This is a genomic window from Sphingomonas sp. GW821-FHT09E03, assembly GCF_059416225.1.
The window spans coordinates 609168-708077 of the sequence record NZ_JBWKOS010000002.1 but is presented as its reverse complement, the minus strand read 5'-3'; the positions used below and the strand labels follow the sequence as shown (position 1 = coordinate 708077).

At 67.9% G+C, this 98910-nt stretch carries 97 protein-coding genes and 2 tRNA genes; 42 read left to right on the top strand and 57 right to left on the bottom strand.

Annotated features, from left to right (window positions below):
* From AC07M8_RS07745 to AC07M8_RS07735, 3 genes are all read right to left on the bottom strand, one after another.
* Positions 1 to 189: hypothetical protein (locus tag AC07M8_RS07745; protein WP_495173760.1), on the bottom strand; the 189-nt coding region annotated here is incomplete at its 3' end.
* A gap of 90 nt (positions 190 to 279) precedes the next feature.
* The gene (locus AC07M8_RS07740; RefSeq protein ID WP_267397512.1) at positions 280 to 579 is read right to left on the bottom strand and encodes a hypothetical protein; all 300 of its coding nucleotides are present in this window, start codon (positions 577 to 579) and stop codon (positions 280 to 282) included.
* Between the two features lie 34 nt (positions 580 to 613).
* Positions 614 to 3451: a M16 family metallopeptidase gene (locus AC07M8_RS07735; RefSeq protein ID WP_495173759.1), complete on the bottom strand. Its 2838-nt coding sequence runs from the start codon at positions 3449 to 3451 to the stop codon at positions 614 to 616.
* 391 nt (positions 3452 to 3842) lie between these two features.
* Here AC07M8_RS07735 and clpB point away from each other — a divergent pair, with 391 nt between their 5' ends.
* Positions 3843 to 6422, top strand: coding sequence for an ATP-dependent chaperone ClpB (gene clpB, locus AC07M8_RS07730; protein ID WP_495173758.1), 2580 nt, complete (start codon positions 3843 to 3845; stop codon positions 6420 to 6422).
* Between the two features lie 61 nt (positions 6423 to 6483).
* Here clpB and AC07M8_RS07725 read toward each other — a convergent pair whose 3' ends face one another.
* From AC07M8_RS07725 to xseA, 4 genes are all read right to left on the bottom strand, one after another.
* Complete coding sequence (locus AC07M8_RS07725) at positions 6484 to 9408, bottom strand: TonB-dependent receptor domain-containing protein (protein ID WP_495173757.1); 2925 nt, start codon at positions 9406 to 9408, stop codon at positions 6484 to 6486.
* Positions 9409 to 9715: 307 nt separating this feature from the next.
* On the bottom strand, positions 9716 to 10579 hold the full coding sequence (locus tag AC07M8_RS07720; protein ID WP_495173756.1) for a M23 family metallopeptidase: 864 nt from the start codon (positions 10577 to 10579) through the stop codon (positions 9716 to 9718).
* The gene (locus AC07M8_RS07715; protein WP_495173755.1) at positions 10579 to 10776 is read right to left on the bottom strand and encodes a DUF2093 domain-containing protein; all 198 of its coding nucleotides are present in this window, start codon (positions 10774 to 10776) and stop codon (positions 10579 to 10581) included. Before AC07M8_RS07715 ends, AC07M8_RS07720 begins: the two co-directional genes overlap by 1 nt.
* Positions 10777 to 10788: 12 nt before the next feature.
* Positions 10789 to 12210 (bottom strand): exodeoxyribonuclease VII large subunit, encoded by a 1422-nt coding sequence (xseA, locus tag AC07M8_RS07710; RefSeq protein ID WP_495173754.1) that lies wholly within the window; start codon positions 12208 to 12210, stop codon positions 10789 to 10791.
* On the opposite strand from xseA, the gene purD reads away from it, so the two are divergent.
* From purD to nhaA, 3 genes are all read left to right on the top strand, one after another.
* Positions 12209 to 13468: a phosphoribosylamine--glycine ligase gene (gene purD, locus AC07M8_RS07705; protein ID WP_495173753.1), complete on the top strand. Its 1260-nt coding sequence runs from the start codon at positions 12209 to 12211 to the stop codon at positions 13466 to 13468. The two genes, xseA and purD, sit on opposite strands and share 2 nt — an antisense overlap.
* Positions 13469 to 13706: 238 nt before the next feature.
* Positions 13707 to 14372 carry a helix-hairpin-helix domain-containing protein gene (locus AC07M8_RS07700; RefSeq protein WP_495173752.1) on the top strand — a complete coding sequence of 222 codons (666 nt, stop codon included), beginning with the start codon at positions 13707 to 13709 and terminating at the stop codon, positions 14370 to 14372.
* A gap of 52 nt (positions 14373 to 14424) precedes the next feature.
* Positions 14425 to 15816 carry a Na+/H+ antiporter NhaA gene (nhaA, locus tag AC07M8_RS07695; RefSeq protein ID WP_495173751.1) on the top strand — a complete coding sequence of 464 codons (1392 nt, stop codon included), beginning with the start codon at positions 14425 to 14427 and terminating at the stop codon, positions 15814 to 15816.
* A gap of 58 nt (positions 15817 to 15874) precedes the next feature.
* Here the strand turns inward: nhaA and AC07M8_RS07690 are convergent, their stop codons facing one another.
* On the bottom strand, positions 15875 to 17176 hold the full coding sequence (locus AC07M8_RS07690) for a hemolysin family protein (RefSeq protein WP_495173750.1): 1302 nt from the start codon (positions 17174 to 17176) through the stop codon (positions 15875 to 15877).
* A gap of 154 nt (positions 17177 to 17330) precedes the next feature.
* Here AC07M8_RS07690 and AC07M8_RS07685 point away from each other — a divergent pair, with 154 nt between their 5' ends.
* A complete protein-coding gene (locus AC07M8_RS07685) occupies positions 17331 to 18005 on the top strand; it encodes a YiaD family glycine zipper/OmpA-like lipoprotein (RefSeq protein WP_495173749.1) in 675 nt (224 codons plus the stop codon).
* 138 nt (positions 18006 to 18143) lie between these two features.
* Here the strand turns inward: AC07M8_RS07685 and AC07M8_RS07680 are convergent, their stop codons facing one another.
* Together AC07M8_RS07680 and AC07M8_RS07675 are read right to left on the bottom strand one after the other, a co-directional pair.
* On the bottom strand, positions 18144 to 18572 hold the full coding sequence (locus AC07M8_RS07680; RefSeq protein ID WP_495173793.1) for a nucleoside deaminase: 429 nt from the start codon (positions 18570 to 18572) through the stop codon (positions 18144 to 18146).
* A gap of 65 nt (positions 18573 to 18637) precedes the next feature.
* Positions 18638 to 18817 carry a hypothetical protein gene (locus tag AC07M8_RS07675; protein WP_495173748.1) on the bottom strand — a complete coding sequence of 60 codons (180 nt, stop codon included), beginning with the start codon at positions 18815 to 18817 and terminating at the stop codon, positions 18638 to 18640.
* 171 nt (positions 18818 to 18988) lie between these two features.
* Here AC07M8_RS07675 and rpmB point away from each other — a divergent pair, with 171 nt between their 5' ends.
* On the top strand, positions 18989 to 19288 hold the full coding sequence (gene rpmB, locus AC07M8_RS07670) for a 50S ribosomal protein L28 (protein ID WP_267396368.1): 300 nt from the start codon (positions 18989 to 18991) through the stop codon (positions 19286 to 19288).
* Between the two features lie 218 nt (positions 19289 to 19506).
* On the opposite strand, the gene AC07M8_RS07665 is transcribed toward rpmB, so the two are convergent.
* Complete coding sequence (locus AC07M8_RS07665; protein ID WP_495173747.1) at positions 19507 to 20508, bottom strand: esterase-like activity of phytase family protein; 1002 nt, start codon at positions 20506 to 20508, stop codon at positions 19507 to 19509.
* Positions 20509 to 20664: 156 nt separating this feature from the next.
* On the opposite strand from AC07M8_RS07665, the gene AC07M8_RS07660 reads away from it, so the two are divergent.
* Positions 20665 to 21048 carry a glycine zipper 2TM domain-containing protein gene (locus AC07M8_RS07660; RefSeq protein ID WP_495173746.1) on the top strand — a complete coding sequence of 128 codons (384 nt, stop codon included), beginning with the start codon at positions 20665 to 20667 and terminating at the stop codon, positions 21046 to 21048.
* Between the two features lie 261 nt (positions 21049 to 21309).
* The gene (locus AC07M8_RS07655; protein WP_495173745.1) at positions 21310 to 23643 is read left to right on the top strand and encodes a TonB-dependent receptor; all 2334 of its coding nucleotides are present in this window, start codon (positions 21310 to 21312) and stop codon (positions 23641 to 23643) included.
* Between the two features lie 252 nt (positions 23644 to 23895).
* Here the strand turns inward: AC07M8_RS07655 and typA are convergent, their stop codons facing one another.
* The 4 genes from typA to AC07M8_RS07635 form a co-directional block, all read right to left on the bottom strand.
* Complete coding sequence (gene typA / locus AC07M8_RS07650; RefSeq protein ID WP_267396364.1) at positions 23896 to 25737, bottom strand: translational GTPase TypA; 1842 nt, start codon at positions 25735 to 25737, stop codon at positions 23896 to 23898.
* 217 nt (positions 25738 to 25954) lie between these two features.
* The gene (locus AC07M8_RS07645; protein WP_495173744.1) at positions 25955 to 26608 is read right to left on the bottom strand and encodes a hypothetical protein; all 654 of its coding nucleotides are present in this window, start codon (positions 26606 to 26608) and stop codon (positions 25955 to 25957) included.
* A 131-nt stretch (positions 26609 to 26739) separates the two neighbouring features.
* The gene (locus tag AC07M8_RS07640) at positions 26740 to 27318 is read right to left on the bottom strand and encodes a hypothetical protein (RefSeq protein ID WP_495173743.1); all 579 of its coding nucleotides are present in this window, start codon (positions 27316 to 27318) and stop codon (positions 26740 to 26742) included.
* 36 nt (positions 27319 to 27354) lie between these two features.
* Positions 27355 to 27891 (bottom strand): hypothetical protein, encoded by a 537-nt coding sequence (locus tag AC07M8_RS07635; RefSeq protein WP_495173742.1) that lies wholly within the window; start codon positions 27889 to 27891, stop codon positions 27355 to 27357.
* Positions 27892 to 28108: 217 nt separating this feature from the next.
* On the opposite strand from AC07M8_RS07635, the gene AC07M8_RS07630 reads away from it, so the two are divergent.
* Positions 28109 to 29329 (top strand): toxic anion resistance protein, encoded by a 1221-nt coding sequence (locus AC07M8_RS07630; protein ID WP_495173741.1) that lies wholly within the window; start codon positions 28109 to 28111, stop codon positions 29327 to 29329.
* A 16-nt stretch (positions 29330 to 29345) separates the two neighbouring features.
* A complete protein-coding gene (locus AC07M8_RS07625; protein ID WP_495173740.1) occupies positions 29346 to 30050 on the top strand; it encodes a hypothetical protein in 705 nt (234 codons plus the stop codon).
* Positions 30051 to 30059: 9 nt separating this feature from the next.
* Here AC07M8_RS07625 and AC07M8_RS07620 read toward each other — a convergent pair.
* From AC07M8_RS07620 to AC07M8_RS07595, 6 genes are all read right to left on the bottom strand, one after another.
* Positions 30060 to 30135 (bottom strand) — tRNA-Val (locus AC07M8_RS07620).
* Between the two features lie 50 nt (positions 30136 to 30185).
* A complete protein-coding gene (locus AC07M8_RS07615; RefSeq protein WP_495173739.1) occupies positions 30186 to 31112 on the bottom strand; it encodes a hypothetical protein in 927 nt (308 codons plus the stop codon).
* Positions 31113 to 31268: 156 nt separating this feature from the next.
* Positions 31269 to 32705: an NAD(P)(+) transhydrogenase (Re/Si-specific) subunit beta gene (locus tag AC07M8_RS07610; RefSeq protein ID WP_495173792.1), complete on the bottom strand. Its 1437-nt coding sequence runs from the start codon at positions 32703 to 32705 to the stop codon at positions 31269 to 31271.
* A gap of 26 nt (positions 32706 to 32731) precedes the next feature.
* A complete protein-coding gene (locus AC07M8_RS07605; protein ID WP_267396357.1) occupies positions 32732 to 33022 on the bottom strand; it encodes an NAD(P) transhydrogenase subunit alpha part 2 in 291 nt (96 codons plus the stop codon).
* 33 nt (positions 33023 to 33055) lie between these two features.
* Positions 33056 to 34183 carry an NAD(P) transhydrogenase subunit alpha gene (locus tag AC07M8_RS07600; protein WP_495173738.1) on the bottom strand — a complete coding sequence of 376 codons (1128 nt, stop codon included), beginning with the start codon at positions 34181 to 34183 and terminating at the stop codon, positions 33056 to 33058.
* Between the two features lie 10 nt (positions 34184 to 34193).
* Complete coding sequence (locus AC07M8_RS07595; protein ID WP_267396355.1) at positions 34194 to 34316, bottom strand: aa3-type cytochrome c oxidase subunit IV; 123 nt, start codon at positions 34314 to 34316, stop codon at positions 34194 to 34196.
* 132 nt (positions 34317 to 34448) lie between these two features.
* On the opposite strand from AC07M8_RS07595, the gene AC07M8_RS07590 reads away from it, so the two are divergent.
* Positions 34449 to 35864, top strand: a complete 1416-nt coding sequence (locus tag AC07M8_RS07590; RefSeq protein ID WP_495173737.1) for a sigma-54-dependent transcriptional regulator — start codon at positions 34449 to 34451, stop codon at positions 35862 to 35864.
* A gap of 51 nt (positions 35865 to 35915) precedes the next feature.
* Entirely contained in the window at positions 35916 to 36263 is a 348-nt protein-coding gene (locus AC07M8_RS07585) for a PilZ domain-containing protein (protein WP_495173736.1), read from the top strand.
* A 21-nt stretch (positions 36264 to 36284) separates the two neighbouring features.
* On the opposite strand, the gene AC07M8_RS07580 is transcribed toward AC07M8_RS07585, so the two are convergent.
* From AC07M8_RS07580 to glmM, 8 genes are all read right to left on the bottom strand, one after another.
* Complete coding sequence (locus AC07M8_RS07580) at positions 36285 to 36617, bottom strand: PilZ domain-containing protein (protein WP_495173735.1); 333 nt, start codon at positions 36615 to 36617, stop codon at positions 36285 to 36287.
* A 131-nt stretch (positions 36618 to 36748) separates the two neighbouring features.
* Positions 36749 to 37633 (bottom strand): bestrophin family protein, encoded by an 885-nt coding sequence (locus AC07M8_RS07575; protein ID WP_495173734.1) that lies wholly within the window; start codon positions 37631 to 37633, stop codon positions 36749 to 36751.
* Between the two features lie 82 nt (positions 37634 to 37715).
* The gene (gene folP, locus AC07M8_RS07570; protein ID WP_267396348.1) at positions 37716 to 38765 is read right to left on the bottom strand and encodes a dihydropteroate synthase; all 1050 of its coding nucleotides are present in this window, start codon (positions 38763 to 38765) and stop codon (positions 37716 to 37718) included.
* 170 nt (positions 38766 to 38935) lie between these two features.
* On the bottom strand, positions 38936 to 40081 hold the full coding sequence (locus AC07M8_RS07565) for a site-specific DNA-methyltransferase (protein ID WP_495173733.1): 1146 nt from the start codon (positions 40079 to 40081) through the stop codon (positions 38936 to 38938).
* Between the two features lie 176 nt (positions 40082 to 40257).
* The gene (gene rnhB, locus AC07M8_RS07560; protein WP_495173732.1) at positions 40258 to 40887 is read right to left on the bottom strand and encodes a ribonuclease HII; all 630 of its coding nucleotides are present in this window, start codon (positions 40885 to 40887) and stop codon (positions 40258 to 40260) included.
* A 2-nt stretch (positions 40888 to 40889) separates the two neighbouring features.
* Positions 40890 to 41660, bottom strand: coding sequence for a bifunctional hydroxymethylpyrimidine kinase/phosphomethylpyrimidine kinase (thiD, locus tag AC07M8_RS07555; RefSeq protein WP_495173791.1), 771 nt, complete (start codon positions 41658 to 41660; stop codon positions 40890 to 40892).
* On the bottom strand, positions 41657 to 41881 hold the full coding sequence (locus tag AC07M8_RS07550) for a DUF1272 domain-containing protein (protein ID WP_495173731.1): 225 nt from the start codon (positions 41879 to 41881) through the stop codon (positions 41657 to 41659). Before AC07M8_RS07550 ends, thiD begins: the two co-directional genes overlap by 4 nt.
* Positions 41881 to 43221 (bottom strand): phosphoglucosamine mutase, encoded by a 1341-nt coding sequence (gene glmM, locus AC07M8_RS07545; RefSeq protein WP_495173730.1) that lies wholly within the window; start codon positions 43219 to 43221, stop codon positions 41881 to 41883. The genes AC07M8_RS07550 and glmM overlap by 1 nt, the downstream gene beginning before the upstream one ends.
* Positions 43222 to 43277: 56 nt before the next feature.
* On the opposite strand from glmM, the gene AC07M8_RS07540 reads away from it, so the two are divergent.
* Positions 43278 to 44519: a dicarboxylate/amino acid:cation symporter gene (locus AC07M8_RS07540; RefSeq protein ID WP_495173729.1), complete on the top strand. Its 1242-nt coding sequence runs from the start codon at positions 43278 to 43280 to the stop codon at positions 44517 to 44519.
* 4 nt (positions 44520 to 44523) lie between these two features.
* On the opposite strand, the gene AC07M8_RS07535 is transcribed toward AC07M8_RS07540, so the two are convergent.
* Positions 44524 to 46128 carry a peptide MFS transporter gene (locus AC07M8_RS07535; protein ID WP_495173728.1) on the bottom strand — a complete coding sequence of 535 codons (1605 nt, stop codon included), beginning with the start codon at positions 46126 to 46128 and terminating at the stop codon, positions 44524 to 44526.
* Positions 46129 to 46236: 108 nt separating this feature from the next.
* Here AC07M8_RS07535 and AC07M8_RS07530 point away from each other — a divergent pair, with 108 nt between their 5' ends.
* Positions 46237 to 46848 carry a nitroreductase family protein gene (locus AC07M8_RS07530; RefSeq protein ID WP_495173727.1) on the top strand — a complete coding sequence of 204 codons (612 nt, stop codon included), beginning with the start codon at positions 46237 to 46239 and terminating at the stop codon, positions 46846 to 46848.
* A 6-nt stretch (positions 46849 to 46854) separates the two neighbouring features.
* Positions 46855 to 47211, top strand: coding sequence for a GntR family transcriptional regulator (locus AC07M8_RS07525; protein ID WP_495173726.1), 357 nt, complete (start codon positions 46855 to 46857; stop codon positions 47209 to 47211).
* Positions 47212 to 47356: 145 nt separating this feature from the next.
* Here the strand turns inward: AC07M8_RS07525 and AC07M8_RS07520 are convergent, their stop codons facing one another.
* Positions 47357 to 48175 (bottom strand): arylamine N-acetyltransferase family protein, encoded by an 819-nt coding sequence (locus AC07M8_RS07520; protein WP_495173725.1) that lies wholly within the window; start codon positions 48173 to 48175, stop codon positions 47357 to 47359.
* Positions 48175 to 49890, bottom strand: a complete 1716-nt coding sequence (locus AC07M8_RS07515; protein WP_495173724.1) for an acyl-CoA dehydrogenase family protein — start codon at positions 49888 to 49890, stop codon at positions 48175 to 48177. Before AC07M8_RS07515 ends, AC07M8_RS07520 begins: the two co-directional genes overlap by 1 nt.
* Before the next feature lie 39 nt (positions 49891 to 49929).
* Here AC07M8_RS07515 and AC07M8_RS07510 point away from each other — a divergent pair, with 39 nt between their 5' ends.
* Positions 49930 to 50853: an L-threonylcarbamoyladenylate synthase gene (locus tag AC07M8_RS07510; protein ID WP_495173723.1), complete on the top strand. Its 924-nt coding sequence runs from the start codon at positions 49930 to 49932 to the stop codon at positions 50851 to 50853.
* Here AC07M8_RS07510 and msrA read toward each other — a convergent pair.
* Complete coding sequence (gene msrA / locus AC07M8_RS07505) at positions 50850 to 51389, bottom strand: peptide-methionine (S)-S-oxide reductase MsrA (RefSeq protein ID WP_495173722.1); 540 nt, start codon at positions 51387 to 51389, stop codon at positions 50850 to 50852. The genes AC07M8_RS07510 and msrA overlap by 4 nt on opposite strands.
* A gap of 78 nt (positions 51390 to 51467) precedes the next feature.
* Between msrA and galE the strand changes: the two genes are divergently transcribed.
* Entirely contained in the window at positions 51468 to 52493 is a 1026-nt protein-coding gene (galE, locus tag AC07M8_RS07500; RefSeq protein ID WP_495173721.1) for a UDP-glucose 4-epimerase GalE, read from the top strand.
* Here galE and AC07M8_RS07495 read toward each other — a convergent pair.
* The 3 genes from AC07M8_RS07495 to folK form a co-directional block, all read right to left on the bottom strand.
* The gene (locus AC07M8_RS07495) at positions 52490 to 53194 is read right to left on the bottom strand and encodes a phosphatase PAP2 family protein (protein ID WP_495173720.1); all 705 of its coding nucleotides are present in this window, start codon (positions 53192 to 53194) and stop codon (positions 52490 to 52492) included. The two genes, galE and AC07M8_RS07495, sit on opposite strands and share 4 nt — an antisense overlap.
* 223 nt (positions 53195 to 53417) lie before the next feature.
* A tRNA-Lys gene (locus AC07M8_RS07490) sits at positions 53418 to 53493 on the bottom strand.
* A 22-nt stretch (positions 53494 to 53515) separates the two neighbouring features.
* A complete protein-coding gene (folK, locus tag AC07M8_RS07485) occupies positions 53516 to 53992 on the bottom strand; it encodes a 2-amino-4-hydroxy-6-hydroxymethyldihydropteridine diphosphokinase (protein ID WP_495173719.1) in 477 nt (158 codons plus the stop codon).
* A gap of 73 nt (positions 53993 to 54065) precedes the next feature.
* Between folK and AC07M8_RS07480 the strand changes: the two genes are divergently transcribed.
* Positions 54066 to 54737 (top strand): uracil-DNA glycosylase, encoded by a 672-nt coding sequence (locus tag AC07M8_RS07480; RefSeq protein ID WP_495173790.1) that lies wholly within the window; start codon positions 54066 to 54068, stop codon positions 54735 to 54737.
* Here AC07M8_RS07480 and aguB read toward each other — a convergent pair.
* From aguB to rpsD, 4 genes are all read right to left on the bottom strand, one after another.
* Positions 54725 to 55585 (bottom strand): N-carbamoylputrescine amidase, encoded by an 861-nt coding sequence (gene aguB / locus AC07M8_RS07475; protein ID WP_495173718.1) that lies wholly within the window; start codon positions 55583 to 55585, stop codon positions 54725 to 54727. The genes AC07M8_RS07480 and aguB overlap by 13 nt on opposite strands.
* 85 nt (positions 55586 to 55670) lie before the next feature.
* A complete protein-coding gene (locus tag AC07M8_RS07470) occupies positions 55671 to 56636 on the bottom strand; it encodes an agmatine deiminase family protein (RefSeq protein ID WP_495173717.1) in 966 nt (321 codons plus the stop codon).
* Positions 56633 to 58285 (bottom strand): M28 family metallopeptidase, encoded by a 1653-nt coding sequence (locus AC07M8_RS07465; protein ID WP_495173716.1) that lies wholly within the window; start codon positions 58283 to 58285, stop codon positions 56633 to 56635. The genes AC07M8_RS07470 and AC07M8_RS07465 overlap by 4 nt, the downstream gene beginning before the upstream one ends.
* A gap of 122 nt (positions 58286 to 58407) precedes the next feature.
* On the bottom strand, positions 58408 to 59022 hold the full coding sequence (gene rpsD, locus AC07M8_RS07460; protein WP_267396329.1) for a 30S ribosomal protein S4: 615 nt from the start codon (positions 59020 to 59022) through the stop codon (positions 58408 to 58410).
* 182 nt (positions 59023 to 59204) lie between these two features.
* On the opposite strand from rpsD, the gene AC07M8_RS07455 reads away from it, so the two are divergent.
* On the top strand, positions 59205 to 59510 hold the full coding sequence (locus AC07M8_RS07455; protein ID WP_495173715.1) for a chorismate mutase: 306 nt from the start codon (positions 59205 to 59207) through the stop codon (positions 59508 to 59510).
* A gap of 10 nt (positions 59511 to 59520) precedes the next feature.
* Here AC07M8_RS07455 and AC07M8_RS07450 read toward each other — a convergent pair whose 3' ends face one another.
* From AC07M8_RS07450 to rpiB, 5 genes are read right to left on the bottom strand one after another with little or no spacing between them, the layout of a single operon-like run.
* On the bottom strand, positions 59521 to 60258 hold the full coding sequence (locus tag AC07M8_RS07450; protein WP_495173714.1) for an RNA methyltransferase: 738 nt from the start codon (positions 60256 to 60258) through the stop codon (positions 59521 to 59523).
* A complete protein-coding gene (gene nrdR / locus AC07M8_RS07445) occupies positions 60258 to 60731 on the bottom strand; it encodes a transcriptional regulator NrdR (protein WP_267396326.1) in 474 nt (157 codons plus the stop codon). The genes AC07M8_RS07450 and nrdR overlap by 1 nt, the downstream gene beginning before the upstream one ends.
* Positions 60732 to 60908 (bottom strand): hypothetical protein, encoded by a 177-nt coding sequence (locus AC07M8_RS07440; protein WP_495173713.1) that lies wholly within the window; start codon positions 60906 to 60908, stop codon positions 60732 to 60734.
* 9 nt (positions 60909 to 60917) lie between these two features.
* The gene (gene glyA, locus AC07M8_RS07435) at positions 60918 to 62228 is read right to left on the bottom strand and encodes a serine hydroxymethyltransferase (protein WP_495173712.1); all 1311 of its coding nucleotides are present in this window, start codon (positions 62226 to 62228) and stop codon (positions 60918 to 60920) included.
* Entirely contained in the window at positions 62225 to 62695 is a 471-nt protein-coding gene (gene rpiB, locus AC07M8_RS07430) for a ribose 5-phosphate isomerase B (RefSeq protein ID WP_495173711.1), read from the bottom strand. Before rpiB ends, glyA begins: the two co-directional genes overlap by 4 nt.
* A gap of 281 nt (positions 62696 to 62976) precedes the next feature.
* On the opposite strand from rpiB, the gene AC07M8_RS07425 reads away from it, so the two are divergent.
* On the top strand, positions 62977 to 63531 hold the full coding sequence (locus tag AC07M8_RS07425; protein WP_495173710.1) for a Uma2 family endonuclease: 555 nt from the start codon (positions 62977 to 62979) through the stop codon (positions 63529 to 63531).
* Between the two features lie 30 nt (positions 63532 to 63561).
* Here AC07M8_RS07425 and hemA read toward each other — a convergent pair whose 3' ends face one another.
* Both hemA and murI read right to left on the bottom strand, forming a co-directional pair.
* A complete protein-coding gene (hemA, locus tag AC07M8_RS07420) occupies positions 63562 to 64806 on the bottom strand; it encodes a 5-aminolevulinate synthase (protein ID WP_495173709.1) in 1245 nt (414 codons plus the stop codon).
* Between the two features lie 106 nt (positions 64807 to 64912).
* Entirely contained in the window at positions 64913 to 65707 is a 795-nt protein-coding gene (gene murI, locus AC07M8_RS07415) for a glutamate racemase (protein WP_495173708.1), read from the bottom strand.
* A gap of 116 nt (positions 65708 to 65823) precedes the next feature.
* Here murI and plsY point away from each other — a divergent pair, with 116 nt between their 5' ends.
* Genes plsY through topA form a run of 3 tightly spaced genes read left to right on the top strand, consistent with a single transcriptional unit; the run spans position 65824 to position 70201 of the window.
* Positions 65824 to 66453 (top strand): glycerol-3-phosphate 1-O-acyltransferase PlsY, encoded by a 630-nt coding sequence (gene plsY / locus AC07M8_RS07410; protein ID WP_495173707.1) that lies wholly within the window; start codon positions 65824 to 65826, stop codon positions 66451 to 66453.
* Positions 66446 to 67534 carry a DNA-processing protein DprA gene (gene dprA, locus AC07M8_RS07405; protein ID WP_495173706.1) on the top strand — a complete coding sequence of 363 codons (1089 nt, stop codon included), beginning with the start codon at positions 66446 to 66448 and terminating at the stop codon, positions 67532 to 67534. Before plsY ends, dprA begins: the two co-directional genes overlap by 8 nt.
* A 60-nt stretch (positions 67535 to 67594) precedes the next feature.
* Positions 67595 to 70201 carry a type I DNA topoisomerase gene (topA, locus tag AC07M8_RS07400; protein ID WP_495173705.1) on the top strand — a complete coding sequence of 869 codons (2607 nt, stop codon included), beginning with the start codon at positions 67595 to 67597 and terminating at the stop codon, positions 70199 to 70201.
* Between the two features lie 373 nt (positions 70202 to 70574).
* Here topA and AC07M8_RS07395 read toward each other — a convergent pair whose 3' ends face one another.
* Together AC07M8_RS07395 and panC are read right to left on the bottom strand one after the other, a co-directional pair.
* Positions 70575 to 70871 (bottom strand): SEL1-like repeat protein, encoded by a 297-nt coding sequence (locus AC07M8_RS07395; protein ID WP_495173704.1) that lies wholly within the window; start codon positions 70869 to 70871, stop codon positions 70575 to 70577.
* A gap of 79 nt (positions 70872 to 70950) precedes the next feature.
* Positions 70951 to 71796 carry a pantoate--beta-alanine ligase gene (panC, locus tag AC07M8_RS07390; RefSeq protein WP_495173703.1) on the bottom strand — a complete coding sequence of 282 codons (846 nt, stop codon included), beginning with the start codon at positions 71794 to 71796 and terminating at the stop codon, positions 70951 to 70953.
* 72 nt (positions 71797 to 71868) lie between these two features.
* Here panC and AC07M8_RS07385 point away from each other — a divergent pair, with 72 nt between their 5' ends.
* The 8 genes from AC07M8_RS07385 to AC07M8_RS07350 all read left to right on the top strand — a co-directional run bounded on the left by AC07M8_RS07385 (position 71869) and on the right by AC07M8_RS07350 (position 78848).
* The gene (locus AC07M8_RS07385; RefSeq protein ID WP_495173702.1) at positions 71869 to 72657 is read left to right on the top strand and encodes a division plane positioning ATPase MipZ; all 789 of its coding nucleotides are present in this window, start codon (positions 71869 to 71871) and stop codon (positions 72655 to 72657) included.
* Positions 72657 to 72917: a J domain-containing protein gene (locus AC07M8_RS07380; protein ID WP_495173701.1), complete on the top strand. Its 261-nt coding sequence runs from the start codon at positions 72657 to 72659 to the stop codon at positions 72915 to 72917. The genes AC07M8_RS07385 and AC07M8_RS07380 overlap by 1 nt, the downstream gene beginning before the upstream one ends.
* Positions 72918 to 73102: 185 nt before the next feature.
* Positions 73103 to 74476, top strand: a complete 1374-nt coding sequence (pgmG, locus tag AC07M8_RS07375; RefSeq protein WP_495173700.1) for a phosphoglucomutase/phosphomannomutase PgmG — start codon at positions 73103 to 73105, stop codon at positions 74474 to 74476.
* Between the two features lie 30 nt (positions 74477 to 74506).
* Positions 74507 to 74977, top strand: coding sequence for a PH domain-containing protein (locus AC07M8_RS07370; RefSeq protein ID WP_495173699.1), 471 nt, complete (start codon positions 74507 to 74509; stop codon positions 74975 to 74977).
* Positions 74978 to 75025: 48 nt separating this feature from the next.
* Positions 75026 to 75796: a 3'-5' exonuclease gene (locus tag AC07M8_RS07365; RefSeq protein ID WP_495173698.1), complete on the top strand. Its 771-nt coding sequence runs from the start codon at positions 75026 to 75028 to the stop codon at positions 75794 to 75796.
* 54 nt (positions 75797 to 75850) lie between these two features.
* Complete coding sequence (locus AC07M8_RS07360) at positions 75851 to 77362, top strand: sensor histidine kinase (protein ID WP_495173697.1); 1512 nt, start codon at positions 75851 to 75853, stop codon at positions 77360 to 77362.
* On the top strand, positions 77359 to 77805 hold the full coding sequence (locus tag AC07M8_RS07355; RefSeq protein WP_267396308.1) for a response regulator: 447 nt from the start codon (positions 77359 to 77361) through the stop codon (positions 77803 to 77805). Before AC07M8_RS07360 ends, AC07M8_RS07355 begins: the two co-directional genes overlap by 4 nt.
* Entirely contained in the window at positions 77802 to 78848 is a 1047-nt protein-coding gene (locus AC07M8_RS07350; RefSeq protein ID WP_495173696.1) for a sensor histidine kinase, read from the top strand. Before AC07M8_RS07355 ends, AC07M8_RS07350 begins: the two co-directional genes overlap by 4 nt.
* A 71-nt stretch (positions 78849 to 78919) precedes the next feature.
* On the opposite strand, the gene AC07M8_RS07345 is transcribed toward AC07M8_RS07350, so the two are convergent.
* A complete protein-coding gene (locus tag AC07M8_RS07345; RefSeq protein WP_495173695.1) occupies positions 78920 to 79663 on the bottom strand; it encodes a class I SAM-dependent methyltransferase in 744 nt (247 codons plus the stop codon).
* 51 nt (positions 79664 to 79714) lie between these two features.
* Between AC07M8_RS07345 and AC07M8_RS07340 the strand changes: the two genes are divergently transcribed.
* Positions 79715 to 80596: an oxygenase MpaB family protein gene (locus AC07M8_RS07340; protein WP_495173694.1), complete on the top strand. Its 882-nt coding sequence runs from the start codon at positions 79715 to 79717 to the stop codon at positions 80594 to 80596.
* A 3-nt stretch (positions 80597 to 80599) separates the two neighbouring features.
* On the opposite strand, the gene gyrB is transcribed toward AC07M8_RS07340, so the two are convergent.
* The 5 genes from gyrB to AC07M8_RS07315 form a co-directional block, all read right to left on the bottom strand.
* Positions 80600 to 83137: a DNA topoisomerase (ATP-hydrolyzing) subunit B gene (gene gyrB, locus AC07M8_RS07335; protein ID WP_495173789.1), complete on the bottom strand. Its 2538-nt coding sequence runs from the start codon at positions 83135 to 83137 to the stop codon at positions 80600 to 80602.
* A gap of 89 nt (positions 83138 to 83226) precedes the next feature.
* Positions 83227 to 83787, bottom strand: a complete 561-nt coding sequence (locus AC07M8_RS07330; protein WP_495173693.1) for an OmpA family protein — start codon at positions 83785 to 83787, stop codon at positions 83227 to 83229.
* Between the two features lie 84 nt (positions 83788 to 83871).
* Positions 83872 to 84927 carry a DNA replication/repair protein RecF gene (recF, locus tag AC07M8_RS07325; RefSeq protein WP_495173692.1) on the bottom strand — a complete coding sequence of 352 codons (1056 nt, stop codon included), beginning with the start codon at positions 84925 to 84927 and terminating at the stop codon, positions 83872 to 83874.
* Positions 84928 to 85031: 104 nt separating this feature from the next.
* Positions 85032 to 86147, bottom strand: a complete 1116-nt coding sequence (gene dnaN / locus AC07M8_RS07320; RefSeq protein ID WP_267396301.1) for a DNA polymerase III subunit beta — start codon at positions 86145 to 86147, stop codon at positions 85032 to 85034.
* A gap of 121 nt (positions 86148 to 86268) precedes the next feature.
* Positions 86269 to 86925: an outer membrane protein gene (locus AC07M8_RS07315; protein WP_267396300.1), complete on the bottom strand. Its 657-nt coding sequence runs from the start codon at positions 86923 to 86925 to the stop codon at positions 86269 to 86271.
* A 138-nt stretch (positions 86926 to 87063) separates the two neighbouring features.
* Between AC07M8_RS07315 and AC07M8_RS07310 the strand changes: the two genes are divergently transcribed.
* From AC07M8_RS07310 to AC07M8_RS07295, 4 genes are all read left to right on the top strand, one after another.
* Entirely contained in the window at positions 87064 to 87726 is a 663-nt protein-coding gene (locus tag AC07M8_RS07310; protein ID WP_495173691.1) for a histidine phosphatase family protein, read from the top strand.
* Entirely contained in the window at positions 87723 to 88199 is a 477-nt protein-coding gene (locus AC07M8_RS07305) for an invasion associated locus B family protein (protein ID WP_495173690.1), read from the top strand. The genes AC07M8_RS07310 and AC07M8_RS07305 overlap by 4 nt, the downstream gene beginning before the upstream one ends.
* A gap of 129 nt (positions 88200 to 88328) precedes the next feature.
* Positions 88329 to 89537: a dual-specificity RNA methyltransferase RlmN gene (gene rlmN / locus AC07M8_RS07300; RefSeq protein WP_495173788.1), complete on the top strand. Its 1209-nt coding sequence runs from the start codon at positions 88329 to 88331 to the stop codon at positions 89535 to 89537.
* Positions 89530 to 90288 carry a sulfite exporter TauE/SafE family protein gene (locus AC07M8_RS07295; protein ID WP_267396297.1) on the top strand — a complete coding sequence of 253 codons (759 nt, stop codon included), beginning with the start codon at positions 89530 to 89532 and terminating at the stop codon, positions 90286 to 90288. The genes rlmN and AC07M8_RS07295 overlap by 8 nt, the downstream gene beginning before the upstream one ends.
* 121 nt (positions 90289 to 90409) lie before the next feature.
* On the opposite strand, the gene AC07M8_RS07290 is transcribed toward AC07M8_RS07295, so the two are convergent.
* Positions 90410 to 91033: a flavin reductase family protein gene (locus AC07M8_RS07290; RefSeq protein ID WP_495173689.1), complete on the bottom strand. Its 624-nt coding sequence runs from the start codon at positions 91031 to 91033 to the stop codon at positions 90410 to 90412.
* Positions 91034 to 91055: 22 nt separating this feature from the next.
* On the opposite strand from AC07M8_RS07290, the gene AC07M8_RS07285 reads away from it, so the two are divergent.
* Genes AC07M8_RS07285 through AC07M8_RS07275 form a run of 3 tightly spaced genes read left to right on the top strand, consistent with a single transcriptional unit; the run spans position 91056 to position 93784 of the window.
* Positions 91056 to 91763 (top strand): cytochrome b/b6 domain-containing protein, encoded by a 708-nt coding sequence (locus AC07M8_RS07285; RefSeq protein WP_495173688.1) that lies wholly within the window; start codon positions 91056 to 91058, stop codon positions 91761 to 91763.
* Complete coding sequence (locus AC07M8_RS07280; protein WP_495173687.1) at positions 91760 to 92503, top strand: molybdopterin-dependent oxidoreductase; 744 nt, start codon at positions 91760 to 91762, stop codon at positions 92501 to 92503. Before AC07M8_RS07285 ends, AC07M8_RS07280 begins: the two co-directional genes overlap by 4 nt.
* Before the next feature lie 57 nt (positions 92504 to 92560).
* Positions 92561 to 93784, top strand: a complete 1224-nt coding sequence (locus AC07M8_RS07275) for a class I SAM-dependent methyltransferase (protein WP_495173686.1) — start codon at positions 92561 to 92563, stop codon at positions 93782 to 93784.
* 6 nt (positions 93785 to 93790) lie between these two features.
* Here AC07M8_RS07275 and AC07M8_RS07270 read toward each other — a convergent pair whose 3' ends face one another.
* Positions 93791 to 94150 (bottom strand): EF-hand domain-containing protein, encoded by a 360-nt coding sequence (locus AC07M8_RS07270; protein ID WP_495173685.1) that lies wholly within the window; start codon positions 94148 to 94150, stop codon positions 93791 to 93793.
* 144 nt (positions 94151 to 94294) lie between these two features.
* Here AC07M8_RS07270 and AC07M8_RS07265 point away from each other — a divergent pair, with 144 nt between their 5' ends.
* The 3 genes from AC07M8_RS07265 to AC07M8_RS07255 all read left to right on the top strand — a co-directional run bounded on the left by AC07M8_RS07265 (position 94295) and on the right by AC07M8_RS07255 (position 98865).
* Positions 94295 to 95512, top strand: coding sequence for an argininosuccinate synthase (locus AC07M8_RS07265; protein WP_495173684.1), 1218 nt, complete (start codon positions 94295 to 94297; stop codon positions 95510 to 95512).
* Between the two features lie 69 nt (positions 95513 to 95581).
* Positions 95582 to 97096 (top strand): NAD(P)/FAD-dependent oxidoreductase, encoded by a 1515-nt coding sequence (locus tag AC07M8_RS07260; RefSeq protein ID WP_495173683.1) that lies wholly within the window; start codon positions 95582 to 95584, stop codon positions 97094 to 97096.
* Positions 97093 to 98865, top strand: coding sequence for a hypothetical protein (locus tag AC07M8_RS07255; protein WP_495173682.1), 1773 nt, complete (start codon positions 97093 to 97095; stop codon positions 98863 to 98865). Before AC07M8_RS07260 ends, AC07M8_RS07255 begins: the two co-directional genes overlap by 4 nt.
* Positions 98866 to 98910: the final 45 nt, after the last annotated feature.

Below are 98910 nucleotides of genomic sequence, written 5' to 3'. Positions count from 1 at the left end.
GACCGGCGGGACGGGTGCCGGCGGCGGCGGCGGTGGTGGCGGCCGGATGTCGAACAGCGCCAGCGGCGGGGCCTCGGCCACGGGCGGCGGCGGCGGCGTACGCCCCGTCAGCAGCAGCGCCGCGACGATCACATGCGCGGCGATCGTCGCCGCCAGCGCGCGCCGGTCCGGGCCCGTGCCGCGCCTCATCGCCACCGCATCGGCACAGCCGCCAACGCAAAGCGGCCCGCCTCCACCGGGGAGACGGGCCGCCTGATCATGCGCGCCGGTACTTGCCGCTCAGGCGGTACGGGTGCCGGACAGCGGGAAGCTGCCGAACGCGCCGGCGCCCACCGTGCCGGTCAGCGTGTCGCCCTCGGCGGTCACCTCGATGTCGAGCGTCATTGGCATCGGCGAGGTCATCTGCTGCTTCCAGCTGATGGTGTTGCCGCTGGCATCGCCCGAGATGTCGCTCGACCCCATCGCGCCCGACGCGGTGCCGCTGAAGCTGCCGCCGTCGGTCTGGATGGTCAGGTTCATGTTCTGGTCACCCAGCGGCGACTTCACCGTGGCGTCCCAGCTGCCGTCGATATCCGCCATGCTCACTCTCCCAATGCTCTCGTGACGAGACAAATCACTGCGCGCCGCTTCCGTTCCCGGCAACCGCCGACGCCGCGACGACCTCGACCGGCAAGCCGAGGGTGTCAAGCTGCGGCTTCACCTTGGCGGCATCGCCCACCACCACCCAGACGGACCTGGCAGGATCGAGCGCGCCCTGGATGGCGGCGTTGAGCTGCGGCAGGGTGAAGCCCTGGTAGCGCCGGGTGATCGTCGCATAATAATCATCCGGGCGATGCAGCAGGTCGTTCTGCTGCATCGCGCCCAGCACCGCCTCGGCCGTCTCGAACTGGCCGGGCAGCGCACGCACCGCGCCGTTGATCGCGCGATCGAACTCCACCTGCGTCATCGGCTGCTTGGTCAGGAAGTCGCTCATGTCGCTGCGCATCGCCGCTAGCGACGGCCCGGTCTGGTCGGCCTGCACCGGCGCGCTGATCGAATAAGGCGTCGAATAGGCCGCCACCCGGAAGCCGCCGCCGACGCCATAGGACCAATGCTTGCTCTCGCGCAGATCCATGTTGAGCCGCGACAGGAAGCTGCCGCCGAGCGCATCGTTGGCGGTGAGGATCGGCAGCAGGTCCTGCGTCCCCACCAGCCGGGTCGGAATACCGCCGACGATCAGCGACTGCGGCGAATCCGGCCGATCGATCAGCACGATACGCGCGCCCGCGGGGGTGCCGGCGGCGAAGCTCTTGGTGCCGGCAGGCCCCACCGGCATCCAGTCGCCGAACGCCGCGTCGAGCGCCGCCTTGACCTCGGCCAGCGGCCGATCGGAGGTGACGAACACCTTCGCCTTGTCGGGCCGGAACCACGCCTGCTGGAATGCGACCAGGTCGGCCCGCGTCAGCGCCGCCACCGCGCGCGGGTCGCCGCCGCCCTGTGCCTTGGCATAGGGCGAGGTCGCGCCATACAGCAGCGGCGGCATCACCCGCCCGGCGAGCCCCGCCGGGTTGGTCAGCTCCTGCTGGATGCCGGCCAGCTGCTGGTTCTTGAGCCGTGCCACCTCGGCCTCGGCAAAGGCGGGATGGCGCACCACATCGGCGAACAGGTCGAGCCCTGCGGCGAGGTTGACGCTCGGCACCTGGAACGACACGTTCGTGCGATCGGCGCTTGAGCCGCCGCCGATCTGCGCGCCGAGCCGTTCGCGCGCCTCGGCGATCGCGGTCGAGCTGCGCGTCGTCGTTCCCTCGTCGAGCATGGCCAGCGCCAGTTGCTGCGTGCCGATCTTGCCCGCGACATCGGCGGCGACGCCGGCGTCGAAGCTCAGCACCATCTGGGTGATCGGCACCGCGGTGCGCTGCGCATAGACGAGCTCGATGCCGTTGGAGAGCCGCGTCCGCTGCACCGTCGGGAAGCTCAGCCCGGCGACCTTGGCGACGGCGGGCAGCGGCCCGCGGGTGCCCTTGGCCGGCATCTCGGGCGCCGCGACCACATCCTTCTTCGCCGGCACCACCGCCTCGGCATAGGCATCGCGCGCGCCGGGCACCACGTTCAGCGTATAGGCGGGGCGCGACAGCCAATGGTCCGCCGCCGCCTTGACGCTCGCCGGGGTCTGCGCCGCCAGCGCCTGCAGCTGCTTCTTGTAGAAGCCCGGATCGTTGGAGTAGAGCGCGCCCTCGGCGAGTGCGACCGCCTTGCCGCCGAACCCGCCGACCGATTCAAGCCCCGCGATCGTGCCCGTGGCATTCACCGTCGCGACCCGCGACACCTCGTCCGCGGTGGGGCCGTTCTTGAGGAAATCGGCGACGATCTCGTCGATCCGCCGCGTCACCACCGCCGGGTCCACCCCCGGCCGCACGACCGCGCGGATCTGGAAGGTGCCGACCTGCGCGAAGCTGCTGTTGCGGGCCGAGACGTTGACCGCGAGCTTCTCCTGCTTGACCAGGATGTTGTCGAGCCGCGAGCTGTCGAGCCCGCCGAGCACCCCGGCGGCGACGTCGAGCGCCGGCGCATCCTTGTCGTTGAGCCCCGGCACCGCCCAGTTGCGGCTGATCATCACCGCGGCGACGCGGTCCTTCATCGTTTCGTTGACCGCGGTGGGCAGCGTCGGCACCGGCGCCGGCCGGGTCACGCCCTGCGGCCCGCGCGCGATGCCGCCGAAATACTTCTCCACCAGCGGCTTGGCGGTCGCGACATCGATGTCGCCGGCCAGCACCAGCACCGCATTGTTGGGTCCGTAGTGATCGTGGAACCAGCCCTTCACCGTGTCGAGGCTGGCGGCGTCGAGATCGGCCATCGAGCCGATCGTGTCATGGCCATAAGGATGATCGGCCGGGAACAGCCCCTCGGTGATCTTGTAGCGGATCAGGCCATAAGGCTGGTTGTCGCCCTGGCGCTTCTCGTTCTGGACGACGCCGCGCTGCTCGTCGAGCACCGCCTGGCTGATCGCGCCGGTGAGATAGCCCATTCGGTCGCTTTCGAGGAACAGCGCCCGGTCGATCGCCGCGGTCGGCACCGTCTCGAAATAGTTGGTGCGGTCGTAATAAGTGGTGCCGTTGAGATCGGTCGCGCCGATCGTCTTCAACGGATCGAAGAAGTCGCCCGGTGCATTCTCGCTGCCGTTGAACATCAGATGCTCGAAGAGATGCGCAAAGCCGGTCTTGCCTCTGGGCTCCGACTTGGAGCCGACGTCATACCAGACGCTCACCGCCACCACCGGCGCCTTGCGATCGGTGGTGACCACCACGCGCAACCCGTTCTTGAGCGTGAACTGCTGATAGGGGATGTCCACCGCACGGACCAGATCGGCCACCGGCGCCGGTGCGGGCACCGGGCGGGCAGTCTGCGCGGCCAGCGGCGCGGCCAGCGCCATCAGTGCGGCGCTGCCCAGCAGCGTAACCATCTTGATCGTCATGTTGTTGAATGTCCCCGAACGTGTTGGCGTCAGGCTAGCCAGCGTTTCGCAAGCTGCCAACTGCCTGCGTCGCAACATTTCACTGTCCTACAGTTTGCCACCTGTGGTTGGATCGGGCCGCGGAGGAGACATGAAAGACAAAGCGGTTACTTCCTTCCGTCAACCGGTGAACGCCGGGATCCAGCGCCACAGGCGCCGCCGTCGCGGCCCTGGATCCCGGGTCACGCCCGGGATGACGAACGGAGGATAGCCCGTGCGCAAAAGCCACGCTCGCAGCCGATGACGTACGAGAGAGCGAAACCGGTTGAGGCTCTCAACTTCCTCAACTTGTCACCCCTTGTGTTGCCTGAATATCACACCCACCTTGGCGTCAAGTAAGCAGGGATCATCCATGAACCTCGACAAATTCACCGACCGCGCCAAGGGCTTCCTGCAATCGGCGCAGACCGTCGCGATCCGCATGAACCACCAGCGCATCGCTCCCGAACATTTCCTGAAAGCCCTGCTCGAGGACGAGCAGGGCATGGCTGCGGGTCTGATCCAGGCGGCCGGCGGCGACGCCAAGCGTGCGGCCAGCGAGACCGATCTCGCGCTTGCCAAGATCCCCGCCGTGTCGGGATCGGGCGCGCAGCAGACCCCCGGCATCGACAATGATGCGGTCCGCGTGCTCGACCAGGCCGAGCAGATCGCGCAAAAGGCCGGCGACAGCTTCGTCACCGTCGAGCGTCTGCTGGTCGCGCTCGCGCTGTCGCTCAACACCGCCGCGGGCAAGGCGCTCAAGGCCGCCGGGGTCACCCCCGAGGGGCTCAACACCGCGATCAACGGCCTGCGCCAGGGCCGCACCGCCGACACCGCGGGCGCCGAGGACCGCTATGATGCGCTCAAGAAGTTCGCGCGTGACCTCACCGAGGCGGCGCGCGACGGCAAGCTTGATCCGGTGATCGGCCGCGACGAGGAGATCCGCCGCACCATCCAGATCCTCGCTCGCCGCACCAAGAACAATCCGGCGCTGATCGGCGAACCCGGCGTCGGCAAGACCGCAATTGCCGAGGGCCTGGCGCTGCGCATCGCCAATGGCGACGTGCCCGATACGCTCAAGAACCGTCGCCTGATGTCGCTCGATCTTGGCGCGCTGATCGCCGGCGCCAAATATCGTGGCGAGTTCGAGGAGCGCCTCAAGGGCGTGCTCGACGAGGTCAAGGCCGCCGACGGCGACATCATCCTGTTCATCGACGAGATGCACCAGCTGATCGGCGCCGGCAAATCCGAAGGCGCGATGGATGCCGGCAACCTGCTGAAGCCCGCGCTTGCCCGCGGCGAGCTGCATTGCGTCGGCGCGACCACGCTGGATGAATATCGCAAATATGTCGAGAAGGACCCCGCGCTCCAGCGCCGGTTCCAGCCGGTGTTCGTCGGCGAGCCGACGGTCGAGGACACGATCTCGATCCTGCGCGGGCTCAAGGAGAAATACGAGCTCCACCACGGCGTGCGCATCACCGACAGCGCGCTGGTCCAGGCCGCTACCCTGTCGAACCGCTACATCACCGACCGCTTCCTCCCCGACAAGGCGATCGACCTGATGGACGAGGCGGCGAGCCGGATCCGCATGGAGGTGGAAAGCAAGCCCGAGGAGATCGAATCGCTCGATCGCCGCATCATCCAGCTCAAGATCGAGCGCGAGGCGCTGCGCCGCGAGAGCGACGAGGCGTCACGCGACCGGCTGGAAACGCTGGAGGAGGATCTCGCCAACCTTGAGCAGCAGTCCGCCGAGCTGACCACGCGCTGGAAGGGCGAGAAGGACAAGATCGCCGGCGAATCGCGGATCAAGGAACAGCTAGAGGCCGCGCGCATCGAGCTCGACCAGGCGCAGCGCAACGGCGATCTCGCCCGCGCCGGCGAGCTGTCCTATGGCACCATCCCCCAGCTCGCCAAGCAGCTCGAGGAGGCCGCCGGCGCCACCAAGGGCGCGATGCTGCGCGAGGAGGTCACCGCCGACGACATCGCCGGCGTCGTCAGCCGCTGGACCGGCATCCCGGTCGATCGCATGCTCCAGGGCGAGCGCGAGAAACTGCTGCGGATGGAAGAGGTGATCGGCAAGCGGGTGATCGGCCAGGCCGATGCGGTCCGCGCCGTCTCCACCGCGGTGCGCCGCGCGCGCGCCGGCCTGCAGGATCCGAACCGGCCGCTCGGCTCGTTCCTGTTCCTTGGCCCGACCGGCGTCGGCAAGACCGAGCTGACCAAGGCGCTTGCCGAATTCCTGTTCGACGATCCCAGCGCGATGGTCCGCATCGACATGAGCGAGTTCATGGAGAAGCATGCCGTCGCCCGGCTGATCGGCGCTCCTCCCGGCTATGTCGGCTATGAGGAAGGCGGCGTGCTCACCGAGGCGGTGCGGCGCCGGCCGTATCAGGTGGTGCTGTTCGACGAGGTCGAGAAGGCACACGGCGACGTGTTCAACGTGCTCCTCCAGGTGCTCGACGACGGGCGGCTGACCGACGGTCAGGGCCGCACGGTGGATTTCAGCAACACGCTGATCATCCTCACCAGCAACCTTGGCAGCCAGTATCTCGCCAATGTCGCTGACGGCGACGATGTCGCGAGCGTCGAGCCGCAGGTGATGGAGATCGTCCGCGGCCATTTCCGGCCCGAGTTCCTCAATCGATTGGACGAGATCATCCTGTTCCACCGGCTGGGGCAGGCGCACATGGCGCCGATCGTCGACATCCAGGTCGGCCGCGTCGCCAAGCTGCTCGCCGATCGCAAGATCACGCTCGATCTTACCGACGCCGCGCGCGCCTGGCTCGGCCGGGTCGGCTACGACCCCGTCTACGGCGCCCGGCCGCTGCGCCGCGCGGTACAGCGCCACCTCCAGGACCCGCTCGCCGAGCTGATCCTGCGCGGCGAGGTCAAGGACGGCAGCACCGTCAAGGTCGACGAGGGCGACGGCAAGCTGGCGCTGGCGGTGGAGTGAGCACAAAAAAGGGGCGGCCTCCGCAAGGAAGCCGCCCCATCTTCTTGTCGTCTGGTCGGTCTTAGAAGTCGAGCTTCACCGACACCGCGTAGCGGCGGCCCAGCACGTCGTAGGTCGACGGATAGGTGTTGCCGCTGTTGAACGCGGTCGCACCGATGGTCGAGCCGACGATCGGCGGCTGCTTGTCGAGCAGGTTGGACACGGTCAGCACGAACTCCATGTGCTCGGTCGCCTGAATGCGGGTCGCGAGGTCGATGATGTTGTACGCCTTGATGTGCTGATACTGCGCGAGCGGCGCTGCGTCCTGAGCAACGTCGTCGGCGAGCTGCAGCGGCTCGTAGTTCACCGCGCCGACATGGCGCCACAGCAACGACAGATCGACCTTGTCGATGGTGAAGGTAGTGCGCTGGTTCCACGAGAACTTCGGCTGGATCGAGGCGCAGTTGACGCTGTAATAGCCGACGCACTCACGATCGACCGAGGTCGGGGTCGCCTGGAACTTCGAACGGTTGGTCCAGTTGCCGGTGAACGACAGATTGATGATGCCGACGCCGAGATCGCGACGGTAGTTCGCGGTCAGGTCGATACCGTCCGTCAGCAGCGTGCCGAGGTTCGACAGCGGCTCGGGCAGGCCCGGGGTGTCGGCCGAGCTGCCGCTGAGCGAACCCGTGGTCGGGTTGCGGCGGATGCCGGTGCAGGCCGGATCGGTGGCGCTGGTGGCGGTGATGTTGGCAAAGCAGGCCGCGATCACGTCGCCAGGCGTCGGCGAGCTGATCGCACCGGTCACCTTGATGTGGTAGTAATCGGCGGTGAACGACAGGCCGCGGATCCGGTCAGGCTGGATCACCGCACCAAAGGTGTAGGTACGAGCCGTCTCGACGCCGAGGTTCAGGTTGCCCGAGGTGGTGACGTTCGGCTGGTTGGCCGACGGGTTGAGGATGCTGCCGATCGACGCTGCCGGTGCGCCCTGGGCGAGGCAGACCGCGCGCAGGTTGGCGTTGGCGGTCGGCGCGGCGCCGGCGCAGGGATCGGCCGACAGGCTGTCGAGCCCGGTCACCGCCGGCGAGAACAGCTCGGAGATGTTCGGCGCACGCACGGCCTTCTGGTAGTTGCCGCGCAGCTTCAGGCCCTGGAACGGCTCCCAGCCGCCACCGGCCTTCCACGTGAAGGCGGAACCGGCGGTCGAGTAATGCGACTCGCGGGCGCCCAGCTCGAGGTTCAGGCTACGGAAGAACGGACGATCTTGAACGATCGGCACGTTGAGCTCGGCGAAGCCTTCGTACACGTCATACTTGCCGAACGTATCGGGATTGGCCGCGCCGTTGCCGAGCACTTCGCCCGGGGTCTGGTTGTAGATGTCCGAGGTCGTCGAGGCGGTGTACTTGCGATACTCGCCGCCCACCGCGAAGCTGATCGGAGCCGATGCCCAGGGGCTCGACACGCCGACGTCGCCGTTGACCTCGCCATGTACCTGACCAAGCGTCGTCTTCACCGCCGACTCGGTCTCGACGTTGATGAAGTTGATCGAATCCTGAGTCAGCGAGCCGACCCCGCCGAACAGGTTGATCGGCACGCAGCCGTTGCTCGGATCGACGCAGGTGGTGGTGTTGACCGCCTGGAGCGCCTGCTCGACCCGCGAGTTCAGGCCCTGGCCGGTCTGGCGGTTGGTGTTCTTGCTCTCACCGTAGGCGCCGTAGATGTCCCACTTGATGTTGCTGGTGATCGAGCCACGCGCACCGCCGCGGACGTTGAACAGCTCGGTGGTGTAGGTCGCATAGCGATTGCCGGCTTCGACGAAGCGGCGATAGACGCTCTCGTCCACTGTCTGATAGCCGGCCGCGGTCGGATTGGTGACGCCAGCCGCCACGGTGCAGGCTGCGGCCGAGATGCCGCCGGCGTTGCACAGCTGGGTGCGCAGCGCGTCCGACAGGAACGGGTTGCTGATCGGGATCGCATAGGTGTTGCCGAAGGTGCCCGACGGCGCGAGGATCGTGCCGACCGAGTTCTTGGACCACATGCCCTGGGTGTAGACCTCGACGTCCGGCGTCACGTCGTAATGCGCGGCACCATAGACGTTGTAGCGCTTGAACGGCGTCTGGAAGATGTTGGTCGGGGCGTAATTGTACAGGTTGTCGTAATTGCCGTCCTGAACGGCACCCGTGGTCGGATCGATCTGACCCGACAGGATCGGCCCGTCGAGGATCGCCGGCGCGGTGGTGAACGAGCCGCCGTTGCTGCCGTCGGTCTGGTCGATCGCATTGACCGAATAGGGGCGCTTGCCCTGATAGAGCGGATCGGCATGCTGGTAGCTGAAGCTCAGCACCGCGTTGCCACGATCACCGCCGAAGTTGTGACCCACGGTGATGTCGGCGCGGTAGGTATTGGCGTCGCCGCGCTCGGTGATCTGGTTGCTGACGGTCGCTTCGACGCCGCTGAAGTTCTGCTTGGTGACGAAGTTGACCACACCAGCAACCGCGTCGGCGCCGTAGGTGGTGCTGGCGCCGCCGGTCAGCACGTCGGTGCGCTCGATCAGCGCAAGCGGGATGTTGTTGAGGTCGACCGCGCCGACGAGGTCGGCCGGCACGATGCGCGCGCCGTCGATCAGCACGAGGTTACGGTTCGCGCCGAGGCCGCGCAGGTTGACGAACGACGCACCGGTGTTGCCGTTGTTCACCTGGGCGCCGATGTCCGGCACCACACCCGGGATGTCACGCAGGATTTCTTCGGCGGTGTTCGACTGGCGCAGCTCGACTTCGGAGGAGCTGATCGATGCGACCGGGCTCGACTGCACGAGATTGGGCGAGCGGATCAGCGAGCCGGTGACGATGATGTCGCCCGCGCCGGGCTTGGCAGCATCCTGCGCGGTGTCCTGGGTTGCCTCTGGCGAACCCTGGGGAGCGATCTGGGCGAAAGCAGGCGTGGTTCCGGCGACTGCACCGATCAGCAGCGTCGAGGCGAGCAGCCGCGCACGAACAGCATTCTTCATAAGCTACCAATTCCCTATACTGATCAGCCCGGTCCCTGACGTCGGTTGCTGATATGCAGCGGCGTGTAATGTTCCTTGTCGCGGCACTGCAACTTACATTCCCGTCATTTGCGCGATTCGGTCGGCATTGTTGCAAAATGACAACATGGCTGCCGCATGTATTAATTAACGACCTGGTAATTCACGCTGTCATGTCGTTGCTTAATTGGCGGATTAAACGCATCAAAATTGCCGATACTCGCTTCGGCTACGATATAGAGTGTACAGTGTTGCGACAGATGGCGTCAGCGGCAGCGCCTGGTGGGGCTCACGGCTGCGCCGTCATCGCCCCTGCTAGCAGCATCGGATCGAGCCGCTTGCCCTGCCAGCTGACGCTCCAGTGCAGGTGCGGCCCCGTCGCGCGGCCAGTCATCCCTACCGCGCCGATCGGCTGACCCTGGCGGACGTGTTCGCCGACCGCCACATCGATCCGCGACAGGTGGAGGAAGGCGCTGTTGAGGCCGAGGCCATGATCGAGCATCAGCAGGTTGCCCTCGAGCGTGAACGGATGATCCGCTGCGAGGATGACGACGCCATCGGCGGGCGCGCGGACGATGCTGCCGGCGGGCTTGGCGATGTCGGTGCCCGAATGATAGCTGCCGGGCTCACCCTTGTAGACGCGCTGCGCGCCGAACAGCCCGGAGATCCGCCCGCTTGCCGGCCAGCGGAACGGCTGGCGCCAGCCTTGTGCATCGGTCGCCAGCGCCCGCGCCGCGGCGATCGCGGCCAGTTCGGGCGGGCGCAGTCGCGCCATTTCGGGATCGGGTGCGGGAAACTTGGGCAAGGTGTCGAGTTGCTCGATCCGCCACGCGCGCGGCGCGATCGTGAGCGGCCGGGTGACGACGCGTCCATCGGCAAGCGTCGCGGCGAGTATCGCCGCAGGCTTGGCGTCACGATCGAACCCGGCGATGAAGCGCCCGCTTTCCAACCTGATCGGCTGGCCGTCGAGCGCCAGCGACACGGCGCCCGCGGGTGCGGTGCCGACGATCAGGCCGCCCTGGCTCAGCGTGCCGCTCCAGCTGAACCCATCGTCGGAAACCATGACGGCTGCCTGCTGCGCCTTGAGCGGCGCGTCTCCGACGCCCCAGCCTGCCCCCAGCAGCGCCGCGATGGTCGCCGCCAGCAGCCGCATCAGGGCCGCAGCGCCTCGCTGGCGATCTGCGCGCTGGCATAGGCCTCCTGCCGCGCCGCGCTCCAATAACGCAGGATGTCGAGCGGGATGCGCGCGCCGGTGATGGCGCAGGTGACGTGATCGCCCGGCGTCAGCACGCGAAAGCCGTTGGCCATATAGTGGAGCCGCGCGGGCCGGTCTGAATTGGAAACGAGCATGATGGGATCCGTCTAGAGCAGCGAGGGCTGGTCGGGCTTGGCGCCGGCATAGGTCTTGGCAGCGGGGCGCTCAACCTTGGGCTTGCCCCGGGGTTCGGTGTCGCCGGCGACCTCGGCATCGACGCTGCCATCCTTGAAGCGCAGCGTCACCGCGCCCGCGGCGCGCACCGCGGCGCTCGAGGACAACGTCTCGCCGCCCCCGCCCGCTGCCCGCGCCGTCACCCGCGCATAGCCGCGATCGAGCACCGCATCGGGGTTGAGCGACTGGACCAGCCGCCAGATCGCCGCCAGCCGGTCGCGATCGCGGTCGATCTGGCGCTGCAGCACCGCCGGGCGCAGCGCGCCGCCGGCGCGGTCGAGCACCCCGCGCGCCTGGGTCACCCGCCGCTCGAGCCCGCGATCGAGCCGCTGGCCGGCGTCGTCGGCCCGCTGTCGCTGGGGCCCAAGCAGGGCATCGCGCTTGGGTAGCAGCCGCGCCTGCGCCGCCAGCCGCTCGCGCCCGCGCTCGACATAGCGGCTGGCGCAGCGCTGGGTGCGCGCAGCATGGCTGGCGATCGTCAGCCTGAGGTCGGCGAGCACCGGCACCGCGAGCTCGGCCGCCGCGGTGGGCGTCGGCGCGCGCAGGTCGGCGGCGAAGTCGCACAGGGTGGTGTCGGTCTCATGCCCGACCGCCGAGATGATCGGGATCGAGCAGCCGGCAACCGCGCGCACCACCGCCTCCTCGTTGAACGCCCACAGATCCTCGATCGAGCCGCCGCCGCGCGCGACGATGACGAGGTCGGGGCGCGGCACCGGACCGTCGGCTGGGATCGCATCGAAGCCGCGGATCGCCGCCGCGATCTCCTCGGCCGCGCCCTGCCCCTGCACCTTGACCGGCCAGACGATCACATGGCTGGGGCAGCGGTCCTCAAGCCGGTGAAGGATGTCGCGGATCACCGCGCCGGTCGGGGAGGTGACGACGCCGATGGTGCGCGGCAGATAGGGCAAGCGCTGCTTGCGCGCTGAATCGAACAGCCCCTCGCCGGCAAGTTGCGCCTTCAGTTTCTCGAACAGCGCCATCAGCGCGCCGGCGCCGGCGAGTTCCATCCGCTCGATGATCACCTGATATTTGGAGCGGCCCGGATAAGTGGTGAGCTTGCCGGTGGCGATCACCTCGATGCCGTCCTGCGCCGCGAACGGCAGCGCACTGGCCTGGCCCTTCCACATCACCCCGTCGATCACCGCCTGATCATCCTTGAGGCAGAGATAGACGTGGCCCGACGTCGCCCGCTTGTAGCCCGATATCTCGCCGCGCAGGCGGACATGGCCGAACTCGCCCTCCACCATCCGCTTGAGCTTGAAGCTGAGTTCCCCCACCGACAGCGCGAGTGCGTTGTCGCCGGGGCGCTGCTCGGCTACCAGCCGGCTGCTTTCATCGAATGGGGAATCGGGCATGAACGTCCTGCTGCTGGGCTCAGGCGGCCGCGAGCACGCGCTCGCGTGGAAACTGGCACAATCTGAGAGCCTCGATACGCTCTATGCGGCGCCAGGCAACCCCGGCATCGCCGCCTGCGCGACCTGTGTGGTGCTCGACGCCACCGATCATGCCGCGGTGATCGCCTTCGCGCGCGTCGCCGGCATCGGCCTGGTCGTGATCGGGCCCGAGGCGCCGCTGGTCGACGGCCTCGGCGACGCGCTGCGCGCCGCCGGCATCCCGGTGTTCGGCCCCAACCAGGCCGCCGCGCAGCTCGAAGGCTCGAAGGGCTTCACCAAGGATCTGTGCCGCCGCGCCGATATCCCCACCGCCGGTTATGTCCGGGTCGGCTCGCGCGCCGAGGCTGAAGCCGCGCTCGCGGCGACCTTCGGCTATCCGGTGGTGATCAAGGCCGATGGCCTTGCCGCCGGCAAGGGCGTGGTGATCGCGTTCAGCGCCGCCGAGGCCGCTGCCGCGTTCGACGCGATGTTCGCCGGCGGCGACGCGCCGGTGGTGCTCGAAGAATTCCTCGAGGGCGAGGAAGCGAGCCTGTTCGTGCTCACCGACGGCACTGCGCTGATGCCGTTCGGCAGCGCCCAGGATCACAAGCGCGTCGGCGAGGGCGATACCGGCCCCAACACCGGCGGCATGGGCGCCTACAGCCCTGCCCCGGTGCTCACCGCCGAGCTGGAGCAGCGCGCGATTGACGAGATCGTCGCGCCGACGGTGAAGGCGATGGCCGAGGACGGCATTCCCTTCAGCGGCGTGCTCTACGCCGGGCTGATGCTCACCACGCAAGGGCCCAAGCTGATCGAATATAACGCCCGCTTCGGCGACCCCGAATGCCAGGTGCTGATGATGCGCTACCAGGGCGATCTCGCTGCGCTGCTGCTCGCCGTCGCCGAGGGCCGCCTGGGCGACCAGCCGCCCGCCAGCTTCTCGCCCGAGACGGCGATGACGGTGGTGATGGCCGCCAACGGCTATCCCGGCACGCCACAGGTCGGCGGCGCGATCCGCGGCGTCGCGGCGGCGGAAGCCGCCGGGGCGGTCGTATTCCAGGCCGGCACCCGCCAGCAGGGCAGCAGCCTGGTCGCCGCCGGCGGCCGGGTGCTCGCCGTCACCGCGCTCGGCGCCGACATCCGCACCGCGCGCACCATCGCCTATCGCGGCGTCGATGCCATCGACTTCCCCACCGGCTTCTGCCGCCGCGATATCGGCTGGCGCGAACTGGCGCGATGACGGTCCCGTCCGCGGGAGGGTCAGTCGCCATTGCCGTCACCCCAGCGGAAGCCGGGGTCTTTAGCGGCTTCCGCCCCACCCTCCCCATGCAGATCCCAGCTTTCGCTGGGATCACGGTGGAGCGCCCGTAGTGCCAGCAATCTCCGCAACTTACCGCTGTCGAGATCGCTGGCCCCATGCCGCCGCGGCGGGCGATTAGCCCTCGCGGAACAGGGCGCGCATCGCTAGGGTCACAGCCATGAACGATAGCAGTGCCGTCACGTCCGCCCCGGGGGCCAGCCTGTTGCCGGGTACCACCGGCACCTTCACGGCCCTGCACCTCGCGGTGGTCGCGATCTTTGCGCTGCTGGTCGTGATCGCGATCATCTGGGGCGTGCGGCTGAAGAGCCAGCGCCGGCAGGCCGATCGCGAGCTGCACGAGCATAACGCGCTCGTCGAGGACCGCGCCACCCCGACGGCCCCTGTTGCCACCCCGACGGCTTCCGTTGCCGCGCCACCGGCTTCCGCGACGCCGGCGGTGGCACTGGACGACGAGATGTCTGCGCCAGGACGTATCGCCGACGCGCCAATCGCTGCCGCCGCGCCGCTGGCAGCGAGCCCCGCCGCCGAGGCATCGAGCGCGCCGGTCATGGCCCCACCTGCGGCGGCGGCCGCACCGGCCGCGGCGGATGCCCCCGTCACCCAGCTGAAAGGCCTCGGCCCCAAGGTTGCCGCCCGGCTTGGCGAGCTCGGCATCACCAGCGTCGGCCAGCTTGCCGCGCTCGGCGCCGGCGAAGCGGCCGATCTCGATGCCCGGCTCGGCGCCTTCCAGGGGCGGATGGGCCGCGATCGCTGGATCGAGCAGGCCCGCTTCCTCGCCGCGGGCGACCGCGCCGGCTTTGAAGCGGTGTTCGGCAAGCTCTGATCCCCCGCGCCGCCGCGGGAACCAAAGCTCGCGCTCGCGCCTTGCCCCCGGCATGGGTTTATCGCCACGCCGCACCGGCGCCACCGCCGCGCGCGCGCGCCATTCGCCCGCCGCCGCTGCGTTTCTCGACCGGATCGAGCCGTTCTTTGCCGGTAGCGACGTCTCGGGCGGGCCGCTGCTGCTCGCGACCGTGATCGCGCTGGTCGCGACCAACATCGGCCTTGCCCATGTGTACGAACGCTTCTGGGATACGCCCTTCACGCTGTCGTTCGGCGCTTGGCGGCTCAGCCACAGCCTCGCCGAGTGGATTGACCACGCGCTGCTGCCGTTGTTCTTCATCATCATCGGCGCCGACGTAAAACGCGAGATCGTCCGCGGCGAGCTGTCGCAATGGCGCACCGCCGCCTTCCCGGTGGCCGGCGCGATCGGCGGCATGATCGTGCCGGTCGCGCTGTTCCTGCTGATCAATCATGCCTCCGCCGACAAGGCCGGCTGGGGCACCGTGGTGACCATGGACACCGCCTTCGGCCTCGCCGCGATCGGGCTGTTCGCCACCCGCCTGCCGCCGGGCGTGCGCGCATTGTTCCTCGCCTTCGCCGCGATCGACGACATCGGCGGCCTGCTGGTGATCGCGATCGCCTATACCGAGACGATCCATGTCACCGGGCTGGTGATCGCCGGCGTTGCGCTGCTCGCGATGATCGGCCTGCGCCGCTTGCGCTGGGTCGCCTCGCTGCCGTTTGTGCTGCTCGCGCTGGTGGTATGGGGCGGGATCTTCGCCGCTGGCGTCCATGCCACCATCGCCGGGGTGCTGATCGGCCTGCTGGTGCCGGTGACGCCGCGGCTCGAGCGCGGCACCTTTGCCGACGAGATCCAGCACCGCGTCGACCAGTTCCAGGAAGCGCACCGTGCAGCCGACGATGCCGATGACAAAGGCGTCGCCGAACAGGCCGAGGAACGCGCCGAGCATCGGCTCGGCTTCCTCCACGAGATGACCGCCGCGACCAGCGAGACCAGTGAACGCGTGATCGTGCTGCTGACGCCGTGGATCAGCTATGTGGTGCTGCCGCTGTTCGCGCTGTCGAACGTCCGCATCCACTTCTCCGCGCCGCTGCTCGCCGCGGCGATGAGTTCGACCCTGGTGCTCGGCGTCGTCGCTGGCTTGGTGATCGGCAAGCCGTTGGGCTTCCTGTCCTTCTCCTGGGCGGCAACCCGGCTCGGCGCCGCGAGCCTGCCCGATCGCGTCACTTGGGCGATGATCGGCGCGATCGGTGCGCTGGCGGGGATCGGCTTTACCGTCTCGCTGTTCATCGCCGGCCTCGCCTTCCCGGATGCGGCCAAGCGTGAGGAAGCCTCATTGGGCGTGCTGCTCGCCTCGATCATCGCCGGGCTGATCGGCTATTGGCTGCTGAGGCGCAGCGCGCCGCAGGCAACCGACGGCTAACGCGTCCGTCATCCTCAACGCGTTCGGCATGACACGGATAGTTAAAGGCGCCACCCGCTCACGCCGCGCTCACCAGCAATTTGTCGATCCGCCGGCCGTCGAGGTCCACCACCTCGAACCGCCAGCCCTGCTCCTCGAAGCTCTCGCCCTCGGCGGGCAGATGCCGGAATGCCGCCAGCGCCAGTCCTGCCACCGTCGCATAATCGCGATCCTCGGGCAGCTCTATCCCCAGCCGCTCGGCCAGTGAATCGGCGGCCATCGCGCCGGCGACCAGCAGCGAGCCGTCATCGCGCTCGACCACGTCGGGCGCCTCGTCCGGATCGACGTCCGAGGCGAACTCGCCGGCGATTGCCGCGAGCAGGTCGGCCGGAGTCACGATCCCCTCGAAATGGCCATATTCATCGTGGATCAGCGCCATCGGCACCTCGGCCTGGCGCAGTGCCATCAGCGCGTCCATCGCATCGATCTGGTCGATCACCACCGGCGCCTTGCGCATCAGCACCCGCAGGTCGAGCGGCTCGCCGCGAAACAGCGCGCCGGCGATGTCGCGCGCCTGGACCACGCCGACCACCGCATCGATCGAGCCGTCGCCGACGGGCAGGCGGGTGTGCGGCGTGCTCAGCAACTTGTCGCGGATCCCCGCCGAGTCGAGCGCGCAATCGAGCCAATCGACCTCGGTGCGCGGCGTCATCACCTCGCGCACCGGCCGGTCGGCGAGCCGCACCACGCCCGAGATGATCGTCCGCTCATGCTCCTCGATCACGCCCGACTTGGAGGCTTCGGCGACGATCAGGTGCAGCTCTTCCGCCGTCACCTGGTCTTCCGATTCGCGCTTTAGCCCGATCAGGCGGAAGATGAGGCTGCTCGATTGATCGAGCAGCCAGCCGAGCGGCGCGGTCGCGACCGCGATATAGCGCATCGGGATCGCCACCGTCGCGGCGATCGCCTCGGGGCTGCGCAGCGCGAACTGCTTCGGCACGAGCTCGCCGATGATCAGCGAGAAATAGGTGGTGATGCCGATCACCAGCGCAAAGCCCGCGCTTTCGGCAGTGTGCGGTGCCAGCCCCAGCGCCTGCAGCCGCGCCGCGGTCGGCGTGCCGAGGCTCGCGCCCGAATAGGCGCCCGCGAGGATGCCGATCAGGGTGATGCCGATCTGCACGGTGGAGAGGAACTTGCCCGGGTCTGACGCCAGCGTCACCGCCGCCACCGCGCCCTTGCGCCCCGAACGCGCCATCGCCTCCAGCCGCGCCTTGCGCGACGAGACGATCGCCAGCTCACTCATCGCGAACACGCCGTTCAAGGCGATCAGCGCGAGGATGATGAGGACATCGATCCAGGGGAAGGGAGGCAGTTGCGCCATCGGTTCGCCCCTCCTTTGCCGGTTTAATCCGGCGCCGACAATGGCCGACGTGCAGGCATCGTGTCGCGCCGCGTCAGTCAGCGTTCAGATCGCAAGCGGAACAAGCCGTCGAAGACCCGGGTTTACCTGGGCAACGGTTCACGAAAGGGACGCCATGAAAACCAAGTTGCTCGCCGCCGCCGCGCTCGCCGCGCTGGTCACCACCAGCGCCTGCACCACCGATCCCGAGACCGGGCAGCGCCACATCAACAAGGCGGCGCTCGGCGGTATCGGCGGCGCGCTGGGCGGCTATCTCGTCGGCGATCTGGTTGGCGGCCGCCACGATCGCACCGCGAAGATCCTCGGCGCCGGGATCGGCGGCCTCGCCGGCGCGGGGATCGGCGCGTACATGGACAAGCAGGAACGCGAGCTGCGCGCCCGCACCGCCGGCACCGACGTGCAGGTGACGCGCGAGGGCGACAATCTGCTACTCAACATCCCGTCGGGGATCACCTTTGCCTATAATAGCGCCGACGTGCAGCCGCAGTTCCAGCAGACGTTGAACCAGGTCGCCGATACGCTGTCGCAGTATAACCAGACCTATATCGATGTGTACGGTCACACCGATTCGACCGGGTCGGACGCGTACAACCAGACGCTGTCGGAGCGCCGCGCGGTCGCCGTTGCCGACTACCTCAGCAGCCGTGGCGTCCAGAAGGCCCGGATCGGCACGCGCGGCTTCGGCGAAACCCAGCCGATCGCCTCCAACGACACCGACGAGGGCCGCGCCGCCAACCGCCGCGTCGAGATCAAGATCGTGCCGATCAGCCAGAGCGACCTGCGCCAGTAAAGGCGAACCGCGGACGCTCGCCTCGTTACATCCACCGTCCCCCCAGCGAAAGCTGGGGTGTTCGGCGGCTCTCTTCCGGCGCGTGCGGTTTGACCAGCGCCCGCTGGCGTGACGGACGATGGTTGCGGCTGGCCCCGCTCACCGCCGCGCTTGGAAGAATCCTCGCAACAGGCCGGCCGCCTCGTCCTCGCCGATTCCGGGATAAACCTCGGGCCGATGGTGGCAGGTCGGTTGCGAGAACAGCCGCGGTCCATGTTCCACCGCGCCACCCTTGGGGTCCGCGGCCGCATAATAGAGCCGCCCGATCCGGGCATGCGCGATCGCGCCCGCGCACATCGCGCAGGGCTCCAGCGTCACCCACAGATCGGCCTCTTCCAGCCGCTCGCGCCCCAGCTGCGCCGCCGCCTCGCGGATCACCCGCATCTCGGCGTGCGCGGTCGGGTCATGCAGGGTCCGAGGCGAGTTCGCCGCAACCGCGATCAGCTCCCCCCGCCATGTCAGCGCCGCGCCGACCGGCACCTCCCCGGCGGCGGCAGCGGCGCGCGCGGCATCGAGCGCGGCGCGCATCGGGACAGGCAAGGGAAACATCGCCCCTGCCTGCCCCACCGGCTCCCGTGCGTCCAGCACGTCGCTTACTGGCTGTTCCCCGGCTTCTCGACGTTCACCGTCGGCACCGCCACCGTCTTGTTCTCGGTGCCCAGCGTCACCTTGCCGACATCCGCCTTGAACGCGGGCGCCTGGACCATGCCGGGCCGCGTCTGGTCGATATTGATGAAGCCGAAGTACATCAGCGCGACCACGATCAAGGCCACGATTCCAATCAACACGAGCAACGAGCGCATCCAGTTTCCCCTTCCTTGGAATGATTCACTGGCGTAACAACGTCGCGCTGCCTCAGGGGTTGCACCGGCGAGCGGTTGACGGACCGGCCGCCACGCGTTATCCGCGCCCACTTTCCGGGCAACCGAATTCAGGAATTACACATGTCGCGCATTTGCGAGCTGACCGGCAAGGGCCGGCAGGTGGGCAACAACGTTTCCCACGCCAACAACAAGACCAAGCGTACCTTTCTGCCGAACCTGCAGAACGTCACGCTGATGTCCGATTCGCTCGAGCAGAGCGTCCGTCTTCGCGTCTCGACCCACGGCCTGCGCTCGGTTGAGCACAATGGCGGTCTCGACAATTGGCTGGTCAAGACCAGCGACGACAAGCTGTCGCTGCGCTGCCGCCGCCTCAAGCGCACCATCGTCAAGAAGCTCAGCGCCGCCACCGCGGCGGCCTGATCTTCCCACGACAGGTTGCCTGCAGACCCGCCGCTCACCCCGAGCGGCGGGCTTGAGGCGTTTTGGACGGCGTGCCCGTCTCCACGCGTCATCCTGAACTCGTTTCAGGATCCATGACCCATGGCAGTCCGCAAGCATCCGGGTCGTGCAGGCCGTGCAGGCCGAACCAGGTTCAGCATGACAGAGGGAAGATGGCCGCCGCCGTCCCCGGCTCTTCGTTAGAGATCCAACCGGAACTTCAGCAGCAACGTCCGCTGCATCATCGACTGGTTGTCGTCCGACACCAGCCACACGATTGTCTTGCCGCCTTCGCTCGTCGTCGCCACGCCTTCGAAATTGTCGTGGATCAGCGGTGCCGCCAGCACCGCGAGCAACCGTCCTCGCGCGACCCCGCCGGCACGCACGTCCGCAGCTCGCACCAGCGACAGCCGGTTGGCGAATCGGTACGGCAGGCTGAACGCACGATCGAGCACCAGCAGGTCGCCATTGGGCAGCGCGGTCGCATCTGACGGATCGTACCGGCCGACCGGTTCATAGGCGAAGCGCGTCGGCGCCGGTGCCTCGATCGGATCGCCGGCGAAGATCAGCCCCTCGCGGGTGTGCAGCCGCTCCTCTTCCCCGCCCCGCCACTGCTGGCGCGATATGTGGCGCTGCTCGCTGATCGTCACGAACCGCCCGTCGGGCAGCCGCGCGAGTGATTCGGGGCCACCGTTCACCGGCCAGCGCGCCATGGCCGGCGGCGCGAGCTGCGCCTCGGCGCGCGCGAAGCCCGGGGCATAGCGCCAGATTGCGTTGTAATTCTCATAGCCCACCCAGATCCGGCCGGTCGCCGGGTCCAGCGCCATCGATTCGGTGTCACGGTCGCGCTTTTCCCAGCCGATCCCCGGCCCCGCCGGCAGGTTGACGAAGCGCAACCCGCGCAGCGTCCAGTCCGCGCCCATCCGGAAGCTGACGACATTGCCGCCATCGCTCAGCAACGTGAAGGTGTCGCCCACCACGGTCAGCGACGAATAGCCGCCGAACGCGGGATCGCGGCTGCGCAGCCGCACGCCACCGAGGAAGGTCAGCGCCCCCACCTTGTTGTGGTCAGGGTCGCGCGGATCGAGCGCGACCGGCGTCGCGATCAGTTGCGCATTATTGCCCAGCAAGGCCAGCCGCTGTTCGCCACTCCAGCCGGGCACGACCAGCAGCACGGCCAGGATCACGAAGATGATGCGCACAGGCCCTCATAGGCGCCAACCGCTGCAGCGGAAGCCTGAACAGGGGATAACGGCGGCATTCAGGCTTGGCTCAACGCGAATCAGGCAAACCTCCTTTATCGAGACGGCCATCAGTCCCCCCGGGGCTCCGCCGCGATGGATTACGGGAGACGCACGATGTTCAAGACCCTCAGCCTCGCCGGTGCCGCGCTCGCGATGACCGCCGCCGCGCTGGTGCCTGCCGCGCCAGCGATGGCGCAGGGCCGCTATTATCAGGACGATCGCGGCGGCTATGACCGCGGCGGTTACGGCCGCGGCTATGACGATCGCGGCTATCGCGGCCGCGGCTATGATCGTGGCTACGACCGTCGTTATGATCGCGGCCGCGAGCGGTGCAGCAACGGCACTGGCGGCACCATCATCGGTGCGATCGCCGGCGGCCTGCTCGGCCGCACCGTCGACACTCGCGGTGATCGCGCGCTCGGCACCGTGCTCGGCGCCGGCGCCGGTGCGCTCGCCGGCCGCGAAATCGATCGCTCGGGCCGTCGCGGCTGCCGCTGACCCTGATCCCACGGTTACTGCCTCGCAGGGGCAGTGCATGACCCTCGCGTAGCGTAACGAGGGCGGGGCGTCGGTTCGCAAGAGCCGGCGCCCCCTGTTCGTTTGAACGGCAACCATCTGGAACGACGCTGTAACAAACCGTCGCCGTGTTCATCATGCCGACACAATCCGGCTCTAGCTCCCACCCTGCCGGGGGGCGGACGACGGCAGGGACATATCCCGCGGTGCGCGCCCCTCGATGATCCATCAGGGGAAATTTTTGTGACCGCTTACCGTTGCCTCAAGACCGTGCTGCTGCTCGGCGTCGCCAGCCTCGCCGCCACTGGCACCGCGACCGCGCAGACCGCCAACGAGCCTGCCGGCGCCGCCCAGGGCCAGGAGGCCACCACCACCGACAGCAGCGCGCTTGGCGACATCGTCGTCACCGCCGAGCGCCGCTCGGAGAATTTGCAGCACGTGCCGGTGTCGGTCGCCGTGGTCGGCGGCGCCGACCTGCGCGACTTCCAGGCGGGCGGCGAGGACATTCTGACGCTCGCGGGTCGCGTTCCCGGCCTTTATGCCGAAACCACCACCGGCCGCATCTTCCCGCGCTTCTACATCCGCGGCCTCGGCAACATTGATTTCTACCTCGGCGCCTCGCAGCCGGTGTCGATCATCCAAGACGATGTCGTCCTCGAGCATGTCGTGCTCAAGTCCAACCCGGTGTTCGACGTCAATCAGGTCGAGGTGCTGCGCGGGCCGCAGGGCTCGCTGTTCGGCCGCAACACCACCGCGGGCATCATCAAGTTCGACACCATCCGCCCGAGCCAGACCTTCGAGGGTCGCGGCTCGGCGAGCTACGGCAGCTACAATACGGTGACGGCCGATGCCGGCGTCGGCGGCCCGATCATCGCCGACAAGCTCGCCTTCCGCCTGTCGGGCCTCTACCAGCACCGCGACGACTGGGTCGACAACCGCTTCGCCGGCACCGGGCCTGACGGCACCACCGGCGGCAAGGATGCGCTCGGCGGGTTCGACGAGAAGGACGTCCGCCTCCAGCTGCTCCTCACCCCTGCCGATGGCGTGTCGGTCAACTTCTCGGGCCACGCCCGCGATTACAAGGGCACCTCGACCATCTTCCATCGCGGCGCGCTGCGCCCGGGCTCGAACAACATCGATGCCGAGCCGCGCGATTCGGTGTCGCTCGACGAGGGTGCCGGCAACGATCAGGCGTATAAGACCTATGGCGGCTCGGTGAACGCCGCGTTTGAGATGGGCCCGGTCACCCTCACCTCGATCACCGCATACGAGACCACCTCGGGCTATAGCCGCGGCGATACCGATGGCGGCGCCGCGGTGAACTATCCGGGCAACGGCACCCCCGGCCAGAGCCAGGGCAGGATCCGTGATCTCGACCAGTGGACCCAGGAACTGCGCCTCGCCAGCAACGGTGACGGCGCGTTCAAGTGGCAGATCGGCGGCTTTTATTTCGACAGCCGCGACGTCACCGAGTTCGACCAGCGCGCCTCGCTGCTGCTGCCGACCAACGCCGCCTACAATGCCCGCAACTTCGTTCAGCTGCATGACGTCAACACCTCCTGGGCGGTTTTCGGCCAGGCGAGCTACCGGATCGGCAAGCTCACCCTCACCGCCGGCGGCCGCTATACCGAGGACGACAAGCACACCACGCTGATCACGCCGGCCTATACGCTGGCCGGCGCGGTCAACTTCCCCGCGACCGCCCCGCGCGACGTTCGCCTCAAGGGCAAGGAGCCGAGCTTCGACGTCTCGGCGCTGTACGAGATCACCCCCGAGTTCAGCCTGTACGGCCGCGTCGCGCGCGGCTTCCGCGGGCCGACCATCCAGGGTCGCTCGGCGGTGTTCGGCTCGGCCTTCACCACCGCCGATTCCGAGACGATCATGTCGTACGAGGCGGGGTTCAAGTCGCAGCCGTTCAGCAACCTGCGCTTCAACGCCACCGGGTTCACCTATCGGGTCAACGACATCCAGCTCAACGGCAACGACGCCAACGGCAACGGCACGCTGTTCAACGCCGATCACGCCAATGCCTATGGCCTGGAAGCCGAGCTCGAGTGGCGGCCGATCCAGAACATCACCTTCAGCCTCGGCGGCAGTGCGCTGCACACCGAGATCAAGGACAAGAACGTCTATGCGCAGGTCTGCGCGATCGGCGCGCGGGTGACGTGCACGGTGCTCGACCCGACGATCGTGCGCCCGCTGTTCGGCACGCCGACCACCTTTGCCCAGATCGACGGCAATCCGCTGCCCAACGCGCCCGAGTGGCAGCTCGATGCCGCGGTTCGGTATGACATTCCGCTGTGGAACAACGGCAACCTGTTCCTGTCCACCGACTGGAACGTCCAGGGCTACACCAATCTGGTGCTCTACAAGACGAAGGAGTTCTACGCGAACGGCAACCTCGAGGGCGGCCTCAAGGTCGGCTACACCACGCCGGATCGCAATTACGAGATCGCCGCCTTCGCTCGCAACATCACCGCGGAGAAGAACCTCAAGGGCGTGATCGAGAATTTCAACGCCGCGGTGTTCAACGAACCGCGCGTGATCGGCATCTCACTCAGCGGCAAGTTCCACTGATCGGACGCGGCCGACCGCGGAACGTCGAGGCCGGGTGGCGACACCCGGCCGTTTTTTTGTGGGCAATGCACGCTGCCCCGCCCCTCGTCCGTCATCCTAGCGCACGCTGGGATCTCTGGCGGCTCTTGCCCCGACAACCACGAGACCCCAGCATGCGCTCGGGTGACGCGTTTTGCGACCAGGTAAGCGACACAACGAAAAAGGGGCCAGGTGTCGCCACCCAGCCCCCCCGTCAAACCCAAGCCCGAAAGCTTACGCCGCCTTCGCCCGGCTCGCGCGCTTGCGCTCGTTCGGGTCGAGGTAGCGCTTGCGCAGCCGGATGTTCTTCGGCGTCACTTCCACCATCTCGTCGTCGTCGATGTAGGCGATCGCCTGCTCTAGCGTCATCTTCTTCGGCGGGGTGAGGCGGATCGCATCGTCCTTGCCGCCCGACGCACGGAAGTTGGTCAGCTGCTTGGACTTCATCGGGTTGACCTCGAGGTCATCCGTCTTGGCGTTCTCGCCGATGATCATGCCCTCGTACAGCGCCTCGCCATGGCCGACGAACAGCACGCCGCGCTCCTCGAGCGGCCCCAGCGCATAGCCCTGTGCCTCGCCGGCGCCGTTCGAGATCAGCACGCCGTTCTTGCGGCCTTCGATCGCGCCCTTGTGCGGGCCGTACTTCTCGAACAGCCGGTTCATGATGCCGGTACCGCGGGTGTCCGACAGGAACTCGCCGTGATAGCCAATCATGCCGCGCGACGGCGCGGAGAAGGTGATGCGGGTCTTGCCGCCGGTCGATGGCCGCATGTCGGTCATCTCCGCCTTGCGCAGGTTCATCTTCTCGACGACCGTGCCCGAATGCTCGTCGTCGACGTCGATGATCACGGTCTCGTACGGCTCGGTCTTCTTGCCGTCCTCGTCCTCGCCGAACAGCACGCGCGGGCGGCTGATGCCGAGCTCGAAGCCCTCGCGGCGCATCGTCTCGATCAGCACACCGAGCTGGAGCTCGCCGCGGCCGGCGACTTCATAGCTGTCGCGGTCGGCGGCCTCGGTCACCTTGACGGCGACGTTGGACTCGGCCTCGCGGAACAGGCGGTCGCGGATCATGCGGCTGGTCACCTTGGTGCCCTCGCGGCCCGCCATCGGCGAATCGTTCACCGCAAAGCGCATCGACAGCGTCGGCGGATCGATCGGCTGGGCATGCAGCGGCTCGCTGACGGTGACGTCGGCGATGGTGTTCGCCACCGTCGCCACCGACAAGCCGGCGAGGCTGATGATGTCGCCTGCCTTGGCTTCTTCCACCGGCACGCGATCGAGGCCGCGGAACGACATGATCTTGGAGGCGCGGCCGGTCTCGACGATGTTGCCGTCGTTATCGAGCGCGTGGATCGGCTGGTTGAGCTTCACCGTGCCCGAATTGACGCGGCCGGTCAGCACGCGGCCGAGGAAGTTGTCGCGGTCGAGCAGCGTGACGAGGAAGGTGAACGGCACGTCCTCCACTTCCACCTTGGGGGCGGGCACGTGCTTCACGATCGTCTCGAACATCGGGATCAGCGTGCCTTCGCGCGCGTCCATGTCGGTCGAGGCATAGCCGTTGCGGCCGCTCGCGTAGAGCACCGGGAAATCGAGCTGCTCGTCGTTGGCGTCGAGGCTCACGAACAGGTCGAACACCTCGTCGAGCACTTCCTGGATGCGCGCGTCGGAGCGATCGACCTTGTTGACGACGACGATTGGCTTGAGCCCGAGCGCCAGCGCCTTGCCGGTGACGAACTTGGTCTGCGGCATCGCGCCTTCCGAGGAATCGACCAGCAGGACGACGCCGTCGACCATCGACAGGATGCGCTCCACCTCGCCGCCGAAGTCGGCGTGGCCGGGGGTGTCGACGATGTTGATGCGGATGCTCTCGTCGCTGCCCGGGGGAGTCCAGTCGACCGAGGTCGGCTTGGCGAGAATGGTGATCCCGCGCTCCTTTTCGAGGTCGTTCGAGTCCATCGCACGCTCTTCGATGCGCTGGTTGTCGCGGAAAGTCCCGGACTGACGGAAGAGCTGGTCGACGAGCGTGGTCTTGCCGTGGTCGACGTGCGCGATGATCGCCACGTTGCGGAGGCTCATGGGAATTCCTGATCTGAAAGAGATTGCGCGCGCCCCTAGCGCATTTTTGCAGGCGCGAAAAGCCACCCGTCGCCGTGAAGCAAACGACGGGTGGCCATAAGGTTAGCCGGTGCCCCTCCAGATTGCCACCCTGGCCCCGAGACTCATCATGGGGGCGGCAGGTCTGGCCGCCGCACCCCGGGTCGGCCCGACATGGGCGGAAGGGCGTCGAGTGACGTCAGTTCTGCGTCGTCACCGTTGTTGTCGTCTTCACCGCAGCCGGCTTGGCCGTCGTGCGGCGGGCCGTGGTCTTGCGGACGACATGCTTGGTGGTGGTGGCGCGAGCCGCGGTGGTTGCGGCGACCGGCTGCTCGACAGTGGTGGTCGTCGTCGTGCTCGCCGGCTGGGCGGGCGGCGTGGCGCGCAGCGCGGCAGCCTCGGCCTGGGCGCTGGCCGCCTGCGCCTGGGCAGCCGCCGCGCTCTGCTCGGCGTCGGCCGCGCGGGCCTTGGCGGCATCGGCTTCCGCCTGCGCCGAGGCTGTCGCCGCTACCGCATCGCTGCGTACCGCGGCATTATTCTCGGCGCGACGACGCTGCGACTCGCCGAGTGCCTGGTCGGCTAGCTGCGAGGCGCGATTGGCGGTCGCGATCGCGTCGTCCTTGTGGTTTTGCGCCAGATCCTCCTGCGCGGTGCGCAGGGTCGCCTGCGCATCGGCGAGCAACTTGGGCGTCAGCGTCGTGGCATCGACCTTCATCGCCGCCTCCACCTTGGCCTGCGCCTCGGTGACGGCCATGCGGGCGCGATCCTTCTTGCCCTGTGCATCAGCGGGGCCGGTCGCCAGCGCAGCGATCATGCACAGCCCGGCAGCCTGGGCGAACAGTGTGGGACGCATTATCGTATCCTCTCCGTAATGATCGTGCCGAACGCGCTGCCCGGATGGCGGGTTCCGTGGAACCGCGATGCCGTCGTTCGGTCGGGACGCGGATGGTCACCGGCGCCTTCGCTGCAGCCCCGGTCTCCCCGTCACCACACCGTCACCACGCCCAACCAGGCGCCGCCGTGCGCCAATGCCGCCACCGCCGGCGGCGGCGCGAGACCGCGGCGTTGGGCGGCATGGACCACCCCGCTCGCGCGTCCCCAATGGCCCAGGTCGCGGGGCAGCGGCCGCTCGTCGAACGGCGTCGCGCCCACCAGCGCGGCGATCCAGCGCCCGGGAGGCGCCAGCCCAAGGCGGCGATCCCGGATTGGGGCTGCGGGCCAGTGGCCTGCCCCCTCTCCGCGCAACCAGGCCGCCACGCCATCTCCTCTGTCAGCACTGCCGCCAGACGTATTGAGCGGCGCCATGGTCGGCACCATCATCAGCACCGTCACCAACGCCGGATGGACGATCCCCGGGACGAGCCAGCGGGCGAGATGCTCGGCATCCTCAAGCCCGAGTGCGGCCAGTAGGGGGCGATGGGCCTGCGCCGTCGCCAGTGCCTGCTGGCCCAGCGCCGCAAGCGCCTCATCCCGCCGCGCCGCGGCCATGCCCGCGGCGGCCAGCAGGCGCGCCCGACCCTCGACGCCCGCCCGCCACGTCAGCGCATGATAAACGACGGCCATCGGCTCAGGACGTGCCCGTGGCGCCTTGGGTTCCGGTCACATCGTGCAATTGTTCAGCGATCCGTTGATCACCGTTACCACCCCTGTCGCGGCCACTGCCGTGTCATGGAAGGCAGCCGCGGCATTGGCCTCCGCCTTGCTGTTGCTGCTGCCCATCTGCGCCTTGAGGATTGACCAATGTCCCTGCGGATTATTGTCATACGTCACGGTCCAGGGGCTGGGCGGGGCTGTCTGCGGCACTACCAATGCGATCGTGCCCGACCCACCAATCGGAACCGGTACCGCTGCTGCATCCACCTTGATCTCGAGCCAGCACGCCCGGCTGGCGTCGTGCGCGTTGGTGAAGGACAAGGTGCCACCCGAAATACCGAAGCTCTTCGTCGACCAGTCGACCTGTCCGGATACTGGATTGGCCGGCACGCCACGATAGATCAGCTCTGTGCCTTGGCCGACGCGCAAGGGGACCGGACCGGTCGTGCTGCGCGCCGCCTCGGGCGGTGATGATGTGCGTTGCGGGGTGGCGCACCCTGCGAGCAGGGCGGTGGTAGCGATCAGCAGCAGGCGGCGGGCCATTCGGAGCTCCCCTTGTCACGCCGCTCGGCGGCGGCTTGCCCCGGAAGCTAGCCGCCGCCCGCCCCCTGCCCCAGCGCAACTGGCTCCGCTACGGGCTCATGCCGCGCTCGAATGCTCCGTTTCTGATGCTTGTCCGGCGGTGTATTATTTATGGCATACACTTGATTGCCGGTGCCCTTGTCGCCAGTCTGTAGATAACAGGTTGGAGATTGAAGACATGGCCACCACCGCCGCGACCCTGACGCCGGACAAGGGGCTGGTCCTCACGCCTCCCGATCCGGTGCCGACGGTGACCGCCGAGCGCGCCGCCGGGCTGGTGCCGGTCGACGATACCAAGAAGACCCAGCTCGAGGCACGCGTCGATACCTTCGTCGCCGAACTGGTCGCCGAGGACGTCAACTCGCCCGAATTCGGCAAGCGCGTCGATGCGATCACCGCGATGGGCGCGAAGGAGATCCGCGAGGCGGCGGGCCAGTCGAATCGCTTTCTCGATCGCCCGATCCGCGCGATGGACAAGGATACCGGGGTCGGCGCCGATCTCGCCCAGCTCCGCCGCGTCATCGAAGATCTCGATCCCGGCAAGAAGGGCGCGCTGTCTGGCCCCAAGAAGATCTTCGGGATCATCCCGTTCGGCTCGAAGATGCGCGACTATTTCGACAGCTACAAATCGTCGCAGACCCATATCAGCTCGATCCTCAAGAGCCTTGCCAGCGGCAAGGACGAGCTGCTGATGGACAATGCGGCGATCGATACCGAGCGTGCCAATCTGTGGGGCGCGATGGGGCGGCTCGAGCAAATGATCCACCTCAGCCAGACGATGGACGCCAAGCTTGAGGACAAGGCCAACGAGCTCGACGCCACCGATCCCGCCAAGGCCAAGGCGATCCGCGAGACCGCGCTGTTCTACACCCGCCAGCGCACCCAGGATCTGCTGACGCAGATGGCGGTGACGGTGCAGGGCTATCTGGCGCTCGATCTCGTCAAGAAGAACAATGTCGAGCTGGTGAAGGGGGTCGATCGCGCGTCGACCACCACCGTCTCGGCGCTGCGCACCGCGGTGACGGTCGCGCAGGCGCTGACCAACCAGAAACTGGTGCTCGAATCGATCACCCAGCTCAACACCACCACCGCCAACATCATCGATTCCACCGGCAAGCTGCTGCGCTCCAACACCGCGGCGATCCACGAGCAGGCGGCCGCCTCGACGATCCCGCTGGAGACGCTGCAGCGCGCGTTCCAAAACATTTACGACACGATGGATGCGATCGACACCTTCAAGCTCAAGGCGCTCGATTCGATGAAGATCACCGTCACCGCGCTCGGCAGCGAGGTGGAGAAGTCCAAGGGCTATATCGCCCGTGCCGAGGGCGCTGCGCAGGGCGCGCTCAAGGGCCCGTCCGGCGGCCTGGGCGACCAGTATAAGCTCGAATCGTTGTGAGCCCGAAAGTTGACGCATGACTGAAGTCGACGACCAGATCGAACGCGCCCGCGCGATGATGGCGCGGATCTCCGATGGCTATGCCGACGCGCCGCAGCGTCACCGCGCCACCCAGGCGATCGCCCAGCGGCTGGCGCGGATCGCGATCGCCGATGCCGCGATCCTGCTCGGCGCCTTCATCCTCGGGCTGGTGATCCCGCTCGGCATCCTCGGCGCGCTCGCGGTGATGGCGCTGCTGGTTGCCGCGACCGTGCTGTTCGCGATCTGGCCCGCCGAGGGCCGCGCGCCGCCGCCCGAGAAATTGCGCACCGTCGATCTCAAGGCGCTGCCGGCGCAGACCGAGCGCTGGCTCGGCACTCAGCGCCCGGCGCTGCCCGCGCCGGCGCGCACGCTGGTGGATCAGATCGGCGTCCGGCTCGAGACCCTGTCGCCCCAGCTTGGCCGCATCGAGGGCAATGACGAGACCGCCCACGAGGTCCGCCGCCTGATCGGCGAGCAGCTCCCCGCCTTTGTCGGTGATTATGCCAAGGTGCCGCCGTCGCTGCGCACCGTCGAGCGCAACGGCAAGACCCCCGATCGCGAGCTGGTCGACGGGCTGCGCCTGATCGAACAGGAGATCGCCGACATGACCGCGCGGCTCGCGCAAGGCGACCTCGACCAGCTCCAGACCCGCGGCCGGTTTCTCGAGATGAAGTATCGCGACGACGAGAAGGCGAGCTGAGCGGCCGCGTGGTGGGCGATGACGGGCTCGAACCGCCGACATTCTCGGTGTAAACGAGACGCTCTACCAACTGAGCTAATCGCCCCCTCTCGGGATAACCCCGCCCTGCCAAACCGCGGGCGATCCCGCAAGCCCCTAGGCGGCGACCATCTCGCCCAGCCTCGCCGCGACCATATAGCCGCGCATCGCTTCGCTCGCCTGGGCGGACAACGCCATGAAGGCGCGGCGGCGATCCTGCGGGTCGGGCTGGCGGAGGAACAGGCCCATGTCGCTCATCTTGGTGATCCAGCGCAGCGCCGTGGTCGGCGCCACCGCGGCGGCGATGCACAGGCTGGAGACGGAGACGCGCACGCCTTCGAGCTCGGCGGCGAACAGGTCGAGGAGCATGTCCCAGGCCGGATCCTCGAACAGGCCGGCGGCGAAGAACTGGTCGCGGATGCGCCGCGCGCGGATCGCCCGGCGCACGTCCTGCGGCTCGAGCGACGGCAGCTTGCCCGGTCCGGCGTCATAGCTGCGCCGCCGGTCCTCGATCTCGCTGCCCGCAACAGGCGCGTCGCTCCGCGTCAGCCGCGCCAGGATCTCGGCGATCCGCGCCACTTCCTGGTTGAGCCGCTGCAACCGGATCGATTCGGTCTCGCGCCAGCTGTCGTGAAGCGCGACGCTGCCGCTCGCCTGGGCGGCCAGCGCGAGCGCCGCGACGCGATCGCCGAGCCCGGGCGCGCACAGCAATTGCACCCGCCCGCCGAGCAGGTGGCGGGTGACCAGGTCGATCTGCGGCTCGGCCAGCGTCACCACCATCTGCAGGTCGAGCGCGCTGGCATAGCCGTCGAGCCGCGGCAGCGCGGCCTCGAGCACCCGATCCTCCACCCCCGCCGTCTCCAGCACCAGCAGCGGCCGGGCCGCCTGTGCATCGAGGCTCGCCGGCAGATCGGCCCAGTCGACCCGCTCGAGCAGCCGTGCGCCGGCGAGGTCGATCGCCTGCGCCGCCGCCGCGGCCCCCTGCGCCCCGGCGATCAGCAGCGCCGCATGGCCCGCCTCCTGATATGTCGCGCCCTCGTTCATCGCCGGCTCCCCACGCAATCGCCGTTTCCTGTCCAGAATAGACCTGACACAGAAGTGGTGGCGATCATTCACCTCCAATTCCGTGGAATCATGGATGTCGGACAGTAGCAGATCGCCGCGATTGCCTCCATTGTGGAGACAACATGATGTTTCCGGTCAATCCAGCGCCTTGACGATATCCTCGACCATCTTCTTGGCATCCGCCAACAGCATCATCGTGTTGTCGCGATAGAAGATGTCGTTATCCACCCCGGCGTATCCCACCCCGCCCATCGATCGCTTGATGAACAGCACGGTCTTTGCCTTGTCGACGTCGAGCACCGGCATGCCGTAGATCGGGGATGATCTGTCGGTCTTCGCCGCCGGATTGGTGACGTCGTTGGCGCCGATAACAAAGGCGACGTCGATCTGGCCGAATTCGCCGTTGATGTCCTCGAGCTCGAACACTTCGTCATACGGCACGTTGGCCTCCGCGAGCAGCACGTTCATGTGCCCGGGCATGCGGCCGGCGACCGGATGGATGGCATATTTGACGCGGACGCCCTCGGCCTTGAGCTTGTCGGCCATGTCGCGCAGCGCATGCTGGGCCTGCGCGACCGCCATGCCATAGCCCGGCACGATGATCACCTGCTCGGCCTGGCTCATCAGGAACGCGGCATCCTCGGCCGACCCGCGCTTCCACGGCCGGTCGCTCGCCGCCGCCGCGCCGGTGCCGCCGTCGCTCGCCGCGCCGAACCCGCCGGCGATGACGCTGATGAAGCTGCGGTTCATCGCCCGGCACATGATGTAGCTGAGGATCGCGCCCGACGAGCCGACCAGCGCGCCGGTGATGATCATCGCGCTGTTGTGGAGCGTGAACCCCATCGCCGCCGCGGCCCAGCCCGAGTAGGAATTGAGCATGCTGACCACCACCGGCATGTCGGCGCCGCCGATCGGGATGATCAGCAGGAAGCCGATGGCAAAGCTCAGCCCGGTGATCGTCCAGAACACCCAGGGCGCCTGGTCCCGGGTGAAATAGGCGATCAGGCCGAGGATCGTCGCGAGCAGCGCGAGGTTGATGACGTGGCGCCCCGGCAGCATGATCGGCTTGCCGCCCATCGTGCCGTTGAGCTTGAGGAAGGCGATGACGCTGCCCGAGAAGGTGATCGCGCCGATCGCGACGCCGAGCCCCATCTCGATCCGGCTGACCGGATGGATCACCGCGAACGGCCGGCCGAGCATCGGCACCACCAGATCGGCGATGCCGAACGCGCTCGGGTTGAGATAGGCCGCGGCGGCCACCAGCACTGCCGCGAGCCCGACCAGGCTGTGGAACGCCGCGACCAGTTGCGGCATCGCCGTCATCGCGATCCGCCGCGCCGTCACCAGCCCGATCGCGGCGCCCAAGGCAATCGCCGCCAGTATCTCGCCGATGCCGACGTTGAGGTGCGTCACCAGTGTGGTGATCACCGCCAGCCCCATGCCGATCATGCCGAGCCGGTTGCCGCGCTGACTGGACACCGGGCTCGACAGGCCGCGCAAGGCGAGGATGAAGCACACGCCGGCGACGAGATAGGCGAGGGCGACCCAGGGATTGGCCGCCACGTCGCGCATCGCCGCCCCGGTTTGGAGATGCCCCATCATGGTGCCGGCCGCTCCTTCTTCTTGTACATCGCCAGCATCCGCGCCGTGACGGCGAAGCCGCCGAAGATGTTGATGCTCGCCAGCACCACCGCGCCGAGCCCCAGCCATTTGGCGACGGAGGAGCCCGCGGCGCTGCCGGCGATCAGCGCCCCGACGATGATCACGCTGGAAATGGCGTTGGTCACCGCCATGAGCGGCGTGTGCAACGCCGGGGTGACCGACCAGACCACGTAATAGCCGATGAAACAGGCCAGCACGAAGATCGACAGAATGGCGACAAAGTCCATGGCCTGCTCCTTAGCCCGCTGCCGCCGGGCGGTTCATGCCAGCAGCCTTGCGCTGACGACCTGGCCGCCGCGGGTCAGCCGGATCGCCTCGCCGATCTCGTCTCCCTCCGGCAGCACCGGCCGGCTCGCGTCCTTGTCCCAGAAGGCGGCGAGGAAATTGTAGAGGTTGCGCGCGAACAGCGCCGAGGCATCGGTCGCGACCCGCGAGGGCATGTTGCGATGGCCGACGATCGTGACGCCGTGGCGCACGACGGTCTCGCCCGCCACCGCCCCCTCGACGTTGCCGCCCTGCTCCACCGCCAGATCGACGATCACGCTGCCGGGCTTCATGCTCGCGACCTGCGCCTCGCTGACGAGCCGCGGCGCCGCCCGGCCCGGGATCAGCGCGGTGGTGATCACGATGTCCTGCTTGGCGAGATGGCCGGAGACGAGCTCGGCCTGTGCGGCCTGATACGCGGGGCTCATCTCGCCCGCATAGCCGCCGGCGCCCTCGCCCTCGATTCCCGCGACATCCTCGACGAAGATCGGCTTGGCCCCGAGGCTGATGATCTGTTCGCGGGTCGCGGCGCGCACGTCGGTGGCGGATACCTGCGCCCCCAGCCGCCGCGCGGTGGCGATCGCCTGCAGCCCGGCGACGCCCACGCCCATCACGAACACCCGCGCTGCAGAGATCGTCCCTGCCGCCGTCATCATCATCGGGAAAGCGCGGCCATAGACCGCGGCGGCGTCCAGCACCGCCTTGTAGCCGGCGAGATTGGATTGCGAGGACAGGATATCCATCGATTGCGCGCGGGTGATGCGCGGCATGAACTCCATCGCCAATGCCTCGTAGCCGGCCGCCGCATAGCCGTCGATGCGCGCACGCTCGGCAAAGGGGTTGAGCGCGGCGACGATCCAGGCGCCCGGCGCCGCACCGGCGAGGCTGTCGGCCGCCGGCCCCTGCACGGCGAGCACGATCTCGGCACCGGCCAGCGTCGCGGCTCGATCACCCACCCGCGCACCTGCCTGTCGATACCCGTCGTCGGGATAGGCGGCCGCCGCCCCCGCGCCCGCCTCCACCGCGACGTCGGCGCCGAGCGCCACCAGCTTGCGCACCGTTTCCGGCGTCGCCGCCACGCGCTTCTCGCCATCGGCAGTCTCGCGAACGATGGCGATCGTCATCGCCACAGGGTCAGGCGATCAACCAGATAACGAAGCCGGCGATCACCGCACAGGCCACCGCGCCCCACTTCAGCAGCCCGATGACGCTGCCATAGGTCGCCTCATGCGCCTCCAAACCACTGTTGTCGGCCATCTGCGTGCCTCTCCTGCCCGTGATTGTCACCGATACCTATCCTGCACCGGGGGCCGCTTCAAGCGCCGGCGCTTAAGAGCGCCTTTACCCCCTTCCGCTAGCAAGGTGACCCGAACCGGCACAGGATGAACCATGACGCGCAACGGCCAGCGCTTGCTTTTGCTGATTGACGAAGAACCGGCCCAGCGGCGGCTGGTCTCGGCGCTGGCCGCGCGTGCGGGCTGGCGATCGATCTTTGCCGCCGATGGCGAGATGGCGCTTGCCCAGCTCGGCACCCAGGACGGGATGCAGCTCGATGCGATCCTGCTCGACCATTGGTCGCTGGATGCCGATGCCGCCAAGCTGATCGCCGAGTTGCGCGAACGCCGCCCGGCGCTGCCGATCCTGATGCTCACCGCCAATGGCTCGGTGGCGCATGCGGTGGCCGCGATGCGCGCCGGCGCCACCGATTTCCTGGTCAAGCCGCTCGCGCCCGAGCGCCTGCTGGCGGCGCTCGAGACCGCGGTCGGCGGTACCAGCAGCGGCGAGCTGCGCCCGCTGACCGAGAAGATCCCGGCGCTGCTCGCGTTCGACGAGATTGTCGGCTCCTCGCCCGATTTCCGCACGGCGCTGGCGATTGCCGCCAAGGCGGCGCGGGCGCGGGTGCCGGTGCTCGTCGAGGGCGAAAGCGGGGTCGGCAAGGAAGTGATCGCCGAGGCGATCCATGCCGCCTCCCCCCGCGCCAAAAAGCCCATGATCACCGTCAATTGCGGGGCGATCCCGGACAATCTGGTCGAATCCGAGCTGTTCGGGCACGAGAAGGGCGCCTTCACCGGCGCGTTCGAGCGCAAGATCGGCAAGTTCGCCGATGCCGATGGCGGCACCATCCTGCTCGACGAGATCGGCGAGATGCCGATGGACACCCAGGTCAAGCTGTTGCGGGTGCTGCAGACCGGCGAGGTCCAGGCGATCGGCGCCCGCCACCCGCGCGAGGTGGACGTCCGCGTCATCGCCGCGACCAACAAGAAGCTGCTCGACGAGGTCGAGGCCGGCCGCTTCCGCGAGGATCTCTATTACCGGCTCAACCCGGTCCAGGTGACGATCCCGCCGCTGCGCGAGCGTACCGGCGACATTCCCGCGCTTACCCGCCACCTGCTGGCGCGGATCGCCCAGCAGCCGGGGCTGCGCCCGCTCGGCATCACCGACGATGCCCTGGCGCTGCTCGTCGAATATGATTGGCCGGGCAACGTCCGCCAGCTCCAGAACGCGCTCTTCCGCGCCGCCGTGCTGTGCGAGGGCTCGGCGCTGACCCGTGCCGACTTCCCGCAGATCGCCGCGCTCGGCCACCGCCGTGGCGGCAGCGCGGCAGCGGCGTCGGGCGGCGGGGTGACGCTGTTTCGCCCCGACGGCAATCTGCGTCCGCTCGAGGATATCGAGGCGGACGTGATCCGCCTCGCAATTGGCCATTATCGCGGGCGGATGACCGAGGTTGCGCGCCGGCTGGGGATCGGCCGATCGACCCTGTATCGCAAGCTTGGCGAGCTCGGCATCGACAATGCCGCGGCCTGACGGCCACGCCTTGGTAAGCAGTTGTTAACCGGATCAGCGCATCGCAGCCTCATGACCGACCTCGACCCTTCCCAGCGCGAACCTCGTAGCAGCGTCATCATCCGCGCCGGTCTCGAGCTGCCCGGCGGCACGGTGGAACGACGGGTACGCAACCTCTCGCGCCTCGGCGCCTGCATCGATCAGGAAGGCGAGCTCGTCACCGGTACCACCATCACCCTGGCGCTCGGCAGCATCCGCGAGCTCAAGGCCGAGGTGATGTGGACCAAGCCGCAGCTGGCGGGCCTGCGCTTCCACCAGCCGGTCAACCTCGATGACGCGCGCAAGCCGCGCAGCGCTGGCACCGTCACCAAGGCGGGTTGGATGGCGAACATGGACAATGCCTACCGCCGCTTGGGCTAGGCGTCAGCGTCGGGGCCGGGGCTAGGCCCGCAGCCGCATCCCGGGTTCGGGCAGCGGCGCGTCATTGCCGCCGATCACCCGCGCCACCTCGGCCTCGCCCAGCGGCAGCGTGAAGGCGATGCCGAACCGCGAACCGCTCGACCACATCACCGTTGCCAGCCGCAACACGCCGAGGCAGTCGAGCCGCACCCGCACGCCGGGCAGCGGCGGCGACGCGTGGTGCACCAGCGCGCCGCTTGCCGATAGGTTGAGCAGATGGACCCGGATCGCGCCATGCCCGGCATCCATCACCGTGGGCATGAACAGCTTGAAGCGCGTGTGCTGGCGCGGATGAGTGCTGTCGCCGTAATCCATGGCGGCCAATCCCCTTACCGGTGGAAGACTATCACCGCGGCTTGTTCCCGTCCTGTACAAACAACCCTAATGGGGCGGTAAGCACGAATAACATCCCGTTCTTGGGGGATAATTTAATCCACATTAGCTAATCACCACAGCACGCCGTGGACCGGCTTGATCGACTCGGGCGCGGCGTCGCCGATCGCCTGGAGCAGGTCGATCTCGATCGTCCGGCACATCGCGGTCAGCGGCACGTCGTGAACGGTGTCGGCGAAGGGATCGACCAGATCGTCGCCGATCTGGAGCACCGACAGGAACATCAGCCCCGCCACCGTCGAGCCCAGCGGGGTCGCGAAGCCCAGCGTCTCGACCAGCCCGATCGGCAGCAGCACGCAGAAGATGTGGGTGAAGAAGGTCGGGAAGAAGCGATATTGATTGGGCAGCGGCGTGTTCTTGATCCGCTCCATCCCGCCCTGGGCATTGGCGATGTCGACCAGCACGCTTTCGATATGGGTCTGCTGGATGGTATCGATCCAGCCCATCCGCATCGCGTCGTCGAACCGCCGGCCGGTGCCGTCGAGCAATCCGTTGGCGATATTGGTGCGCGCCAGTGCCGGTTCCGCCTCGCCCCGCGAGAGCCGGCTTAACACCTGCTCGCCGACGGGCTGGCGGCGCAGCTGGCAGCGCAGCGCGTTCACATAGGCGATCTGGCGCAGCACGATCGACCGTTTGAGATCATGCGCATCGGGATCGGGCAGGAAATTGCGGGTGGCCCGCGCCAGGCTGCGCGAGGCGTTGATCATCGCGCCCCACAACACCCGGCCCTCCCACCAGCGCTCATACGCCGAATTGTCGCGGAAGCCGAGGAACAGCGCCAGCGCCGAGCCGAACAGCGTGAGCGGCAGTGACGGTGCCTTGAAGGGCAGGAAATAATAAGTGACGGTGACGATCACGTCCCACACGAACAGGATGGCGAGCGGCCGCCACACTTCGGAAACGATCTGCCGCAGGCGCGGGGTGGCATCAACGATCATAGGCTCTTCTCTGCTGACGGAGGCAGCGATCTAACGCATCAACCCCCTGAAGGTGCGTGGCAAAGTGTTGCCCGCCGCACGATCAGCCGCCGGCGAGCGCGCGATCGCGCAAGCCCCGCCACACCCTGATCGCCTGCACCGTCTCGGCCACGTCGTGGACGCGGATCAGCTGGACGCCAGCCTCCGCCCCCTTGATCGCCAGCGCGACGCTGCCGCCCAGCCGCTGGTCGACCGGCGCCTCGTTGCCGAGCGCCCCGATCAGCCGCTTGCGGCTGACGCCAAGCATGATCGGGCAGCCAAGGCCGTGGAACAGCGCCAGGCCGTTGATCAGCGCGAGATTGTCGGCGAGGCTCTTGCCGAAGCCGATGCCGGGATCGACGATGATCTTGGCCCGATCCACCCCGCCCGCGACCACCGCCGCGATCCGCGCCTCGAGCCAGTCGAACACCTCGGTGACGACATTGCGATAGCTGATCCTGCCGTGGCCGCCGTCCTTGGGATCGGGCGAGTGCATCAGCACCACCGGGCAGCCGGCGCGCGCGACCACGGCCAAGGCGCGATCGTCCCACAGCAGCGCCGCGACATCGTTGACGAGTCCTGCCCCCGCCTGCAGCGCCGCCTCCATCACCGCGGCCTTGCGGGTGTCGATCGATACTGGCGTACCGCTGCGGGCGAGCCGCTCGACGACCGGTACCACCCGCGCGATCTCGTCTCCCTCCCACACCGCCGGCGCACCGGGACGGGTCGACTCGCCGCCGAGGTCGATCAGCGCCGCCCCCGCGGCGGTCATATCGACACCGGCCGCAGCCGCCGCGGCGGGGTCATCGAGGTGTCGGCCACCATCGGAGAAACTGTCGGGCGTGATGTTGAGGATGCCGGCGACCAGCGGCTGGTCGAGGCGCAGCGTGCGTTCGCCGAGCTGCAGCGGCGGCCGGGGGGCGGTGATCGCGGCGTGGAGCGCCGCGCCGCGATCGCCCAGCGTGCCGATGTCGGCGATCGACACGGTGCGGCGGCCGCTGCCCTCGATCACCTCATAAGCAGCGAACCATTGCATGCCGCCGGCGAGGCGCGCCACCGCGCCGTCGGCCTGGGTCACCGGAGTGTCGACGAACTGGACCGGGCGGAGGTGCATGATGAGGTGTCTTTCGCTGGCGAGCCGGCCATCGCTCCTACGGCGGTGGCGGGACGTTGCCTATGGCGAAGCTAGACCGATCGCCGCCTCGTCATACCGCCTGGGTTCCGGCGTCGCCCTGTCGCAAGCGCAGGAGCATATCGGCACCCTGCCTGCGCGACCGATGAAGTTTAGGGCTGCGTCGCCAGCAGATAGGTCTGCCGCAATGCATCGATCGGCCTGAGACCGTCGACCGCCTCATAATGCCAGAAGCTCCAGCCATTGCAGGCGGGCGCGTTCTGCAGCGTCGAGCCGAGCTTGTGGATCGAACCGGTCGCCCCGCACGTGCTGGCGAGGCTACCATCGGCGCGCACCGACGCCTGGAAGCGGCGCTTGCTGTCGGTCAGCACCATCCCGGGCTGAAGATAGCCATTCTCCACCAATACCCCGAACGCGACCTTGGGCTGCGAGCGCGGGCTCTGCATCGTCGCCAGCGCCGATTCGTCCAGCGGCAGCGCCGCGGCGATACGCTCGTTGGCGGCATCGATATAACCGTCCTCGCGCTCAATGCCGATCCAGCGCCGGCCTAGCCGCTTGGCGACCGCGCCGGTGGTGCCGGTGCCGAAGAAGGGATCGAGCACCACGTCGCCGGGCTTGGTGCAGGCGAGCATTACCCGGTAGAGGAGGGCCTCGGGCTTCTGGGTCGGATGGACCTTCTGCCCGTCCTTCTTGAGCCGCTCCTGGCCGCCGCAGATCGGGAACTCCCAATCCGAGCGCATCTGCAGCTCGTCGTTGAGGGTCTTCATGCTGCGATAGTTGAAGGTGTACTTCGCCTTCTCGCCCTTCGATGCCCAGATCAGCGTCTCGTGCGCGTTGGTGAAGCGGGTACCGCGGAAGTTCGGCATCGGATTGGCTTTCCGCCAGACGATGTCGTTGAGGATCCAGAAGCCAAGATCCTGCACCGCGGTGCCGACGCGGAAAATGTTGTGGTAGCTGCCGATCACCCAGATCGCGCCATCGTCCTTGAGGATGCGGTGCGCCTCGTTAAGCCAGGCGCGGGTGAATCGGTCGTAGGCAGCGAAGGTGTCGAACTTGTCCCACTCGTCGGTCACGGCATCGACATGGCTGCCGTCGGGGCGGAACAGCTCGCCGCCGAGCTGGAGGTTGTAGGGCGGATCGGCGAAGATCATGTCGACCGACTTGGCCGGCAGTGCCTTCATCGTCGCGATGCAATCGCCGCGCAGGATCTGGTCGAGCGGCAACACGGCGGGCGTTGATGCCACCGCCGGCTTCCGCGTCGCGACCCGCGGCTGCCTGACCTTGTCGATAACCGCCATGAAATCCCCTTTGCCTGCGGCTATTCGCCCGATGCGGTGGACTCTCGTCAAGCGGCAAATATTAACGATGAAGCTGACGATGCCGTTAACGTCGCGCGGACGGTCCGCCGCTGACCAGATGTTGAGTCAAGCAATGGCCAGCGATCCCTACAGCTAGGGTGTGTGACGCAAAAGACTCACAGCGGCAGAACCGGCGCGAGGATCGGCTGCACCGCTTGCGCGACCGGCGAGAAGCTGCGCCGGTGCAGCGGCGTCGGCCCATGCTCGCGCAACGCGCGCAAATGCGCTGGGCAGCCATAGCCTTTGTTCGAATGCCAGCCGTAATGCGGATGCGCGTCGGCATGGGCGAGCATGATCGTGTCGCGGGTATGCTTGGCGACGATCGACGCCGCCGCGATCGAGGCGCTCTTGGCATCGCCGCCCACCAAGGCCGTCGCCTGGTACGACCAGCGCGGCAGGCGATTGCCGTCGACCAGCACATGGCCGGGGTGACGACCGAGTGCGGCGCACAATTGATCCACCGCCAGCGTCATTGCCTTCATCGTCGCCCAATAGATGTTGAGCCGGTCGATCTCTTCCGATTCGACGATGCCGATGCCGACCAGCGCGCGGGTCTTGAGCAACCCGCATAGCCGCTCGCGCTCGGCGGCGGCGAGCTTCTTGGAATCGTCGAGGCCGCGCGGGATTCCCTTGGCCGGCAGGATCACCGCCGCGGCCACCACCGGCCCCGCAAGCGGGCCACGCCCGGCCTCGTCGACGCCCGCCACCGGCGGCAGGCAGAGCTTCTCGTGCTTCAGTCCGGGCATCGTCAGCCTTCAATCTCGTCGAATGGGGAGAGGCCCAGGCCATGTCCCATCGGGCCATGGCCCTGCCCCAACCCCGGCGCGTGGATCAAGGCGATCCGGACGAAGCGGATGGCGCGTGCGACGGCTTCCTCGATGTCCATCCGCTGCGCTAGCCCGGTGGCGATCCCGCTCGCCAGCGTGCAACCGGTGCCGTGCGACCCCCGGGTGTCGATCCGCCTGGCTTCCCACCGCGCGACCGGACCGGTCGGCGACAGCAATTCGTCGACGATCCAGTCGCCCTCGCCATGGCCGCCCTTGGCGAGCAGGTGGCAGCCGTGCGCGAGCACCGCGTCGCGCCCGCCCAGGGCGGCAAGCTCGGGAATATTGGGGGTGACAAGCGAGGCGAGGTGCATGAGCCGCGCAAACGCCTTGACCGCCGCGGTATCGGCGAGCACCGCGCCGCTGGTTGCGATCATCACCGGATCGAACACGATCGGCACCTCGAGCGTCTCGAGCCTGTCGGCGACCGCCGTGGCGATCGCCGCCGAGCCGATCATCCCGATCTTTACCGCATCTACCCCGAGGTCCGACACCACCGAATCGATCTGTGCCACCACCATCTCGACCGGCACGGGGTGAACCGCCTGGACGCCGAGGCTGTTCTGCGCAGTGATCGCGGTCACGGCGGTCATCGCGTGCGCGCCCAGCATCGTCACCGTCTTGATGTCCGCCTGGATCCCGGCGCCGCCACCCGAATCGGAGCCGGCGATGATCAGGACGCGCGGGATCATCAGCTCTGGAATACCCGCGTCGTCGAGCCCGGGTGGCGCTTCAGCGCAGCGCCGACGCGGGTCGGCCGGTCCATCAGCTCGCCACCACAGCCGGGGCAGCGCTCGTCGAGCGCGTCGGCGCATTCGCTGCAGTAGGTGCATTCCATCGAGCAGATGAACGCGCCGGGTTGATCGGCGGGCAGATCGGTGCCGCAGCGCTGGCAGTCGGGGCGCATGTCCAGCATCAGGCGGCCGCCGCGCGCACGGCGTCGCAGATGCGATCGACGATCTGCTCGACTTGGCCAGCATCGTCGCCCTCGGCCATTACCCGGATCACCGGCTCGGTGCCCGAAGGGCGGATCACCAGCCGCCCGGTGCCGGCGAGATCGGCCTCGGCCTGCGCGATCACCGTCTTCACCGCCTCGGTTTCGAGCGGCTTGCCGCCGCCGAAGCGGACGTTCTTGAGCAATTGCGGCAGCGGCTCGAACCGGCGCAGCACCTCGCTTGCCGGCGCGCCGGCGCGCTTGACCTCGGCAAGCACCTGCAGCGCCGCGACCAGCCCGTCGCCGGTGGTGCCGTAATCGGCGAGGATGATGTGACCGGACTGTTCGCCGCCGACGTTATAACCCGAGCTGCGCATCTTCTCGAGCACGTAGCGATCGCCGACTGCGGTGCGGACGAGGCCCAGCCCCTGCGCCTTGAGGTGACGTTCGAGGCCGAGGTTGGACATCACCGTTGCCACCAGCCCGCCGCCTGCCAGCCGCCCAGCACGCGCCCAGCTCGCCGCGATCGTCGCCATCAGCTGGTCGCCGTCGATCACGGTGCCGGTCTCGTCGACGACGATCAGGCGATCGGCATCGCCGTCGAGCGCAATGCCGATATCGGCGCCAGCGGCGATCACCGTCTCGCCGAGCGCCTGGGGTGCGGTGGAGCCGACGCCGTCGTTGATGTTGATGCCGTCCGGGGTGATGCCGATCGCGATCACATCCGCGCCGAGCTCCCACAGTGCCGCGGGCGCGACCTTATAGGCGGCGCCGTGGGCGCAATCGATCACCACGCGCAGGCCGTCGAGGCGTAGGTTTTCCGGGAAGGTCGATTTGGCGAAGTGGATGTAACGCCCCTGCGCATCGTCGATCCGCCGCGCGCGGCCGATCTGCGCCGAGGGCACCAGCGGCACCTCGCTGTCGATCAGTTGCTCGATTGTCGTCTCCGCCTCGTCGGAGAGCTTATAGCCGTCGGGGCCGAACAGCTTGATGCCGTTGTCGGCATAAGGATTGTGGCTCGCCGAAATCATCACGCCGATGTCGGCGCGCATCGACTGGGTGAGCATCGCCACCGCCGGAGTCGGCATCGGCCCGACCATGATCACGTCCATGCCGACGCTGGTGAAGCCGGCGACCAGCGCCGATTCGAGCATATAGCCCGACAAGCGCGTGTCCTTGCCGATCAGCACGCGATGCTTGTGGTCGCCGCGCTGGAAATAGGCGCCGGCGGCCATGCCCACCTTCATCGCCATTGCCGCGGTCATCGCGCCCTGGTTGGTGGCGCCCCTGATTCCATCGGTCCCGAAATATTTCCTTGCCATGAAATGCGATCCGCTCCGCTATGCCGCTCCGCTCCTCCGTTGCGCCAAGGAATCCGATGTCGCAAGCCACCCGCATTCTGCTGGCGCTGATCGCCGGGCTCGTCCTTGGCATCGTCGCCGTCGCCGCCAACAAGGAATGGGCGCTGAGCGTCACCACGGTCACCCAGCCGATCGGGTCGGCATGGCTCCACGGCTTGCAGATGGTGATCGTGCCGCTGATCGTCGGGCTGCTCGTCACCGGCATCGCCGCCACTGCGGAGGCCGCGCGGGCCGGGCAGATCGCCGGGCGCGCGGTGGTGATGTTCGTCGTCATCCTGTGGAGCACCACGATCATGTCGGCGATCGTGATGCCGCTGTTGCTCGACCTGTGGCCGTTGCCCGCTGCCTGGTCCGTGGCGTTGCGCGCGGCGCTAACCGGGGTTCAGCCGCTCGGCAAGGTGCCGAGCCTCGGCGACTTCTTCGACACCATCGTCCCCACCAACATCGTCGCCGCGGCGGGGGCCGACGCCTTCCTGCCGCTGACCGTTTTCACCCTCGCCTTTGCCTTCGCGATCACCCGGCTCGATCCCGAGCCGCGCCAGCGGCTGGTCGACCTGTTTCGCGCGATCACCGATGCGATGCTGGTGATCATTGGCTGGGTGCTGAAGCTCGCGCCAATCGGCATCTTCGCGCTTGCCTACGGGGTGGGGGCACGAACCGGGGCGGCGGCGTTCGGCGCATTGCTCCATTACATCGTGCTGGTGTCGAGCATTGGCTTCCTGGTGCTGCTGTTCGGCTATCCGCTGGCGTGGCTGGGCGGCCGGGTCCCGCCCGGTGCCTTCGCACGCGCCGTCGCGCCGGCGCAGGCGATGGCGATCAGCACGCAAAGCTCGCTCGCCTCGCTGCCGGCGATGCTCAAAGGTTCGGAGCAACTGGGCGTCCGCTCCGCCACCGCGGGCATCGCCCTGCCGATCGCGGTCGCGATCTTCCGCGCCACCAGCCCGGCGATGAACCTCGCGGTCGCACTCTACATCGCGCGCTGGCTGGGCATCCCGATCGGGCCGGGGCAGCTTGCCGCCGGCGTCGCCACTGCCGCGATCACCACCATGGGCTCGGTGAGCCTGCCCGGCACGGTCAGCTTCTTCGCCAGCGTTGCCCCCGTCTCGATCGTGATGGGGGTGCCGATCGAGGCGCTGGGGCTGCTGGTCGCGGTGGAGACGGTGCCGGACCTGTTCCGCACCGTCGGCAATGTCACCATGGACGTCGCCGTCACCGCCTGCGTCGGCCGCCTCGACGGCAAGCCGACCGACGCCAGGTAACGGATCAGCGCCGTCCGGGCACCTGCTCGTCGCGAGTATCGAGCCCCGCCGCCGCGGGCTCGCCGATCGCGCCCTCGCCCGCCAGCGCATGATCGGGGCGGTCGCCGAGGCTGTCGAGGTGCATCAGCCGGGTGACGAACGGCGCCACCAGAAGCACCAGCACGCCCACGCCCATCGAGAACCAGCCGATTTTGGCGTAGATGCCGAGCACCTGGCCGACACCGGCGCCCTCGCCGCCCGTCTCCTGCGCGATCAGCCCGGCAATGAACTCGCCGCCCGCGGTGGCGAGAAACCAGGTTCCCATCATCAGGCCCGTCATGCTCGCCACCGACAGCCGGGTCATCGACGACAGCCCGATCGGCGAGAAGCAGAGCTCACCCATCGAATGAAGCATGTAGAGCAGGATCACGAAGATCGCCGGGGTCAGCCCGGCCGCCGGCGCGCCGAGGATCAGCGCGAAGAAGCCGGCGCCGACCAGGATCAGGCCGATGCCGAACTTGAACGGCGCGCTCGGCTCCAGCCCGCGCTTGCCCAGCACCGTCCACAGCAGCCCGAACAATGGCGCCAGAGTGATGATGAAGAAGGCATTGACCGACTGGAACATCGAGGCGGGGATCGTCCAACCCAGCATCGTGCGATCCACCGACTGATCGGTGTAGAGGGTGAGCGACGAGCCGGCCTGCTCGAACAAGGCCCAGAACAGCGGTGACAGCGCGATCAGGAACAGCGCGGCGAAGATGCGATGCCGCTCGACCTTCGGCAGGCGGCGGAACGAGGTGAGCAGGATGAAGCCGACGGTGAGCACCGCGGCGACCAGCAGCAGCGTGCCGACCGCACCCTGCGAGCGCACCAGCCACCAGGCGAGCATCACTCCCGCCACCGCCCCCAGATAGATCGTCCACTCGATCGAGACGCCGATCGGGCTGCGGGTCTTGAGCGCGGCGGGCACCGGCGGCCGCCCGGCATCGTAGAGCGCGCCGCGGCACAGCACGAACACCACCAGCCCGAGCGCCATGCCGATCCCGGCGGCGCCGAAGCCCCAGGACCAGCCCACCGTCTCGCCAAGGATGCCGACGATAATCGGCCCGGCAAAGGCGCCGGTGTTGATCCCCATGTAGAAGATCGAGAAGGCGCCATCGCGGCGCAGGTCGTCGCGCGGGTAGAGCTGGCCGACCAGCACTGAGATGTTGGCCTTGAGAAAGCCGGTGCCGATGATGATGCAGGCGAGCGCGAGGTAGAAGCCGTTGAGCGCGCTGCCCTGGACGCCCGCCGGTCCCTCGACCAGCGCGATCATCAGATGGCCGACCGTGATGAACAGGCCGCCGACCAGCACCGCCTTGCGCGCGCCAAGGAAGCGATCGGCGATGTAGCCGCCGATGATCGGCGTGATGTAGACCAGCGAGGTATAGGCGCCGTAGATCGCATAGGCGGGCTGCTCGGCAAACAGGAAGTGCTTGGTCAGGTAGAGCACCAGGATGGCGCGCATCCCGTAGAAGGAGAAGCGCTCCCACATCTCGGCGAAAAAGAGCATGAACAGCCCGGTGGGGTGCCCCAGAAACGTCTTGGCGTGGGCCGGAACGCCGCCCCCGCCCGCATACGCGCTTGCCATTGGTGTCGGATGCTCCCGGATAACTCGCCGCGCTCGGGCGGCCCGGGCATGCACCGTAGCGGCTCGCCGCCGGGTGTAAATAACAGGCAGCGCCGCTACATAGCCGCCATGTTCAACGATATCTCGTCGCCGTTGGCGCTGCTCGCCACCCGCCGCTCCGGCAAACCGCGCGATCTCATCGCGCCCGGGCCGGATGACGCGCAGCTCGCCCAGATCCTCCAGATCGCCGCGCGAACGCCGGATCACGGCAAGATCGCTCCGTGGCGGTTCGTGATCGTCGGCGCCGACCAGCGCGATGCGCTCGGCCAGCTCATCGGCGCGGCCTACCGCCGCGAGCGGCCGCAGGCGCCCGAGCGTGAGATCGAGGCTTGTGCGCAATTCGCCCGTCAGGCGCCGACGCTGGTGGTGGTGCTCTCCTCACCCAAGCGCGACAGCCCGATACCGTTGTGGGAGCAGGAATTGTCCGCCGGCGCGGCCTGCATGAACCTGCTTCACGCCACCCATGCGCTGGGCTTTGCCGGCGGCTGGCTGAGCGGCTGGGCCTCTTTCTCAAATGAGGTGCGCGACGCCTTTGGCACCGCACCTGAGCGGATCGCCGGCTTCATGTTCCTCGGCACCCCTGCACGGCTTCTCGACGAACGGCCCCGCCCCGATCAGGCACAAATCGTCTCGCATTGGCAGAGCAAGGGACTCGACGATGCAGCCAAGTTGCTGTATTAAATCAGCATGACAGCTCTGAGCAACGAGGACAGCCCGGTCTACATCCGCTTGCGCGGGACCATTGCGGCAGGGATCCTGCGCGGCGACTATCGCGCCGGCGATCAGCTACCGTCGGTGCGCGCCTTTGCCGCCGAACATGGCGCCAATCCGCTCACCGTCGCCAAGGCATACCAGAGCTTTCAGGACGACGGCTATGTCGAGGTGCGCCGCGGGGTCGGCATGTTCGTGCTGCCCGGCGCGGCCGAGAAGCTGCGCGTCGCCGAGCGCGAGAGCTTCGTGAACAATCAATGGCCGCGAATCCGGGCGCATATCGACTTGCTCGGGCTCGATGCCGGTGATCTGCTCGAGCGCGAGCGGGCGTAAGCCGGTCGCCCTTGGGATCGACGCCGACATCTACACCAATAGCCGTCACCCCAGCGAAAGCTGGGGTCTCCCGAGGCCCCTGCCCTGCTCTAACGCACGAGATCCCAGCCTTCGCCGAGATGACGGATGGCGGCAGGAATTGGGCTCAGAACAGCCCTAGTTGCGCAATATCCTCTGCCGACAGATCGATCCCGAACATCAGGCTCATCCGCATGCGGTAGACGCGCGGATCGGTGATCTCGGCGATCGACTCATTGTCAGCGGCGCGGCGGTGATACCGGCGGTCGGTCAGCGCCGCCAGGCCGTGCGGCAGGACCATGCTCGCGATCCGGGTCTGGGTGAACCGGCTGGCCGGCGCGGTCGAGGTCCAGTGGTTGGACAGCGCCAGATCGGCGTCATGCACCTGATCCAGCGTGAAGCTGTACTGCGGCCGGAAGCCGGGCCCGGCGCCGCGACCGTCGGTAGAGCCGGACGGTCCCTCGCGGCTCAGCAGCCAGCCGTGCTCGGTGCCGGCCTCGAGCCGAAAGCGCGCGCTGTCGGGCGCATCGAGCTCGACGCCATGGACCAGCGGCATCACCGGCGCATAGCTGCCGCCGAAACCCGGGTCCGCGATCCAGTCCTGGCCACCGATCGTCACCAGGCTGAACGTATGCGTCAGCGGCGGCACCGCCTCCGCGCCAAGCCAGACCCGCGCCAGCAACGGGCGCGCCGTGAAGCCGAGCCCTGCCAGCGCATCGAGGAACAGCCGGTTGTGCTCGAAACAATAACCGCCGCGCTTGGCGGTGACGAGCTTGGCGAACACCGCCACGCTGTCGATGGCGATACCGCGACCGAGGATCACGTCGAGGTTTTCAAACGGGATGTGCAGCCGGTGGGCACGCTGCAGCGCCGCCAGCCCCTCGGCATCGGGAATCGGAAACTGCCCCAGATCGATGCGCTGGAGATAGGCGTCGAGATCGAACATCAGGCTGCAAAGACCTCTGCTGGAATGGCGTAGAGAACATCGGCGCTGGCGCTGGCCGCCGCGCGCAGCCCAAGCGCTTCGGGCACGATCTGGTCAAGATAGAAGCGCACCGCCGCGCGCTTGCGCTGCGCGGCAGCATCGTCGCCGGTCGCCACCCGGCCCTGCCGCTCCATCAGCCAGCCGCACGCGGCGACCGAGACCATGGTCATGAACGGGTAGCTCGCCGCGAGCTTGTCGTCCGCATCGGCGACCGCGATGCGGCGACCAATCGCCTCCACGGCATCGATCAGGCCGACGAGCTCGGGGTGAGCTGCCTCGGCGCGCATGTCGGCGAGCAGCGCCGCGAACGCGCCGCCATTGTCGAGCGCGAGCTTGCGGCCGACGAGATCGGCGGCCTGGATGCCGTTGGTGCCCTCGTAGATCGGAGTGATGCGCGCATCGCGGAAATATTGCGCGGCGCCGGTTTCCTCGATGAAGCCCATACCGCCATGGACCTGGATGCCGAGGCTCGCGACCTCGTTGCCGAGATCGGTGCCATGCGCCTTGGCGAGCGGCGTGACGAGCTCAAGCCGGTTCTTCGCGCCGGACTCGCCAAGCGTCGCCCGATCCACCTGCCCGGCGGCATAATAGACCAGCGCGCGCGCCGCCTGGGTTTGCGCCGTCATCCGCAGCAGCATGCGGCGCACGTCGGGATGCTCGACGATCCGCACCGGCGCCTTGTCGGCGCCGCCGGCGCGTGCCGACTGGACCCGGTCGAGCGCATAGGCCACCGCCGCCTGGGTCGCGCCCTCGGCGATCTGCACCCCCTGCAGGCCGACGTTGAGCCGGGCATTGTTCATCATCGTGAACATCGCCCGCATCCCGCCATGCTCGGGGCCGATCAACTCGCCGACACAGTCGCCGTCGTCGCCGAACGACAGCACGCAGGTGGGCGAGGCATGCAGGCCCATCTTGTGCTCGATCGATACCACGCGGACGTCATTGGCCGCGCCCGGTCGCCCGTCGGCGTCGAGGCGGTATTTGGGCACCAGGAACAGCGAGATGCCGCGCGTGCCCGCCGGCGCGTCCGGCGTGCGCGCCAGGACAAGGTGGACGATCTGCTCGGCCATGTCGTGGTCGCCGAACGAGATGAAGATCTTGGTGCCCTTGATGCTCCAGGTGCCGTCGCCACGCGGCGTCGCGGTGGCCCGCAGCGCGCCGACATCGCTGCCCGCCTGCGGCTCGGTGAGATTCATCGTCCCGGTCCAGGCGCCGGTGGCGAGGTGCGGCAGATAGAGCGCCTGCTGCTCGGGGCTGCCATGATGCGCCAGCGCCTCGATCGCGCCCACCGTCAGCGTCGGGCACAAGGCGAAGCCCATGTTGGCCGAGCCCAACGTGTCGAGCACCGCGGTCTGGATCGCGAACGGCAAGCCCTGGCCGCCGAACTGCTCGGGCACGCCGATCGTCCCCCAGCCGCCCTCGACATAGTCCTGATAGGCCGCGCGGAAGCCCTCGGGCATCACCACGCCATCGGGCGTCCAGGTCGCGCCTACCGTATCGCCGATGCGGTTGAGCGGCGCCCATTCGCCCGCCGCGAGGCTGCCGACGCCCTCCAGCACCGCGTCGACGACATCGTCGCTCGCGGCGGCGAACCGCTCGGTCGCGGCGAGTTCGCCGATGCGCACGACGTGCTCCAGCACGAAACGCTGCTCGGCAACGGCGGGGGTGAAGGGCATCATTCTCTCCTGTGTTGTCGGCGGCTATAGCGACCCGCGATGACTGCTCCAAACCGCCAGATTTTACCCTACGGCACGGCCGCCATCGCCGAGGCCGCGGCGCGAATCGCCGCCGGCGAGCTGGTCGCGGTGCCGACCGAAACGGTCTACGGGCTCGCCGCCGACGCCACCAATGCCGCGGCGGTGGCCGGCATCTACGCCGCGAAAGGCCGGCCGAGCTTCAACCCGCTGATCGTCCATGTCGCCGATCTCGCCGCCGCGGAAGCGATCGCGTCGTTCGACGCTGACGCCCGCGCGCTCGCAACTGCGTTCTGGCCCGGCCCGCTGACACTGGTGCTGCCGCTCAAGCCCGCCAGCGGGATTGCTGCGCTCGTCACCGCCGGGCTCGACACCGTCGCACTCCGCGTGCCGCGCCATCGCGCGATGCAGGCGCTGATCGCCGCAACCGGCAAGCCGCTCGCCGCACCGTCGGCCAATGCCAGCAATGGCATCAGCCCCACGCGCGCCGCGCATGTCGCGGCCAGCCTCGGCGCCCGCGTGCCGCTGATCATCGACGACGGCGCCACCGAGGCCGGCCTCGAATCAACGATCATCGCGGGTCGCACCCTGCTGCGACCGGGGCCGATCGCGATCGACGATCTGCCCTTCGCCGTTACCCGGCGGGCTTCCGATGCGGCGATCACAGCCCCAGGGCAGCTCGCCAGCCATTATGCGCCGGCCAAGCCGCTACGGCTGAACGCCACCGACGCGGCGGCAGACGAATGGCTGATCGGGTTCGGACCGTTGACTGGAAACGACAGCCTGTCGCTCTCAGGCGATCTCCTGGAGGCCGCAGCGCGGCTGTTCGATGCGCTGCACCGGGCCGATGCGAGCGCGCGGGCGCGAATTGCCGTCGCCGCCGTGCCGGTCACCGGCATCGGCGAGGCGATCAACGACCGCCTCGCCCGCGCCGCACACGCTTAGGCGGTCACCGCCTTCGAACGTGCCGCGAAGCTCTTGCGCAGCTTCTGCAGCTTCGGCGGGATCACGGCCATGCAATAGGGGTTCGACCGGCCCGAGGTTTCCCAATAATCCTGGTGGTAGCCCTCGGCGGGATACCATTCGGAAAACTCCTCGATCGTAGTGACGATCGGCTTGTCGAGGTCCTGCTGCGCCCGGGCGATCGCCTGGTTGGCCTGCTCTTCCTGCATCACCGTCTCGGGGAAGATCGCCGAGCGATACTGGGTACCAACGTCATTGCCCTGACGATTGAGCTGAGTCGGATCGTGGGTCGCGAAATAGATGTCGAGCAAGTCGCCATAGCTCAGCTGCGCGGGATCGAAGCCGACCCGGATCGCCTCGGCATGGCCGGTGGTGCCGCCGCACACCTGCTTGTAGGTCGGGTTGGGCACGTCGCCGCCGATATAGCCGCTCTCGACGCTCTCGACGCCGATCACGTCCTTGAACACCGCCTCGGTGCACCAGAAACAGCCGCCGGCGAGCGTTGCATATTCCGTCATGATGATCTCCTTTGCTCATTAGATAGGGTGTCGTTAACGCGAGGCAATTAGGCGGGCGGCGACACAGACGGAGCGACCATGGCAATCGACAGCGCACTTCACGGCCCCTTTCACGGCAAGGTGATGGTCACCGGCGGCGCCGGTTATATCGGCAGCCACGCGGTGCTGGCGCTGCTCGATGCCGGCTATGAGGTGGTCGTGCTCGACAATCTCGTCACCGGCTTCGCCTGGGCGGTCGATCCGCGCGCGATGCTGGTCGAGGCCAATGTCGCCGACGAGGACAAGGTCCGCGCCGCGATCCGCGATCACAACGTGCGCGCGATCATGCATTTCGCCGGCTCGGTGGTGGTGCCCGAGTCGGTCAGCGACCCGCTCAAATATTATCGCAACAACACCGCCGCGACGCGTTCGCTGATCGAAAGCGCGGTGGCCGAAGGCGTGCCCCACTTCATCTTCTCCTCCACAGCAGCGACCTACGGCACCCCGACGCGGGTACCGATCGCGGAGACCGATCCGCAGGTGCCGATCAATCCGTACGGCATGTCCAAGCTGATGACCGAGGCGATGCTCCGCGACGTCGCTTTCGCGCATCCGATGAACTATTGCGCGCTGCGGTACTTCAACGTCGCCGGCGCCGATCCCGAGGGGCGCAGCGGCCAGTCAACCGTGGGTGCGACCCATCTCATCAAGATCGCGGTCGAGGCCGCTACCGGCAAGCGCCCCGCGGTGAGCGTGTTCGGCACCGATTTCGACACGCCGGACGGCACCGGAGTGCGCGACTATATTCACGTCAGCGATCTTGCCGCCGCCCATGTCGCCGCGCTCGGTCTGTTGATCGCCGAGCCGACCCAGAGCCACATGCTCAACTGCGGCTACAATCGCGGCTTCTCGGTCAACGAGGTGCTCGACGCCGTCGATCGCGTCACCAACATGACGATCGAGCGCCGCTACGAAGGCCGCCGCGCCGGCGACCCCGCCGCGCTGGTTGCCGACAACACCGCCATCCTCGCCGCGCTGCCGTGGCGCCCCGAGCGCGACAATCTGGAGACGATCGTCCAGGATGCGCTCGCCTGGGAGCGCAAGCTCGCCGAGATGGGGCGCTAGCGCTCGCCGCCGATCGCCTTGCGGGCGCTGGCGGTGGCCCGCCACCAGCCCAGCGCCCACAAGGTGCCAAAGCTCCAGCCGGCGAGCACGTCGCTTGGCCAATGGACACCGAGATACACCCGGCTGGTGCCGATCGCGCCGACCAGCAGGATCGCCACAACCAGCAGGTAGGTGCGGGTACGCCGGTCCGGCGTTACCTGGCCGGCGAGGCTTGCCAGGGTGAGATAGACGATGGCGCTGCTCGCGGCATGACCGCTCGGGAAGCTGTAGCCGGTCACCGCGACCAGATGCGGCACCAGATCGGGCCGCGCACGTACCTCGACATGCTTGATCAGGTCCACCGCCCAGCTGCCGCTCGCCGAAGCGAGCACGGTGGCGAGCGCGGTCAGCCACAGCCGGTGCACCAGCAGCAGCCCTGCGGTGATCACCACCAGCAGGGTCAGCACGACGCCGCCGCCAAGATCGGTGAGGTCCGCGGCGGCATCCGGCAGCCATGCCGGCCCGTGCCACGCGCGCAGGCCAAGCACGATCGCCCGATCGAACTGAAACGGATAGCGGTCGATCACGAACCCGGCCGCCAGGGCCAGCACGATCGCCACCGCGATCATCGCGGCGCCAGCGAGCACCGGCGGCAGCGACCGGGCGCCACCCGCGGCGGGCTGATTGATGGCGATGTCCGTCTGCGTGTCGTGCTGGATCATCCGTCTCTCGTTCGTGTCCCTCGACGACCAAACGCATCGGGCGATCGGCTATTCGCCGCAACCCGACCAATCCGCACTGGACCCGGCGCCGTCTTCCGTGGCTTATGCCGAGCGTCGCGGCGGGGCTAGATTTTCTCGTGCTCGTCACACGATCCCGTCGCGACACCCTCCAGGGAGGCATCGGCCGTCGCTCCGGCCCGCGCATCTTGGTAAAAGGTGCCGATGGTGGGTCCGCCGGGGCTCGAACCCGGGACCTCTCGATTAAAAGTCGCTTGCTCTACCGACTGAGCTACGGACCCCTGCCATCGGCACCGGGGGCACCTAGGGGCGCGGGCGGGGCCGGTCAATGGCATGGAGCAATTGCCGCGTCGTCCGCCCGGTGAGCGGATCGCGCCAATCGGGGGCGATCGCCGCCAGTGGCGCGAGAACGAAGCGGCGGCGGCGATAGTCACGGTGCGGCAATGTCAACGCTGGCGAGCCCCATGCGCCGTCCGACCAGAGCAGAATATCGAGATCGATGACGCGCGCCCCCCAGCGCCGCCCGCTGCGCCGGCCGAAATCGGCCTCGATCGCCTTGAGCCGGGCGAGCAGGGCCGGCGGAGCCTCGTCGCTTTCGATCAGCACCGCGGCATTGGCGAAGCGCCGCGAGGAGGGCCCGAGCGGCGCGCTGGCGATGATCGGCGAGGTTGCCACCGTGCCGCCCAATGCGGCGATAGCGGCGCGCACCTCTGCCGCGGGCGCGCCGTGGCGCCCGCGCCGGTTGGAGCCGATCCCGATCGCATAGATTGAAGCTGCCACGCACCGGCCCTATCGCACCGCAATGGATTTCGAAGCAAGCCTTGCCCCGGCCGACGCGCCTGCCGCCACCACGATGCTCGTCGATCGTCCGATCGTCAGCCCCATCCCTGCCACCGAGCCGCCGCTCGACTGCCCGCGCTGTCCGCGGCTCGCCGCGTTCCGGGACGAGCTGCGCGCCGAGTATCCGGGCTGGTGGAACGCACCGGTACCCGCGTTCGGCGATCCTGATGCATGGCTCGCGGTGATCGGCCTAGCGCCTGGCAAGCATGGCGCCAATCGCACCGGGCGGCCGTTCACCGGCGATTTTGCCGGCGAGCTGCTCTACGCGACGCTGGCGAAGTTCGGCCTGTCGACGGGCACGTTCCAGGCAACGCCCAACGACGATGTGGAGTTGCACGGCGCGATCATTATCAATGCGGTGAAATGCCTGCCGCCCGCCAACAAGCCGACCCCGGAGGAAATCCGCACCTGCCGGCCGTTCCTTGAAGATCAGATGGCCGCCGTTGCCAATGCCCGGGTGGTAATCGCGCTCGGCCAGATCGCGCATCAGTCGGCGGTCAAGGCAATGGGCGGAAGGCTACCTAAGGCGACGTTTGGCCATCTCGCCGAGCATCGCATGCCCGACGGCCGCATCCTGATCGATAGCTATCATTGCTCGCGCTACAACCAGAACACCGGGCGGCTCAACGCCGCCATGTTCGAAGCGGTGTTCGCACGCGCGCTGGAGCTGCGTCAGACGTCCTGAACCAGCCGGCCGTACAGTTCGGGCCGACGGTCGCGAAAGAAGCCGAAGGCGGCGCGGTGGCGCTTAATGCGGTCCAGGTCGAGGGTCGCCGTGATCACACCCTCTTCCTCGCGGTCCAGCTCGGCGATGATGTCGCCACGCTCGTCGGTGATGAAGCTCGTGCCGTAGAAGGTCTGGCCGTGCTCGGTACCGACGCGGTTGGCGGCGATCACGGGCACGACGTTGCTGACGGCGTGGCCGACCATCGCCCGCCGCCACAACCGCGCGGTATCGAGGCTGGTATCGTGCGGCTCGCTGCCGATTGCGGTGGGGTAGAAGAGCAGCTCGGCGCCCATCAGCATCATCGCGCGCGCAGTCTCCGGGTACCATTGATCCCAGCACACGCCGACGCCGAGCTTGGCCGCCGGCGCCGACGGCGGTCCGCGCCATACCTTGAAGCCGGTGTTGCCAGGCCGGAAGTAGAATTTCTCCTCATAACCCGGGCCATCGGGGATGTGGCTCTTGCGGTAGACACCCTGGACCTCGCCATCGGGGCCGATCATCGCCAGGCTGTTGTAATAATGCGGGCCATCGGCCTCGAAGAAGCTGGTGGGGATCGTCACCTTGAGCGCCTCGGCAAGCGCCTGCATCGCCAGCACTGCCTTATGCTCGCCAACCGGCGCGGCATTGGCGAACAGGCCTTCGTCCTCCACCCGGCAGAAATATTCGCCCTCGAACAGCTCGGGCGGCAGGATCACCTGCGCACCCTGCCCCGCCGCCTCGCGCACCAGGCGGGAGACGTTGCCGATGTTGGCATCGATATCGTCAGAAAAAGCGAGTTGCAGCGCGGCGACGGTGATCTGGGTCATGCGCGTGCAGATAGGAGGGCGATGGGCGTTCGTCACCCCAGTCCGTGCGGCTTCCGGTGCCCCGGCAACCCCGGGGCACCGGCATCTACCCCGGTATCTGCTGGCTGATGCAGTGGAAGCTGCCGCCGCCGGTGAGAATGCTGTCGGCGCGCAGGCCGACCGCCTCGCGATCCGGGAACAGCGCCTGGATCGCCGCGACCGCGCGTTGATCATGCTCGGTGCCGTAGATCGGCACGACCACTGCGGCATTGCCGATGTAGAAGTTCATGTAGCTCGCCGGCACGATCTCCTCGTCGCGCAGCACGCGGCCGGGTGACGGCACCGTGACCACCTCGAGCCCCGCGGCGCGGGCATCGCGCTGGGCGTTCTTGTAGACCAGCCAGTTGGGGTCGTTCTCGACCGCCTCGGGCATTGCCACCCGGCCCTCGCCGACGAAGCGGGCAAGGTTGTCGACATGGCCGTCGGTATGGTCATTGAGCAGCCCCTCGCCCAGCCAGACGACCCGGGTGAAGCCGAGGTCGTCGCGCAGCCGCCCCTCGATCTGTGCCTTGGTCAGCGTCGGGTTGCGGTTGGCGTTGAGCAGGCATTGCTCGGTGGTGATCGCCGTGCCGGTGCCGTCGCCGTCGATCGCGCCGCCCTCGAGCACCCAATTGCAATAGCCGACCTGGCGGCCGAGCCGCTTGCCGAGGCGCAGCCCGATGGTGTCGTCTCCCGGCAGATCGTATTTGCCGCCCCAGCCGTTGAACTCGAAGTCGCTCGCGGTGCCATTGCCGAGGATAATCGGCGCGGTGTCGCGCAGCCAGATGTCGCCGAACGGCTCGATGATGACGTCGGCAAACGATGCCAGGCGGCGCGCGGCGGTGGCGGCTTCCTCGTCGGCCGCGACCAGGATCACCTGCTCGCCGCGGCCGTCGGCATGAACGGCTCGGGCAAAGGCCACGACCTCGTTGCGAGCCGGATCCAGATCCTCCTGCCACAGCTCGGGATGGCTCGGGAAACCGATCCATACCGCCTTGTGATGCGCCCATTCGGCGGGCGGCACGAGCGTCACTTGGCGGCTCCCGTCAGCGCAACGCGGCTCTTGTCGCGGATGGCGCGGAACTCGTCGCCCGGGGTCCAGTTCGGCCAAGCATCGCCATCGGCAAGGCCGCGGCTGATGCTGTAATAGAGCTGCAGGTCCTGCTCGACGCCCGTCCAATCCCAGTTGGGATCATATTCGTCCTGCGGCGCGTGGTAGCGATGCTCCTCGTAATCCTTGGCCGCAGCCTCGCCTGCGGCACGGCCGCCCTTCACCAGATCCATGCCGGCTTCAAAATAGACCATCGGCACGCCGTGCTTGGCGAGGCTGAAATGGTCCGAGCGATAATAGAAGCCCTTTTCGGGGGTTGGTTCGCGGGTCGCGGTGCGGCCCTGCTGCTTCAGCGCCGCCTCGAGGTAGCCGTCGAGCTCCGATTTGCCGAGGCCGATCACGGTGACGTCGTGGCTCGGGCCGGCCATGCTCAGCGCATCCATGTTGGCGCCGCCCACGGTCTGCGCCAGCGGATAGACCGGGTTGTTGCCGTAATATTCGGAGCCAAGCAGCCCCGATTCCTCGGCGGTCAGCGCGATGAACACCATCGTCCGCTTTGGCGGCCCCGCCTTCACATTGGCCTGCGCCAGCGCGACCAGCGCCGCGGTGCCGGTCGCATTGTCGACGGCGCCGTTGCAGATGTCGTCGCCGTTGACGGGCGTGCAATGGCCAAGGTGATCCCAATGGCCCGACAGCAGCACATAATCGTTCGGCCGCGTCGCCCCCGGCAGGATGCCGATTACATTGTGCGAGATGTGCTTCTTGATCGCATTGTCGAACGACACCGAAGCCTTCACGCCGAGCGGCATCGGCTTGAACCCCCTGACCTTGGCGGCGGCGGCGAGCTGGTCGAAGTTCCGGCCGGCGCTCGCGAACAACGCCCGCGCCTTGTCGAGCTGCATCCAGCCATGCGCGGCGACGTCGTCCATATGGCCGTTGGCGGCATCGGCGACCTGGTTGGGGCCGGTATTGCTCGACTGGACGACGTTCCAGCCATAAGCGGCCGGCTCGGTATCGTGGACGATGATCACCGCCGCGGCACCCTGGCGCGCGGCCTCCTCATATTTGTAGGTCCAGCGGCCGTAATAGGTCATCGCCCGCCCGCCGAACGGGCCGTCGAGGGTCGGGGTCTGCCAGTCGGGATCGTTGATCAGCACGATCACCGTCTTTCCCTTCACGTCGAGCCCGGCATAGTCGTTCCAGCCCTTTTCGGGGGCGACGATGCCGTAGCCGGCGAATACCACGTCGCTGTTCTTGATCTCGACATGCGAGGTGACGCGGTAGGTGCTGAGTACCATGTCCGGCCCGAAGGCCAAGCTGAGCGGGGTCTTGCCGCCGGTGAAGGTGAGGGCCGAGACGTTCTTGGCGGCGATCTCGACCAGCGGCACGTCCTGCAGCCACTTGCCGTGATTGCCCGGCTTCAGCCCGGCCTTGGCGAACTGCACCTGGAGATAGGCGAGCGTCTTGTCCTCGCCGGCGCTGCCGGGCGCCCGGCCCTCGAAGGCGTCGGAAGACAGCGTCTTGGTGACCTCCTTCATCGTCTCGATCGGGATGGTCGGCGCTTGGGGCACGGTCTGCGCGCCGGCCGCGGTGGAGGTGGCGAGCAGGGCGGCGAGGACGAGGCGACGCATGGAACACTCCGGTACGGGCAACATTGGGTCGAGCTTGTGACGCGGGCCGTCGCGCTTGTCCACGAACGAAAAAGGGCGACCCCGAAAGGCCGCCCTCTTGTCATCTCATGAAGGAGAACCGATCAGCGCGAGTAGAACTCGACGACCAGGTTCGGCTCCATCTTTACCGGATAGGGCACTTCGTCGAGCGTCGGCACGCGGGTCAGCGTGACCTTGGCGGCACCGTCGGGCGCGACATAGTCGGGAATCTCGCGCTCGGCGAGGCTCTGCGCCTCGAGCACCAGCGCCATTTCCTGCGCCTTCTTGCCGAGCGTGATCTCGTCACCGGTGAAGCAACGACGCGAGGCGATGTTGCACTTGGTGCCGTTGACGCGAACGTGACCGTGGCTGACCAGCTGGCGTGCGGCGAAGATCGTCGGCGCATATTTGGCACGATAGACGATCATGTCGAGACGCTGCTCGAGCAGGCCGATCAGGTTCTGCGAGGTATCGCCCTTCATGCGGGCGGCCTCGGTGTAGCAGGCCTTGAACTGCTTCTCGGTGACGTCGCCGTAATAGCCCTTGAGCTTCTGCTTGGCGCGCAGCTGGATGCCGAAGTCCGACACCTTGCCCTTGCGGCGCTGGCCGTGCTGGCCGGGGCCGTATTCACGCTTGTTCACCGGGGACTTGGGACGGCCCCAGATGTTCTCGCCCATCCGGCGATCGAGCTTGTGCTTGGCGCTATGGCGCTTCGACATATCTATTCCTTGGCAATGGCTAACAACGTAGTTCCCGGTATCGCTCTGCACGGCGTGCGAACACACCGACAGGGCCACCGCTTCACCGGGATGCGGGGCCAATCGCGAAGCCGCGGCCTCTGTCAGAAAGCGGAACCCGCGTCAACCGCTGGACAGCGATGGCAGCCTTACTAAGAAGCGGCATGACCAGCTCCATTCTCGCCGGCCCCGACTGCACCACCATGGCCGAGGTCCGCGCCGGCGTCGACCGGCTCGATGCCGAGCTGGTGGCGATGCTGCGCCGCCGCTTCGACTATATGGACGCCGCCGCCCGGATCAAACCCGAGCGCGGCCATGTTCGCGACGAGGCCCGCAAGACCGCGGTGATCGACCAGGCGGTCACCGAAGCCGGGCGGCTGGGGCTGCCGGCCGACGCCGTTGCCGCCATGTGGGAGACGCTGGTGGAAGCGTCGATCGCCTACGAACTGGCGGCGTTCGACCAGCGCTGAACGGCGGCCGTCAGTTCCCGCCCCGCCGGCGCTTGGCGCCGTCCAAGGCCGAGAGCACGCCGCGCATGGTGCGCACCTCCTGCGACGACCAGCCGGGCTTGGTGAGCAGCGTCCGCAAAGTCCGCTTGCTGGTGGGCACCCGGTCTGGCGGGAAGAAGAAGTTGGCGGCCTCGAGCATCTCGTCGAGCTGCATCATCATGCCCTCGAGCTCGCCGTGGGGCGCCGGGGGATCGAGATCGGTGAGCGACGGCTGCGCCAGGGCCTCGCCCTTCGACCATTCATAAGCGACCAGGATCACCGCCTGGGCGAGGTTGAGCGACCCGAACTCGGGGTTGATCGGCACGGTGATGATGCTGCCGGCGAGCGCGACATCGTCGGTTTCGAGGCCCGACCGCTCCGGGCCGAACAGGATCGCCGAGCGGGCGGCGGCGGCATTGGCGTGGATCGCCCGCGCTGCCACTTCGGGGGTCACCACCGGCTTGGTGACCCCGCGCTTGCGCACCGTGGTGGCATAGACATGGCCGCAATCGGCGACCGCGGCGGCGACGCTGTCGAACACCATCGCGCGTTCGAGCACGACATCGGCGCCGCTCGCCGCCGGGCCGGCCTGTGGGTTGGGCCAGCCGTCGCGGGGAGTGACGAGGCGCATCTCGGTGAGGCCGAAATTGAGCATGGCGCGGGCGGCCTTGCCGATATTCTCGCCCAATTGCGGGCGGACCAGGACAATGACGGGGGGCAGGCCGGCCATCAGCTGCGCCCCGCCTCTTCGACACTGCCGGCGAACTGCTCGAAATCGCGCGCCTCGCTGAAATCGCGGTAGACGCTGGCGAAGCGGATATAAGCGACCGAATCGAGCCCCTTCAGCCCCTCCATCACCATCTCGCCGATGCGCTTGGACGAGACCTCGCTGTCACCGGTGGTCTCGAGCTGGCGCTGGATACCGCTGACCAGCTTCTCAATGCGGATCGGCTCGATCGGCCGCTTGCGGGTGGCGATCGACACCGAGCGGAGCAGCTTCTCGCGGTCGAACGGCTCGCGGCGCAGGCCGTCGGTGCCGGCGCTCTTGACCACCCACAGGTCGCGCAGCTGGATCCGCTCAAAGGTGGTGAAGCGCGCGGCGCAGCCCTCGCACTGGCGCCGGCGCCGGATCGCCGCCCCATCTTCGGTGGGGCGGCTGTCCTTCACCTGGCTGTCTTCATGTCCGCAGAAGGGGCAGCGCATTTAGATCTTGTCGCGCCTCGCATAGGCCACGCCGGCGCCGACCAGCGCGCCGAGCACCGGGCCGACGAACGGCACCGGGATCGCGATCACCGCGCCGATCGCGCCATACTTCACCATCTGCTTGCCGAGGCCGGGGGTGTTCTTGACGGTAGCCTGGACGTCGTCGATCTTGCTCATCGGTCTTCCTTAACGCTGGTAGATGGGGAACCTAGCGCACAGCGCCGCAACCCGTTCCCGCACATTCGCCTCGACGGCGGCGTCACCGTGCTCGCCCTTGGCGGCGAGGCCGTCGAGCACGTCGGCGACCATGTTGCCGATCTCGCGGAATTCGGCGGGGCCAAAGCCGCGGGTGGTGCCCGCAGGGGTACCGACGCGGATGCCGCTGGTCTTGACCGGCGGCAGCGGATCGTTGGGGATGCCGTTCTTGTTGCAGGTGATGCCGGCGCGCTCGAGCGCCTCGTCGGCATCCTTGCCGGTGATGCCGAGCGGGGTGAGATCGATCAGCGCCAAATGGGTATCGGTGCCGCCCGAGACGACATCGCTGCCGCGCTCCTTGAGGGTGGCGGCGAGCACCTTGGCATTCTCCACCACCGCAGCGATGTAGCTCTTGTAATCGGGGCGCAGCGCCTCGCCGAACGCGACCGCCTTGGCGGCGATGACGTGCATCAGCGGCCCGCCCTGGAGGCCGGGGAACACCGCCGAATTGAGCTTCTTGGCCAGCGCCTCGTCATCGGTAAGGATCATGCCGCCACGGGGACCACGCAGCGTCTTGTGGGTGGTGGTGGTGACGACGTGCGCGTGGCCGAACGGAGTCGGGTGCAGCCCGGCGGCGACGATGCCGGCGAAATGCGCCATGTCGACCATGAAGTAGGCCCCGACCTTGTCGGCGATGGCGCGGAAGCGGGCGAAATCGATGACGCGCGGATAGGCCGAACCGCCGGCGATGATCAGCTTGGGGCTATGCTCGACCGCAAGCGCCTCGACCTGGTCATAGTCGATCAGATGGGTGACCGGATCGACGCCATATTGAACCGCGTTGAACCACTTGCCGCTCATCGCCGCACGCGCGCCATGGGTGAGATGGCCACCGGCATCGAGGCTCATGCCGAGGATGGTCTCGCCCGGCTTGACCAGCGCCAGCATCACCGCGCCATTGGCCTGCGCGCCCGAATGCGGCTGGACGTTGGCGAAGCCGCAGCCGAAGATCTGCTTGGCGCGCTCGATCGCCAGCGTCTCGACCTCGTCGGAGGGGGCGCAGCCCTGGTAATAGCGCTTGCCGGGATAGCCTTCGGCATATTTGTTGGTGAACACCGAGCCTTGCGCCTCGAGCACCGCCTGGCTGACGATGTTCTCGGACGCGATCAGCTCGACCTGGGTCTGCTCGCGGGTCAGCTCATGCGCCACGCCGGCGAACACCGCAGGATCCGCCTCGGCGAGGCCGCGGGTGAAGAAGCCATCAAACTGGACGGCGTGCAGGTCTTGAGGCTGGGTGCTCATGCGAACTCCTTGGCGGGCGCGCCGCCGGTCTGGATCGTGGGGGCGAACAATTTGTCGACCCGCTGCTGGTGGCGGCCGCCGGCGAACTCGGCGGCAAGGAAGGCGGCGAGGCAGGCCTTGGCCATCTCCTCGCCGATCAGGCGGGCGCCCATGGCGATGGCATTGGCATCGTTGTGGACCCGCGCGAGCTCGGCCGAGAGCGGCTCCGACACCAATGCGCAACGGCAGGCGGGATGGCGGTTGGCGGCGATCGAGATGCCGATCCCCGAGCCGCACAGGGCGACGCCGCGATCCGCGCGGCCATCGGCGAGCGCCTGGGCAACGGCATAGCCATAGTCAGGATAGTCGACGCTGGCGCTGCCATCGGTGCCGCAGTCGAGCACCTCGTGGCCGGCGTCGCGCAGCCAGGCGGCAAGCGTCGCCTTGAGCGACACGGCGGCGTGATCGGAGGCGATGGCAATGCGCACGGCGACAGGAGCCTTTTCGGCGGGTGACGGGATGGCTTGCGCCCTTACCGCCGCGACGGCCGCTTGGCCAGCCTCAGCGGGGATCAAGGTGACGGGCTTGCGGCGCCGGACGCCCGCGGCGGCACGACCGTTGCCGGGAGACAAGTTGAGAAAGTTGTCATCCAAACAGTCGATCCTCAACTTCGATCGTTTCGATTCCGGCGACGATGAGAAAGATCCACAACGCCTAGCATTCCAGCGGCGTGTAGGACAGCGTCGCGCCGATCTGTTATGCCAAGCCCATGAAATCACTCGTCCGGATCGAAGCCGCGGCCGTCGCGGGCGGGTTCACCGCCGCCGAGTTCCTGCGCATGGTGAATGCGGGCGCCTTCTCTGACCTGCGCGTAGAGCTGGTTGCAGGGGAGATCATCAAGATGATGCCTGCGTACATGGCGCACGGGGAGGCCAATGGGCGGCTGTTCGCGCAGCTGCTGCCGCTTTACGCGGGCACGGCAAGGCTGGCGATCGACCTGATCGTGCAGCTGGACGAGCATAATGTGCGCGCGGTGGACATTGCGGTGACGATCCCGGACGTCGCCAGCGACCGCGCGGTCGATCCGGCGGACGTGATCCTGGCGGTGGAGATTGCCGAGACCACGCTCGGCCGCGACCTGGGGGAGAAGCTGGCCGCTTATGCCCGCAGCGGCATTCCGCATTACTGGGTGGTGGATCTCGCCCCGCAGGTGATCCACGTCATGGCGGATCCGGCGGGGGAGACCTATCGCCAGCGCAGCGTCGTGCGCTTCACCGAGCCGCTCGCCGTGCCGACGACGGCTGCGTCGATCACGCTCGGCTGAATGGCCGCCGTTGCCGGCGCGTAGCGCCGGTCACGCCGCCTTGCGCAACTCGAGCCGGCTCCAGATCTCCACCAGCGCGCCCGTGAGGTCGCGCATCATCGCCGCGTCGTGGTTCGGGCCGGGGGTGAAGCGCAGCCGCTCGGTGCCGCGCGGCACGGTCGGATAATTGATCGGCTGCACGTAGACGCCATATTCGGCGAGCAGGATGTCGCTGATCTTCTTGGCCTTGACCGGATCGCCGACCTGCACCGGCACGATATGCGTCTCACCGAGCATCACCGGCAGGCCGGCCTCGACGAACATCGTCTTGAGCAGGGTCGCCGAGGCCTGCTGGCCCTCGCGCTCGACCGCGGACGCCTTGAGGTGGCGGACGCTGGCTAGCACGCCCGCGACCAGCACCGGCGACAGCGAGGTGGTGAAGATGAAGCCCGGCGCATAGCTGCGGATGACATCGACGATGGTCTGGTCCGCGGCGATATAGCCGCCCATCACGCCGAATGCCTTGCCGAGCGTGCCCTCGATGATCGTCAGCCGATCGGCGACGCCGTCGCGCTCGGAGATGCCGCCGCCGCGCGGGCCGTACATGCCGACGGCATGGACCTCGTCGAGATAGGTCAGCGCGTTATACTTGTCGGCGAGGTCGCAGATCGCGGTGATCGGCGCGACGTCCGCTTCCATCGAATAGACGCTCTCGAACGCGATCAGCTTGGGCGCGGCGGGATCCTCGGCGGCGAGCAGCTCCTCGAGATGCGCGAGATCGTTGTGGCGGAAAATCCGCTTCTCGCAGCCCGAGTTGCGGATGCCCGCGATCATCGAGGCGTGGTTGAGCTCGTCCGAAAAGATCACGCAGCCGGGCAGCAGCCGGGCGAGCGTCGACAGCGTCGCCTCATTGGAGACATAGCCGCTGGTGAACAGCAGCGCCGCCTCCTTGCCGTGGAGATCGGCGAGCTCCGCCTCGAGATCGACATGGTAATGGGTGTTGCCGCCGATGTTGCGGGTACCGCCGGAACCGGCGCCGACATCGTGCAGCGCCGCTTCCATCGCCTCGATCACCTTGGGGTGCTGGCCCATGGCGAGATAGTCGTTGGAGCACCAGACGGTGATCGGCTTGGGGCCGTTATGCCCGGCAAAGCACCGGGCATTGGGGAACATCCCCTTGTTGCGGAGGATGTCGATGAAGACGCGATAGCGGCCCTCGGCATGGAGACGATCGATCGCCTGGGTGAAGACGCGCGAATAATCCACGCGCTGCGTGTCGGTACCGTCCACAGTCATGATCGCAGTCGCTACGCCTCCGCCCCGCCCGATGCCAGGCAATTTGGCCACTATCCGTAATCGATCAAGACCTGATTGACCTTGGTCAAATTGTCCCAGGGCAGTGTCACAGTTCGGCCAGCGTGGCAAAGCCCCGCGCCGTCAGCGCTGGGGTGAGCGCGCGCTCGGCGGCGCCGAGCCGGGTGAACACGGCAATCCCCGGCGGCGCCTGCTCGGGCCATGCATCGCCATCGGTAAGATGGGCGATGCGCCGCGCGATGCCCGCGCCGCCATCGACGAAGCGCACCGGGTGCGGCGCCGCAGCGGCAAGTTCGGCCTCGACCAGCGGAAAGTGCGTGCAGGCGTTGACGACAACGTCGATCCGGTCGCCACTGGGCTGGCCGAACAGGCCGGCGAGCACCGCGGCATAGGCGGGGCGCGCGGTCGGGAGACCGTGGAGCCTGGCTTCGGCCAGTTCGACCAGCGCCGCCGAGCCGTGGCGGATTACGGTGCAATCGCCCGCGAACCGCGCGGCCAGATCATCGACATAGGCCTGGCGCACGGTGGCGTCGGTGCCGAGCACACCGATCGTGCGGGTCAGGCTCAGCGCCGCGGCAGGCTTGATCGCAGGCACCGTGCCGACCACCGGAAGATCGAGCGCGGCACGGACCGCCGGCAACGCGATGGTGGAGGCGGTGTTGCAGGCGATGACGATCAGCCGCGGGCGGTAGCGCTCCGCCAGCCGCCCAAGCAGCGCCGGCACCCGCGCGGCGATCTCCGCCTCGGTCTTGATGCCATAAGGAAAGCCTGCCGAGTCGGCGGCATAAATGAATGGCGCGGTCGGCAGCAGTGCCCGGGCCGGCGCGACGATCGACAGGCCGCCGACGCCCGAATCGAAGAACAGAATGGGGCGACGATCCATGATCGCCGCCATATGCGGTGCGACGGGCAAGGCAAGTGCCGCGATCGGCGGCTGACACACCAGCATCAATAGAACCGGCCTGATGGAGGTTGTTGCCGATTTTTGCCCCATTCCCTATGTATGTTGGCAAGGGGGACGATGTGCCGACAGCGATATTCTGGTTAGCACCCGCTTGCGCACTCGTGCTCGGCTATCTGCTGGGCTCGATTCCTTTCGGCGTGATCCTGACGCGGCTTGGCGGTGCGGGCGACCTGCGCACCATCGGCTCAGGGAATATCGGCGCCACCAATGTGCTGCGCACCGGCCGCAAGGGGCTGGCGGCGGCGACCCTGCTGCTCGACATGCTGAAGGGCGCCGCGGCGGTGTGGATCGTCGAGGCGCTGTTCCCCGGCAATGCGCTGATCGCGGCCGCGGCCGCCTTTGTCGGCCATTGTTATCCGGTCTGGCTGCGCTTCAATGGCGGCAAGGGCGTGGCGACGCTGATGGGCATCGCCGTGGCGCTCTACTGGCCGCTCGGGCTGATCTACGCGGCCGTCTGGCTCGGCCTGCTCGCGACCGTGCGTGTATCGTCGGTGGCGGGGATGGCGGCGGCGGTGAGTGCGCCGGTGGCGGCGGCGCTGTTCGGGCGGTTTGATCTGGTGATGCTGCTGCTCGGGTTGGCGGTGATCGTGCTGTGGAAGCACGGCCCCAATATCGAGCGGCTGATGACTGGCACCGAGCCGCGTATCGGGCGCCAGCATGGCTGACGCCGCCTCCGCGCGGCTCCGTCTCCTTCGCACCGCCGGGATCGGCCCGGTCACCTATCGGCAGCTGCTCGGCCGGTTCGGCAGCGCCGAGGCGGCGCTCGATGCCCTGCCTGCGCTGGCGCGGCGCGGCGGCGGCCAGGCACCGGCGGTGCCGGCGCCCGCCGCGATCGAGCGCGAAATGGCGGCAACGGCGCGGCTCGGCGCGCATTATCTGTTCCTCGACGATCCCGCTTATCCCGCGCTGCTGGCGCAGATCGACGATGCGCCGGCGGCGCTGATCGTCCGCGGCGACGTCGCGCTGGCCAGCCAGAGCTGCGTCGCCACCGTCGGCGCGCGCAACGCCTCGGCGGCGGCGTGCCGGATGGCGCGCGCGCTTGGTCATGCGCTGAGCACCGAGGGCGTGACGGTGGTGTCGGGCCTAGCCCGCGGGATCGACACCGCGGCCCACGGCGGCGCCCTGCCACGCACCGTTGGCGTGATCGCGAGCGGTATCGACGTCGTCTTCCCGCCAGAAAATGCCGAGCTGCAGGAGCGGATTGCGCGCGACGGCCTGCTCGTTGCTGAGCAGCCGCCGGGCACCGAGCCGCGGGCGCGGCACTTTCCCTACCGCAACCGAATCATCGCCGCGCTGTCGCTCGGGACGGTGGTGGTGGAGGCCGCGCCGCGCTCGGGCTCGCTGATCACCGCGCGGCTCGCCACCGAGGCCGGGCGCGAGGTGATGGCGGTACCGGGCAGCCCGCTCGACCCGCGCGCGCAAGGCTGCAACCTGCTGATCCGCGAGGGCGCGACGCTGGTCCAGACCGCCGAGGACATCCTCGAGCAGATCCGCCCGTTCGACCCGCGCGCCGTGCGCTCGCCCGCCCCGTCGTTCGCCGGCCCGCCGCCGGCAGATGCCACCGATGCCGAGCGGACGCGGCTTACCACGCTGCTCGGGCCGGTGCCGGTGGTGATCGACGAGCTGATCCGCCTGGCGGGTGCGTCGCCGGCGGTGGTGCAAACGGTGCTGCTCGAATTGGAACTTGCCGGCCGGCTGGAGCGTCACGCCGGCGGCAGGGTGAGCCTGCACGACAGCGGCGCTTGACGAGCGGCGCCGCGGCTCCCCATCCTCGTACGCGTACACGTAAGGACCCGTAGTTTCCCCATGCAGCTAGTTATTGTCGAATCGCCCGCCAAGGCGAAGACCATCGAGAAGTATCTCGGTTCGGACTATCGCGTTCTCGCGAGCTACGGCCATGTCCGCGACCTTCCCGCCAAAGACGGTTCGGTGAACCCGGACGAGGGCTTTGCGATGGAGTGGGAAAACTACGCCGACAAGTCCAAGCAACTGAAAGCGATCGCGGATCTGTCCAAGACCGCCGACCGGCTGATCCTCGCCACCGATCCCGATCGCGAGGGCGAGGCGATCAGCTGGCACGTCCAGGAAGTGCTGCGCAACCGCAAGGCGCTGCCCAAGGACGTCCAGCGCGTCACCTTCAACGCCATCACCAAGGCCGCGGTGACGACCGCGATGCAGCACCCGCGCGAGCTCGATACCGATCTGATCGACGCCTATCGGGCACGGCGCGCGCTCGACTATCTGGTCGGCTTTACCCTCTCACCCGTGCTGTGGCGCAAGCTGCCCGGCGCCAAATCGGCGGGCCGGGTGCAGTCGGTGGCGCTGCGGCTGATCGTCGGCCGCGAGCGCGAGATCGAGGCGTTCGTGCCTCAGGAATATTGGTCGGTCACCGCCGACATGGAGCATGACGGCACGCCGTTCGTGGCGCGACTGAGCCAGTTCGAGGGCAAGAAGGTCGATCGCCTGTCGATCGGCAACGAAGGCGATGCCTTGCGCGCGAAGACCGCCGTCGAGGACGGTCGGTTCTCGGTCCAGTCGGTCGAGACCAAGCCCGCCAGCCGCAACCCGCCGCCGCCCTTCACCACCTCGACCCTGCAGCAGGAGGCGGCGCGCAAGCTCGGCTTCTCGGCGGACCACACCATGCGGATCGCACAGGGCCTCTACGAGGACGGCGCGATCACCTATATGCGCACCGACGGCGTGCAGATGGACGGCAGCGCCATCTCCGCAGCACGGCTTGCGATCGCCAACCGCTACGACGCCTCCTACGTCCCCGATTCGCCGCGCCAGTATCAAACCAAGGCGAAAAACGCGCAGGAAGCGCATGAGGCGATCCGGCCGACCGATTTCAGCCGCGACCGGATCGGCTCGGGCGATCATGCCCGGCTTTACGACCTCGTGTTCAAGCGCGCGCTCGCCAGCCAGATGGCGTCGGCGCGGATGGAGCGGACCAGTGTCGAGCTGAGCGAGGGCACCGGCCGCACCAGCTTGCGCGCGACCGGGCAGGTGGTGCTGTTCCCCGGTTTCCTCGCGCTCTACGAGGAAGGCACCGACGAGACCGGCCAGGACGAGGAATCGCGCCGGCTGCCGCGGCTGCGCGAGGGCGATGCTCCGGCCAAGAAGGCGGTCAACGCCGAACAGCATTTCACCCAGCCGCCGCCGCGTTTCTCCGAGGCGAGCCTGGTCAAGCGGATGGAGGAGCTCGGCATCGGCCGCCCCTCCACCTACGCCTCGATCATCAAGACACTGAAGGACAGGAGCTACGTCCGCGTCGAGAAGAACCGCTTCTTCGCCGAGGAGAGCGGCCGGCTGGTGACGGCGTTCCTCGAGCGATTCTTTGAGAAATATGTCGGCTTCGATTATACGGCCGAGCTCGAGGAGGAGCTGGACGACGTCTCCGGTGGCCGCGCGCAGTGGCAGGCGGTGCTCGAGGCGTTCTGGCGCGATTTCAAGCCGCGCACCGCCGAGGTGATGGAGCAGCAGCCCTCGGCGATCACCGCCGAGCTAGACCAGTTCCTCGCGCCCTATCTGTTCCCCGACAAGGCGGACGGCAGCGACCCGCGGCTGTGCCCGAAGTGCGAGGCGGGCAAGCTGGCGCTGCGCGGCGGCAAGTTCGGCGCGTTCATCGCCTGCTCCAACTATCCGGAGTGCAAATACACCCGTCGCTTCGCGCAACCTGGCGGCGAGGATGGCGAGGACAGCGGCCCCGAAGGGCTGGGCAAGGATCCGGCGACGGGGCTCGAGGTGGAGCGCAAGTCGGGGCGATTCGGCCCGTATATCCAGCTCGGCGAGGGCAAGGACGCCAAGCGCGCGTCCATCCCCAAGGACATCGGCGAGATGGACCTGGAATGGGCGCTGAAGCTGCTCAGCCTGCCGCGGACGGTGGGCACGCATCCGGAGACGGGCGAGCCGATCACCGCCTCGATCGGGCGCTACGGCCCCTATCTGGCGCATAGCGGCAAATATGCGCGGCTGACCTCGACCGCCGAGGTGTTCGAGACTGGCATGAACGCCGCGGTGGTGAAGCTCGCCGAGGCCGCGGCGGGCGGTGGCCGCCCGGCGCGCGGCGCGGCGCGGGCGCCGCTCAAGGAACTCGGCAAGCATCCGCGCACCGAGGCCGAGATCAAGCTGATGGAGGGGCGCTACGGCCCCTACGTTACCGATGGCGAGACCAACGCGACCCTGCCCAAGTCGATCACGCCCGAGGCGCTGACGCTGGAGGAGGCCGCGCAGCTGATCGACGCGCGTGCTGCCGCGGCGCCGCCCAAGAAGAAGAAGGCGGCAGCCAAGAAGCCGGCCGCCAAGAAGGCGCCAGCGAAGAAGACTGATGGCGCGGCACCGGCGACGAAGGTCGCAGCGAAGAAGGCACCGGCAAAGAAAATTGCGGCGAAGAAGGCGGCGGCCGCGAAATAGCATCGTTGCACGGCGTGATTCTGCGCCGGCAGCGACAGGTGTTCACTCGTCACCGAGCGCAAGTGGGATCTTGAGCGAGGCCTGACCGCTTGCGGCACGAGATCCCAGCTTTGGCCGGGATGACGGTTGGACGGCAGTGACGTCGGCCGTCTCGTCCGGTCCCGGCACGGGCAACTCATGCCATCGTCATCCTGAACTTGTTTCAGGATCCATGGCCTGCACTGCCCGCGGGCACTTACCGCTTGATGGGCCATGGATGCTGAAACGAGTTCAGCATGACGGTTAGGGTTGGGCAGGTGCCTTTCCCGCGCAAGCATGTGCTTGGCGCGCATCCCGCCAATGCCGGCACGCGTCCGGCATCACCAAGGCGTGTTCAGGCGGCGCGGCGCTGGGTGCTGCCCATCCAGGCGCGGGCCTGGCGCTGGGCTTCGGCGATCTGGCGCATGGTCATGTTGCCGGCAATCTCGGCACGCGCATCGGCGGCTTCGCCGAGTCCGGCGACGGCCGCCAGGTTGAACCACTTGTGCGCCTCGATCAGATCGATCGCGACTCCGGCAGTGCCGGTCGAATAGCAGATGCCAAGATCGAACAGCGCGTCCGGCTTGCCGCGGGCCGCATCGGCGGTCCGGCTGTCGATCAGAATTCGCGCGTTGTTCAGGCTGGTGCCCATTGGATGCCCCCATCGTTGATGAGAGCACCCTGGCCCGAGTCCTACTACGAAATGGTTAACGCAATTAAAACCAGTTTGATCAACAATTAGGCTCGATTCCGATATTGTCGATCAACCGTGTCGTACCCATCCGCGCCGCCGCAAGCAGCCGCCGTGGCCGCTCGGGGCCGGGAGCAGGCGTGAGCGATTCGGCATCGGCCAGCTCGACGTAATCGACCTCGAAGCCCGCCGCGGCGAGCGCGCTGCGCGCATCGTCGAGCACCGCGGCAACGTCCTCGCCCTTGGCAATCGCACGCGCCGCGACGCCGAGCGCGCGCGGCAGCGCTACCGCTTTGGCGCGCTGGTCGTCGTCGAGATAGATGTTGCGCGATGACAGCGCGAGGCCATCGTCGTCACGCTGGGTGGGTACACCGACCACCTCGATGGCCATGTCGAGGTCGACCGCCAGCCGGCGGATGACCGCGAGTTGCTGGAAATCCTTCTCGCCGAAGTAAGCTGCATCGGCGCCGACCTGGTTGAACAGCTTGGTGACGACGGTGGCGACCCCGTCGAAATGACCGGGACGCGCAGCGCCATCGAGCCCGTCGCTGACCCCTGAGACGCTGACGCTGGTCGCGAAGCCCTCGGGATACATCGCCTCGACCGACGGCAGCCAGAGCAGGTCGCAGCCCGCCTCGGCGAGCATCCGCGCATCCGCCGCCTCGCGCCGCGGGTATTTGGCGAGGTCCTCATTGGCACCGAATTGGATCGGATTGACGAAGATCGACGCCACTACCTTGGTGCCCGGGCGCCGTGCCGCCTCGATCAGCGCCATGTGTCCCGCATGGAGCGCGCCCATCGTCGGCACCAGCGCGATTCGCGCGCCCTCTGCGCGCCACTCGGCCACGCTCGAGCGCAGGCTCTTCAGATCCCGAACCGTCTGCACCTAAACCCCCTCGAACAATGAGCGCGCGGCTTCTATGGAGGCACTGAACAGCGATCAACAAGGAAACGACCCGTGCCCTCAGGGCCTCATGTGATTGTGTTCGCCAACGAGAAGGGCGGCACCGGCAAATCGACCACGGCGGTTCACGTCGCGATCGCGCTCGCCGCCAAGGGATCGCGCGTGGCGTGCCTCGATCTCGATCACCGCCAGCGCACCGTCGGCCGTTATCTCGACAATCGCGCCGCCACGATGAAGCGCACCGGCAGCGCGCTGCCGATGCCGATCCATGCGACCCATGACGGCGAGACCGAGGCGGTGTTCGAACGGCTGTGGGCCGAACTGTCCGACGGCACCGACTTCCTGGTGGTCGACACCCCCGGCCGCGACGATTATTTCGCGCGCACCGCAGCGGCGCTGTCCAACACGCTGGTGACGCCGATGAACGACAGCTTCGTCGACTTCGACCTGATCGGCCAGGTCGATCCTGAGACCTTCAACGTCACCCGCCCCTCCTTCTATTCGGAGCTGATCTGGGACGCGCGCAAGCAGCGCGCTCGCGCCGACGGCACCCAGATCGACTGGGTGGTGCTGCGCAATCGCCTGCAGCATATCGAGGCGCGCAACATGCGCCGGGTGTCCGATGCACTCGGCCAGCTTGCCAAGCGGGTCGGCTTCCGCATCATCCCGGGGCTCGGCGAGCGTGTGGTCTATCGCGAGCTGTTCCCGTCGGGCCTGACGATGATCGATTCCAAGGAATTCGGCGCGATGGGCCTCGGCCATGTCGCCGCGCGCCAGGAACTGCGCGAGATGATGGCGGCGCTGCAGCTGCCCGAGGCGGCGGCACCGGTAGTGGCCGCCTGATGAAGTGGATCGTCGCGCTCGTGGTGATCTGGGGCGTGTGGCAATTGTTGCGCAAACCCAAGCGCCTGCCGGTCAGTGACGTCGCCGAGGCGCGCGCGGTGCTGGGCGTCGAGCGCGGCGCCGATGCCGATTCGATCCGCGCCGCGCATCGCCGGCTGGCGGCGCAGGTTCATCCCGATCGCGGCGGATCGGTGGACCTCGCCCGCCGCGTCAACGCCGCGCGGGACCTGTTGCTCAAGTCGCTAGACCGGGTGGAGTGAGGCCGGCAGGTCGAACGGGGACCTGACGGATTGCGGCAGGGCCTCCGCCAACTAGCCCTCCTCCACGATATTCGGCTTTCGCCGGGATGACGGATGAGCGGGTGCGGCACAGTTCCCGCTGCCGGGATGACGGCACACGGTCCATCCCTTATCGTCGATCGCTTCACGCGCGCCCAGGAGCCAGGATGTCCCATCGTTTCCACCCCAGCATCCTGCGCGAATATGACATTCGCGGCGTTACCGGGCAGACCTTGTTCGCCGCCGATGCTCGTGCCGTCGGCCTCGCGTTCGCCGGCCGCGTGCGCCAGGCGGGCGGGCGCCGGGTGGCGGTGGGGCGTGACGGGCGGTTGTCGTCGCCGGCGCTGGAGGCGGCGCTGGTCGACGGGCTTACCACCGGCGGGGTCGACGTGGTGCGGATCGGCGTCGGGCCGACGCCGATGCTCTATTATGCCGAGGCCAGCCTAGAAGTGGATGGCGGCATCCAGGTAACCGGCAGCCACAATCCCCGCGACGACAATGGCTTCAAGATGGTGCTGCAGCATCGCTCGTTTTTCGGCGGCGACATCCGAGATCTGGCGGCAATTGCGGCGCTGGGCGAAGCGGCTCCCGCCAGCGAGCGCGGCAGCATGACCGAGGTCGACGTGGTCCAGGCCTATGTCGGCCGGCTGATGGCGGGCTATGCCGGCGGCGTTTACCGGATCGGCTGGGATTGCGGCAATGGCGCCGCCGGCCCGGCGCTGGAGAAGCTGGTCGAGCTCCTCCCGGGTGAGCATCATATGCTGTTCGCCGAGGTAGACGGCCATTTTCCCCATCATCATCCCGATCCTGCCGAAGAAGCCAATCTGGCCGATCTTAAGCGGCTGGTCGCGGACAAAAACCTCGATTTCGGTGTCGCTTTCGATGGCGATGCGGACCGGATCGCGGTGGTCGACGCGCAGGGCCGGACCTTGTGGGGCGACCAGATCCTGGCGCTGCTGGTCGAACCGGTGCTCGCCGCCCTGCCCGGCGCGCCGGTGGTAGCCGACGTCAAATCCTCCGATTATTTGTTCGCGCGGATCGCGGCGCTCGGCGGCCAGCCGATCATGGCGCGCACCGGTCACAGCCCGATGAAGGAGAAGATGCTCGAGACGGGGGCGCCGATCGCAGGCGAACTCAGCGGCCACATCTTCTTCGGCGACGATTATTACGGCTTCGACGACGCGCTCTACGCGGCGGTGCAGCTGATTCGCGCGGTGCATCTGTCGGGTCGCTCGCTCACCGCCTTGCGCAGCGCGATGCCCGAGCTGGTCAACACCCCCGACCTGCGCTTTGCGGTGGCGGCGAGCCGCAAGCAGGCGGTGATCGACGAGGTACTGGCCCGACTGCGCGCCGACGACGCGGCGATCGACACCACCGATGGCCTGCGCGTCTCGACGGTGGACGGTTGGTGGCTGCTGCGCGCCTCCAACACTCAGGATCTGCTCACCGCGCGGGCCGAGGCGAGCGACGCGGCGGCGCTCGGGCGGTTGCTGGCAGGGCTCGATGCGCAACTTGCCGCCTCCGGCATCAGCCGCGATTGACAGTGGCCGGCCGGCGAATAGGGTTAGGCCATGGTGGGGACTTACACAGCCGAGCGCGATGTCGACAGCTTCCGCGCGAGCACCGGGCGCTGGCTGCTTGGCAGCTTTGCCGGCTGGGGCACGCTGCTGCTGTGCCTGGTCGGCGTCGGCCTGGTGATCATCGCGATCCGCTGGTTGCAGAATGTCGCGTCGTCCTACGAGATCACCGACCAGCGGCTGATCGTGAAGCGCGGGCTGATCATGAAATCGATCGACGAGATCGAGCTGTACCGGATCAAGGACGTCCGCGTCGATTACTCGCTGGTCAACCAGCTTACCGATCTCGGCACCATCACCATCACCTCGTCCGATCGCACCACCGGTCACCGCGCGTTCGTGCTGCGCGACGTGCCCGCCGCGCGCGAGCGCCGCGAGGGGATCCGCAAGCTGGTCGACCGCGCACGTCAACGCCGCGGGGTGCGCGAGCTGGATATGGACGCCGAGGATCCGTACCTGCGGTGATCGCGGCCGGGCTGGCGTAATCGCCCGTCATGCCCCATCTGGAGGGCAATGCGCTCTCCCACCCGGCCCACGCCCCAGATCGTCCGCGTCATCGACCTTGAAACCACCGGCAGCGCGCCGCCTGCGCACGGCGTGTGCGAAATCGGCTGGCAGGACGTCGCGCTGCAGGCCGATGGCCGCTGGGAGCTGGAGGGCGAGGGCGGATCGATCCTGGTCAACCCCGGCCGGGCGATCCCGCCGATCACCCAGGCGATCCATCATATCTCCGACGAAGACGTGGCCGAGGCACCGTGGTGGCATGACGTCGCCCGCCGCGTGCTCGACCCTTATCCGCGCCGCGTCGCGCTCGCCGCGCACCGCGCCGATTTCGAGCAGCAATTCTGCACCGCGGCGCTGACCCATGGCGCCGAATGGATCTGCACGTGGAAATGCGCGCTGCGGATGTGGCCGGGCAGCCCGAGCTTCTCCAACCAGGTGCTGCGCTACTGGCGGCGGCCCGAGGGGATCGACCAGCAGCGCGGCCTGCCGGCGCATCGGGCGTTCCCCGACGCCTATGTCACCGCCTTCCACCTGCGCGACCAGCTCAACGAGGCCAGCCTGGCGCAATTGATCGACTGGTCGCGCGATCCCGGGCTGATCCCGCGGGTGCGCTACGGCCCGGATCGCGGCAAGGAATGGCGCGAGCTCGATCATGAGACGCTGATGGGCTTCCTCACCGATCGCGATCCCGACATCCGCTTTACCGCCAATCACGAGATGGACCGGCGGCGCGGCGGCGGCAGCGTTGGCAAGGCGGGAGCCCAGGACCTGCTTCTATAGAGGTTTAGGCAGCAACACTGGCCAGTTGTCCAATCCTGCCCTAAAGCGCCCTTCGTGCTGCGTACCGTCAGGAACCACTTCGTCGTCTCCGAAGAGCGCTTCAGCCGCGTGCTGGTGTCGTTCATGGCCCTGGGTTTCGTGGCGCTGGTGGCGGCCGGCATCGCTGCCGCCTGGGTAACCGGGCAGAGCCAGGACCACAGCCGCTGGGTCTCTCACACCTATGAGGTGGAGATCGCGGTCGGCACCGCGCAGCGGCTGGTGGAGCAGAGCGAGGCATCGCGGCGCGGCTATCTGCTCGCCGCCGATCCCGCCTATCGTACCGCCTATGACCGCGCCGCCGGCGCACTCGCGCCAGCGCTCGACCGGGTATCGACGCTGACCGGGGACAATCCGCGCCAGATTGCCAACATGATCGCATTGCGCCGCTCGATCGCCGCGCTGCTCGGGCAGCGCACCCGCACCATGGCGCTGGTCGATAGCGGGCAGACGGCAGCTGCTTACGCCTCGTTCCGCAAGGAGACGAGCGTGCGGCGGCTCACCGCGATCCGCCAGCGCTTCACTGCCATGACCGACGAGGAGCGCCGGCTGCTGGGTGTGCGCGACGAGGCCCAGCAGCTCAGCCTGCGGACGTTCTATGCGATCCTGCTCCTCGCCGCCGTGCTGCTGGTGCTGGTGGCGATCGCCTCCTTCGTCACGGTGCGGCGCTATACGGCAAACCTGACCAGCTCGCGCGACTCGCTGCGTAGCTTCAACGAGCGGCTCGAGGCGAGCGTCGCCGAACGCACTGCCGATCTCTCGCGGGCCAATGAAGAGATCCAGCGCTTTGCCTATATCGTCAGCCACGATCTGCGCTCGCCGCTCGTCAACGTGATGGGCTTTACCGCCGAACTCGAGGCGGCAACCGCGCCGCTTGCCGAACTGGTCGGCCGCGCCGAGACGCAATGCCCCGAGATCGTCACCGACGAGGCCCGGCTGGCGGCGCGCGAGGATTTGCCGGAGGCGATCGGCTTTATCCGCACCTCCACCCAGAAGATGGACCGGCTGATCAACGCCATCCTCAAGCTGTCGCGCGAGGGCCGGCGCGTGATCACGCCCGAGCCGCTGGCCACCGACGCGATCATCGAGGCGATCGCCGGATCGATGCAGCATGTGCTCGACGACCGCGGCGTGACGCTCACCATCGCACGGCCGCTGCCGACGCTGACCACCGATCGCGTCGCGCTTGAGCAGATCCTCTCCAACTTGATCGAGAATGCGACCAAATACCTCCAGCCCGGGCGCGCCGGCGCGATCCACGTCTCGGGTGAGGAAGCGCGCGGCCGGGTGATCGTGGCGGTCACCGACAACGGCCGCGGCATCGATCCGCGCGATCACGAACGCATCTTCGATCTGTTCCGCCGCTCCGGCCAGCAGGACCAGCCGGGCGAAGGCATCGGCCTCGCCCATGTCCGGGCACTGGCCTACCGCCTCGGCGGCACCATCGACGTCGAGTCGCAGCTCGGCGAGGGCTCCACCTTCCGGGTCAATCTTCCCCGGCAATTCGAAGCGCAGGAAAAACGGTCATGAACGCTCATCAAACCGTCGGCATCGTGATGATCGAGGACGATGAAGGCCATGCGCGCCTCATCGAGAAGAACATCCGCCGCGCCGGCATCCTCAACGACATCAAGCATTTCACCGACGGTACCCAGGCGCTCGAATTCCTGTTCGATGCGCCCGATGGTCCCGCCAAGAACGGCCCGGCGCTGGTGCTGCTCGATCTCAACCTGCCCGACATGAGTGGCACCGACATCCTCACCCGGATCAAGGCCGAGGGCAGCCCGCTGAAGCGGACCCCGGTGGTGGTGCTGACCACCACCGACGACAAGGTGGAGATCCAGCGCTGCTACGACCTCGGCTGCAACGTCTACATCACCAAGCCGGTCAATTATGAGAGCTTCGCTCAGGCTATCCGCCAACTCGGCCTGTTCCTGTCGGTGATCCAGGTGCCCGAAGTCGAGGATCAGTGACCGACCCTGCCGCCCCCCTCCCCAACGTCCTCTATATCGATGACGATGCGGGCATTCGCCGGCTGGCGAAGCGCGCGCTGGAGCGGCGCGGCTATCGGGTGACGCTGGCCGAGAGCGGCAGCGAGGGCATCGCGGCTGCCGCCGCCGAGCGGTTCGAACTGATCGCGGTCGACCATTACATGCCGGGTATGGACGGGCTGGAGACGCTGGAGCGGCTGCGCGAGCAGGCCGACGTGCCGCCGGTGGTCTATGTCACCGGCTCGGAAGAGGGCCGGATCGCGGTCGCGGCGCTCAAGGCAGGCGCGGCCGACTATGTGGTCAAGACGGTAGGCGACGACTTCTTCGACCTGCTCGCCGCGACCTTCGAGCAGGTGCGCGACCGTGCCGCGCTCGAGCACGGCAAGGCGGCGGTGGAGGCGGACCTGCGCGCCAGCAACGCCCGGCTCGAGGCGCTGCTCGGCGAGGTTAATCACCGCGTCGCCAATTCGCTGCAGCTAGTGTCGGCGATGGTCCGGCTGCAGGCGAGTGCGCTCGGCGATCCGACCGCGCGGGCGGCGCTGGACGACACCCAGCGCCGGATCGGCGCGATCGCGCAGGTCCACCGCCGGCTCTATTCGGCCAATGACGTCGAGAGCGTCGACATGCAGGAATATCTCGGCTCGTTGGTCGACGAGCTGGCCGAGACGCTGTCGAGCGACTCGGCGCCGCACGCTCTGCGATTGGTCGCCGACCCGATCCGGCTGTCGACCGACAAGGCGGTATCGCTCGGCGTGATCGTCACCGAACTCGTCACCAACGCGTGCAAATATGCCTATCCGAACAGCGCCGGCGAGGTGCGGGTCGCGCTGCGCCGCGAGGACGGCGACGTGTTCCTGCTGGTGGTGGAGGACGATGGCTGCGGCATCGTTGTCGACGCAACCCCCAAGGGCACCGGGCTTGGCACCAAGCTGATCCGGGCGATGGCGCAAAGCCTGCAGACCATCGTGGAATATGAGCCCCAGGTGCAGGGCTGCCGCGCCGTGCTGCGCGGGGCGATGCACTAAGGGCTCGCCGAGTCGGTGAGCGTGGCCGGTGCGCCTGGGCTCCTGCCGACGCAGAAGCCCAGGATCGCCGCTTACGGCTTGCGGAACTTGTAGACGAACTGATCGGTGCGGCCGCGGATCGCGGGATCGAACACCTTCTGGCTGTGGTCATCGGCCGCGTTGCGCAGCACCGGCGATTCGCCGACGAAGCGGAAGCCGGCGCTTTCCACCTGCTGGCGGACCGCCGCGGGATCGATGCGGTGGGTGGTCGCGGTGTTGGCGAGGCCACGACCCGCCGTATCGGCATGGTCGATCACCACATAGGTGCCGCCCTTCTTGAGCAGCTTGAACACCGCGGCATTGAACGCGCGCAGCGCCGGCTCGCCGCCACCCCCATTGGGGATGTCGTGATAGTTCTGGGCGGTCCAGAACAGGTCGACGGGGACGGGCGCGGTGGGCAGGTCGGTCGCCTGGACCTCGGCGGTGACGTTGGCGAGGCCGCGGCCCCGCAGCGCCGGCAGCGCCTTGTCGGCATATTTGCCGCCGGAGGCCGGCCACAGCGCATAGACATGACCCTTGGCGCCGACGACGCCGGTGAATATCCGCGTCCAATAGCCTGAGCCCGGCAGGTAATCGATCACCGTGTCGCCCGGCTTGGTGCCCGAGAAGGCGAGCACCGCGGCGGCCTGGCGCCGCGCATCGTCGCCCTGCTGGTCGGCCCGCGCCGGATCGGCCAGTGCCTTGGTGATTGCGGGACTCACCGCTTGGCGCGGTTGCGCCACGCCTGCCGTGGCGATCGCCGCCACTGCCACTGCCATCATCCCGATCATGCGCATGCTTGCTCTCCCGTCGCTGGTTTCCCCTCCAGGAAACACTAGGTGGGGAGCATGAGCGATTTGCGTGACACGATCCAGGGGCAGGTGCATCGGCTGGTCGGCTTCGGCGACGGCGGCGTCGACCTGGCCCGACCGCCCGGCGACGACGGGCTGTTCGGCCCGGGATCGGCGGCGTGGAAGATCCATGGCGATTTCACCGCGATGATGGCCGGTGGCGTCTCGGCGCTGCTGCTGCAGATGCTCCATCCCGGCGCGCTTGCTGGGGTGTGGGATCATTCCAACTTCCGGCGCGACATGCTCGGGCGATTGAAGCGGACCGCACAGTTCATCTCGGGCACCACCTATGGCGCCACCGCGACCGCCGAGGGGCTGATCGCGCGGGTGCGGCGGATCCACAACGCGGTGGCGGGAACGCTGCCCGACGGCACGCCCTACAGCGCCAACGATCCGGCGTTGCTGACCTGGGTGCATGTCGCCGAGGTCTCGTCGTTCCTCGCCGCCTACCGGCGATATCGCGACCCGCGGCTGCCGGTCGCCGAGCAGGACCGGTATCTGCGCGAATATGCGACGATCGCCGAGCGGCTCGGCGCCACCGAGGTGCCCGACAGCCGCGCGGCGCTCGACGCCTATATCGCGGCAGTGAGACCGCAGCTGCGCGCCGATCACCGCACCCGCGAGGTGGCGCGGGCGCTGATTGGGCAACAGCCGGCGAGCCTGGCGATGGCGCCGGCACAGAAGGTGCTGATGGAAGGCGGGATCGACCTGCTGCCCGACTGGGCGGCGCGAATGCACGGGCTGGACCGGCCCTCATTCGGGCGGCCGGCGGTGCGGGCGGGGGTGGCGGGGATCGGCACGGTGCTGCGCTGGGCGCTGCGCGACGGCTCGTCCAAGCGGGCGGCGCGGGAGGGCGGCAGCCCCCCTCCCGCGCCGTGACGGTCAGACGTCCAGGTTCGCGACGTTGAGCGCATTGTCCTGGATGAACTCACGCCGCGGCTCGACCACTTCGCCCATCAGCTGGGTGAAGATCATGTCCGCCGCCGATACGTCGTCGGAGGTGACGCGGAGCATGGTGCGGTTGGAGGGATCGAGCGTGGTTTCCCAAAGCTGATCGGCGTTCATCTCGCCCAGGCCCTTGTACCGCTGGATCGCTAGGCCCTTGCGCCCCGCGGCGAGGATCGCGTCGAGCAGCTGCGACGGCCGCGCCACCAGCGTCTCGCCGCGGGCGATGGTGGTGGTGTTGCCTTCCTCGTCGGTCGGGCTGACGTCCTCGGGTAGCGGCGCGGCGGCCATGCCCTTCAGCGGCACCAGCTTGCCCGCCTGGACGAAGCTTTCCGCCTGCTCGGCCGAGAGCGTGTGGAGCTTGCGGGCCTCGGCGCTGGCGAGGAAGGTCGCCTCGATGATGTGGTGGTCGGTGACGCCGCGCCACAGCCGCTCGAAGTGGATTCCGCCATCCTCGGTCAGCCGGGCCGACCAGGTCGCATCGTCGTCGCCCGAATCGAGCCGGCGCGTCACCTCGGCGACGGTCGCCTGGCGCTGCTCGCGGGTGAAGGTGGGGTCGAGCGCACCGCCGAGCGCCAGCACCTCGATGATCGCCGGATCGTAGCGCCGCGGCACGTAGCGCATCAGCGAGCGCATCCGCCGGGCATGATCGGCGAGATGCTTGAGATCCGCGCCCGAGCGCGGCCCCGACGGCGCCTCGAACACCATCGAGCCGACGCCGGCATCGACCAGATAATCGTCAAGCGCGGCATCGTCCTTGAGATAGACCTCCGAACGTCCACGGGTCGCCTTGTAGAGCGGCGGCTGGGCGATGAAGAGATGACCGCGCGCGATCAGCTCGGGCATCTGCCGATAGAAGAAGGTGAGCAGCAGCGTGCGGATGTGCGCACCGTCGACGTCGGCGTCGGTCATGATCACGATCTTGTGGTAGCGCAGCTTGTCGGCGTTGAACTCGTCGCGGCCGATGCTGGTGCCCATCGCCTGGATCAGCGTGCCGATCTCGCGGCTGGCGATCATCCGGTCGAAACGCGCGCGCTCGGTGTTGAGGATCTTGCCGCGCAGCGGCAGGATCGCCTGGAAGTGGCGATCGCGACCCTGCTTGGCCGAGCCGCCGGCGGAATCACCCTCGACCAGGAACAGCTCGGACTTGGCCGGGTCCTTCTCCTGGCAGTCGGCGAGCTTGCCGGGCAGCGAGGCGATGTCCATCACCCCCTTGCGGCGGGTGAGCTCGCGGGCACGCTTGGCAGCCTCGCGCGCCGCCGCGGCGTCGATGATCTTGCCGACGATCGACCGGCCGTGCGCGGGATTTTCCTCGAGCCACGCGGCCATCTTGTCGGCCATCAGCGATTCGAGCGGCTGGCGCACCTCGGACGAGACAAGCTTGTCCTTGGTCTGCGAGCTGAACTTGGGGTCGGGCAGCTTGACCGAGACGATCGCGGTGAGGCCCTCGCGCATGTCGTCACCGGTGAGGGTGACCTTCTCCTTTTTCAGCAGCCCCGACTTTTCCGCATAATTGTTGAGCGTGCGGGTCAGCGCGGCGCGGAACGCGGCAAGATGGGTGCCGCCGTCGCGCTGGGGAATGTTGTTGGTGAAGGCGAGGACGTTCTCATAATAAGAGTCGTTCCACTCCAGCGCGACGTCGATCGTGACGTCGTCGCGGGTGCCACTGATCGCCACCGGCTCGGGCATCAGCGGGGTCTTGGCGCGATCGAGATATTTGACGAAGGCGGCGATGCCGCCCTCGTAATAGAGCTCGACGGTCTTGGTATCCTCGTGCCGCGCGTCGGTGAGGAACAGGCGCACGCCCGAGTTGAGGAAGGCGAGCTCCCGGTAGCGATGCTCGAGCTTGTCGAAATCGAACTCGGTGATCTTGAACGTCGCGGGGCTCGGCAGGAAGGTGACGCGGGTGCCCTTCTGGCCTTCGGTCGCGGGGCCGACCACCTTGAGCGGTGCCGCGGCGTCGCCGTGGATGAAGCGCATGTAATGCTCTTCGCCGTCGCGCCAGATGGTGAGATCGAGATGCTCGGACAGCGCGTTGACCACCGAGACTCCGACGCCGTGGAGTCCGCCCGACACCTTATAGGCATTATCGTCCGAGGTGTTCTCGAACTTACCGCCGGCGTGGAGCTGGGTCATGATGACCTCGGCCGCCGAGACGCCTTCCTCGGGATGGATGCCGGTCGGAATGCCACGCCCATTGTCGGTTACCGACACCGAGCCATCGGGATTGAGCTGAATGTCGATGCGGTCGCAATGACCCGCCAGCGCCTCGTCGATCGCATTGTCGCTGACCTCGAACACCATGTGGTGGAGGCCCGACCCGTCGTCGGTGTCGCCGATGTACATGCCCGGACGCTTGCGTACCGCGTCGAGCCCCTTGAGCACCTTGATCGAGGAAGCGCCATATTCGTTGGCGTTGGGCGCCGAGGGCTGCTCGGCGTCGGAATTCTGCGGGTCTGTTGCCATGCCCAGCATATAGGCATTTCGCCCGCGAAACGGAAGGAAAATGGGGTGTGGGGCCATCCCCGCCCTTCCGGGAAGGGTGAGGATGGCTTGCTGATCCGTCAGCCCGCGAACTCGGCGGCGCGGCGGCCGAGCAAGGTCACCTCGACGCGGCGGTTCTGGCGCATCCCGGCGGGGGTATTGTTGGTGGCGACCGGATTGCGCTCGCCATGGCCGGCGACGCTGAACCGCGCCCGCGTCACACCCATCGCATCGAGCGCGCTGCGCACGCTGGCGGCGCGGCGCTCCGACAGGGCCTGGTTGTGTGCGTCCGACCCGCGCGAATCGGTAAAGCCGTCGATCGCGACACGGACGCCGGGATTGTGGCGGAGGTAGCCGGCGAGCGGGCGCAGGCGGTTGACCGCGCCGGGGCGGAGCACGTCGCTGTCGGTGGCGAACAAGACGTCTTCCGACAGGGTCAGCATCGCGCCGCGCGGGGTCTGGCGGAAACCATAATCGTGCATGCCGCGGTGGTCCCAGCCACCGTCCTCGACGACGGTGCGCCGCTCGACGACGACGACGCGGTCATGGCGGCGGTGATCCTGCGCCTGGGCGCTGCCGGTCAGCCCGGTGGCCAGCGTGGCGGCGGCGATCAGCATCGGCTTGAACACGGTCTTTGTCATTGATTGTCCTCCATCGCCCGCCCCGACCCGCGTCAATGCCGTCGGCGCCGTGAACGATCCGTGACCGCTGCCGACAGCCGCGGTTCAGCCGAGCGCGACCCGGGTCGCGCCGGCGCCGACCTCGGCGAACAGCGCTTCCTCGGTGCCGGTGATCCATACCTGCTCATGGCCGGCGAGCCGGGCGAACAGGGCGGCGCGGCGCACCGGATCGAGATGGGCGGCGACCTCGTCGAGCAGCAGGATCGGCGCACGGCCGATCCTGGCGGCGACCAGTTCGGCATGGGCGAGGACGATGCCGAGCAGCAGCGCCTTCTGCTCGCCGGTCGACGCCAGCGCCGCCAGCTGCCGCTTGCCGAGATGCGTCACCGCGAGGTCGGCGCGGTGCGGCCCCACGAGGGTACGCCCCGCCGCGGCATCGCGCGCGCGGCCCTGGCGCAGCTCGGCGGCGAGCTGCCCCGCCTCCCCCGCCCAGCCGTGCAGCGCCAGACCGGCACGCGCGAACGGGCCCTCGGGTTGTTCGGCGAGCTGGGCGCCGAGCAGATCCACCGCTTCATGCCGCGCCGACGCCACGGCGGCACCATGGTCCGCCATCTGCGCTTCGAGCGCCGCCAGCCAGTCAGGATCGGCAGGCTCGTCCTGCGCGAGCAGGCGGTTGCGTGCGCGCATCGCCGCCTCGTAGCGCGCGGCATGATGGGCGTGGCCGGGGTCGAGCGCTAGGGTGAGGCGATCGAGGAAGCGGCGCCGCTCGCCTGCGGGCTCGACGAACAACCGGTCCATTGCCGGGGTCAGCCACAGCACGGTAAGCCATTCCGCCAGCGCATTGGCGGTGGTCGCGGCTCCCTGGATGCGGACCTGGCGCCGCTCGGGGCTGGCCGCGAGCGTACCGGTCGCGAGCTCGACCGGGTCGTCGCCGACCGCCAGCGTCGCCGCGACGCCGAAGCCGCCGGGGCCGTCCTGCCGCGCCATGTCCGACAGTGCGGCGCGACGCAGCCCGCGGCCGGGGGCGAGCAGCGACACCGCCTCGAGGATGTTGGTCTTGCCCGCGCCATTCTCGCCGGTGAGCACCACGAAGCCCCGACCCGGCGCCAGCACCAGGCCGGGGTGGTTGCGAAAATCGGTGAGGACGAGGCGCGACAGCATCGCTGCCCGCCTAGCAGGATGAGAACGGGTTGCGCGCGCGAATCGTATGAATGTTCATGACAGCCTACGTCACCCCGGCGAAAGCCGGGATGACGCGGAGAAAGTCAGACGCGCATCGGCATCAGCACGTAGAGTGCGGGCGCCTTGTCGTTCTCGCGGATCAGCGTCGGCGCGGCGGCGTCGGCGAGGTGGACCTCGACGGTGTCGCTGTCGATCTGGCCGAGGATGTCGAGCAGATAGCGGCTGTTGAAGCCGATCTCGAACGGCATCGAGGTATATTCGCCCGGCACTTCCTCGGCGGCGGTGCCGTTCTCGGGGCTCGTCACCGACAGCGTGATCTTGTCGCGATCGAGCGCCATCTTGACCGCGCGGGTCTTTTCGGTGGCGATGGTCGAGACGCGGTCGACGCCCTCCTCGAAGCTGCGCGGATCGAGCTTCAGGATCTTGTCGTTGCCGGTCGGGATCACGCGGCTGTAATCGGGGAAGGTGCCGTCGATCAGCTTCGAGGTGAGGATCGCCTGGCCGAGATCGAAGCGGATCTTGGTGCCCGACAGCGACACGCCGACCGAGCCGTCGACCTCGTCGAGCAGCTTGCGCAGCTCGGCGACGCATTTGCGCGGCACAATCACGTCGGGCATCGTCTCGGCGCCCGACGGCCGCGGCAGGGTGACGCGGGCAAGGCGGTGGCCGTCGGTGGCCGCGGCCTTGAGCACCGGCTCGGGACCATCCTCGGCGACATGGAGGAAGATGCCGTTGAGATAGTAACGCGTCTCCTCGGTGGAGATGGCGAAGCGCGTCTTGTCGATGATCTGCTTGAGCGTCTCGGCGGGGAGCTCGAACTGCGTCGGCAGCTCGCCCTCGGCGATCACCGGAAAATCGTCGCGCGGCAGCGTGCCGAGCGAAAAGCGGGCCCGGCCGGCGACGATCGTCATCCGCCCTTCCGCGGCGGTGAGCTGGACCTGGCTGCCATCGGGCAGCTTGCGCGCGATATCGAACAGCGTGTGCGCCGACACGGTGGTCGAGCCCGCCTGGTCGACCGCGGCGAGGATCGATTCGTTAATCTGCAGATCGAGATCGGTCGCCATCAGCCGCAGCTGGCCCTCGGCGGTCGCCTCGAGCAGCACGTTGGACAGGATCGGGATGGTGTTGCGCCGCTCCACCACGGACTGGACGTGGCTCAGCCCCTTGAGGAGCGTCGCGCGTTCGATGGTCGCCTTCATCAATATCCCCCAACCCCCGAGTCCGGGGCGTAATCGCCCTTGTTCCTACCCATGAAGAAGGGGTTGGAGCAAGCGCCCCGACCCCTCTCCCGATTCCGGTAAACGCCGCGTTAACGGCGGCTCAGAACCTGATGCCGTAGCTGGCGACGATCTGGTGGCGATCGGTGTCGACGTCGAAGCGGCTGCTGGTGGCGCCGTCGGCGTAATCGATCTTGCCCTTCTCGTAGTTCGAATAGCGATATTCGAGCTTGCCGTAGGTGTGACCGCTGAACGCGCGCTCGACGCCCGCGCCGACCCGCCAGCCATCGAGCTTGAACGAATTGTCGGTGGTGGTGTCGGTGTTGCCCGCGAGCACGTTGAGCTTGGCGTTGGTGTAGCCGCCCTTGACGTAGAGCAGCGTGTTGGGCGTGACGATCACGCCCGCGCGGGCGCCGACATAGAGGTCGCGACCCGCCTTGACGCGGCCATAGCCGAAGTCCTCGGTATAGTCGTTGCGGCTGCTCTTGGCAGTGGAGCCGGTGATCTCGCCCTCGGCACCGAGCACGACGCCACCGACCGCGACATCGTAGCCGACCCCGCCGCCGTACAGGAAGCCATCGGTCTTCTGGTCGTTGCGGCCGTTGTCATTGTCCTCGCTGCTGCCGGCGACGAGGTGATCCCAGCCGATCGTGCCCTCGACGCGCGGGCCGGTGAAGGTGGGGTTGGTGGACTGGGCGAGCGCCGGCGTGGCGGCGAGGGCGGAAGCGGCCAGCAACACGGCCACGGAAAGCTTACGCATACAAGAACTCCATTGGTTACGCCTCCCGAACACAGGGGAGATCGGCTAAATGGGCGTGTCCGCGGCCGGTTGCATGAACCTCAGCTAAACACGGAAAAGCGTTGCTTTTACGCCACAGGGGGTTGAAACCGCCGGGCCATGGACCATCCGCCGCTGGCCCCTTCCCGCCCCCAGGATCGCCGCGGCCGCGACTTCATCGCCCGGCATGGCGAGACGGTGTTCAATGCCGCCGGCCGGCTGCAGGGCGATCATCCGCACACCCCGCTGACTCGCGCCGGCTTTGCCCAGGCGGACGAGATCGGGCGAGCGATGCGCAACCTGCTCGGCACCAGGCCCGCGCTGACGCTATGGGCGTCGCCGACGGGCCGCGCGCTGCAGACGCTCGCGATCATCGCCGAGCATCTCGGGCTCGACTGGCATGGCGCGCGCACCGACCCGCGGCTGGTCGAGATCGACATGGGCAGCTGGGGCGGTTGTTACTATGCCGATCTCGCCGCCAAGGTCGGGCCGGTGGTGATACCCGGCGGACTGCTCACCCCCGCGCCCGACGGCGAGACCTATGGCGAGATCGCCGCGCGCACGGCGGCCTGGCTGGCCGATACCGATCATCATGATGGCGACCGGCTGGTGATCATGCACGGCATCTCCAGCCGGGTGCTGCGCGGGGTCTTGACCCGCGCCGCACCGCATCCGGCGTTCGCCGCGCCGATCGCGGCGAGCCTGCCGCAGGGATCGCTGGTGCTGATCGAGCACGGCCGCGAGCGGCTGGTGCATCGTGGCACCGGTCACGCCCCGGCATGAGGGCGGCGCTGGCGCTGCTGCTGGCCGCCGCCGCCGCGCCGGCGGCGTCACGCGACACGATCGGCGTGTACCAAGGCTGGGGTGCGTTTCGCGATGCGACGCCGCACCGCTGCTTCGCGATCGCGCGGCCGGTCGCGGCGGGCGGGCGCAGCACCGGCTTTGCCAGCATCGCCACCTGGCCCGAGCGGGGCCTGCGCGAATCGCTCCACATCCGCCTCAGCCGCGAGCGCGATCGTGCCGCCGGTGTCACGCTGACGGTCGGCGAGCGGCGGTTCGAGCTGGTCGCCAACAGCCGCGATGCCTGGGCCGCCGATGCGCCGAGCGATCGCGCGCTGGTCGCCGTGTTGCGATCGGGCCGGAGCATGAGCATCGAGGCGGTTGCCACGGGCGGGCGGCCGTTCGCCGACGTCTATGCGCTCGCCGGCGCGGCGACCGCGATCGATGCCGCGGCGCTGGCGTGCGTCGGCCATTAGCGATCCGTCACTCCGGTGAAGGCTCGAGTCTTGCGGTGGCACGCTGGCCGCTCGGGATGCCCGCGCCGGCTGGCTTGACCGATGTGGCGGCGGGATGGAAATTTCGCCGATCTCTGCTATATGGCCGCGATGCTCACAGTGTCGACGCCGCCGATGCCCATCCCCGGGCACATCGATCCCGTGCCCGTTCCGCGGGCGCCGAGCCTGCGCGAGGACGGGCGTGTCGACCTGATCGGGCTGACCAAGGACCAGCTGCGCCAGGCGCTGCTCGATGGCGGCATGGAGCTGAAGCAGGCGAAATTGCGCGCCAAGCAGATCTGGCACTGGCTCTACAACCGCGGCGCCACCGAGTTCGCGTCGATGAGCGACATCTCCAAGACCATGCACCCGTGGCTGGAGCAGCGGTTCGTGATCGGCCGCCCCGAGGTGATCGAGGCGCAGGTCTCCACCGACGGCACCCGCAAGTGGCTGCTGCGCTCGCCCGATGGGCAGGATTATGAGGCGGTGTTCATCCCCGACGCCGATCGCGGCACGCTGTGCGTATCGAGCCAGGTCGGCTGCACGCTCAACTGCCGCTTCTGCCACACCGGGACGATGCGGCTGGTGCGCAACCTCACCGCGGGCGAGATCGTCGGCCAGGTGATGCTCGCACGCGATGCGCTCGGCGAATGGCCGTCGCAGCCCGAAGGCCGCATGCTCACCAACATCGTGATGATGGGCATGGGCGAGCCCTTGTACAATTTCGATGCGGTGCGCGACGCGCTCAAGCTGGTGATGGACGGCGATGGCCTGGCGCTGTCGAAGCGGCGGATCACCCTCTCCACCTCGGGCGTGGTGCCGATGATGGCGCGCGCCGGCGAGGAGATCGGCGTCAATCTTGCGGTGTCGCTTCATGCCGTCACCAAGGAGGTGCGCGACGAGATCGTGCCGCTCAACAAGAAATACGGGATCGAGGAGCTGCTGCAGGCCTGCGCCGATTATCCCGGCGCCAACAATGCCCGGCGGATCACGTTCGAATATGTGATGCTCAAGGACAAGAACGATTCGGACGCCGAGGCGCACGAGCTCGTCCGCCTGCTGCGCAAATATCAGCTGCCCGCCAAGGTCAATCTGATCCCGTTCAATCCCTGGCCGGGCGCCCCCTACGACACCTCGACGCCCGAGCGCGTACGCGCCTTCTCCGACATCGTGTTCCAGGGCGGAATCTCGGCACCGGTGCGCACCCCGCGCGGGCGCGATATCGATGCTGCCTGCGGCCAGCTCAAGACCGCCGCCGAGAAGAAGAGCCGCGCGCAGATGGACCGCGAGGCCGAGGAGAAGATGGCCGCGCTTGGCTGAGTGGCTGGCGGCAGGGCTAGCCGGCGGCGCGGGGCTGGTGGGCGGCGCGATGAACGCGCTCGCCGGCGGTGGCTCGTTCGCGACCATGCCGACGCTGATCGCGCTTGGCCTGCCCTCCACCCACGCCAATGCGACCAGCAACGTCGCGGTCGAGCCCGGCGCGATCGCGAGCGCCTGGGCCTATCGTGACGGCCTAACGCCCCTGTCAGGCGTCGGCGTGCGGACGCTGGCGGCGATCACCTTCACCGGCGGCCTGGCGGGCAGCCTGCTGCTGGTACTGACTCCGCCGAGCGCGTTCGACGTGATCGTGCCCTGGCTGCTGCTCGCGGCGACGATCGCGATCGCGCTGGGCCGCCGCGCCGCCGACTGGCTGCATAGCCGGTTCGCCGCGGGGCCGCGCACGCTGGTCGCAGGGCAGGCGCTGCTCGGCATCTACGGCGGCTATTTCGGCGGCGGCATCGGCATGATGCTGACCGCAATGTGGGGGCTGCTGACCGGCAAGGAGCCGGCCGAGCTCGCCGCGCTGCGGACGCTGATGCTCGCCACCGCCAATGCCGCGGCGACATTGGTGTTTGTCGCGACGGGGATGGTCGGCTGGGCGCTGGGGGTGCCGATGATGGTCGGCTCGATCGCCGGCGGCTATCTCGGCGCGCTGCTCGGCAAACGGCTGTCGCCGGGGGTGATCCGCGGCTGGACCCTGCTGGTGACGATCGTCACCACGATCGTGTTCTTCTGGCGGGCCTATCACTGACCAGGAAGCGCATTCCTCGCTCGCGTCATGCCTTTCGCTCGTGCTGGGCCTGTCAAAGCACTGCCCTTCAACGGATCCAGGGCGAGCGGATAGGTTCGTATCGACGGCTAGGCTGCTCCGCTCACGCTCCCGGCCGCCCCATCTTGAACAATGCGTCCTCGGTGATCTCGAAGTAATCCGCCGGACCACCGCCGCGGGTGATCGGGCGGGCACGGGCGGTCTGGTAGACGCCGTCGTCGAGCATCGCGACGTCGATATGGATGCCGACCGCCTCGCCGATCACCAGATATTGGTCGATCGGCGCGCCATCCTTGTCCTGAAGCTGGATCAACTGGGTGAGCTTGCACTCGAACGCCGCCGGGCTCGCCGCCACCCGCGGCGGTGCGACCAGGCGCGACGGCGCCGCCTCGATCCCCGCCAGGGTGAATTCGTCGACGTCCGGCGGCACGATCGCCGCGCTCGCGTTCATCGGCTCGGCGAGCGCACGGGTCGCGAGATTCCAGACGAATTCGCCGGTGGCGCGGATGTTGGCGACGCTGTCCTTCATGCCGACGGATGAAAAGGCGATCAGCGGCGGGCGGTAGCTGATCAGGTTGAAGAAGCTGTAGGGCGCAAGATTGCGCACCCCGCTGGGCGACACCGAGCTGATCCAGCCGATCGGGCGCGGCGCGACGATCGCGTTGAGTGGATCATGGGCGAGGCGATGGCCGTCGCGCGGCTCGTAAAAATGCCATTCGGTGTTCATGCGAACTTTGCTAGGCGGGTGCATGCCCGCCGCCAAGCCCGGAACGCTGATCCACCGCCACGCGCTTGCGACGCGGCTGTGGCATTGGCTCAACGCCATCGCGATCGTCATCCTGCTCGGCTCGGGACTCGGCATCTCCAACGCCCATCCGCGGCTTTACTGGGGACGCTATGGCGCCAATTTCGACCATGCCTGGGCGCAGCTGCCGCACTTTCCCGCCTGGATCACCATTCCCGGCAGCTACAATCTCGCCATTTCCCGGCGCTGGCATCTGTTCTTCGCGCTGGTGCTGGCGTTCGGCCTGCTCGCCTTCCTGGTCGCAAGCCTGATCAACCGCCATGTCCAGCGCAATTTGCGGTTGCGCGCGGCTGAGCTGACGCCGGCCCACCTTGCCGAGGATGTGCGCGATCACCTCGCCTTCCGTTTCCACGATGCCGATGATCCCGGCGCCTACAACACGCTGCAGAAGCTGTCCTACGTGCTGGTGATCTTCGGCGCGATCCCGCTGATGATCTTCACCGGGCTCGCGCTGTCGCCAGGCATGGATGCGGCATGGCCGTGGCTGCTCGAGCTGTTCGGCGGCCGCCAGTCGGCCCGCTCGCTGCACTTCATCGCCGCCTCGCTGATCGGCGGCTTCACCGTGGTCCATCTCGCTTTGGTGATCCTCGCCGGGGTCGGCAACGAGCTGCGCTCGATGATCACCGGCTGGTGGAAGGTCCCCTCGGCATGATTGCGCGGCGCAACTTGCTCGCCGGCGGCGCGGGGCTGCTGCTCGCCGGCTGCGACCGGGTGGTGCAGATTCCCGCGGCGCGGAAGATCCTGTTCAAGGGCGAGGACATGCAGCGCGGGCTGCAGCGGGCGCTGATGGACCGCAGCGCGCTCGCGCCCGAGTTCCGCCCCGACCAGATGTCGCCGATCTTCCGCGCCAACGGCACCCACGATCCGGGCACGCCGGCCTATGCGGCTATGGTTGCCAACCAGTTCGCCGACTATCGGCTGCAGGTGCGCGGGCTGGTCGATCGTCCGCTGTCGCTCAGCCTCGCGCAGCTGGCCTCTATGCCGGCCCGCTCGCAGATCACCCGCCACGATTGCGTCGAAGGGTGGAGCGCGATCGGCCAGTGGCAGGGGCCGCTGCTCGGTACATTGCTCAAGGTCGCGGCGATGCGGCGCTCGGCGCGCTATGTCGTCTTCACCTGCGCCGACCTGTTCAACGGCACGCCTTACTACGAATCGATCGACACGGTCGACGCCTTCCACCCGCAGACCATCCTCGCGCTCAAGATGAACGGCGCCAGGCTCGGCGTGGCGCATGGCGCGCCGGTGCGGCTGCGCGTCGAACGCCAGCTCGGCTACAAGCACGCCAAATATGTGATGGCGATCGATGCGGTCGCGAGCCTCGATGGCATTGGCAAGGGCAAGGGCGGCTATTGGGAGGACAATGTGGATTACGACTGGTACGCCGGCATTTGAGCCACTGCGGACCATGCGGGCTAGCATCATTCCGTACCACTCGTTAGCAGACGCCGCATGGCGCTGATCGATCGTTTCCTCGCCCGCTTCGTCAAGCGCGGGCAGCTTACCGTTACCTACGCAGACGGGTCCACCAAGAGCTTCGGGCAGCCGGACGCGGGCTTCACCGATGTCACGATCCGCTTCGCCGATCGCAGCGTGCCGGGGCGGATCGTCCGCCATCCGGCGCTGGGCGCGGCCGAAGCGTTCATGGATGGCACGCTGATCATCGAGCGCGGCGACGTGCGCGACCTGGTCAATCTGCTCAAGGGCAACAACCCCTGGGAGAAGGGCGGCGGGCTCAACCCCTCGCTGCCGATCAAGCTGCTCGACACGGTTGTCCACCGGGTCGACCGGGTCAACATGGCGCGCCGCTCCAAGAAGAACGTCGCGCATCACTACGATCTGTCGGACCGGTTGTACGACCTCTTCCTCGACGCTGATCGCCAGTACAGCTGCGCCTATTTCACCGATCCCGCCAACAGCCTTGAACAGGCGCAGGCGGACAAGAAGGCACATATCGTCGCCAAGCTGGCGATCGGGCCGAACATGCGCGTGCTCGACATCGGTTGCGGGTGGGGCGGGATGGCGTTGTACATCCACGCCAAGACGGGTGCCGAGGTGCTCGGCGTCACCCTGTCCGAGGAACAGCTAAAAGTCGCCCGCCGCCGCGCCGAAGAGGCTGGAGTTGCCGACAAGGTGCGCTTCGAGCTGATCGATTATCGCGCCCTCACCGGCACCTTCGACCGGATCGTCTCGGTCGGCATGTTCGAGCATGTCGGCCCGGCGCATTACAAGGCATTCTTCCGCAAGTGCCGCGAGCTGCTCACCGACGACGGGGTGATGCTGCTCCACACCATCGGTCGGATGGGCGGTCCCGGTGTCACCGATACCTTCACCACCAAATACATCTTCCCGGGCGGCTACAATCCGGCGCTGTCGGAAATCGTGCGCGGCTATGAAGGGCTGAAGCTGTTCCCCACCGACATCGAGGTGCTGCGCGTCCATTATGCGCTCACGATCGATCATTGGTTTGATCGGACGGTCGCCGCCAAGGACCAGATCGTCGCCTTGTACGACGAGCGATTTTATCGGATGTGGACCTTCTACCTGGCCGGCGCGGCGGCCGCGTTCCGCACCGGGGGCATGGTCAATTACCAGATCCAGCTGTCACGCAGCCGGCTCAACCTGCCGCTCACCCGCGACTATATGATCGGGGGTGAGCGCGCGTTGCGGGGCTGACGGCCGCTATTTGCGCGGCGCGGCAGGGCCGGCGGCGCCGCGTTGCGCGGCCTGGCGGCGCACCATCGCGGCGAACAGCGATTGCGCCTCGGGTTCGGTGACCTTGCCGTCCTTGTTAAGATCGGCGCTGGCGAACCACAGCTCGGCAAGGCGCTTGGCGTGCACCGGATCGGGGCGCCGCCCTTTCACCGCCATCCCGGCGGTGCGTACCTGCACCTCGCTGCGGCTGAGCACGCCGTCCTTGTTGGTGTCGGTCGCGGCGAATTCCTTGCGGAACAGCGCGATGTCGTTGGCGCTCAGGCTTTGCGCCGCGGCGGGATAAGCGCCGCCGAGCGCGAGCAGCAGGACAAGTGAGGTACGGACCATGGGAAACTCCTGGAAATGACCCGCGCAGTGGCGGAGCGCGGCTAAACGCGTGCTGAATGACGCGCGTTCCGGTTGCACCCGGCGCCCCCTCCCCCTAAGCGCCCCCCGATTGCCGAATGCCCAGAATTGCTGATGGAGCGTGCCATGTCCGAGTCCGTGAACCGTGTCGTCCTCGCCTATTCGGGTGGGCTGGATACGAGCGTGATCCTCAAATGGCTGCAGCAGACCTATAATTGCGAGGTCGTCACCTTTACCGCCGATCTCGGTCAGGGCGAGGAACTCGAGCCGGCGCGGGCGAAGGCCGAGCTGATGGGGATCAAGCCCGAGCATATCTTCATCGACGACCTGCGCGAGGAGTTCGTGCGCGATTACGTGTTCCCGATGATGCGCTCCAACGCGCTCTACGAGGGACTATACCTGCTCGGCACCTCGATCGCGCGGCCGCTGATCGCCAAGCGCCAGATCGAGATCGCACGGATGGTCAATGCCGATGCGGTGAGCCACGGCGCCACCGGCAAGGGCAACGACCAGGTCCGCTTCGAGCTTAGCTATTATGCCCTCGCTCCCGACATCAAGGTAATTGCGCCATGGCGTGAGTGGGATCTCACCAGCCGCACGCGCCTCATCGAGTTCGCCGAGCAGCACCAGATCCCGGTCAGCAAGGACAAGCGCGGCGAAAGCCCGTTCTCGACGGACGCCAACCTCCTCCACACCTCGTCCGAGGGCAAGGTGCTCGAGAACCCGTGGGACGAGGTGCCAGACTATGTCTATTCGCGCACGGTGAACCCGGAGGACGCGCCCGACGTGCCCGAGTTCATCACGATCGATTTCGAGCGTGGCGATGGCGTCGCGATCAACGGCGAGGGGATGAGCCCCGCGACCCTGCTCGCCAAGCTTAACGATCTCGGTCGCAAGCACGGCATCGGCCGGCTCGATCTTGTCGAGAACCGCTTCGTCGGCATGAAAAGCCGCGGCATGTACGAGACGCCGGGTGGCACCATCTATCATCTCGCCCACCGCGGCATCGAGCAGCTCACCCTCGATCGCGGTGCCGCCCACCTCAAGGACGAGCTCGCGCCGCGCTATGCCGAGCTGATCTACAACGGCTTCTGGTTCTCGCCGGAGCGCGAGATGCTGCAGGCTGCGATCGACCACAGCCAGGAGAAGGTGTCCGGCACCGTGCGCCTCAAGCTGTACAAGGGTGGTGTCTATGTCGTCGGCCGCCAGTCGCCCAATTCGCTCTATTCGGAAAAGGTCGTGACCTTCGAGGACGACCAGGGCGCCTATGATCAGCGCGATGCGGCGGGCTTCATCAAGCTCAACGCGCTGCGGCTGCGGCTGCTCGGCCGCCGCGACCAGTAAGGTTCGTTAACGGAGTTTTAGCCTTGCTCCTTCATCCCTCCGGGCATCTCCGGGGGATGTTGGAAGAACATGGCGAGCAGCAGCAAGACGGTTGATGTGGCGATCATCGGTGCGGGCCCGGCGGGCCTCACCGCCGCCTATCTACTCGGCAAGGCGGGCTTTTCGGTGACGGTCATCGAAAAGGACCCCACCTATGTCGGCGGCATCAGCCGCACCGTCGAGCATCAGGGCTTTCGCTTCGACGTCGGCGGCCACCGCTTCTTTTCCAAGTCGCAGCCAGTGGTCGACCTGTGGAACGAACTGCTGCCGGACGATTTCATCGAGCGGCCGCGGATGAGCCGCATCTATTACGAGGGTAAATTCTACAGCTATCCGCTGCGCGCGTTCGAGGCGCTCGGCAACCTCGGCATCTGGCGCTCAACGCACTGCATGGCGAGCTATCTGCGCTGGAAGATCGCGCCCAAAAAGACCGTGCGCAGCTTCGAAGACTGGGTGATCAACCAGTTTGGCCACAAACTCTATTCGATCTTCTTCAAGACCTATACCGAAAAGGTGTGGGGCATGCCATGCGACGAGATGAGCGCGGATTGGGCGGCGCAGCGCATCAAGGGGCTGAGCCTCGGTGCCGCGGTGACCGACGGGCTCAAGCGATCGCTCGGCCTCAACAAGCGCCCCAACGACGGCATGCAGGCCAAGACGCTGCTCGAGAGCTTTCGTTATCCGCGGCTCGGTCCGGGGATGATGTGGGATGCCGCACGCGACCGCGTGCTCGAGCAGGGCAATCACATCCTGATGGGCCATGCACTTAAGCAATTGGCGCAAGAGCCCGTCACCGGCCGCTGGCGTGTTGCCGCGACGACGCCCGATGGCGGCGAGGTGACGATCACCGCCAACCACGTCATCTCCAGCGCACCGATGCGCGAGCTCGCCACACGGTTGCAGCCGCTGCCGCAGACGCTGCCACAGGCCGCCGACCTCAACTACCGCGACTTCCTGACCGTCGCGCTGATGGTTCGCGCGCCCGACCTGTTCCCCGACAATTGGATCTACATCCACGATTCGAAGGTGAAGGTCGGCCGCGTCCAGAACTTTCGCAGCTGGTCGCCGGAGATGGTGCCCGATCCCGCCATTGCCTGCGTCGGCCTCGAATATTTCTGTTTCGAGGGCGACGGCCTGTGGTCGTCGAGCGACGAGGAACTGGTCGCGCTCGCCACCCGCGAGATGGGCATCCTCGGCCTGCTCGAGCCGGATCAGGTGGTCGGGGGCACGGTGGTGCGCCAGGAAAAGGCCTATCCGGTCTATGACGATCATTATCGCGGCAATGTTGATGCGCTGCGGGCCGAGCTGGAGACTCGCTATCCGACGCTGCACTGCGTTGGACGCAACGGCATGCACCGCTACAACAACCAGGATCATGCGATGATGACCGCGATGCTGACGGTGCGCAACATCGAGGCCGGCGAGCGCATCTACGACATCTGGGGGGTCAACGAGGACGCCGAATATCACGAGGCCGGCAACGAGGGCGAGCAGGCCGCGCTCGCCAGCGTCCGCGCGGTGCCGGGGCGGCTGCGCGCCGCATGACGGCCAAACGGCTGTGGCCGGCGGTGATCGGCGGCTGGCTGCTCGCCTCGGCGGTGCTGCTGATCGCTTTCTATTCCGCCATTACCCTGTTCCGCTTTCCCGACGCCGACGATGCCATGCGACTGCTCGAGGTGCGCGACTGGCTGGGCGGCCAGAGCTGGTGGGATGTCGGCCAGCATCGCCTCAACGCCGGACATTATCCGATGCACTGGTCGCGGCTGATCGACCTGCCGCTCGCGGCGGTGATCGCTCCGGCGACACCGCTGCTCGGCCGGTTGGACGCCGAACGGCTGGCAATGGTGATTGTACCGCTGCTGACGCTGCTCGCGACCATGGCGCTGGTGGCGCGCATCACGCGCCGACTGGCCGATCTCGAGGCATCGCAGTTCGTGGTGTTGATCACCGCGATGTCGACGCCGATCGTGTTTCAGATGATGCCGATGCGGATTGATCATCACGGCTGGCAGACGGTGCTTGCGCTCGTCGCCGTGCTGCTGCTGATCGGACCGCCCACCTGGCGCCATGGCGTCGTCGCGGGCGCAGCGCTCGCGGCGCTGGTGACGGTGTCGTTCGAAGGCCTGCCGATCACCGCCGCGATCGCCGCGGTGACTACCTTGGCCTGGCTGGTTGACCGCCGCCGCGCGCCGTTCATGCTCGGGCTGATCTGGACGCTGTTCGGCGGTGCGGCGCTGCTCCATCTGGCGACACGCGGGCCGGATTTTTGGGCAATGCCCTGCGATGCCATGTCGCCGCCGTGGCTGGCGGTGTTCGCCATCGCCGCGCTGGCGCTCACCGCGGCGAACGCGGCGACACGGGCGCCACTCCTCGTGCGCCTTGGCCTGTTGGCGATCGGCGCGGCCGGGTGCCTGATCACCTTGCGCCTGTTCGCCGATGCTTGCCTGAGCGGGCCGTTCGCCACGCTCGATCCCTTGGTGAGGACCTATTGGTACCAGAATGTCGCGGAGGGCATGCCGATCTGGCGGCAGGATCCGAGTTGGGCGATCGTCAATATCGCCTTGCCGACCGTCGGCTTGATCGGCAGCCTGCTGGCGCTCCGCGACGCTTCGCCGGCCGTGCGAGAGCGCTGGTGGCTGCTTCTCGGCGTCATGGTGCCGGCAACGATCATCGCCTGCCTGGTGAGTCGCGCCGGAGCGACGGCGAACGCTCTAGCGCTACCGGGATCCGCGGCGGTGCTGATGCGGCTGCTGAGGCGGGCGCGCGCCGTCCGCTCGGCACCGCTGCGGCTGATCGCAACGGCGGGGGCACTCGTCACCAGTTCCCCGGGGCTGGCATCGGAAGGGATCATCGCCGCCGCGCACGCGATGATGGGCAAGAAGACCGCGGTGCCTTCGACGTCTGACGTCCCGAGATGCGCCAGGCCCGAGGACATCCGCAGCTTGGCCGCGCTACCGCCATCGATCATCTTCGCGCCGCTCGACGTCACACCGGATCTGGTCGCTACAACGAGCCACCATGCGATCGGTGGCAGCTATCATCGCAACGCCGCGGCAATCCACGCGATCATCGCGACCTTCATCGGTACGCCGGCTGAAGCCGAGACGATCATTCGGGCAAGCGGCGCCCGTTATGTCGCCGCCTGCCCCGGGCTCAACGAGATGGAGCTATACGCGCATGTTGCCCCGGACGGCTTGTGGGCTCGGCTGCAGCGTGGCGAACGCTTCAACTGGCTGCGCCAGGTGCCGCTCAGGCACACGCGGGTGTTGGCCTGGGAAGTGATCCCGCACGGCAGCGCGCCGACCAGCTTCTGAGGCGAAGCGGCAAGCATCATATCTGTCATGCCGGGCTCGCCCCGG

Coding starts and splice junctions, on each gene's coding strand:
- AC07M8_RS07740 (WP_267397512.1), bottom strand. CDS start 579: ATGGCGGATATCGACGGCAGCTGGGACGCCACGGTGAAGTCGCCGCTG.
- AC07M8_RS07735 (WP_495173759.1), bottom strand. CDS start 3,451: ATGACGATCAAGATGGTTACGCTGCTGGGCAGCGCCGCACTGATGGCG.
- clpB (WP_495173758.1), top strand. CDS start 3,843: ATGAACCTCGACAAATTCACCGACCGCGCCAAGGGCTTCCTGCAATCG.
- AC07M8_RS07725 (WP_495173757.1), bottom strand. CDS start 9,408: ATGAAGAATGCTGTTCGTGCGCGGCTGCTCGCCTCGACGCTGCTGATC.
- AC07M8_RS07720 (WP_495173756.1), bottom strand. CDS start 10,579: ATGCGGCTGCTGGCGGCGACCATCGCGGCGCTGCTGGGGGCAGGCTGG.
- AC07M8_RS07715 (WP_495173755.1), bottom strand. CDS start 10,776: ATGCTCGTTTCCAATTCAGACCGGCCCGCGCGGCTCCACTATATGGCC.
- purD (WP_495173753.1), top strand. CDS start 12,209: ATGAACGTCCTGCTGCTGGGCTCAGGCGGCCGCGAGCACGCGCTCGCG.
- xseA (WP_495173754.1), bottom strand. CDS start 12,210: ATGCCCGATTCCCCATTCGATGAAAGCAGCCGGCTGGTAGCCGAGCAG.
- AC07M8_RS07700 (WP_495173752.1), top strand. CDS start 13,707: ATGAACGATAGCAGTGCCGTCACGTCCGCCCCGGGGGCCAGCCTGTTG.
- nhaA (WP_495173751.1), top strand. CDS start 14,425: ATGGGTTTATCGCCACGCCGCACCGGCGCCACCGCCGCGCGCGCGCGC.
- AC07M8_RS07690 (WP_495173750.1), bottom strand. CDS start 17,176: ATGGCGCAACTGCCTCCCTTCCCCTGGATCGATGTCCTCATCATCCTC.
- AC07M8_RS07685 (WP_495173749.1), top strand. CDS start 17,331: ATGAAAACCAAGTTGCTCGCCGCCGCCGCGCTCGCCGCGCTGGTCACC.
- AC07M8_RS07680 (WP_495173793.1), bottom strand. CDS start 18,572: ATGCGCGCCGCGCTCGATGCCGCGCGCGCCGCTGCCGCCGCCGGGGAG.
- rpmB (WP_267396368.1), top strand. CDS start 18,989: ATGTCGCGCATTTGCGAGCTGACCGGCAAGGGCCGGCAGGTGGGCAAC.
- AC07M8_RS07660 (WP_495173746.1), top strand. CDS start 20,665: ATGTTCAAGACCCTCAGCCTCGCCGGTGCCGCGCTCGCGATGACCGCC.
- typA (WP_267396364.1), bottom strand. CDS start 25,737: ATGAGCCTCCGCAACGTGGCGATCATCGCGCACGTCGACCACGGCAAG.
- AC07M8_RS07645 (WP_495173744.1), bottom strand. CDS start 26,608: ATGCGTCCCACACTGTTCGCCCAGGCTGCCGGGCTGTGCATGATCGCT.
- AC07M8_RS07640 (WP_495173743.1), bottom strand. CDS start 27,318: ATGGCCGTCGTTTATCATGCGCTGACGTGGCGGGCGGGCGTCGAGGGT.
- AC07M8_RS07635 (WP_495173742.1), bottom strand. CDS start 27,891: ATGGCCCGCCGCCTGCTGCTGATCGCTACCACCGCCCTGCTCGCAGGG.
- AC07M8_RS07630 (WP_495173741.1), top strand. CDS start 28,109: ATGGCCACCACCGCCGCGACCCTGACGCCGGACAAGGGGCTGGTCCTC.
- AC07M8_RS07625 (WP_495173740.1), top strand. CDS start 29,346: ATGACTGAAGTCGACGACCAGATCGAACGCGCCCGCGCGATGATGGCG.
- AC07M8_RS07615 (WP_495173739.1), bottom strand. CDS start 31,112: ATGAACGAGGGCGCGACATATCAGGAGGCGGGCCATGCGGCGCTGCTG.
- AC07M8_RS07610 (WP_495173792.1), bottom strand. CDS start 32,705: ATGCGCGACGTGGCGGCCAATCCCTGGGTCGCCCTCGCCTATCTCGTC.
- AC07M8_RS07605 (WP_267396357.1), bottom strand. CDS start 33,022: ATGGACTTTGTCGCCATTCTGTCGATCTTCGTGCTGGCCTGTTTCATC.
- AC07M8_RS07600 (WP_495173738.1), bottom strand. CDS start 34,183: ATGACGATCGCCATCGTTCGCGAGACTGCCGATGGCGAGAAGCGCGTG.
- AC07M8_RS07595 (WP_267396355.1), bottom strand. CDS start 34,316: ATGGCCGACAACAGTGGTTTGGAGGCGCATGAGGCGACCTATGGCAGC.
- AC07M8_RS07590 (WP_495173737.1), top strand. CDS start 34,449: ATGACGCGCAACGGCCAGCGCTTGCTTTTGCTGATTGACGAAGAACCG.
- AC07M8_RS07585 (WP_495173736.1), top strand. CDS start 35,916: ATGACCGACCTCGACCCTTCCCAGCGCGAACCTCGTAGCAGCGTCATC.
- AC07M8_RS07580 (WP_495173735.1), bottom strand. CDS start 36,617: ATGGATTACGGCGACAGCACTCATCCGCGCCAGCACACGCGCTTCAAG.
- AC07M8_RS07575 (WP_495173734.1), bottom strand. CDS start 37,633: ATGATCGTTGATGCCACCCCGCGCCTGCGGCAGATCGTTTCCGAAGTG.
- folP (WP_267396348.1), bottom strand. CDS start 38,765: ATGCACCTCCGCCCGGTCCAGTTCGTCGACACTCCGGTGACCCAGGCC.
- AC07M8_RS07565 (WP_495173733.1), bottom strand. CDS start 40,081: ATGGCGGTTATCGACAAGGTCAGGCAGCCGCGGGTCGCGACGCGGAAG.
- rnhB (WP_495173732.1), bottom strand. CDS start 40,887: ATGCCCGGACTGAAGCACGAGAAGCTCTGCCTGCCGCCGGTGGCGGGC.
- AC07M8_RS07550 (WP_495173731.1), bottom strand. CDS start 41,881: ATGCTGGACATGCGCCCCGACTGCCAGCGCTGCGGCACCGATCTGCCC.
- glmM (WP_495173730.1), bottom strand. CDS start 43,221: ATGGCAAGGAAATATTTCGGGACCGATGGAATCAGGGGCGCCACCAAC.
- AC07M8_RS07540 (WP_495173729.1), top strand. CDS start 43,278: ATGTCGCAAGCCACCCGCATTCTGCTGGCGCTGATCGCCGGGCTCGTC.
- AC07M8_RS07535 (WP_495173728.1), bottom strand. CDS start 46,128: ATGGCAAGCGCGTATGCGGGCGGGGGCGGCGTTCCGGCCCACGCCAAG.
- AC07M8_RS07530 (WP_495173727.1), top strand. CDS start 46,237: ATGTTCAACGATATCTCGTCGCCGTTGGCGCTGCTCGCCACCCGCCGC.
- AC07M8_RS07525 (WP_495173726.1), top strand. CDS start 46,855: ATGACAGCTCTGAGCAACGAGGACAGCCCGGTCTACATCCGCTTGCGC.
- AC07M8_RS07520 (WP_495173725.1), bottom strand. CDS start 48,175: ATGTTCGATCTCGACGCCTATCTCCAGCGCATCGATCTGGGGCAGTTT.
- AC07M8_RS07515 (WP_495173724.1), bottom strand. CDS start 49,890: ATGCCCTTCACCCCCGCCGTTGCCGAGCAGCGTTTCGTGCTGGAGCAC.
- AC07M8_RS07510 (WP_495173723.1), top strand. CDS start 49,930: ATGACTGCTCCAAACCGCCAGATTTTACCCTACGGCACGGCCGCCATC.
- msrA (WP_495173722.1), bottom strand. CDS start 51,389: ATGACGGAATATGCAACGCTCGCCGGCGGCTGTTTCTGGTGCACCGAG.
- galE (WP_495173721.1), top strand. CDS start 51,468: ATGGCAATCGACAGCGCACTTCACGGCCCCTTTCACGGCAAGGTGATG.
- AC07M8_RS07495 (WP_495173720.1), bottom strand. CDS start 53,194: ATGATCCAGCACGACACGCAGACGGACATCGCCATCAATCAGCCCGCC.
- AC07M8_RS07480 (WP_495173790.1), top strand. CDS start 54,066: ATGCTCGTCGATCGTCCGATCGTCAGCCCCATCCCTGCCACCGAGCCG.
- aguB (WP_495173718.1), bottom strand. CDS start 55,585: ATGACCCAGATCACCGTCGCCGCGCTGCAACTCGCTTTTTCTGACGAT.
- AC07M8_RS07465 (WP_495173716.1), bottom strand. CDS start 58,285: ATGCGTCGCCTCGTCCTCGCCGCCCTGCTCGCCACCTCCACCGCGGCC.
- rpsD (WP_267396329.1), bottom strand. CDS start 59,022: ATGTCGAAGCGCCATAGCGCCAAGCACAAGCTCGATCGCCGGATGGGC.
- AC07M8_RS07455 (WP_495173715.1), top strand. CDS start 59,205: ATGACCAGCTCCATTCTCGCCGGCCCCGACTGCACCACCATGGCCGAG.
- AC07M8_RS07450 (WP_495173714.1), bottom strand. CDS start 60,258: ATGGCCGGCCTGCCCCCCGTCATTGTCCTGGTCCGCCCGCAATTGGGC.
- nrdR (WP_267396326.1), bottom strand. CDS start 60,731: ATGCGCTGCCCCTTCTGCGGACATGAAGACAGCCAGGTGAAGGACAGC.
- AC07M8_RS07440 (WP_495173713.1), bottom strand. CDS start 60,908: ATGAGCAAGATCGACGACGTCCAGGCTACCGTCAAGAACACCCCCGGC.
- glyA (WP_495173712.1), bottom strand. CDS start 62,228: ATGAGCACCCAGCCTCAAGACCTGCACGCCGTCCAGTTTGATGGCTTC.
- AC07M8_RS07425 (WP_495173710.1), top strand. CDS start 62,977: ATGAAATCACTCGTCCGGATCGAAGCCGCGGCCGTCGCGGGCGGGTTC.
- hemA (WP_495173709.1), bottom strand. CDS start 64,806: ATGACTGTGGACGGTACCGACACGCAGCGCGTGGATTATTCGCGCGTC.
- murI (WP_495173708.1), bottom strand. CDS start 65,707: ATGGATCGTCGCCCCATTCTGTTCTTCGATTCGGGCGTCGGCGGCCTG.
- plsY (WP_495173707.1), top strand. CDS start 65,824: ATGTATGTTGGCAAGGGGGACGATGTGCCGACAGCGATATTCTGGTTA.
- dprA (WP_495173706.1), top strand. CDS start 66,446: ATGGCTGACGCCGCCTCCGCGCGGCTCCGTCTCCTTCGCACCGCCGGG.
- topA (WP_495173705.1), top strand. CDS start 67,595: ATGCAGCTAGTTATTGTCGAATCGCCCGCCAAGGCGAAGACCATCGAG.
- AC07M8_RS07395 (WP_495173704.1), bottom strand. CDS start 70,871: ATGGGCACCAGCCTGAACAACGCGCGAATTCTGATCGACAGCCGGACC.
- AC07M8_RS07380 (WP_495173701.1), top strand. CDS start 72,657: ATGAAGTGGATCGTCGCGCTCGTGGTGATCTGGGGCGTGTGGCAATTG.
- pgmG (WP_495173700.1), top strand. CDS start 73,103: ATGTCCCATCGTTTCCACCCCAGCATCCTGCGCGAATATGACATTCGC.
- AC07M8_RS07370 (WP_495173699.1), top strand. CDS start 74,507: ATGGTGGGGACTTACACAGCCGAGCGCGATGTCGACAGCTTCCGCGCG.
- AC07M8_RS07365 (WP_495173698.1), top strand. CDS start 75,026: ATGCGCTCTCCCACCCGGCCCACGCCCCAGATCGTCCGCGTCATCGAC.
- AC07M8_RS07355 (WP_267396308.1), top strand. CDS start 77,359: ATGAACGCTCATCAAACCGTCGGCATCGTGATGATCGAGGACGATGAA.
- AC07M8_RS07345 (WP_495173695.1), bottom strand. CDS start 79,663: ATGCGCATGATCGGGATGATGGCAGTGGCAGTGGCGGCGATCGCCACG.
- AC07M8_RS07340 (WP_495173694.1), top strand. CDS start 79,715: ATGAGCGATTTGCGTGACACGATCCAGGGGCAGGTGCATCGGCTGGTC.
- gyrB (WP_495173789.1), bottom strand. CDS start 83,137: ATGCTGGGCATGGCAACAGACCCGCAGAATTCCGACGCCGAGCAGCCC.
- AC07M8_RS07330 (WP_495173693.1), bottom strand. CDS start 83,787: ATGACAAAGACCGTGTTCAAGCCGATGCTGATCGCCGCCGCCACGCTG.
- recF (WP_495173692.1), bottom strand. CDS start 84,927: ATGCTGTCGCGCCTCGTCCTCACCGATTTTCGCAACCACCCCGGCCTG.
- dnaN (WP_267396301.1), bottom strand. CDS start 86,147: ATGAAGGCGACCATCGAACGCGCGACGCTCCTCAAGGGGCTGAGCCAC.
- AC07M8_RS07315 (WP_267396300.1), bottom strand. CDS start 86,925: ATGCGTAAGCTTTCCGTGGCCGTGTTGCTGGCCGCTTCCGCCCTCGCC.
- AC07M8_RS07310 (WP_495173691.1), top strand. CDS start 87,064: ATGGACCATCCGCCGCTGGCCCCTTCCCGCCCCCAGGATCGCCGCGGC.
- AC07M8_RS07305 (WP_495173690.1), top strand. CDS start 87,723: ATGAGGGCGGCGCTGGCGCTGCTGCTGGCCGCCGCCGCCGCGCCGGCG.
- rlmN (WP_495173788.1), top strand. CDS start 88,329: ATGCTCACAGTGTCGACGCCGCCGATGCCCATCCCCGGGCACATCGAT.
- AC07M8_RS07290 (WP_495173689.1), bottom strand. CDS start 91,033: ATGAACACCGAATGGCATTTTTACGAGCCGCGCGACGGCCATCGCCTC.
- AC07M8_RS07285 (WP_495173688.1), top strand. CDS start 91,056: ATGCCCGCCGCCAAGCCCGGAACGCTGATCCACCGCCACGCGCTTGCG.
- AC07M8_RS07280 (WP_495173687.1), top strand. CDS start 91,760: ATGATTGCGCGGCGCAACTTGCTCGCCGGCGGCGCGGGGCTGCTGCTC.
- AC07M8_RS07275 (WP_495173686.1), top strand. CDS start 92,561: ATGGCGCTGATCGATCGTTTCCTCGCCCGCTTCGTCAAGCGCGGGCAG.
- AC07M8_RS07270 (WP_495173685.1), bottom strand. CDS start 94,150: ATGGTCCGTACCTCACTTGTCCTGCTGCTCGCGCTCGGCGGCGCTTAT.
- AC07M8_RS07265 (WP_495173684.1), top strand. CDS start 94,295: ATGTCCGAGTCCGTGAACCGTGTCGTCCTCGCCTATTCGGGTGGGCTG.
- AC07M8_RS07260 (WP_495173683.1), top strand. CDS start 95,582: ATGGCGAGCAGCAGCAAGACGGTTGATGTGGCGATCATCGGTGCGGGC.
- AC07M8_RS07255 (WP_495173682.1), top strand. CDS start 97,093: ATGACGGCCAAACGGCTGTGGCCGGCGGTGATCGGCGGCTGGCTGCTC.